At 70.0% G+C, this 98,489-nt stretch carries 87 protein-coding genes and 1 tRNA gene; 54 read left to right on the forward strand and 34 right to left on the reverse strand.

Features of this window, described 5'->3' with window-relative positions; genetic code table 11:
- Positions 1-339 precede the first annotated feature (339 nt).
- Positions 340-411, reverse strand: a tRNA-Arg gene (locus IE262_RS34875).
- A gap of 179 nt (positions 412-590) precedes the next feature.
- On the opposite strand from IE262_RS34875, the gene IE262_RS34880 reads away from it, so the two are divergent.
- The 25 genes from IE262_RS34880 (at position 591) to IE262_RS35000 (ending at position 27,182) form a co-directional block, all read left to right on the forward strand.
- Complete coding sequence (locus IE262_RS34880) at positions 591-1,100, forward strand: response regulator (RefSeq protein ID WP_229877816.1); 510 nt, start codon at positions 591-593, stop codon at positions 1,098-1,100.
- Positions 1,101-1,291: 191 nt separating this feature from the next.
- Positions 1,292-2,293 (forward strand): ArgS-related anticodon-binding protein NrtL, encoded by a 1,002-nt coding sequence (gene nrtL, locus IE262_RS34885; RefSeq protein WP_189879446.1) that lies wholly within the window; start codon positions 1,292-1,294, stop codon positions 2,291-2,293.
- 139 nt (positions 2,294-2,432) lie between these two features.
- Positions 2,433-3,824, forward strand: a complete 1,392-nt coding sequence (gene lysA, locus IE262_RS34890; RefSeq protein ID WP_189879448.1) for a diaminopimelate decarboxylase — start codon at positions 2,433-2,435, stop codon at positions 3,822-3,824.
- A 178-nt stretch (positions 3,825-4,002) separates the two neighbouring features.
- Complete coding sequence (locus IE262_RS34895) at positions 4,003-5,295, forward strand: homoserine dehydrogenase (protein WP_189879450.1); 1,293 nt, start codon at positions 4,003-4,005, stop codon at positions 5,293-5,295.
- A gap of 6 nt (positions 5,296-5,301) precedes the next feature.
- Positions 5,302-6,360, forward strand: a complete 1,059-nt coding sequence (gene thrC / locus IE262_RS34900; protein WP_152862329.1) for a threonine synthase — start codon at positions 5,302-5,304, stop codon at positions 6,358-6,360.
- Between the two features lie 393 nt (positions 6,361-6,753).
- Positions 6,754-7,671 (forward strand): homoserine kinase, encoded by a 918-nt coding sequence (gene thrB, locus IE262_RS34905; RefSeq protein WP_189879452.1) that lies wholly within the window; start codon positions 6,754-6,756, stop codon positions 7,669-7,671.
- 405 nt (positions 7,672-8,076) lie between these two features.
- The gene (rho, locus tag IE262_RS34910; RefSeq protein WP_189879454.1) at positions 8,077-10,083 is read left to right on the forward strand and encodes a transcription termination factor Rho; all 2,007 of its coding nucleotides are present in this window, start codon (positions 8,077-8,079) and stop codon (positions 10,081-10,083) included.
- Positions 10,084-10,443: 360 nt separating this feature from the next.
- A complete protein-coding gene (locus tag IE262_RS34915) occupies positions 10,444-11,565 on the forward strand; it encodes an LCP family protein (protein ID WP_189879456.1) in 1,122 nt (373 codons plus the stop codon).
- Between the two features lie 297 nt (positions 11,566-11,862).
- Positions 11,863-12,084, forward strand: a complete 222-nt coding sequence (rpmE, locus tag IE262_RS34920) for a 50S ribosomal protein L31 (RefSeq protein ID WP_189879458.1) — start codon at positions 11,863-11,865, stop codon at positions 12,082-12,084.
- A gap of 139 nt (positions 12,085-12,223) precedes the next feature.
- The gene (gene prfA, locus IE262_RS34925) at positions 12,224-13,297 is read left to right on the forward strand and encodes a peptide chain release factor 1 (RefSeq protein ID WP_134029896.1); all 1,074 of its coding nucleotides are present in this window, start codon (positions 12,224-12,226) and stop codon (positions 13,295-13,297) included.
- A gap of 42 nt (positions 13,298-13,339) precedes the next feature.
- Complete coding sequence (gene prmC, locus IE262_RS34930) at positions 13,340-14,185, forward strand: peptide chain release factor N(5)-glutamine methyltransferase (RefSeq protein ID WP_134029899.1); 846 nt, start codon at positions 13,340-13,342, stop codon at positions 14,183-14,185.
- Positions 14,186-14,235: 50 nt separating this feature from the next.
- Positions 14,236-14,883 (forward strand): L-threonylcarbamoyladenylate synthase, encoded by a 648-nt coding sequence (locus IE262_RS34935; protein ID WP_134029902.1) that lies wholly within the window; start codon positions 14,236-14,238, stop codon positions 14,881-14,883.
- Positions 14,880-15,560 carry an arsenate reductase/protein-tyrosine-phosphatase family protein gene (locus IE262_RS34940; RefSeq protein ID WP_134029905.1) on the forward strand — a complete coding sequence of 227 codons (681 nt, stop codon included), beginning with the start codon at positions 14,880-14,882 and terminating at the stop codon, positions 15,558-15,560. Before IE262_RS34935 ends, IE262_RS34940 begins: the two co-directional genes overlap by 4 nt.
- Before the next feature lie 144 nt (positions 15,561-15,704).
- Entirely contained in the window at positions 15,705-16,943 is a 1,239-nt protein-coding gene (gene glyA, locus IE262_RS34945) for a serine hydroxymethyltransferase (RefSeq protein WP_189879461.1), read from the forward strand.
- A gap of 186 nt (positions 16,944-17,129) precedes the next feature.
- On the forward strand, positions 17,130-18,485 hold the full coding sequence (locus tag IE262_RS34950) for an MraY family glycosyltransferase (protein WP_189879463.1): 1,356 nt from the start codon (positions 17,130-17,132) through the stop codon (positions 18,483-18,485).
- A gap of 297 nt (positions 18,486-18,782) precedes the next feature.
- Complete coding sequence (locus IE262_RS34955) at positions 18,783-19,220, forward strand: Cg1360 family ATP-synthase-associated protein (protein WP_134029914.1); 438 nt, start codon at positions 18,783-18,785, stop codon at positions 19,218-19,220.
- A 225-nt stretch (positions 19,221-19,445) separates the two neighbouring features.
- Positions 19,446-20,264, forward strand: coding sequence for a FoF1 ATP synthase subunit A (gene atpB, locus IE262_RS34960; protein ID WP_506005236.1), 819 nt, complete (start codon positions 19,446-19,448; stop codon positions 20,262-20,264).
- Positions 20,265-20,334: 70 nt separating this feature from the next.
- Positions 20,335-20,568 carry an ATP synthase F0 subunit C gene (gene atpE / locus IE262_RS34965; protein WP_189879464.1) on the forward strand — a complete coding sequence of 78 codons (234 nt, stop codon included), beginning with the start codon at positions 20,335-20,337 and terminating at the stop codon, positions 20,566-20,568.
- A gap of 41 nt (positions 20,569-20,609) precedes the next feature.
- Positions 20,610-21,167, forward strand: a complete 558-nt coding sequence (locus IE262_RS34970; protein ID WP_189879466.1) for a F0F1 ATP synthase subunit B — start codon at positions 20,610-20,612, stop codon at positions 21,165-21,167.
- On the forward strand, positions 21,164-21,979 hold the full coding sequence (locus IE262_RS34975) for a F0F1 ATP synthase subunit delta (RefSeq protein ID WP_134029920.1): 816 nt from the start codon (positions 21,164-21,166) through the stop codon (positions 21,977-21,979). Before IE262_RS34970 ends, IE262_RS34975 begins: the two co-directional genes overlap by 4 nt.
- Before the next feature lie 132 nt (positions 21,980-22,111).
- Positions 22,112-23,701 (forward strand): F0F1 ATP synthase subunit alpha, encoded by a 1,590-nt coding sequence (gene atpA / locus IE262_RS34980; RefSeq protein ID WP_134029923.1) that lies wholly within the window; start codon positions 22,112-22,114, stop codon positions 23,699-23,701.
- A gap of 20 nt (positions 23,702-23,721) precedes the next feature.
- Positions 23,722-24,639, forward strand: coding sequence for a F0F1 ATP synthase subunit gamma (locus IE262_RS34985; protein WP_189879468.1), 918 nt, complete (start codon positions 23,722-23,724; stop codon positions 24,637-24,639).
- On the forward strand, positions 24,639-26,075 hold the full coding sequence (gene atpD / locus IE262_RS34990; protein WP_189879470.1) for a F0F1 ATP synthase subunit beta: 1,437 nt from the start codon (positions 24,639-24,641) through the stop codon (positions 26,073-26,075). The genes IE262_RS34985 and atpD overlap by 1 nt, the downstream gene beginning before the upstream one ends.
- A 142-nt stretch (positions 26,076-26,217) precedes the next feature.
- Positions 26,218-26,592 (forward strand): F0F1 ATP synthase subunit epsilon, encoded by a 375-nt coding sequence (locus IE262_RS34995; protein ID WP_134029932.1) that lies wholly within the window; start codon positions 26,218-26,220, stop codon positions 26,590-26,592.
- A gap of 134 nt (positions 26,593-26,726) precedes the next feature.
- Positions 26,727-27,182, forward strand: coding sequence for a DUF2550 domain-containing protein (locus tag IE262_RS35000; RefSeq protein ID WP_134029935.1), 456 nt, complete (start codon positions 26,727-26,729; stop codon positions 27,180-27,182).
- A gap of 77 nt (positions 27,183-27,259) precedes the next feature.
- On the opposite strand, the gene IE262_RS35005 is transcribed toward IE262_RS35000, so the two are convergent.
- The 3 genes from IE262_RS35005 to IE262_RS35015 all read right to left on the reverse strand — a co-directional run bounded on the left by IE262_RS35005 (position 27,260) and on the right by IE262_RS35015 (position 31,092).
- Positions 27,260-29,086: a glycoside hydrolase family 18 chitinase gene (locus tag IE262_RS35005; protein WP_134029938.1), complete on the reverse strand. Its 1,827-nt coding sequence runs from the start codon at positions 29,084-29,086 to the stop codon at positions 27,260-27,262.
- 183 nt (positions 29,087-29,269) lie between these two features.
- On the reverse strand, positions 29,270-29,911 hold the full coding sequence (locus IE262_RS35010) for a response regulator (protein ID WP_134029941.1): 642 nt from the start codon (positions 29,909-29,911) through the stop codon (positions 29,270-29,272).
- On the reverse strand, positions 29,908-31,092 hold the full coding sequence (locus tag IE262_RS35015) for a sensor histidine kinase (protein WP_189879472.1): 1,185 nt from the start codon (positions 31,090-31,092) through the stop codon (positions 29,908-29,910). The genes IE262_RS35010 and IE262_RS35015 overlap by 4 nt, the downstream gene beginning before the upstream one ends.
- A gap of 160 nt (positions 31,093-31,252) precedes the next feature.
- Here IE262_RS35015 and IE262_RS35020 point away from each other — a divergent pair, with 160 nt between their 5' ends.
- Together IE262_RS35020 and IE262_RS35025 are read left to right on the forward strand one after the other, a co-directional pair.
- Entirely contained in the window at positions 31,253-31,849 is a 597-nt protein-coding gene (locus IE262_RS35020; protein ID WP_189879474.1) for a hypothetical protein, read from the forward strand.
- A complete protein-coding gene (locus IE262_RS35025) occupies positions 31,846-32,043 on the forward strand; it encodes a DUF5708 family protein (protein ID WP_134029950.1) in 198 nt (65 codons plus the stop codon). Before IE262_RS35020 ends, IE262_RS35025 begins: the two co-directional genes overlap by 4 nt.
- A gap of 4 nt (positions 32,044-32,047) precedes the next feature.
- On the opposite strand, the gene IE262_RS35030 is transcribed toward IE262_RS35025, so the two are convergent.
- Entirely contained in the window at positions 32,048-32,620 is a 573-nt protein-coding gene (locus IE262_RS35030; protein ID WP_134029953.1) for a cob(I)yrinic acid a,c-diamide adenosyltransferase, read from the reverse strand.
- 278 nt (positions 32,621-32,898) lie between these two features.
- Between IE262_RS35030 and IE262_RS35035 the strand changes: the two genes are divergently transcribed.
- The 3 genes from IE262_RS35035 (at position 32,899) to IE262_RS35045 (ending at position 37,128) form a co-directional block, all read left to right on the forward strand.
- A complete protein-coding gene (locus IE262_RS35035; RefSeq protein WP_134029956.1) occupies positions 32,899-33,747 on the forward strand; it encodes a 3-hydroxyacyl-CoA dehydrogenase family protein in 849 nt (282 codons plus the stop codon).
- 157 nt (positions 33,748-33,904) lie between these two features.
- Positions 33,905-34,228, forward strand: a complete 324-nt coding sequence (locus IE262_RS35040) for an STAS domain-containing protein (protein WP_131559056.1) — start codon at positions 33,905-33,907, stop codon at positions 34,226-34,228.
- A gap of 362 nt (positions 34,229-34,590) precedes the next feature.
- Positions 34,591-37,128, forward strand: a complete 2,538-nt coding sequence (locus IE262_RS35045; protein WP_189879476.1) for an ATP-binding protein — start codon at positions 34,591-34,593, stop codon at positions 37,126-37,128.
- A 56-nt stretch (positions 37,129-37,184) separates the two neighbouring features.
- Here the strand turns inward: IE262_RS35045 and nucS are convergent, their stop codons facing one another.
- Positions 37,185-37,865 carry an endonuclease NucS gene (gene nucS / locus IE262_RS35050; RefSeq protein ID WP_134029962.1) on the reverse strand — a complete coding sequence of 227 codons (681 nt, stop codon included), beginning with the start codon at positions 37,863-37,865 and terminating at the stop codon, positions 37,185-37,187.
- 321 nt (positions 37,866-38,186) lie between these two features.
- Between nucS and IE262_RS35055 the strand changes: the two genes are divergently transcribed.
- The gene (locus IE262_RS35055) at positions 38,187-38,579 is read left to right on the forward strand and encodes an SCO5389 family protein (protein WP_134029965.1); all 393 of its coding nucleotides are present in this window, start codon (positions 38,187-38,189) and stop codon (positions 38,577-38,579) included.
- Positions 38,580-38,695: 116 nt separating this feature from the next.
- Here IE262_RS35055 and IE262_RS35060 read toward each other — a convergent pair whose 3' ends face one another.
- Complete coding sequence (locus IE262_RS35060) at positions 38,696-39,724, reverse strand: LLM class flavin-dependent oxidoreductase (protein ID WP_189879478.1); 1,029 nt, start codon at positions 39,722-39,724, stop codon at positions 38,696-38,698.
- Between the two features lie 221 nt (positions 39,725-39,945).
- Here IE262_RS35060 and IE262_RS35065 point away from each other — a divergent pair, with 221 nt between their 5' ends.
- Positions 39,946-40,278 (forward strand): Rv1322 family protein, encoded by a 333-nt coding sequence (locus tag IE262_RS35065; RefSeq protein ID WP_134029971.1) that lies wholly within the window; start codon positions 39,946-39,948, stop codon positions 40,276-40,278.
- 35 nt (positions 40,279-40,313) lie between these two features.
- On the opposite strand, the gene IE262_RS35070 is transcribed toward IE262_RS35065, so the two are convergent.
- From IE262_RS35070 to mce, 7 genes are all read right to left on the reverse strand, one after another.
- Positions 40,314-41,183 carry an ABC transporter permease gene (locus tag IE262_RS35070; RefSeq protein WP_189879480.1) on the reverse strand — a complete coding sequence of 290 codons (870 nt, stop codon included), beginning with the start codon at positions 41,181-41,183 and terminating at the stop codon, positions 40,314-40,316.
- The gene (locus tag IE262_RS35075) at positions 41,180-42,424 is read right to left on the reverse strand and encodes an ABC transporter ATP-binding protein (RefSeq protein WP_189879482.1); all 1,245 of its coding nucleotides are present in this window, start codon (positions 42,422-42,424) and stop codon (positions 41,180-41,182) included. Before IE262_RS35075 ends, IE262_RS35070 begins: the two co-directional genes overlap by 4 nt.
- A gap of 342 nt (positions 42,425-42,766) precedes the next feature.
- On the reverse strand, positions 42,767-43,537 hold the full coding sequence (locus IE262_RS35080) for an ABC transporter permease (RefSeq protein WP_189879484.1): 771 nt from the start codon (positions 43,535-43,537) through the stop codon (positions 42,767-42,769).
- A gap of 2 nt (positions 43,538-43,539) precedes the next feature.
- Positions 43,540-44,523: an ATP-binding cassette domain-containing protein gene (locus tag IE262_RS35085; RefSeq protein WP_189879486.1), complete on the reverse strand. Its 984-nt coding sequence runs from the start codon at positions 44,521-44,523 to the stop codon at positions 43,540-43,542.
- A gap of 107 nt (positions 44,524-44,630) precedes the next feature.
- Positions 44,631-45,566 (reverse strand): coiled-coil domain-containing protein, encoded by a 936-nt coding sequence (locus IE262_RS35090; RefSeq protein ID WP_134029986.1) that lies wholly within the window; start codon positions 45,564-45,566, stop codon positions 44,631-44,633.
- Between the two features lie 193 nt (positions 45,567-45,759).
- Positions 45,760-49,608 carry a polarized growth protein Scy gene (gene scy / locus IE262_RS35095; protein ID WP_189879488.1) on the reverse strand — a complete coding sequence of 1,283 codons (3,849 nt, stop codon included), beginning with the start codon at positions 49,606-49,608 and terminating at the stop codon, positions 45,760-45,762.
- Between the two features lie 242 nt (positions 49,609-49,850).
- Entirely contained in the window at positions 49,851-50,291 is a 441-nt protein-coding gene (mce, locus tag IE262_RS35100; protein WP_134029992.1) for a methylmalonyl-CoA epimerase, read from the reverse strand.
- A gap of 148 nt (positions 50,292-50,439) precedes the next feature.
- Between mce and IE262_RS35105 the strand changes: the two genes are divergently transcribed.
- Both IE262_RS35105 and meaB read left to right on the forward strand, forming a co-directional pair.
- Entirely contained in the window at positions 50,440-51,642 is a 1,203-nt protein-coding gene (locus tag IE262_RS35105; protein ID WP_134029995.1) for an acetyl-CoA C-acetyltransferase, read from the forward strand.
- An 88-nt stretch (positions 51,643-51,730) separates the two neighbouring features.
- Entirely contained in the window at positions 51,731-52,687 is a 957-nt protein-coding gene (meaB, locus tag IE262_RS35110) for a methylmalonyl Co-A mutase-associated GTPase MeaB (RefSeq protein ID WP_134029998.1), read from the forward strand.
- A gap of 395 nt (positions 52,688-53,082) precedes the next feature.
- Here meaB and IE262_RS35115 read toward each other — a convergent pair whose 3' ends face one another.
- A complete protein-coding gene (locus tag IE262_RS35115; protein ID WP_189879490.1) occupies positions 53,083-53,802 on the reverse strand; it encodes a PepSY domain-containing protein in 720 nt (239 codons plus the stop codon).
- Positions 53,803-53,945: 143 nt separating this feature from the next.
- On the opposite strand from IE262_RS35115, the gene IE262_RS35120 reads away from it, so the two are divergent.
- A complete protein-coding gene (locus tag IE262_RS35120; RefSeq protein ID WP_189879492.1) occupies positions 53,946-54,608 on the forward strand; it encodes a response regulator transcription factor in 663 nt (220 codons plus the stop codon).
- Positions 54,605-56,050 (forward strand): sensor histidine kinase, encoded by a 1,446-nt coding sequence (locus IE262_RS35125; protein ID WP_189879494.1) that lies wholly within the window; start codon positions 54,605-54,607, stop codon positions 56,048-56,050. The genes IE262_RS35120 and IE262_RS35125 overlap by 4 nt, the downstream gene beginning before the upstream one ends.
- 46 nt (positions 56,051-56,096) lie before the next feature.
- Here the strand turns inward: IE262_RS35125 and IE262_RS35130 are convergent, their stop codons facing one another.
- From IE262_RS35130 to IE262_RS35145, 4 genes are all read right to left on the reverse strand, one after another.
- Positions 56,097-56,573 carry a MarR family winged helix-turn-helix transcriptional regulator gene (locus IE262_RS35130; protein ID WP_134030010.1) on the reverse strand — a complete coding sequence of 159 codons (477 nt, stop codon included), beginning with the start codon at positions 56,571-56,573 and terminating at the stop codon, positions 56,097-56,099.
- Between the two features lie 107 nt (positions 56,574-56,680).
- A complete protein-coding gene (locus tag IE262_RS35135; RefSeq protein ID WP_189879496.1) occupies positions 56,681-57,490 on the reverse strand; it encodes an AIM24 family protein in 810 nt (269 codons plus the stop codon).
- A gap of 2 nt (positions 57,491-57,492) precedes the next feature.
- On the reverse strand, positions 57,493-58,143 hold the full coding sequence (locus IE262_RS35140) for an AIM24 family protein (protein WP_134030016.1): 651 nt from the start codon (positions 58,141-58,143) through the stop codon (positions 57,493-57,495).
- A 1-nt stretch (position 58,144) separates the two neighbouring features.
- Positions 58,145-58,777 carry an AIM24 family protein gene (locus IE262_RS35145; RefSeq protein WP_134030248.1) on the reverse strand — a complete coding sequence of 211 codons (633 nt, stop codon included), beginning with the start codon at positions 58,775-58,777 and terminating at the stop codon, positions 58,145-58,147.
- 232 nt (positions 58,778-59,009) lie between these two features.
- On the opposite strand from IE262_RS35145, the gene IE262_RS35150 reads away from it, so the two are divergent.
- From IE262_RS35150 to glxA, 4 genes are all read left to right on the forward strand, one after another.
- Complete coding sequence (locus tag IE262_RS35150) at positions 59,010-59,354, forward strand: DUF3817 domain-containing protein (RefSeq protein WP_134030019.1); 345 nt, start codon at positions 59,010-59,012, stop codon at positions 59,352-59,354.
- Complete coding sequence (locus IE262_RS35155) at positions 59,351-59,644, forward strand: MTH1187 family thiamine-binding protein (protein WP_134030022.1); 294 nt, start codon at positions 59,351-59,353, stop codon at positions 59,642-59,644. Before IE262_RS35150 ends, IE262_RS35155 begins: the two co-directional genes overlap by 4 nt.
- Positions 59,645-60,046: 402 nt before the next feature.
- A complete protein-coding gene (locus tag IE262_RS35160; protein WP_229877818.1) occupies positions 60,047-62,062 on the forward strand; it encodes a glycosyltransferase family 2 protein in 2,016 nt (671 codons plus the stop codon).
- 3 nt (positions 62,063-62,065) lie between these two features.
- A complete protein-coding gene (gene glxA, locus IE262_RS35165) occupies positions 62,066-64,048 on the forward strand; it encodes a radical copper oxidase GlxA (RefSeq protein WP_189879498.1) in 1,983 nt (660 codons plus the stop codon).
- Between the two features lie 82 nt (positions 64,049-64,130).
- Here glxA and IE262_RS35170 read toward each other — a convergent pair whose 3' ends face one another.
- On the reverse strand, positions 64,131-65,153 hold the full coding sequence (locus tag IE262_RS35170; protein WP_189879501.1) for a glycoside hydrolase family 6 protein: 1,023 nt from the start codon (positions 65,151-65,153) through the stop codon (positions 64,131-64,133).
- 202 nt (positions 65,154-65,355) lie between these two features.
- Between IE262_RS35170 and IE262_RS35175 the strand changes: the two genes are divergently transcribed.
- The 3 genes from IE262_RS35175 (at position 65,356) to icmA (ending at position 68,085) form a co-directional block, all read left to right on the forward strand.
- Positions 65,356-65,865, forward strand: a complete 510-nt coding sequence (locus IE262_RS35175) for a MarR family winged helix-turn-helix transcriptional regulator (protein WP_134030031.1) — start codon at positions 65,356-65,358, stop codon at positions 65,863-65,865.
- 94 nt (positions 65,866-65,959) lie between these two features.
- Entirely contained in the window at positions 65,960-66,298 is a 339-nt protein-coding gene (locus IE262_RS35180; RefSeq protein WP_134030034.1) for a DUF3817 domain-containing protein, read from the forward strand.
- An 86-nt stretch (positions 66,299-66,384) separates the two neighbouring features.
- Complete coding sequence (gene icmA / locus IE262_RS35185) at positions 66,385-68,085, forward strand: coenzyme B12-dependent isobutyryl-CoA mutase large subunit (protein ID WP_189879503.1); 1,701 nt, start codon at positions 66,385-66,387, stop codon at positions 68,083-68,085.
- Between the two features lie 397 nt (positions 68,086-68,482).
- On the opposite strand, the gene IE262_RS35190 is transcribed toward icmA, so the two are convergent.
- Positions 68,483-69,118: a TetR/AcrR family transcriptional regulator gene (locus tag IE262_RS35190; protein ID WP_189879505.1), complete on the reverse strand. Its 636-nt coding sequence runs from the start codon at positions 69,116-69,118 to the stop codon at positions 68,483-68,485.
- A gap of 244 nt (positions 69,119-69,362) precedes the next feature.
- Here IE262_RS35190 and IE262_RS35195 point away from each other — a divergent pair, with 244 nt between their 5' ends.
- The 5 genes from IE262_RS35195 (at position 69,363) to IE262_RS35210 (ending at position 73,644) form a co-directional block, all read left to right on the forward strand.
- Positions 69,363-70,337 (forward strand): tetratricopeptide repeat protein, encoded by a 975-nt coding sequence (locus IE262_RS35195; protein ID WP_189879507.1) that lies wholly within the window; start codon positions 69,363-69,365, stop codon positions 70,335-70,337.
- Positions 70,338-70,608: 271 nt separating this feature from the next.
- Positions 70,609-70,695 (forward strand): hypothetical protein, encoded by an 87-nt coding sequence (locus IE262_RS40770; RefSeq protein ID WP_491591007.1) that lies wholly within the window; start codon positions 70,609-70,611, stop codon positions 70,693-70,695.
- Positions 70,696-70,961: 266 nt separating this feature from the next.
- Positions 70,962-71,594 (forward strand): DUF6230 family protein, encoded by a 633-nt coding sequence (locus tag IE262_RS35200; RefSeq protein ID WP_189879509.1) that lies wholly within the window; start codon positions 70,962-70,964, stop codon positions 71,592-71,594.
- Positions 71,595-71,747: 153 nt separating this feature from the next.
- A complete protein-coding gene (locus tag IE262_RS35205; protein WP_134030049.1) occupies positions 71,748-72,296 on the forward strand; it encodes a DUF6114 domain-containing protein in 549 nt (182 codons plus the stop codon).
- Positions 72,286-73,644: a hypothetical protein gene (locus IE262_RS35210; protein WP_189879511.1), complete on the forward strand. Its 1,359-nt coding sequence runs from the start codon at positions 72,286-72,288 to the stop codon at positions 73,642-73,644. The genes IE262_RS35205 and IE262_RS35210 overlap by 11 nt, the downstream gene beginning before the upstream one ends.
- Positions 73,645-73,728: 84 nt before the next feature.
- Here IE262_RS35210 and pyk read toward each other — a convergent pair whose 3' ends face one another.
- The 3 genes from pyk to pta form a co-directional block, all read right to left on the reverse strand.
- On the reverse strand, positions 73,729-75,159 hold the full coding sequence (pyk, locus tag IE262_RS35215; RefSeq protein WP_134030055.1) for a pyruvate kinase: 1,431 nt from the start codon (positions 75,157-75,159) through the stop codon (positions 73,729-73,731).
- Positions 75,160-75,287: 128 nt separating this feature from the next.
- On the reverse strand, positions 75,288-76,496 hold the full coding sequence (locus tag IE262_RS35220; protein WP_134030058.1) for an acetate kinase: 1,209 nt from the start codon (positions 76,494-76,496) through the stop codon (positions 75,288-75,290).
- The gene (gene pta, locus IE262_RS35225) at positions 76,493-78,583 is read right to left on the reverse strand and encodes a phosphate acetyltransferase (protein WP_189879513.1); all 2,091 of its coding nucleotides are present in this window, start codon (positions 78,581-78,583) and stop codon (positions 76,493-76,495) included. The genes IE262_RS35220 and pta overlap by 4 nt, the downstream gene beginning before the upstream one ends.
- Before the next feature lie 304 nt (positions 78,584-78,887).
- On the opposite strand from pta, the gene IE262_RS35230 reads away from it, so the two are divergent.
- A complete protein-coding gene (locus IE262_RS35230; protein WP_189879515.1) occupies positions 78,888-79,913 on the forward strand; it encodes an ATP-dependent 6-phosphofructokinase in 1,026 nt (341 codons plus the stop codon).
- A gap of 28 nt (positions 79,914-79,941) precedes the next feature.
- On the opposite strand, the gene IE262_RS35235 is transcribed toward IE262_RS35230, so the two are convergent.
- Both IE262_RS35235 and IE262_RS35240 read right to left on the reverse strand, forming a co-directional pair.
- Entirely contained in the window at positions 79,942-80,721 is a 780-nt protein-coding gene (locus IE262_RS35235) for a helix-turn-helix domain-containing protein (protein ID WP_189879517.1), read from the reverse strand.
- 364 nt (positions 80,722-81,085) lie between these two features.
- Entirely contained in the window at positions 81,086-81,547 is a 462-nt protein-coding gene (locus tag IE262_RS35240; protein WP_134030070.1) for a MarR family winged helix-turn-helix transcriptional regulator, read from the reverse strand.
- 62 nt (positions 81,548-81,609) lie between these two features.
- On the opposite strand from IE262_RS35240, the gene IE262_RS35245 reads away from it, so the two are divergent.
- A complete protein-coding gene (locus IE262_RS35245; protein ID WP_134030073.1) occupies positions 81,610-81,978 on the forward strand; it encodes a VOC family protein in 369 nt (122 codons plus the stop codon).
- Between the two features lie 220 nt (positions 81,979-82,198).
- Here IE262_RS35245 and IE262_RS35250 read toward each other — a convergent pair whose 3' ends face one another.
- From IE262_RS35250 to IE262_RS35270, 5 genes are all read right to left on the reverse strand, one after another.
- Positions 82,199-83,056, reverse strand: coding sequence for a carbohydrate ABC transporter permease (locus IE262_RS35250; protein ID WP_189879519.1), 858 nt, complete (start codon positions 83,054-83,056; stop codon positions 82,199-82,201).
- Between the two features lie 6 nt (positions 83,057-83,062).
- Positions 83,063-83,971 carry a carbohydrate ABC transporter permease gene (locus tag IE262_RS35255; protein WP_189879521.1) on the reverse strand — a complete coding sequence of 303 codons (909 nt, stop codon included), beginning with the start codon at positions 83,969-83,971 and terminating at the stop codon, positions 83,063-83,065.
- Entirely contained in the window at positions 83,968-85,419 is a 1,452-nt protein-coding gene (locus IE262_RS35260) for an extracellular solute-binding protein (protein WP_373305213.1), read from the reverse strand. The genes IE262_RS35255 and IE262_RS35260 overlap by 4 nt, the downstream gene beginning before the upstream one ends.
- Before the next feature lie 134 nt (positions 85,420-85,553).
- On the reverse strand, positions 85,554-86,240 hold the full coding sequence (locus IE262_RS35265; RefSeq protein WP_134030082.1) for a response regulator: 687 nt from the start codon (positions 86,238-86,240) through the stop codon (positions 85,554-85,556).
- The gene (locus tag IE262_RS35270; protein WP_189879523.1) at positions 86,237-87,931 is read right to left on the reverse strand and encodes a sensor histidine kinase; all 1,695 of its coding nucleotides are present in this window, start codon (positions 87,929-87,931) and stop codon (positions 86,237-86,239) included. The genes IE262_RS35265 and IE262_RS35270 overlap by 4 nt, the downstream gene beginning before the upstream one ends.
- A 346-nt stretch (positions 87,932-88,277) precedes the next feature.
- Here IE262_RS35270 and IE262_RS35275 point away from each other — a divergent pair, with 346 nt between their 5' ends.
- The 4 genes from IE262_RS35275 to IE262_RS35290 all read left to right on the forward strand — a co-directional run bounded on the left by IE262_RS35275 (position 88,278) and on the right by IE262_RS35290 (position 92,990).
- Positions 88,278-89,657 carry a cation:dicarboxylate symporter family transporter gene (locus tag IE262_RS35275; protein ID WP_189879525.1) on the forward strand — a complete coding sequence of 460 codons (1,380 nt, stop codon included), beginning with the start codon at positions 88,278-88,280 and terminating at the stop codon, positions 89,655-89,657.
- Between the two features lie 146 nt (positions 89,658-89,803).
- Positions 89,804-90,232 (forward strand): MerR family transcriptional regulator, encoded by a 429-nt coding sequence (locus tag IE262_RS35280; protein ID WP_134030089.1) that lies wholly within the window; start codon positions 89,804-89,806, stop codon positions 90,230-90,232.
- Positions 90,229-90,561: a thioredoxin family protein gene (locus IE262_RS35285; RefSeq protein ID WP_134030091.1), complete on the forward strand. Its 333-nt coding sequence runs from the start codon at positions 90,229-90,231 to the stop codon at positions 90,559-90,561. Before IE262_RS35280 ends, IE262_RS35285 begins: the two co-directional genes overlap by 4 nt.
- Before the next feature lie 134 nt (positions 90,562-90,695).
- The gene (locus IE262_RS35290) at positions 90,696-92,990 is read left to right on the forward strand and encodes a HelD family protein (protein WP_189879539.1); all 2,295 of its coding nucleotides are present in this window, start codon (positions 90,696-90,698) and stop codon (positions 92,988-92,990) included.
- 74 nt (positions 92,991-93,064) lie between these two features.
- On the opposite strand, the gene glgB is transcribed toward IE262_RS35290, so the two are convergent.
- The 3 genes from glgB to treS all read right to left on the reverse strand — a co-directional run.
- Complete coding sequence (gene glgB, locus IE262_RS35295; RefSeq protein WP_373305214.1) at positions 93,065-95,524, reverse strand: 1,4-alpha-glucan branching enzyme; 2,460 nt, start codon at positions 95,522-95,524, stop codon at positions 93,065-93,067.
- 65 nt (positions 95,525-95,589) lie between these two features.
- A complete protein-coding gene (locus IE262_RS35300; protein WP_189879527.1) occupies positions 95,590-96,996 on the reverse strand; it encodes a maltokinase N-terminal cap-like domain-containing protein in 1,407 nt (468 codons plus the stop codon).
- Between the two features lie 126 nt (positions 96,997-97,122).
- Positions 97,123-98,489: maltose alpha-D-glucosyltransferase (gene treS / locus IE262_RS35305; RefSeq protein WP_189879529.1), on the reverse strand; the 1,367-nt coding region annotated here is incomplete at its 5' end.

Consider the following 98,489-nt stretch of genomic DNA (forward strand, 5'->3'; position numbering starts at 1 on the left):
ACGGCGCCTCTCGGGCCCGGTGGCACCACCCCCCAGGTCATCCGTTCGACAGGGGGGAACAGTCATGCCGGGCCCGGAGGCCAGCGGCCCTCTTGCAGGACCGCGAAGAACATAACGGGGGGCGTCGACGACAGCGAGGAGGAGAACAACATGAAGATCGAAAAGACCATGGGGGTGGGGGTCGAATGGCGTGTAGGCCTCTGTGCGTGGCCCACACGCCCCTCACACGCAACCAGTGCGCAAAAATGAGAAAGAGCGGGACCCAGTGAGACTGGGTCCCGCTCTTCACGTTGGGCATCTGCGCTGGTCAACCGCATGATTGTGCTGGTTGAGGCGTAGTGCCCCCGGCAGGATTCGAACCTGCGCACACGGCTCCGGAGGCCGTTGCTCTATCCCCTGAGCTACGGGGGCGGTGTCGGTGGCGCGGTGTGCGCGGCGACGGGTAGAACCCTACCAGCTTCGGAGGGGAGGTCAGGAACGGGTTTCCGGTGGGCTGGGCGGGGCGGGTTTGACCTGGGGGAGTGCGCACGGACGGGGTGGAAGTGGGGAAAACCCGGACGCGGCGGTGGGTGTCGACCTACTCTCAAGTTGTGCCAGGCGCGTCCGGCCGGGTGCTTGTTGTGGACGACAACAAGGTCATCCGGCAGCTGATCAGGGTCAATCTTGAGCTGGAGGGGCTTGAGGTGGTGACCGCGGCCGATGGTGCCGAGTGTCTGGATGTCGTTCACCAGGTGCGGCCGGATGTCATCACCCTCGATGTGGTCATGCCCCGGCTCGACGGCTTGCGTACCGCCGCTCAGCTCCGCAACGACCCCCGCACCCGGAACCTGCCCATCGCCATCGTCAGCGCCTGTAGCCAGTACGAGGTCGAGGCCGGGCTCGGTGTCGGTGTCGACGTCTTTCTCGCGAAGCCGTTCGAGCCCGTTGAGCTCGTGCGCATCGTGCGGGAGTTGATCGAGCGGCGCGCGGGGGGACAGCGGGGCGAGGCCGGTGGTGGTGGCGGGGACGTGGACGGGCCCGAGGACGGCTCCGAGGACGACTCCCAGTTCGGTATCGGTGGTGGTGGTACGACCACGTCTGTCGGTGGGACCGCGGGCTGAGCCCATGGGTCGGTGAGTCGGGTCGATGCCGCACCTCGCAGCCGACGCCGCACCTCGCATGAACCCCGGACCGCGGCGGCGCGGACCTGCGCCGTGCCGTACGTGGACTCCTCCCCTCCCTCCCGTCCGCATCCCGGACCTCCGCCAAACCGGCTCGCCTACCCACCCCCCTCCTCCCCTACGCTTGTCCCGTGACCCCCGCCGAGCTCTCCCGTACCGTGCTGCGCGCGGTGCGTCGTGCGGTGGAGGAGGGGGAGCTGAGCGTGGCGGTGCCGGCACGGGCCGTGGTGACGCCGCCGGGGCCCGGTGGGCGGGGGGACTACGCGACGAACATCGCGTTGCAGCTGGCCGGGCCCGCCGGGCGGCCGCCCCGGCAGGTCGCCGAGATCCTGCGCCCGCACATCAGCCGTACGGAAGGCGTCTCCGACGTCGAGATCACCGGGCCCGGTTTCCTCAACATCCACCTCGACGGGGCCGCGACCACGGCGCTCGTACGCAGCATCCAGCAAGGCGCCCAGCACGGCGGGCAACCTGGGTTCCAGCAGGCGTACGGGCACAGCGACAGCCTCCTCGGCGAAGTCGTCACCCTGCGCATCCCGTACGACATCCGCGCCGAAGTCGTCGCCGACGCCCTCGTGCGGATCATCGGTAGCCAAGGCGGCCGCGTCGAGGTCGAGCACGCCGAGCCCGTGAACCTGCGGCCCGTCCCGGCGCCGGAGGACCCCGCACCGCTGGGGCCCGACGCTGCCCGGTGGGCGTTGCTGTACCCCGCCGCCCACGACCGGCCCCGGATCTCCGCCGACCACCTCGTGCAGCGCGCGAGCAACTCCCTCTTCCGGGTCCGTTACGCCCATGCCCGCGCCCGAGCCCTCCACCGCAACGCCGCCGCCCTCGGCTTCACCAGCACCCCGGGTGACGTACGAGACGCGGGGGCGCGAGACGTCGTCACCACCCTGGCCGAATACCCCCAGGCCCTCGCGCACGCCGCCGCGCACCGCGCCCCCGACCGGCTGGCCCGGCACCTCGTCGCCGTCGCCGACGCCCTGCTCGCCTTCCAGAACACGGTGCTTCCACGTGGTGAGGAGAAACCCTCGGCCGCCCACCGTGCCCGGCTGGCCCTCGCCGAAGCCGCCGGGACGGTGCTGGCCGGCGGCCTGTCCCTGCTCGGCATCGACGCACCCGACCACCTCTGAGTACGCCCACGACCACTCTGAGTACGCCCACAGAGACCTCCGAGAGCCAATAGACCTCCGAGAGCCCGAAGAGCCAAGAGAGCTCGGAGAGCCCAGCGAGCTCAGAAAGCCAAGAGAGCCAAGAGAGCCCCGACACACCATGAGCCGTTCCGCACATCCCGCAGGGCCCCGTCACGCCGACGTCCTCCCCGAGGGCCATTACTCCGCCCCGCCCGCCGACCTCAACACCCTCGACCCCAAGGTGTGGGCACAGACCGTCAGCCGTGCCGCCGACGGTGTCGTCACCGTGGGCGGCATGGACGTCAAGACACTCGCCGAGGAGTTCGGCACGCCCGCCTACTTCGTCGACGAGGCCGACTTCCGGGCCCGGGCGCGGGCCTGGCGTACCGCCTTCGGGCACGATGCCGATGTCTTCTACGCCGGCAAGGCATTCCTCTCCCGCGCCGTCGTGCGCTGGCTGCACGAAGAGGGGCTGAACCTTGACGTGTGTTCCGGGGGCGAGCTCACCACCGCGCTCTCCGCCGGCATGCCCGCCGACCGCATCGCCTTCCACGGCAACAACAAGTCCACGGCCGAGATCCGTACGGCCATCGAGGCCGGTGTCGGGCGGATCGTGCTCGACTCCTTCCAGGAGATCGTGCGGGTCGCGCACGTGGCCCAGGAGCTCGGGACGCGGCAGCGGGTGCAGATCCGCGTCACGGTCGGAGTGGAAGCGCACACGCACGAGTTCATCGCCACCGCTCACGAGGACCAGAAGTTCGGCATTCCGCTCGCCGGGGGGCAGGCCGCCGAGGCCGTACGGCGTGCCCTTCAGCTCGACGGGCTCGAACTCATCGGCATCCACAGCCACATCGGGTCGCAGATCTTCGACACCTCGGGCTTCGAAGTCGCCGCTCACCGCGTGGTCGGGCTGCTGAAGGCGGTCCGGGACGAGCACGGCGTCGAGCTTCCCGAGATCGACCTCGGTGGCGGTCTCGGTATCGCGTACACGAGTGACGACGATCCGCGTGAGCCGCACGAGATCGCCAAGGCGCTGACCGAGATCGTCAGCCGCGAGTGCGAGCGGGCCCAGCTGCGCACTCCCCGTATCTCCGTCGAGCCGGGGCGCGCGATCGTCGGGCCGACCGCCTTCACGCTCTACGAGGTCGGCACGATCAAGCCGCTCGACGGGCTCCGTACGTACGTCTCCGTCGACGGCGGCATGTCCGACAACATCCGGACCGCGCTCTACGACGCCGAGTACAGCGTCGCCCTGGTCTCCCGGTCGAGTGACGCCGAGCCCATGCTCGTCCGCGTCGTCGGCAAGCACTGCGAGAGCGGGGACATCGTGGTGAAGGACGCGTTCCTGCCCGCCGACCTGGCACCGGGTGACCTCATCGCTGTGCCCGCGACCGGTGCGTACTGCCGTTCCATGGCCAGCAACTACAACCACGCGCTCCGCCCGCCCGTCGTCGCCGTCAACGAGGGTGAGGCCCGGGTGATCGTCCGCCGCGAGACGGAGGAGGACCTCCTGCGCCTCGATGTCGGCTGAACGAGCTGAACGAGCTGAACCAGCTGCACGACCTGCGCGTGACCGGGTGGAAGATCTCCTGTCTTCTCCCCCCAAGAAAATGAAATCAATGTCTCACGATCCGGACGGGAGGCAGAAACTCCCGTCCGGTGCGTGAGACTGGTCCCACCGTATTCGGTATGTGAGGAAACGAGGTCGGATGATGCGTACGCGTCCGCTGAAGGTGGCGCTGCTGGGCTGTGGGGTTGTCGGCTCAGAGGTGGCGCGCATCATGACGACGCACGCCGACGACCTCGCCGCCAGGATCGGCGCCCCGGTGGAGTTGGCCGGGGTGGCGGTACGGCGGCCCTCCAAGGTGCGTGAGGGCATTCCCGCCGAGCTCGTCACCACCGACGCCACCGCGCTCGTCAAACGCGGGGACATCGACGTCGTCGTGGAGGTGATCGGGGGCATCGAGCCCGCGCGCACCCTCATCACCACCGCCTTCGAGTACGGCGCGTCCGTCGTGTCCGCCAACAAGGCGCTGCTCGCCCAGGACGGCGCCGCCCTGCACGCCGCCGCCGAGGACCACGACGCGGACCTCTACTACGAGGCCGCCGTCGCCGGTGCCATCCCGCTGATCCGCCCGCTGCGCGAGTCGCTCGCCGGCGACAAGGTCAACCGGGTGCTGGGGATCGTCAACGGCACCACCAACTTCATCCTCGACAAGATGGACAGCACGGGGGCCGGATACCAGGAGGCCCTCGACGAGGCCACCGCGCTCGGGTATGCCGAGGCCGACCCCACCGCCGACGTCGAGGGGTTCGACGCCGCCGCCAAGGCCGCCATCCTGGCCGGGATCGCCTTCCACACGCGCGTACGGCTCGACGACGTCCACCGCGAGGGCATGACCGAGGTCACCGCCGCCGACTTCGCCTCCGCCAAGGCGATGGGCTGCACCATCAAACTGCTCGCCATCTGTGAGCGGGCCGAGGACGGCGCCTCCGTGACCGCCCGTGTGCACCCCGCCATGATTCCGCTCACCCACCCCCTCGCCTCCGTGCGCGGCGCGTACAACGCCGTGTTCGTCGAGTCGGACGCCTCCGGGCAGCTCATGTTCTACGGGCCGGGCGCGGGCGGCGCCCCCACCGCGTCCGCCGTGCTCGGGGACCTGGTCGCCGTGTGCCGTAACCGGCTCAACGGCGCGACCGGGCCCGGCGAGTCCGCGTACGCCGCCCTTCCGGTGTCGGGCATGGGTGACGTCGTCACGCGCTATCACATCAGCCTCGACGTCGCCGACAAACCGGGTGTTCTCGCCCAGGTCGCCACCGTTTTCGCTGAGCACGGTGTCTCCATCGATACGGTGCGCCAGCAGGGCAAGGACGGCGAGGCCTCTCTCGTCGTCGTCACCCACCGCGCGTCCGACGCCGCCCTGGGCGGGACCGTCGAGGCGCTGCGCAAGCTCGACACCGTGCGGGGTGTCGCCAGCATCATGCGGGTTGAAGGAGAGTAACCAGCAATGACCCACCAGTGGCGCGGAATCATCGAGGAGTACCGGGACAGGCTGCCGGTCTCCGACACCACGCAGGTCGTGACGCTCCGCGAGGGCGGTACGCCGCTCGTGCCCGCGCAGGTGCTCTCCGAGCGCACGGGCTGTGACGTTCATCTCAAGGTGGAGGGCGCGAACCCGACCGGTTCCTTCAAGGACCGCGGGATGACGATGGCCATCACCCGGGCCAAGGAGGAGGGCGCGAAGGCCGTCATCTGCGCGTCGACCGGCAACACCTCCGCCTCCGCCGCCGCGTACGCCGTACGGGCCCGGATGGTGTCCGCCGTGCTCGTCCCGCAGGGCAAGATCGCGCTCGGCAAGATGGGCCAGGCCCTCGTGCACGGCGCGAAGATCCTCCAGGTCGACGGCAACTTCGACGACTGCCTCACCCTCGCGCGTGAACTGTCCGACAACTACCCGGTGGCACTGGTCAATTCGGTCAACCCGGTGCGTATCGAGGGTCAGAAGACGGCCGCGTTCGAGATCGTGGACATGCTCGGCGACGCTCCCGACATCCATGTGCTGCCGGTGGGCAACGCGGGCAACATCACGGCCTACTGGAAGGGCTACAAGGAGTACGCGGCCGACGGGATCGCCGGGCGCACCCCGCGCATGTGGGGTTTCCAGGCCTCCGGCTCCGCCCCGATCGTGCGCGGCGAGGTCGTCAAGGACCCGTCGACCATCGCCACCGCGATCCGTATCGGCAACCCCGCGTCCTGGCAGTACGCGCTGGCGGCCAGGGACGAGTCGGGCGGTTTCATCGACGAGGTGACGGACCGTGAGATCCTGCGCGCCTACCGGCTGTTGGCCGCCCAGGAAGGCGTCTTCGTTGAGCCCGCGTCCGCCGCGTCCGTGGCCGGTCTGCTGAAGGCCGCCGAGCAGGGCAAGGTGGACCCCGGCCAGACCATCGTGTGCACGGTCACCGGCAACGGCCTCAAGGACCCCGACTGGGCGGTCGCCGGCGCCCCCCAGCCGGTCACGGTCCCCGTGGACGCGGCGACGGCGGCCGAGCGCCTCGGCCTCGCGTAGGACGCCGGGCCCCAAGGTCCAAGGAGAGCGTCTTCCCCGCGTGCGACCGCGCACGGTGCCCGTGCGCCGCGCGGAACCGCGCAGGACACCACGCTCTGGCGCAAGTGAGGGCACGCCCGGGCACTCCCGGGGGATAACCCCGCATGGCACCCGACAAGGGGGGCACAGGGGGCTTACGACACGCATCGTGCGCCTCCCGTGCGCCCTATGTCGCCACAGAACCTTCCTTCGATAGGCTGTACCGAACCCGCCCGCCGCATATGCCGCGGTGCCGCGTCGTCGACAGTGATCCCCGGGTCCCGTCTACAGCGGCCTCAAGGGTCTTCCGTACGCATCGAGTGTCCTCGACCTTCGACAAACTCGCAGCTCAAGCTCAAGGAGAGTCATCGAGCGATGGCCGGTCCAGCGTTCCGCGCCGCCGCCGTCCGGGTGCGCGTCCCCGCCACCAGCGCCAACCTCGGCCCGGGCTTCGACGCCCTCGGCCTGTCGCTGGGCCTCTACGACGACGTGGTCGTCCGGGTGGCCGACTCCGGCCTGCACATCGACATCGCGGGCGAGGGCAGCGAGACCCTCCCACGTGACGAGAGTCACCTCCTCGTCCGCTCCCTGCGTACCGCCTTCGACCTGCTCGGCGGACAGCCCCGCGGCCTCGAAATCGTCTGCGCCAACCGCATCCCGCACGGACGCGGCCTCGGTTCCTCCTCGGCGGCCATCTGCGCCGGCATCGTCGCCGCGCGCGCCGTGACCATAGGCGGCGACTCCCGGCTCGACGACACCGCGCTGCTCGAACTGGCCACCGAGATCGAGGGGCACCCGGACAACGTCGCGGCCTGTCTGCTGGGCGGCTTCACGCTCTCCTGGATGGAGGGCGGCGCCGCGCGGGCCATCAGGATGGAGCCCGCCGATTCCATCGTTCCGGTGGTTTTCGTACCGGGGAAGCCGGTACTGACGGAGACGGCCCGCGGACTGCTCCCGCGCACCGTCCCGCACGTCGACGCCGCCGCCAACGCGGGCCGTGCGGCCCTGCTCGTCGAGGCGCTGACCAGGCGCCCCGAGCTGCTGCTGCCCGCCACCGAGGACCGGCTGCACCAGGAGTACCGCGCCCCGGCCATGCCGGACAGCGCCGCCCTGGTGGAGCGGCTGCGGGCTGATGGAGTCCCCGCGGTGATCTCCGGCGCCGGACCGACGGTCCTCGCGCTGGCCGACGGCGACAGCGCCGACAAGGTGGCCCACCTGGCCGGCGAGGGCTGGGCCGCCAACCGGCTGGAGCTCGACGCCCAGGGAGCGAGCGTGCTCCCCCTTGCCACCTGACACACGGTTGCCGGATTTCGAGAGGGGGAATGTTTGTTGGATCCGGTAGTGTTAACCTCAAGTCTGCACCCGACCCCACCATGGCGAGGTGCTTCGTGTCCCCGTCCGGGACGACTTTTCTTCCGGGAGCTTCCCAAATCGCACCGTGTCTCGTCCGTCACGCAGTATGTCGTACGCAGGCACTGAGCGATCTGCCGAGCACGCTCCGGAATCGGCGTGACCGAGCCGTGTGACACAGCCACTCAGTGCCACGGCCCAGGGAAGCGCTGAATCATCAGAGATCACCTCCGCCGCCTTTGGCGGACCACCGCCCCGGCACGGTCCACACAGCAAGGACCGAAGCCGGACAGCACAACCGGTCGCCGAGCCAGACAGGCCGACGTCCGCTCCAGGGAAGGACCCTTCGTGAGCGACACCACCGATCTGATGGGCGCACGTGTCGAGGAGACCGCTGCCGCGCCCGCCACGGACGCCTCCGCGCCTGCCAGCGGTGCCGGCTCCCGGCGGCGCCGCGGTACCGGCCTTGAGGGCATGGTGCTGGCCGAGCTGCAGCAGGTCGCATCCGGCCTCGGCATCAGGGGCACCGCGCGGATGCGCAAGAGCCAGCTGATCGAGGTCATCAAGGAGGCGCAGGCGGCCGGGGGTGCCCCGGCGAAGGCCGACGCAGCCACCGAGACCAAGCCGAGGCGCCGCGCCACCTCGAAGGCGCGTACAGGCGAGAACGCTTCCGCCGAGGCCGAGGCTCCCGCCGACAAGAGGGCCGAGAAGGCCACGAAGGCCGCCACGGCCGAGGCGCCCGCCGAGCAGGCCGTGGCCCAGCAGCAGATCGAGATCCCCGGCCAGCCGCAGCCGGCGAGCGAGGACGCGCCCACCGAGCGCCGCCGCCGTCGCGCCACCGCCGAAGCCGGCAGCCCCGAGACGGTCGCTGCCGAGGCCAAGAGCGAGCCGAAGGGCGAGAGCCCGGCCCAGGCGCAGCCGCAGGGCGACGCCGGTGACCAGGGCGGCGAGGGCCGTCAGGGTCGCCGTGACCGCCGCGAGCGCGGCCGGGACCGCGACCGGGACCGCGACCGCCGCGGCAAGGGCGACGACCAGCAGGGCGGCCAGCAGCAGCGCGGCCAGCAGCAGGGTCAGCAGGGCGGCAGCCGTCAGCAGCGGGGCGACGAGGACGGGGACGACTTCGAGGGCGGCCGCCGGGGCCGTCGCGGGCGCTACCGCGACCGCCGTGGCCGCCGTGGCCGCGACGACATCGCCGAGCCGCAGCTCGCCGAGGACGACGTCCTGATCCCGGTCGCGGGCATCCTGGACATCCTCGACAACTACGCCTTCATCCGCACCTCGGGCTACCTGCCGGGCCCGAACGACGTGTACGTCTCCCTCGCCCAGGTCCGCAAGAACGGCCTGCGCAAGGGCGACCACGTCACCGGTGCGGTCCGTCAGCCGAAGGAGGGCGAGCGCCGCGAGAAGTTCAACGCGCTGGTCCGCCTGGACTCCGTCAACGGCATGGCGCCCGAACACGGCCGTGGCCGCCCGGAGTTCAACAAGCTGACGCCGCTTTACCCGCAGGACCGCCTGCGCCTGGAGACGGACCCTGGTGTCCTGACCACCCGCATCATCGACCTCGTCTCGCCCATCGGCAAGGGCCAGCGCGGTCTGATCGTGGCCCCGCCGAAGACCGGCAAGACCATGATCATGCAGGCGATCGCCAACGCCATCACGCACAACAACCCCGAGTGCCACCTGATGGTCGTCCTCGTCGACGAGCGTCCGGAAGAGGTCACCGACATGCAGCGGTCGGTCAAGGGCGAGGTCATCTCCTCGACCTTCGACCGCCCGGCCGAGGACCACACCACGGTCGCCGAGCTCGCCATCGAGCGCGCCAAGCGTCTGGTGGAGCTGGGCCACGACGTCGTCGTCCTGCTCGACTCGATCACCCGTCTGGGCCGTGCGTACAACCTGGCCGCGCCCGCCTCCGGCCGCATCCTGTCCGGTGGTGTCGACTCGACCGCGCTGTACCCGCCGAAGCGCTTCTTCGGCGCGGCGCGCAACATCGAGGACGGCGGCTCGCTCACCATCCTCGCCACCGCCCTGGTGGACACCGGGTCCCGCATGGACGAGGTGATCTTCGAGGAGTTCAAGGGCACCGGCAACATGGAGCTCAAGCTCGACCGGAAGCTCGCCGACAAGCGCATCTTCCCGGCGGTGGACGTCGACGCGTCCGGTACGCGCAAGGAAGAGATCCTGCTCGGCAACGAGGAGCTCGCCGTCGTCTGGAAGCTGCGCCGGGTGCTGCACGCGCTCGACCAGCAGCAGGCGATCGAGCTGCTGCTCGACAAGATGAAGCAGACCAAGTCGAACGTCGAGTTCCTGATGCAGATCCAGAAGACGACGCCGACGCCGGGCAACGGCGACTGATCGCTTCGCGGACCGAACGGACCGAACGGGCCGAACGGAACCGAACGGACCGAATGGACCGAACCACTGGGGGTGCCCTCGTCGCGAGGCGCCCCCAGCGGCGTTGTGCGGGAGATGTTGGCCACAAGAATCTCGATCGGTACCGGTTTACGGCCCGTACGACCAGTACGACCTGTTCGGGTGAAACCGCAGGTGGGCCCGCCCTCACCGGAACGGCCGATCACCCACTGTGCCGACGCGTCCACGCGGTGGGCACAGTTCCATGTGCAACCCTTTCTCCCGGTCTGCCGTCTGACCGGGCAGACCAGGCCCGAGCCTGACAGCAGGGGGCAATCGACCCGCAAGAGGACCGAGGAGCACATGTCCGCCGAGATCACGCCGGAACCCGGCCCCCCGGACACGACCGGCACCACGGGCCCCCGCCACCGCGGGCCGAGGGGCAGGGGGAGCAAGGCGCTCCGGGTCACCGCCTGGACCGCCGCGGGCATCCTCGTACTCGGCGGCACCGGCTTCGGTTACCTGTACGTCAAGCTCAACGGCAACATCAAGAGCGTCGACATCAACCAGGCCCTCGGCACCGACCGGCCCCAGAACGTCGACAACGGCTCGCAGGACATCCTCGTCCTCGGCTCCGACAGCCGCTCGGGCGGCAACGAGAAGCTGGGCGGCGGCATCGACGACGGCAGCGCCCGCTCGGACACGGCGATGATCGTGCACGTATACGAGGGCCACCAGAAGGCCGCCGTGGTCTCGATACCCCGTGACACCCTCGTCGAGCGCCCCGAGTGCACCGACACCCACGGCACGAACCGTCCGGCCGCCCAGAACGTGATGTTCAACTCCGCGTACTCGACCGGGGGCGCGGCCTGCGCGGTGAAGACCGTCGAGTCCATGACCGGCATCCGCATGGACCACTACGTCGAGGTCGACTTCGCCGGCTTCCAGAAGCTCATCGACGAGCTCGGCGGTGTCGAGATCACCACGACCAGGAATATTGACGACCCCAACAGCCGCCTGAGTCTGAAGGCCGGCACACACACCCTGAACGGCCGGCAGGCCCTCGGCCTCGTCCGCACCCGGCACGGCGTCGGCGACGGCTCGGACCTCGGCCGCATCCAGCTCCAGCAGGCGTTCATCAAGGCTCTCGTCAAGCAGGTCAAGGACATCGGCGTCCTGTCCAGCCCGAAGCGGCTGTACGACCTCGCCGACACCGCCACCCGCACCGTCACCACCGACTCCGAGCTCGGCTCCGTCACGAACCTGGCGTCCTTCGCGAGCGGCCTCAAGGGCATCACCGCCTCGCAGATGACCATGGTCACGATGCCGGTCCAGTACGACCCCGCGGACCCCAACCGTGTCCTGATGGACAAGCCCAAGGCCGACCTCGTATGGAAGGCCCTGAAGGCCGACAGGCCGATCCCGAGGTCGGCGACAAAGGACACGGCGACGGGCGGCGCGCAGGGCGTGGTGGAGTCGTCCTGAGGGGCGCCTGGTCTTGTGTGGGGGACACCCAGGTTCAGGTCTTTTGAGGGGCGCGGGGCTGTGTCGATGTGCGGCTCCGCCGCGTGGGCGCGACAAGCCACAAACAACCCGCACACGCCCACGGTGACAACGTGGCACCCCCTGAGGCGCCCCATCCCAGCCGCAAGGGAATACACGGCGGCAACCCCCGGTTTGGGCGTATGGACCCAGTCCTGGCAGACTGGACCGTCGGCTCCGGTTCACGCCCCCGCACCCCGCGGCAGCGACCCGGCGCCCTCCCGAAACTAGGAGACACCCTTGAAGCGCGACATCCACCCCGAGTACGTCGAGACGCAGGTCAGCTGCACCTGTGGCGCGTCGTTCACCACCCGTAGCACCATCCCCACCGGCGCGATCCGTGCGGACGTCTGCTCCGAGTGCCACCCGTTCTACACGGGCAAGCAGAAGATCCTCGACACCGGTGGCCGCGTGGCCCGCTTCGAGGCCCGCTTCGGCAAGGCTGCCGCTGCCAAGAAGTAGCGACCTCACAGCGCCGGTCCTTGGTGCCCCTTCGGGGGCTCCGGGACCGGCGTTTTGCGGTAGCAGCAGCCCCACTTATTCGTCGTACGCACGTCCCCGGGCTCAAGATGGGAGCGGGGGACAGTTCAGGGAGCCGGAGATGTTCGAGGCGGTCGAGGAACTGGTCGGCGAGCACGCCGACCTGGAGAAGAAGCTCGCCGATCCGTCGGTCCACGCGGACCAGGCGGCCGCGCGCAAGCTGAACAAGCGTTACGCCGAGCTGAGCCCGATCATCGCCACGTACCGCTTCTGGAAGTCGACCAACGACGACATCGACACGGCGCGCGAACTCGCCGCCGACGACCCGGACTTCGCCTCCGAGGTCAAGGAGCTGGAGAAGCTGCGCGAGGAGCTGACGGACAAGCTGCGCTTCCTGCTGATCCCGCGCGACCCCAGCGACGACAAGGACGTCATCCTGGAGATCAAGGCGGGCGCGGGCGGCGACGAGTCCGCCCTGTTCGCCGGTGACCTGCTGCGCATGTACCTGCGGTACGCCGAACGCGCCGGATGGAAGACCGAGATCATCGACGCCACCGAGTCCGAACTCGGCGGCTACAAGGACGTCCAGGTCGCCGTGAAGACCAAGGGCGGCCAGGCCCCCGAGCCCGGACAGGGCGTGTGGGCGCGGCTGAAGTACGAGGGCGGGGTGCACCGTGTGCAGCGGGTGCCCGCCACCGAGTCCCAGGGCCGTATCCACACCTCCGCGGCCGGTGTGCTGGTCACGCCCGAGGCGGAGGAGATCGACGTCGAGATCAACCCGAACGACCTTCGCATCGACGTCTACCGGTCCTCCGGCCCCGGCGGACAGTCCGTCAACACCACCGACTCCGCGGTGCGCATCACGCACCTGCCCACCGGAGTCGTCGCCTCCTGCCAGAACGAGAAGAGCCAGTTGCAGAACAAGGAGCAGGCGATGCGTATCCTGCGCTCCAGGCTGCTCGCGGCGGCCCAGGAGGAGGCGGAGAAGGAGGCCGCCGACGCCCGCCGCAGCCAGGTCCGTACCGTCGACCGCTCCGAGAAGATCCGCACGTACAACTTCCCGGAGAACCGCATCTCGGACCACCGCGTCGGCTTCAAGGCGTACAACCTGGACCAGGTCCTGGACGGCGACCTGGACGCGGTGATCCAGGCGTGCGTGGACGCGGACTCGGCCGCGAAGCTGGCAGCGGCGTAAGGACCCCTTGAGGCACGTACGAGGACCAGACGGAGGACTTGCGTGAACCTGCTGCTCGCAGAGGTGGCCCAGGCCACCCAGCGGCTGGCCGATGCCGGCGTGCCCTCGCCGCGCAACGACGCGGAGGAACTCGCCGCGTTCGTGCACGGCGTGAAGCGGGGCGCGTTGCACTCCGTGAAGGACTCGGACTTCGACGCCCGGTACTGGGAGGTCATCGCGCGCCGTGAGCAGCGGGAGCCCTTGCAGCACATCACCGGGCGGGCCTTCTTCCGGTACCTGGAACTCCAGGTCGGGCCGGGCGTGTTCGTGCCCCGCCCCGAGACCGAGTCCGTGGTCGGCTGGGCGATAGACGCCGTACGGGCCATGGACGTCGTCGAGCCGTGCATCGTCGACCTGTGCACCGGCTCCGGCGCCATCGCGCTCGCGCTCGCGCAGGAGGTGCCGCGTTCCCGGGTGCACGCCGTGGAGCTGTCCGAGGACGCCCTGGTGTGGACCCGCAAGAACATGACCGGATCGAGGGTCGACCTGCGTCAGGGAAACGCCCTGGACGCCTTCCGCGACCTCGACGGCCAGGTCGACCTGGTCATCTCCAATCCTCCGTACATCCCGCTGACGGAATGGGAGTACGTCGCTCCCGAGGCGCGGGACTACGATCCCCAGCTCGCCCTGTTCTCCGGTGAGGACGGCCTGGATCTGATTCGGGGCATCGAGCGCACCGCGCACCGCCTGCTGCGGCCCGGCGGTGTCGTCGTGGTCGAGCACGCGGACACCCAGGGCGGCCAGGTGCCGTGGATCTTCACCGAGGAGCGGGGCTGGGCCGACGCGGCCGACCACCCCGACCTCAACAACCGGCCGCGTTTCGCGACCGCACGCAAGGCGCTGCCGTGAGCACGCCACCGACTTCAGTCCAGCAGTATGTGTACGAGGAGGCTCGCTAGATGGCACGGCGATACGACACCAACGACGCGACCGACCGCGCGACGGGTCTGCGCGAGGCCGCCTCCGCAGTCCGCCGTGGCGAGCTGGTGGTCCTCCCCACCGACACCGTGTACGGCGTGGGCGCCGACGCGTTCTCCTCGGAGGCCGTGGCCGATCTGCTGGAGGCCAAGGGGCGCGGCCGCAACATGCCCACCCCCGTCCTCATCGGCTCCCCGAACACGCTGCACGGCCTCGTCACGGACTTCTCCGAGATGGCCTGGGAGCTCGTCGACGCCTTCTGGCCGGGCGCGCTCACGCTGGTCGCCAAGCACCAGCCCTCCCTCCAGTGGGACCTCGGGGACACCCGGGGCACGGTCGCCGTGCGCATGCCCCTGCACCCGGTCGCGATCGAGCTGCTGACGGAGACCGGCCCGATGGCGGTGTCCTCGGCGAACCTGACCGGACATCCCGCGCCGGAGGACTGCGACGCCGCGCAGGAGATGCTCGGCGACTCCATCTCCGTCTATCTGGACGGCGGCCCGACCCCGGGCAACGTGCCGTCCTCGATCGTCGACGTCACGGGCAAGGTGCCGGTGCTGCTGCGTGCGGGCGCCCTGTCGGCGGACGAGCTGCGCAAGGTCGTACCCGACCTTGAGGTGGCGAATTGACGGCCCCTGACACGGGGCGTGGCATAGGGAACGGGGAACGTGCGGCGGAGATCACGACGACATTCGTCGGGCTCCCGCGTGACCGCTTCCGCATCCTCCACGTCAGCACCGGCAACGTGTGCCGCTCGCCCATCACCGAGCGGCTGACCCGGCATTACGTGAGCCAGCGGCTCGGCGTCCTGGGCGGCGCGCTGATCGTCGAGAGTGCCGGCACCTGGGGTCACGAGGGCGCGCCCATGGAGGCCAACGCCGAGGCGGTCCTCGCGGATTTCGGCGCGGACGCCACCGGCTTCGTGGGCCGCGAACTCCTGGACGAGCACGTCATCCGCGCCGACCTGGTCCTCACCGCGACCCGGGACCACCGCGCCCAGGTCATCTCCATGGGCCACTCGGCGGGCCTGCGCACCTTCACCCTGAAGGAGTTCACCCGCCTCGTCCGCGCGATAGACCCCGCCACGCTGCCCCCGCTGGAGGACGGCCTGGTCGCGCGTGCGCGGGCGCTGGTGCGGGCCGGGGCGGCGCTGCGCGGCTGGCTCCTCGCGCCGACTGCGGAGGCGGACGAGGTGTACGACCCGTACGGGGCGCCGCTGCCGTTCTTCCGCTCGGTGGGGGACGAGATACACCAGGCGCTCGATCCGGTGGTGACGGCGCTGACGGGGGTCCCCGCGCGGACCTGAGGCCGCCGTCCGCGGAGGTACCGGGGTGTACCGGGTTGGACGCGACACCGGGCGCCCCAGGGTGCACAGCTCTACATTGGTTCTCAGCGGGCCTGCCGAAGGCCGGTGCGCTACCCAGTGGAGCGCTGACGCCCGGAGTCCACCATGTCGGTCATACCCACGCTCGAAGCGGACGTCCTGCGCCGGCAGGACCCGGAACTCGCCGAGGTCCTGCTCGGCGAGCTGACCCGGCAGTCGACGACACTGCAACTCATCGCCGCCGAGAACTTCACCTCGCCGGCCGTGCTCGCGGCCCTCGGGTCGCCGCTCGCCAACAAGTACGCGGAGGGCTATCCCGGGGCGCGCTATCACGGCGGATGCGAGATCGTCGACGTGGCCGAGCGGATCGCCGTCGAGCGCGCGAAGGCGCTGTTCGGTGCCGAGCACGCCAATGTGCAGTCGCACTCGGGATCGTCGGCCGTCCTCGCCGCGTACGCCGCGCTGCTGAGGCCCGGGGACACCGTTCTCGCCATGGGGCTGCCCTTCGGGGGGCATCTGACGCACGGGTCGCCCGCCAACTTCTCCGGGCGCTGGTTCGACTTCGTCGGGTACGGCGTCGAGGCCGAGTCGGGGCTCATCGACCACGACCAGGTGCGCACCCTGGCCCGTACCCACCGGCCCAAGGCCATCGTGTGCGGGTCCATCTCCTATCCGCGTCACATGGACTACGCCTTCTTCCGCGAGGTCGCCGACGAGACCGGCGCCTTTCTCATCGCCGACGCCGCCCACCCCATGGGGCTCGTCGCCGGGGGAGCGGCACCCTCCCCGGTGCCGTACGCAGACATCGTCTGCGCCACCACGCACAAGGTGCTGCGCGGCCCCCGCGGCGGCATGATCCTTTGCGGGGGCGATCTCGCGGAGCGCGTCGACCGGGCGGTGTTCCCGTTCACACAGGGCGGCGCCCAGATGCACACCATCGCCGCCAAGGCCGTCGCGTTCGGTGAGGCGGCGACACCGGCTTTCGCGGCGTACGCCCATCAGGTCGTCGCCAACGCCAGGGCGCTCGCCCGGGGACTGGCCGACGCGGGGCTCGTCGTCACCACCGGCGGCACCGACACCCACATGGTGATCGTCGACCCCGGGCCGCTCGGCGTCGACGGCCGCACCGCGCGAGGGCGGCTGGCCGCGGCCGGTATGGTCCTCGACACCTGTGCGCTGCCTCACGGTGACGCCCGTGGTCTGCGGCTCGGCACGGCGGCGCTGACCACGCAGGGCATGGGCGAGGCGGAGATGGCCCGGATCGCCGTCCTGGTCGCGGCGGTGCTGCGCGAGGAGGTCGAAGGAAGGCAGGCGCGTGAAGAAGTACGGGAGCTGACCGGGAGATTTCCGCCGTACCCGGAGTGAGAAAGCGCACGAGAGGGGCTGATATGTCCAGGAACGTCCCCCTCGTATACCGGCCGAGGTGGGGTAGGCGCACCACCATGCACAGCCACACGTGCAACCATCGTCGCTACCCGGAAGTCCCCAACCATATGCGCGCGTCGCTAGGGTGTGGGGCTGAGATGGCCAGCGAGACCTGTGGGGAAGCCTGTGCGTGAATACCTGCTGACACTCTGCATCACGGCCGCGGTGACGTATCTGCTGACAGGGCCGGTACGGAAGTTCGCGATCGTGGCGGGTGCCATGCCGGCGATCCGCGCGCGCGACGTCCACCGAGAACCCACGCCCCGGCTCGGCGGTATCGCCATGTTCTTCGGGCTGTGCGCGGGCCTGTTGGTCGCCGACCACCTCACCAACCTCAGCGAGGTCTTCGAGAACTCGAACGAACCGCGCGCCCTGCTCTCCGGCGCCGCGCTGATCTGGCTCATCGGCGTCCTGGACGACAAGTTCGAGATCGACGCGCTGATCAAGCTGGGCGGCCAGATGATCGCCGCGGGCGTCATGGTCATGCAGGGTCTGACGATCCTGTGGCTGCCCATCCCCGGCGTCGGCAACGTCGCGCTGACCCAGTGGCAGGGCACGCTGCTCACGGTCGCCCTCGTCGTCATCACCATCAACGCCGTCAACTTCGTGGACGGCCTCGACGGGCTCGCCGCGGGCATGGTGTGCATCGCGTCCGCGGCGTTCTTCATGTACGCGTACCGCATCTGGTACAGCTACGGCATCGAGGCCGCCGCCCCGGCCACCCTCTTCGCGGCCATCCTCATGGGCATGTGTCTGGGCTTCCTGCCGCACAACATGCACCCCGCCCGGATCTTCATGGGCGACTCCGGCTCCATGCTCATCGGGCTCGTCCTGGCCGCGGGCGCCATCTCCGTCACGGGGCAGATCGATCCCGACGCCATGAACCTGTTCTCGGGTTCGGAACGCAACACGGTCCACCAGACCGTCCCCGTCTACATCCCGCTGCTGCTGCCGCTGACGATCATCGCGATCCCCGCCGCCGACCTGGTGCTGGCGATCGTGCGGCGCACCTGGCGCGGCCAGTCCCCGTTCGCCGCCGACCGCGGCCACCTGCACCACCGCCTGCTGGAGATCGGCCACTCGCACAGCCGGGCGGTGCTGATCATGTACTTCTGGTCCGCGCTGATCGCCTTCGGCGCGCTGGCGTACTCGGTGAACTCGGCCTCGATGTGGATCGTCCTCGGCGTGGCCGCGCTCAGCTTCGTCGGACTGGTGCTGCTCCTGCTGCCCCGCTTCACGCCGCGCGCCCCGCGCTGGGCCGAGGCCTTCGTGCCCCCGCGGTACCGCCGCCGGCGCCCTGAGGAGGCCGCGGTCGTGGCACCGGCCGCGTCGAGTCCCGCGTACGCGACGGAGGACGCCGTGGAGCCCGTCGAGCAGCGGACCCCTCTCGTCGCGGGGGCCGCACGCCGCCTCAACGGCGCCACCGCGCTCGGTGCCCGCTCACGCCTCCTGGACCGACGTAAGGCGGAAACCTCGCGCTGACGCGAAGGTAAGAATCTGACTAACTCTTGACTCGAAGCCCAAGGCGCAAAGCGCCCTAATACCAGACAAGTGGGCGCGGTTTTTGCACGGACGCGCGGCTTCACCCTCATGTGTGACACCTGGCACCCCGATCAGGTAAAGACCTCATCAAATAGTTTGTGATACGGTTCACGAGAACCCGGGACAGAGCCGGAGGGCCGCAGTGCGACGGTCCTCGGCGGGGGATTCTCCCTCACACCCCCGGGCTACGCTCGTCCATGACGACACCTGCCCCCTTCACTGAGCGGAGTTGCCGCCATGCCGTCCAATGACGTCCGGATCCTGCTGCAGGCCGCCGTGCCCACGCTCGCCGTGGGCGCGATCGCTGCCGTCGTCAGCGGTGTGGTCGTCGGCGGCAAGGGTGCGGTCGGGGCCGTCGTGGCCGCGGTGATCACGATCCTCTTCATGGGAATCGGGCTCTACGTTCTGCAGCGCACCGCCAAATCCCTGCCGCAGCTGTTCCAGATGATGGGTCTGATGCTCTACGCGGCGCAGATCCTGCTGCTGTTCGTTTTCCTGAGCGTGTTCAAGAACACCACGCTGTTCCACCCCAGGGCCTTCGCGATCACCCTCATCGCCACCACGCTCGCGTGGATCGCCGCCCAGACGCGGGCCCATATGAAGGCCAAGATCCTCTATGTCGAACCCGATTCCTCCGCGGGCAGCAAGCCCGAAAAATCGGGGCACTCGTCGTGAGAGGTAGGGCCGGGATAAGTGTGTGTGCGAAGTCCTGCTATCGTCCGGTGCCAACTGCGGCATCGCGGGCGCGGGCATCTGAGCTGACGCCTGCTCAATCGCGAGGCTTGATGCCCCCCAGCCGCCCTCACATCCGTAACACCAGTCCGGTGCCGATCCGCGGCTGCGCGCCGCGCCGACACAACGAGGTTGCCGTACCCATGCGTCATGCCGAAGGAGTCCGCGGTGAGTGCTGACCAGACCCAGCTCGCCTTTGACTGGAGCTGTCGGGTCATGTCCGACAACGGCTGCGGCTTCCCGGCCCCGGGCCTGCACTCGTTCCTCTTCAAGCCGATCGCCACGGTCGGCGGGTTCGAGTTCAACAAGGTGATGCTGCTCGCGCTCATCACCACCCTCCTGGTGGTCACCTTCTTCACCCTTGCCTTCGGCAAGGCGAAGGTGGTGCCGGGCAAGCTCCAGATGATCGGCGAGGCCGGCTACGACTTCGTGCGCCGCGGCATCGTCTACGAGACCCTCGGTAAGAAGGAGGGCGAGAAGTTCGTCCCCCTGATGGTCTCGCTGTTCTTCTTCATCTGGATCATGAACATCTGGTCCGTGATCCCGCTGGCCCAGTTCCCGGTCTCCTCGATCATCGCGTACCCGTTCGTGCTGGCAGGCATCGTCTACGTGGTGTGGGTCTCGCTGACCTTCAAGCGGCACGGTTTCGTCGGCTTCTTCAAGAACGTCACCGGCTATGACAAGGAACTCGGCCCGGTTCTGCCGCTCGTGATGGTCATCGAGTTCTTCTCGAACCTGCTGGTCCGCCCCTTCACGCACGCGGTCCGGCTCTTCGCGAACATGTTCGCCGGTCACCTGATGCTGGTGATGTTCACGGTCGCCTCCTGGTACCTGCTGAACAGCTGGCTGATCCCGGCCGCCGGTGTCTCCTTCATCATGACCATGGTCATGATCCTCTTCGAGCTTTTCGTGCAGGCCGTCCAGGCGTACGTGTTCGTGCTCCTCGCCTGCTCGTACATTCAGGGCGCTCTCGCCGAGCACCACTGAGCACCCCCACCCACCCCTGATCGTCCGGTGGCCAACTCCCACCGGTCCGTAAAGAGAAGGAAGAATCAGCATGGCTGCCACTGAGACCCTCGCCGCCGTCACTGGCAACATCGGTTCCATCGGGTATGGCCTTGCCGCCATCGGCCCCGGCGTCGGCGTCGGCATCATCTTCGGTAACGGCACCCAGGCCCTGGCCCGCCAGCCCGAGGCCGCCGGTCTGATCCGTGCCAACCAGATCCTGGGCTTCGCCTTCTGTGAGGCGCTCGCCCTCATCGGCATCGTCATGCCGTTCGTCTACGGATGATCGAGCCCTGACGAGCGAACCTTTCAACGGAAGGCACTGATGTGATCGCCAACCTGGTACAGCTGGCGGCCGAGGAGAAGCAGAACCCGCTTGTCCCGCCGGGCCCCGAGCTGCTCGTGGGCACCATCGCCTTCGCCATCGTGTTCTTCTTCTTCTGGAAGAAGCTGCTCCCGAACATCAACAAGGTTCTGGAAGAGCGCCGCGCGGCGATCGAAGGCGGTATCGAAGAGGCCGACGCCATGAAGGTCGAGGCCCAGAGCGTGCTTGAGCAGTACAAGGCTCAGCTCGCCGAGGCCCGGCACGAGGCCGCGCGTCTGCGCCAGGAGGCGCAGGAGCAGGGCGCCGCGCTCATCGCCGAGATGCGCGCGGAGGGCCAGCGGCAGCGTGAGGAGATCATCGCCGCCGGCCACTCCCAGATCGAGGCCGACCGCAAGGCCGCCGCGTCCGCGCTGCGCCAGGACGTCGGCAAGCTCGCCACCGAACTGGCCGGCAAGCTCGTCGGCGAGTCCCTTGAGGACCACGCCCGGCAGAGCCGCGTGATCGACCGCTTCCTCGACGGGCTCGACGACGCCGCATCGAAGGCCGAGGCCGCGCGATGAACGGAGCGAGCCGCGAGGCACTGGCAGCCGCACGTGAGCGTCTCGACGCGCTGACGGACTCCACGTCCGTGGACGCGGCGCAGCTCGCCGACGAGCTGGCCGCCGTCACCGCGCTGCTCGACCGCGAGGTCAGCTTGCGTCGGGTCCTCACCGACCCGGCGCAGGCCGCTGACGCCAAGGCCGACCTGGCCGGACGCATCTTCGGCGGTCAGGTCAGCGGCGCCGCGTCCGACCTGGTGTCCGGCACCGTGCGCTCCCGCTGGTCGCAGTCGCGCGACCTGGTGGACGCGCTGGAGGAGCTGGCCGACACGGCCGACCTCACCGCGGCCCAGAAGGCGGGCGCGCTCGACGACGTCGAGGACGAGCTGTTCCGGTTCGGCCGGATCGTCTCTTCGAACACCGAGCTGCGGGCCGCCCTGACCAACCGGTCCGCGAACGCCCAGGCCAAGAGCGAGCTGCTGCGCAGCCTGCTCGGCGGTCGCGCCAACGTGGCGACCGAGCGTCTGGTGACGCGCCTGGTGACCGCTCCGCGTGGACGTAGCCTGGAGGCGGGACTCGAATCCCTGTCCAAGCTCGCCGCCGAGCGCCGGGACCGACTGGTGGCCACCGTCACCTCCGCGGTTCCGCTGAACGACCGGCAGAAGCAGCGCCTGGGCGCCGCCCTCGCGAAGCTCTACGGCCGTCAGATGCACCTCAACATCGACGTGGACCCCGAGGTCCTCGGCGGAATCCGGGTGCAGGTCGGCGACGAGGTCATCAACGGCTCCATCGCGGACCGGCTGGAAGACGCCGGCCGTCGCATGGCGAGCTAGCGGCGACGCGGCAACTCAAGAGCAGTACGTACTTATTACGGCCCTGGTTGGGCCGTGCAGAAGAATCCTGGGGGTCGCCCCCAGACCCCCAAAGTGAAACTTCGGGCCCAACAAGGAGAGCAGGGAACCCAGATGGCGGAGCTCACGATCCGGCCGGAGGAGATCCGGGACGCGCTGGAGAACTTCGTCCAGTCGTACAAGCCGGACGCGGCCTCGCGCGAGGAGGTCGGTACGGTCACCCTTGCCGGCGACGGCATCGCGAAGGTCGAGGGTCTTCCCTCGGCCATGGCCAACGAACTGCTGAAGTTCGAGGACGGCACCCTCGGCCTCGCGCTGAACCTGGAAGAGCGCGAGATCGGCGCCATCGTCCTCGGTGAGTTCAGCGGCATCGAGGAGGGGCAGCCGGTCTCCCGCACCGGCGAGGTGCTGTCCGTCCCGGTCGGCGACGGCTACCTCGGCCGCGTGGTCGACCCCCTCGGCAACGCGATCGACGGCCTCGGCGAGATCGAGACCACCGGCCGCCGCGCCCTTGAGCTGCAGGCCCCCACGGTCATGCAGCGCAAGTCGGTGCACGAGCCGATGGAGACCGGCTACAAGGCCGTCGACGCGATGACCCCGATCGGCCGTGGCCAGCGCCAGCTGATCATCGGTGACCGCCAGACCGGCAAGACCGCCCTGGCCGTCGACACGATCATCAACCAGCGCGACAACTGGCGCTCGGGCGACGTGAACAAGCAGGTCCGCTGCATCTACGTCGCCATCGGCCAGAAGGGCTCCACCATCGCGTCGGTCCGCCGCGCGCTGGAGGAGAACGGCGCGCTGGAGTACACGACCATCGTCGCCGCCCCGGCGTCCGACCCGGCCGGCTTCAAGTACCTGGCGCCGTACACCGGTTCGGCCATCGGCCAGCAGTGGATGTACGAGGGCAAGCACGTCCTCATCATCTTCGACGACCTCTCGAAGCAGGCCGACGCCTACCGCGCCGTGTCCCTGCTGCTGCGCCGCCCGCCGGGCCGCGAGGCCTACCCCGGTGACGTCTTCTACCTGCACTCCCGGCTGCTGGAGCGCTGCGCGAAGCTCTCCGACGACATGGGCAAGGGCTCGATGACGGGTCTGCCGATCGTCGAGACCAAGGCCAACGACGTCTCGGCGTTCATCCCGACCAACGTCATCTCCATCACCGACGGCCAGTGCTTCCTGGAGTCGGACCTCTTCAACGCCGGTCAGCGTCCCGCGCTGAACGTCGGTATCTCCGTCTCCCGAGTCGGTGGTTCCGCCCAGCACAAGGCGATGAAGCAGGTCTCCGGCCGTCTGCGCGTGGACCTCGCCCAGTTCCGTGAGCTGGAGGCGTTCGCCGCCTTCGGTTCCGACCTGGACGCCGCGTCGAAGGCGCAGCTGGAGCGCGGTCAGCGCATGGTCGAGCTGCTGAAGCAGAACCAGTACCAGCCGATGTCCACCGAGGACCAGGTCGTCTCCGTGTGGGCCGGCACCACCGGCAAGATGGACGACGTGCCGGTCGCCGACATCCGCCGCTTCGAGAGCGAGCTGCTGGAGTTCCTGCACCGCAAGGAGCAGAGCCTCATGACCTCCATCAAGGAGGGCGGCAAGATGTCGGACGACACCCTCACCGCTGTCGCCGACGCGATCGCCGAATTCAAGAAGCAGTTCGAGACCTCGGACGGCAAGCTTCTCGGCGAGGACGCCCCGGCCGCCGCCAAGTGACGTAAGGAAGGACCTGACTCATGGGAGCCCAGCTCCGGGTCTACAAGCGTCGCATCCGATCCGTCACCGCGACCAAGAAGATCACCAAGGCGATGGAGATGATCGCCGCCTCGCGCGTCGTCAAGGCGCAGCGCAAGGTGGCGGCCTCCACGCCGTACGCGCAGGAACTGACCCGCGCGGTCACGGCGGTCGGCACCGGTTCGAACACCAAGCACCCGCTGACCACCCAGGCCGAGACGGTCACCCGGTCCGCGGTGCTGCTCCTGACGAGCGACCGCGGTCTGGCCGGCGCGTACAACTCCAACGTCATCAAGGCGGCGGAGAAGCTGACGGCGCGCCTGGAGACCGAGGGCAAGCAGGTCGACGTGTACATCGTCGGCCGGCGCGGTGTGGCCCACTACAACTTCCGTGAGCGCAAGATCACGGAACAGTGGACCGGCTTCACCGACGAGCCTTCGTACGCCGACGCCAAGAAGGTCGCGGCGCCCCTGATCGAGGCCATCGAGCAGGCGACGGCGGACGGCGGTGTGGACGAACTCCACATCGTCTACACCGAGTTCGTCTCGATGATGACGCAGAACGCGGTCGAGGCCCGACTGCTTCCGCTGAGCCTCGACGAGGTCGCGCAGGAGTCGTCCGCCAAGGGCGAGATCCTGCCGCTGTACGACTTCGAGCCGTCGGCGGAGGACGTCCTCGACGCCCTGCTGCCGCGCTACGTCGAGAGCCGGATCTACAACGCGCTGCTCCAGTCGGCCGCTTCCAAGCACGCCGCCACCCGTCGTGCGATGAAGTCGGCCACCGACAACGCGGGAGAGCTCATCGAGAACCTCTCCCGGCTTGCCAACGCGGCCCGCCAGGCCGACATCACCCAGGAAATCAGCGAGATCGTCGGTGGCTCCGCAGCCCTTGCCGACGCGACCGCGGGGAGTGACAAGTAATGACGACCACTGTTGAGACGGCCACGGCTACGGGCCGCGTCGCCCGGGTCATCGGCCCGGTCGTCGACGTGGAGTTCCCCGTCGACGCGATGCCCGACATCTACAACGCCCTGCACGTCGAGGTCAGCGACCCGGCGCAGGACGGTGCGAAGAAGACGCTGACCCTTGAGGTCGCCCAGCACCTGGGCGACGGCCTGGTCCGCACCATCTCCATGCAGCCCACCGACGGTCTGGTCCGCCAGGCCCCGGTGACGGACACCGGCTCGGCCATCTCCGTCCCGGTCGGCGACTTCACCAAGGGCAAGGTGTTCAACACCCTCGGTGAGGTGCTCAACGTCGACGAGCAGTACGACGGCGAGCGCTGGCCGATCCACCGCAAGGCCCCGAACTTCGACGAGCTTGAGTCGAAGACCGAGATGTTCGAGACCGGCGTCAAGGTCATCGACCTGCTGACCCCGTACGTCAAGGGCGGCAAGATCGGTCTGTTCGGCGGCGCCGGCGTCGGCAAGACGGTGCTCATCCAGGAGATGATCTACCGCGTCGCCAACAACCACGACGGTGTGTCGGTGTTCGCCGGTGTCGGTGAGCGCACCCGTGAGGGCAACGACCTCATCGACGAGATGAGCGAGTCGGGCGTCATCGACAAGACCGCGCTGGTCTTCGGTCAGATGGACGAGCCCCCGGGCACCCGTCTGCGCGTGGCGCTGGCCGGTCTGACCATGGCGGAGTACTTCCGCGATGTGCAGAAGCAGGACGTGCTGTTCTTCATCGACAACATCTTCCGCTTCACCCAGGCCGGTTCCGAGGTGTCGACCCTGCTCGGCCGTATGCCCTCCGCGGTGGGCTACCAGCCGAACCTGGCCGACGAGATGGGTCTCCTCCAGGAGCGCATCACCTCGACCCGCGGTCACTCGATCACCTCGATGCAGGCGATCTACGTCCCCGCCGACGACCTGACTGACCCGGCCCCGGCCACCACCTTCGCCCACCTCGACGCGACGACGGTTCTGTCCCGTCCGATCTCCGAGAAGGGCATCTACCCGGCCGTGGACCCGCTGGACTCCACGTCCCGCATCCTGGACCCGCGCTACATCTCGGCGGACCACTACAACGCGGCCATGCGCGTGAAGAGCATCCTTCAGAAGATGAAGGACCTCCAGGACATCATCGCGATCCTCGGTATCGACGAGCTCGGCGAGGAGGACAAGCTCGTCGTCCACCGTGCCCGTCGCGTGGAGCGCTTCCTGTCCCAGAACACCCACGTCGCCAAGCAGTTCACCGGCGTCGACGGGTCGGACGTGCCGCTGGACGAGTCGATCACCGCGTTCAACGCGATCATCGACGGTGAGTACGACCACTTCCCGGAGCAGGCGTTCTTCATGTGCGGTGGTCTTGAGGACCTGAAGAAGAACGCGAAGGAACTCGGCGTCTCCTGAAGCCGGGCTCCGACGAGCAGTACCTCTGTGCGTGAGGGGGACGGACCGTACCTCATGGGGTGCGTCCCGTCCCCCTCCGTACGCCCTCTAGAATTGACCCAACACCCGGCAGAACCGCCGGGTGGTGACCCGAGGAGCCACCTTGGCTGCTGAGCTGCACGTCGCGATGGTCGCGGCCGACCGAGAGGTCTGGTCCGGCGAGGCCACCCTGGTCGTCGCGCGCACCACGTCCGGCGACATCGGCGTCATGCCCGGTCACCAGCCGCTGCTCGGTGTGCTGGAGTCGGGCCCGGTGACCATCCGTACGAGCGAGGGGGGAACGGTCGTCGCCGCGGTGCACGGCGGTTTCATCTCGTTCGCGGACAACAAGTTGTCGCTGCTGGCCGAGATCGCCGAGCTGTCGGACGAGATCGACGTCAAGCACGTGGAGCGCGAGCTTGAGCGCGCGAAGGCGGAGGGCGACGCCTCCGCCGAGCGCGCCGCGGACGTCCGACTGCGTGCGGTGGGTGCGCGCTGATCAAGCGCATCATGTGATGCTGTACCTCAGCCGCGGCTGGGACCGGATTCATCCAATCCGGACCCAGCCGCGGCTGAGGCGAATGTGGGAGTTTTTTCCGTTCCGTTACCTAGGAGACGAGGAGGTCGGTGCCGATGGTCCTCGCTCTGACTTTGTGCGGGCTGGTGGTCGCGCTCGTGGTGGTGGGTCTGTTCGTCTTCGGTCTGAGACGGCGGCTGATCCAGCGTTCCGGCGGCACCTTCGACTGCAGCCTGCGGTGGGACGTTCCGGAGAAACCCGAGAAGGGCGAGGAGAACGGCAAGGGCTGGGGCTACGGCATCGCCCGCTACAACGGCGACCGCATCGAATGGTTCCGCGTGTTCTCGTACTCCCCGCGCCCGCGTCGCACCCTGGAGCGCTCGGCGATCGAGGTGGCCGGGCGCCGCACCCCCGAGGGCGAGGAGGAACTCGCGCTGCTCTCCGACGCCGTGATCCTCGCCTGTCTGCACCGGGGGGCCAGGCTTGAGCTGGCGATGAGCGAGGACGCGCTGACCGGTTTCCTCGCCTGGCTGGAGGCGGCTCCGCCCGGACAGCGAGTGAATGTGGCGTAGCCACATTCACTCGCTGGGTGGGGGTCCCCCCGGACGAAGTCTGGGGGAGCGTCAACGTCGCTTGATATCTACGATCACTACTTCAGGCCATTGTTGATGGCGCTCACCAGCTCTCCGTTGCTGGTGTCACCGCTGAACTCCCAGAAGAACGCACCGCCCAGGCCCTGGTTCTTGGCCCAGGTCATCTTCGTGCCGATGGTGGCGGGGGTGTCGTAGCTCCACCAGTTGCTGCCGCAGTGGGCGTAGGCCGTGCCCGCGATGGTGCCGGTGGCCGGGCAGGAGTTCTTGAGCACCTTGTAGTCCTCGATGCCCGCCTCGTACGTGCCCGTGGCCGCGCCGGTCGCCGTGCCGCCGGGCGCGGACTGGGTGACGCCGGTCCAGCCGCGGCCGTAGAAGCCGATGCCGAGCAGCAGCTTGGCCGCCGGGACGCCCTTCGACTTCAGCTTGGCGATCGCGTCGGCGGAGTTGAAGCCGGCGGTGGGGATGCCGGAGTACGAGGTGAGCGGCGAGTGCGGGGCGGTCGGGCCCGTGTTCGCCCAGGCGCCGAAGTAGTCGTACGTCATCACGTTGTACCAGTCGAGGTACTGTGACGCGCCGCCGTAGTCGGCCGCGTCGATCTTGCCGCCCGAGGAGCCGTCCGCGGTGATCGCGGCGGTGACCAGGTAGTTCGAGCCGAACTCGGTGCGCAGGGCCTGCATGAGGTTCTTGAAGGCGGCGGGTCCGGAGGTGTCGCAGGTGAGACCGCAGGCGTTCGGGTACTCCCAGTCGATGTCGATGCCGTCGAAGACGTCGGCCCAGCGCGGGTCCTCGACGACGGCCTTGCAGGACTTGGCGAACGCGGCCGGGTTCTGCGCGGCCTGCCCGAAGCCGCCGGAGTAGGTCCAGCCGCCGAACGAGTACAGCACCTTCAGGTGCGGGTACTTGGCCTTCAGCTGGCGCAACTGGTTGAAGTTGCCGCGCAGCGGCTGGTCCCAGGTGTCGGCCGTGCCGCTGACGGACTGGTCGGCGGTGTAGGCCTTGTCGTAGGCGGCGAAGGTGTCGTCGACGACGCACTGGCCGTTCTTGACGTTGCCGAAGGCGTAGTTGATGTGTGTGATCTTCGAGGCGGAGCCCGAGGTCACCAGGTTCTTGACGTGGTAGTTGCGGCCGTAGACGCCCCACTCGGTGAAGTAGCCGAGGTTGACCTTCGAGCCGGGGGCGGGTCCGGGATCGGTGCCGCCGGTGGTCCGTACGGCGACGGCGCCGCTCACCGGGCCGGTCTGGTCGGCGGTGTCGCGGGCCTGCACGCTGTAGGAGTAGTCGGTGCCGGCGGTGAGGCCGGTGTCCGTGTACGAGGTCGTGGTCACGGTCGCGACCTTGGTGCCGCCGCGCAGGACGTCGTAGTTCTTGATGCCGTTGTCGTCGGTGGCGGCCGACCAGGACAGCTTGACCGAGGTGCTGGTGACGTCCGAGGCGGTGGGGGTGCCGGGCGCGGAGGGTCCCGAGTCACCGGGGACGCTGCTGCCTCCGTCACAACTGCCGGTGTTCAGTTTGCAGTTGGCCGGGGAGCCTGAGCCGCTCCCGTTGAAACCGAAGGAGACGGCGGCGCCCGGAGCGAGGGAGCCGTTCCAGGACTTGTTCTTGGCGGTCCAGTGGGTGCCGGAGGAGGTGACGTCGGCGTCCCAGGCCGAGGTCACCGACGTACCCGAGGGGAAGTCCCACTCGACGGTCCAGGAGCTGATCGTGGTGGTACCGGTGTTCTTGACGGTCCACTTGCCTTCGAAGCCGGTGCCCCAGTCCTGGGTCTTGGTGTAGGTGGCGGTGGCCTCGCCTGCCGCGTGGGCCGGTGCGGCGAGGCCGACCAGACCCGCGAGGGGGAGCAGCAGGGTGGCGAAGCCGGCCGCAACTCGGTGTCTGAAGCGCATGCGCGCCTCCTTGTCCGTGGGTGTGGGGTGTGGGGTGTGGGGGGTGTTTCGGACATGAACATGACGTGGCGCAGTGCGGTGAGAATAGAAAGGTCTGGACCAGCGGTCAAGAGGTCTGGACCAGTATGTCCGCTCGGTCTCCGCTCGGTGTCTGCCCGGTGTCCGCTCGATGTGCCCCTGGGGCTACACGCCCAACTCCTGTGCCAGTACGGCCGCTTGGACCCGGCTGCGGAGGTTCAGCTTCCCGAGCAGCCGGCTGACATGGGTTTTCACGGTGGCTTCCGCCATACCGAGCCGTACCGCGGTCTCGGCGTTCGACAGCCCTTCCCCGAGGCAGGAGAGGACCTCGCGTTCGCGGCGGGTGAGCGTGTCCAGGACGGACGGATCGGCCGCGGGCTCCCGTACCGGCTTGGCGGCGAACTCGGCGATCAGGCGCCGGGTGACCGCCGGGGCGATCAGCCCCTCACCCCGGCCCACCGCCCGGACGGCCTCCAGCAGGTCCTTCGCCTCCGTGTTCTTGAGCAGGAACCCGGACGCCCCGGCCCGCAGCGCCCCGAACACATACGCGTCGAGGTCGAAGGTGGTCAGTACGAGCACGTCGGCCAGCCCCTCCGCGACGACCTGCCGGGTCGCCGACACCCCGTCGAGGCGCGGCATCTGCACGTCCATCAGCACCAGGTCGGGCCGGAGTTCACGGGCGAGCGCCACCGCCCGCTCACCGTCCGCGGCCTCGCCGACCACCTCGATGTCGGGCGCGCTGCGCAGGATGAGCACCAGCCCGGCACGTACGGCGGACTGGTCCTCGGCGACGAGCACGCGGATCATGGGGGGTCTCCTTCGGTGACGGGAAGTGCGGCCCGTACGGCCCAGACCTTGCCGTCGGGGGAGTCCTCGGGGCCGGCCTCGAAGGTGCCGCCCAGCAGCGCGGCCCGCTCCCGCATGCCGACCAGTCCGGCGCCCGATCCCGGGGCCCGGGGGCTGTCGCGGTCGCCGAAGGGGCTGGTGACCGCGACGGTGAGGGAACCGTCCAGGCGGGCCAGCGTCACGGCGACCCGGCCGGGGCAGGCGTGCTTGAGGGCGTTGGTCAGGGACTCCTGGACGATGCGGTACGCCGCGAGCTCCACCGGCGCGGGGACCTGGACGGGGGCGGCGTCGAGCGTCACGTCGAGCCCGTTGACCCGGGCGCCCTCGACCAGCGCGCCGAGCCCGTCGAGCGTGGGCGCGGCGGTGGGTTCGGTGTCACCGCTGGAGTCCCGCAGGATTCCGATCAGCCGCCGCATCTCCGCGAGGCCCGCGACACTGTTCTCCCGGATCACGCCGAGGGCCTGCCGGGAGGTGCCCGGGTCGTCGAGGGAGAGCGCGGCCGTGGAGTGGATGGCGATCGCGGACAGGTGGTTGGCCACCATGTCGTGCAACTCCCTTGCCATACGGGCCCGTTCGGCGGCCACGGCCTGGCCGCGGTCCAGTTCGGCGAGCAGCGCGGTCTGCTCGGCGCGCAGCCGGGCGGCCTCGGCGGCGTCACGGTGGTTGCGGACGATCAGGCCGGTGGCCGCGGGACCGTACGACACCAGGCCGATGACCACGCCGATCAGCAGGGCCTCCGGGACCCGCCACATCGCGAACGGCACCACGGTGCCGACCACGGTGAGCAGCCCCGTGATCCGCGGGATACGGCGGGCCGACTCGGGCGGACCGTACAGGACGGCCGCGTACATGAGGTCGGTGAACATCAGGACCGTGGCCAGGCTGCCCTGCGTGAGCGTGTCCAGGATGATCGCGGCCGTGCCGGTCAGCAGCGCCGTACGCGGAGCGGCCCGGCGCAGCAGCTCGCAGCCCGCCATGACGGCGAGCGGCAGCAGGAGCGGCCAGCGCCCCGCCCACAGCACGATCGGCTCCTCGGCCGCCCGCATGCCCAGACCGATCGCCCACAGCGCGAGCCCGCCGAGCAGACCGGTCACCGCGAGGTACACGTCGAAGCGGTGCGGGCGGGGGAGTCGTACGGCCATGACCCCATCCAACACGGCGTACGGACCCGGCGCCTGACCCCGGGGGAGGGTCCCGGGCTGCATCTTTCGATGTACCGCGACTTCGTCATCACCGACGACGCATGCCGCGCGTCCCGCCGGGAGCCTGGAAGGAGTCCCGAGGGGAGGAAGGGAGCGAACCGTGGTCGTCGCGTTGATCATCGCCTGCGAGGTGGGCTTCTGGGTGCTGCTGGCACTGGGGCTGGGCGTGCGCTACCTGCTGAAATGGCGCCGTACGAGCGTCGTGCTGCTGTTGTGCGAGCCCGTGCTGGAGCTGGTCCTGTTCGTCGCGACGGCGATCGACCTGAAGAACGGTGCCGAGCCGAGTTGGGAGCACGGTCTGGCGGCGCTCTACATCGGCTACACCGTGGCGTTCGGCCACTACACGATCCGCTGGCTCGACGGCCACGCGGCCCACCGCCTGGGCGGCGGCCCGCCCCCGCCGAAGCCGCCGCGCTACGGTCGCGCCCGCGCCCGCCACGAGGCGAAGCTGTGGCTGAGGGCGGTACTCGGGGGCGCGGTGGCGCTGGCGCTTCTTCAGCTCGCGGTCTGGTACGTCGGCGACTCCGGAGACGTCAGCTCGCTGCGGGCCTTCCAGGGGGCGGCTGTTCGCGCGGTCGTCATCTACGGACTGATCACCCTGTCGTACACGATCTGGCCGAGGAAGGAGCCGGGCGGGACCGACGAGGAGTCCCGGCTCACGACGGAGAAGACGGAGAAGGAGAGTGTCCGGTCGTGACCAGGGCGTCGAAGAACCTGCTGGAGGGGGTCGTCACCGGTGCGATCGGCTTGGCGCTGTGGCTGTTCACCGAGGACGTGGAGGTCCCGGTCGTCACCTTGACGAAGGTCGGCGTGGTGATGATGTGCGTCGGGGTCGCGCAGGCCGTGATGGGTCTGTACCAGTCGGTGCGCGTGTCCGCCGGGGGCCGGTAGCGCCTCAGCGCTCCCCGCCCGGTACCCACAGCACGTCCCCGACCTCCTTGTTCGCCGTCCTGGCCAGGATGAACAGCAGGTCCGACAGGCGGTTGAGGTAGGTCGCCGTGAGCGGGTTCATGGTGTCCGCGTGCACCTCCATCGCCGCCCACGTCGAGCGCTCGGCCCGTCGTACGACCGTGCACGCCTGGTGCAGCAGGGCCGCGCCGGGTGTGCCGCCGGGGAGGATGAAGGAGCGGAGCTTCTCCAGTTCGGCGAGGAAGCGGTCGCAGTCCGCCTCCAGCCGGTCGATGTAGAACTGCTCGACCCGCAGGGGAGCGAACTGCGGGTTCTCGGCGACGGGTGTGGACAGGTCGGCCCCGACGTCGAAGAGATCGTTCTGGACGCGGGTGAGGACCTTGACGACCTCCTCGTCCAGACCGCCCAGCGCGATCGCCGTGCCGATCGCCGCGTTCGCCTCGTTGGCGTCGGCGTAGGCGGCGATGCGCAGGTCGGTCTTGGGCACCCGGCTCATGTCACCGAGGTTCGTGGTGCCCTGGTCGCCGGTCCTCGTGTAGATGCGCGTCAGATTGACCATATGGCCAATCTAGACGCTCCTGTGATGACGGCCGAGCCCCAGCAGGGCCCAGGCATACGGGTCACCGGGCGTGGAGACCTCGGCGTCAGCCGGTCTGTGACGCGCCAACCAGCGCGAACCCGCAAGGAATTGGCGTTCCGGACGTTGAGGCCGGATTCCTCCGGCTTTGGACTGTGAGGAGGATCGCCAATGATCGCACAGCCCTGCCCGCAAGTCCGCTGCTAGTGTCCGCTGAGGAGTTCAAAGGTGAACACGATATAGGGCAGGGGAGTCGCACAGTGACACGGAAGCTCGCCGTCATCGGGGCCGGTCTCATGGGGTCCGGTATCGCCCAGGTCTCCGCCCAGGCGGGCTGGGACGTCGTCCTGCGCGATGTCACCGACGAGGCGCTCACCCGTGGCACGGACGGCATCAAGGCGTCGTACGACAAGTTCGTGAGCAAGGGCAAGCTGGACGCCGCGGACGCCGAGGCCGCCCTGGGCCGTATCACCGCGACCACCGACCTGGACGCCGTCGGCGACGCGGACGTCGTCGTCGAGGCCGTCTTCGAGAAGCTGGAGGTCAAGCACGAGATCTTCCGCGCGCTCGACAAGCTCGTGGGCGACGGGGCCGTGCTCGCCTCCAACACCTCCGCCATCCCGATCACCAAGATCGCGGCGGTGACCGAGCGCCCCGAACGGGTCGTCGGTACGCACTTCTTCTCGCCGGTCCCGATGATGCGGCTCTGCGAACTCGTCCGCGGCTACAAGACCAGCGACGAGACCCTCGCCACCGCGCGGGAGTTCGCCGAGTCCGTCGGCAAGACCTGCATCGTCGTCAACCGCGACGTGGCCGGCTTTGTCACCACCCGGCTCATCTCGGCCCTCGTCGTCGAAGCCGCGAAGCTGTACGAGTCGGGCGTGGCCACCGCCGAGGACATCGACCTCGCCTGCAAGTTGGGCTTCGGGCACGCGATGGGGCCGCTCGCCACGGCCGACCTCACCGGAGTCGACATCCTGCTGCACGCGACCAGCAACATCTACACCGAGTCCCAGGACGAGAAGTTCGCCCCGCCCGAGCTGATGCGCCGGATGGTTGACGCGGGTGACATCGGCCGGAAGAGCGGGCAGGGGTTCTACACACACTGACGTCACGGGAACCACGCGAACCCCTCGGGTGTCATCCGATGGGGTGAATTCGGTATCGGTTCGCTTACGGACGGCAACCTCCAGGGTTCCCGATACGTCAGAAGTTGCATCCATCAGAAACGACCGGCGTACGAAGACGCACTCTCGGGGAGCGCATATGTACATCAGGGGCGACCACGCCGAGCTGGTCGTCGGGGGCCGCCTCGACGTCCGCAGCGCGGCGGACGCCCGTACGGTCCTGCACTCGGCCATCGACGACGGAGTCGGTGACCTGGTGCTCGACCTGTCAGGGTTGGACTCGTGGGACGCCACCGGGCTCGGGGTGATCATGGGCGTCCACCGGCGTGCGGGACGGTGCGGACGGCGGCTGGTGCTGCGTGAGGTGCCTCCGCAGATGCAACGCCTGCTGGTGGCCACCCGGCTGCACCGGATCCTGGCCATCGAGGGCGGCATCGGAGTGGAGTCACTGCCCCGCGTGTGAGACTGCCCCGCGTGTGACACCGAACCACGACCGGGGTGAATCGGTACGCCACCGCACAGGACGGCCCGGAAGTGAACGGACGTGCGGGAATGCGCGTGCGCACCCATCTGTGACCCGGCGGACGGGCAGACACCCGGACGTCTCCGGGGCGAAAGGCGCCACTCGCGCAATCCTCACGAGACTGTGACGTCTCGGACAGCACGGGACCCTGCGTTCCGTGGATACTGTGCAAAGGTTTAGGGTTCGGCTGCCCGCCGCCCTGACGACCCCGGAGCGGGCACCGGACCAGAAGCGACAGCGCAGTGTGCGGGAGTCCGGGGACAGGACCCAGGCACACGACGCTTCTTGGGGGGCAAAGACCGATGGACCCGATGAACCGGGGACCCGAAGAGCACCGCCATGACGACGGAGACCGGGCGCCGCGTCCGCGTCCGCCACGCGACTCACTGACGCCGGATTTCGGCCAGCCTGCTCCGGTGGTGCTCGCCCGCACCGCCCAGCTCGTCTCGGGCGACTGCCTGCTCACCGTCAATCCCGTCGACGGCAGCGAGGTGGAGAACTGCCCGCCACGGGAACACCCCGGACGGCCCGAGAAGCACCCGGAGGCCGAGCGGGCGGAGATCGACCGCGCCGGCCGGCCGCCCGTCCCTCCGGGCCCCTCGTCGCCCCGGCTGCCGCTCCTGGAGCGCGACGCCGAGCGTGAACGGCTCGTACGGCTCCTCGCACGCGGCCGGTCGGTCCGCCTCACCGGGCCCTCGGGCTCGGGCCGCAGCGCGCTCCTCGACCTCGTCGCCGAGGACTGTGCGGACCTCGCCCCGGACGGCGTCGTCCGCCTCTCCGGATACCGGCGCACGAGCGGCGAGCTGCTCCACGACCTGTTCACCACCGTCTACAAGAGCCCGCTCCACCGGCCGGACCAGGACGAACTCCTGGATCTCGTCCGGGAGATCGGCGCGGTCGTCGTCCTCGACGACCTGGAGTTCGGCGGCAGCGCGCTCGACGAACTGCTCGACGCGACCCCCGAGTGCGCCTTCCTGCTCGCCGTCACACCCGACGTCCCCGCGCCGTCCGCCGACTCACTCCTCGAAGAGGTGTTCCTGGGCGGGCTCGACCGTGCCGGCGGGCTGGAGCTGCTGGAGCGCGCCGTCGGCCGCGTCCTCACCGAGGAGGAGTCGAACTGGGCGGGCGACCTCTGGTTCGAGTCCGAGGGCCTGCCACTGCGGTTCATGCAGGCCGGTGCGCTGCTGCGGCAGCGGGACCGGCTGCGCGGCGACGCGGACGCCTTCGACGAGTTCGGCGTCTTCCAGGAGGCACCGGCCGACGCGCCCTTCGACGTCGGGGACGGCCACGACGTACCGCTGCCGTCCATCGCCGAGGGCGCCGCGCCCGCCGCGCTCCTCGCGTCCCGGCTGAGCGAGTCGGCACGCGCCACGCTGCGGTTCGCGGTCGCGCTCGGCGGCGAGGTGCCGCACCAGGCCCATCTGCCCGCACTGGTGGGGGACACCCACGCGGACGCCGCCCTCGCCGAACTGGTGGGCTGCGCCCTGGTGACCCCGGTCGGCTCGCGCTACCGGCTCGCGGCCGGGGTGCAGACCCAGCTGGAGGCCGCCGGGTACGCGGCCGACGCCGGGGAGCGGGCCGTCACCGCCGCCCGGCACTACGCCTGGTGGACCGGGCACCCCTCGGTCACGCCCGAGCGGGTCGCGGCCGAGGCCGACGCCGTGCTCGCCGCGCTGACCGCTGTCGTCCCCCTCGCCACGCTTCCCGCCGAGGACGAGGAGAGCGCCGCCGTACGGCTGGCCCGGCAGGCCGCGCCCGCGTTCGCCGCCGGGTTGCAGTGGGGCGCCTGGGAGCGGGCGCTGCGGTCCGGCGCCGAGGCGGCCCGGCTCACCGGTGAGGTCGGCGATCAGGCCTACTTCCACCATGAGTTGGGCGTCCTCGCGCTCTGCACCGGGCAGCTCGACCGGGCCCGCGCCGAGCTGGAGGCGTCCATCGGGCTGCGCGGCGCCCTCGCCGACAAGCGCGGCACGGTCGCGGGCCGGCGCGCCCTGGCGCTGGTCGCCGACCGCTCCGGGGCGACCCCGCCCGGAGGGCGCACGGCGGCGGGGGAGGAGGTGCCGGACGCCCGGCACGAGGAGTCGGCGGCGCCTCCTGGTGGTGTGCCCTCCGCCTTCGTCCCCGGGTACGGCGGCCCGCCCCGGACACCGGGCGACACCTCGACACTGGTCGCGACCCAGGCGGGAGCCGGTCCCGCCGGCCGGGGCGGCGTCAGGGGCCGCCTGGTCAGCGGTGCCCGGCGCAACGTGGTGGCCGCCGGCGCGGGCGCGCTGCTCGCGGCCGTGCTCGGCACGGTGGTGACCCTGGGGGCGACCTCCGGCAACAGCGACACCACCCCGTCCGAGAAGGTCGGCGTCAACCCGTCGGCCGGCACCGGCGCCGACGACGGCGAGCTGGGCGCGGACCGCGCGAGGAAGGGCTCGGGCGACGACCCCGGCGCCGTGTCCGAGCCCACGGACCCGGGCCCGGACGGGACCCTCGGCACGGCGGACGACCCCACGCCCACGCCGAGCGACTCGCCATCGGGCGATCCGAGTGAAACGGAGGGGCCGGACAAGCCGACGACGTCCCCGTCCAAGTCGCCCACGAAGTCGCCGTCCAAGCCGCCGTCGCCCACGCCCTCCGCGTCGGAGTCGAAGCCGCAGCCGCCCAGCGATTCCCCGACGTCACCGGACCCGACGCCCAGCCAGTCGGAGCCGTCGGACCCCCCGCCGCAGACCAGCACCTCGGCCGGCGGCCCCGCGTCCAGCCCGCCGGCGGAGACCAGCAGCTCCGCGAGTGCCCCGGACAGCAGCGCCCCCGGCTCGCCGAGCGGAACGGCGGGCGACCCGTCGGTGATCTGACGCACGACTGAGGGCCGGGGCCGGACTGCGGACCCGGCCCCCAGCCGCGTCGCCGCTCAGAACAGCCGCAGCTTGTCGTCCTCGATGCCGCGGAGCGCGTCGTAGTCCAGGACCGTGCAGCCGATGCCGCGGTCCGTGGCGAGGACCCGGGCCTGGGGCTTGATCTCCTGGGCGGCGAAGATGCCGCGTACGGGAGCGAGGTGCGGGTCGCGGTTCAGCAGCTCCAGGTAGCGCGTGAGTTGCTCCACACCGTCGATCTCGCCGCGCCGCTTGATCTCCACGGCCACGGTCTGCCCGTCGGCGTCCCGGCACAGGATGTCGACGGGGCCGATGGCGGTCATGTACTCGCGGCGGATGAGCGTGTAGCCCTCGCCCAGGGTCTCGATACGGTCGGCGAGCAGCTCCTGGAGGTGCGCTTCCACGCCGTCCTTGATCAGGCCCGGGTCCACGCCCAGGTCGTGCGAGGAGTCGTGGAGGACCTCCTCCATGGTGATGATGAGCTTCTCGCCCCCCTTGTTGGTGACGGTCCAGACGCCCGCTGTGCCGTCACCGTCTCCCTCGCCCTCCTTCAGCGCGCAGGGCGGGGACATCCAGTTGAGAGGCTTGTAGGCCCGGTCGTCCGCGTGGATCGAGACGCTGCCGTCCGCCTTCACCAGGATCAGGCGGGGAGCTGAGGGGAGATGGGCCGTGAGCCGCCCGGCGTAGTCCACGGAGCAGCGGGCAATGACGAGACGCATGGTCGGAAACGCTACTCGACATCCGCCGCCGCACGCGATTCGCCCTCCTCAGAACCCCTTGAGGGCCCTGGGGCGGGTACGTGCCGTGCCCGCCCGGCGCGTGCCGTCGTTCGGCATGTGCCCGAGGCAACTCGTTTGCGGCAATGGCTGATTGTGGTCCTAGTGGGAGTTCCCCGTATCCCCATTCTCCTGGTGCGGTCACCGCCCGGTGCTTAACGTATAAACGGGAGGTCGCGGCGCGTGTACGCAGCGTGTTCGATATCGCGAACTCCCTCCCTGTCCGTCAACCCCCGCCCGGGCGGGGGTCCGAGAGGAGAACCCATGTCGCTCGACGTCTCACCGGCCCTACTCGAACAGGCCGAGCGAGGCGAGGTCGACGAAGCCGCCTTCGTCGACTGCGTCCGGACCTCCCTGCCCTACGCATGGGAGATGATCAGCTCCCTGGTGGCCCAGCTGAAGGTCGACGGCGGCCAGTTCGCCGACAACCAGACGCCCCCGCCGGACGAGCAGGCACGTGGCCAGCTGCTGCGTGCGCTCGCGAGCGACGCGATACGCGGCGCGCTGCAGCGGCACTTCGGTGTGCGGCTGGCCTTCCAGAACTGCCACCGGGTGGCCGTGTTTCCGCTCGACCCCGCAGTGGACGACACGCTGGCTCGCTTCACCTCTGTGCGCAACCAGCTGCTGAACCAGTCACCGGAGCTCCGGGACTGCTGAGGCGGCCCGGCGCCGCGTCAGCGGCACCAGCCGCACTGCTTGCCGCTCCGTACGCGGGAGGTGCATTCGTACCGGGGCGGCAAGCTCCCCGCGGGACGCGGCTCTGGCGCGTCCGTTCAGCCGAGGTGGGGGAGCACCTCGGCGCCCAGCCGACGCACCGTCTCCTCGGTGGCCGCCAGGTCGCCCGAACCCTCCACGAGCAGGGCGAAGCGCGAGATGCCCGTCCGCTCCGACGTCGCCGCCAGCCGGTCCGCGCACAGGCGTGGGGTGCCCACCGGGTGCAGCCCGCAGAGCAGTTCGGTGTACGCCTGCGGGTCGCGCATCGAGCGGGCGCGGCCGTCCACCGTCACATGGGCGTCCAGACCGTGCTTCAGCCAGCCCGGCATCGCCTTCGTGACCGCCTCGACCGCGTCCGTCCGCCGGTCCGCGATCTGGCACACACCGGCCGACACATGGCCGGCAACGGCGATCTCCTCCGCCGAACGGCCCGCCGCACCCGCGTATTTGCGCCACAGTGCGACCATCTCCGCCTTCTCCTCGTCGCCCACGTGCATCCCGAGGAGCATCGGCAGACCGCGCTCGGCCGCGAGCCGGATGCTCGACGGTGAGGTGCAGGCGACGACGACCTCCGGGCCCGGGACACCGCTCAGCACCTCCGACGGTCTGGGGACGACCGGGACCTCACGGAAGGCGAATCGTTCCCCCGATGCCTCCACCGAGGGCTGGCGCAGCCACCGCACCAGGAGATCGAGTGATTCCGGGAACCCCTTCTCGTACGCCTCGATTCCGGTCCCGAAGACCTCCAGGTCCACCCAGGGTCCTCCGCGTCCCACCCCCAGCGAGAAGCGGCCTCCGGACGTCACGTGCAGCAGCGCGGCCTGCTCGCCGAGGGCCACCGGGTGGACGGTGGGGAGCACGCTGACCGCCGTGCCGACGCGGATCCGGCGGGTGCGCCCGAGCAGTAACGCGGCGAAGGTGACCGCCGAGGGGCACGTCCCGTACGGCACGAAGTGGTGTTCCGCCAGCCAGACCGCGTCGAGGCCGGCCTCTTCGGTGACCTCGGCCGTCCGTACGGCGCGGTGGAGCGCCTCCCCCTGGCCCTGTCCCGGGAACTGGGCCGCTAGTACAAAAGTTCCAACGTGCATCGCGTTTCCTGCTTTCTCGGCACTCCGACCCGGAGCTCCCCCACCCGCATAACCGCCTGACACGTGCCGAAGACACGGCTTGTCGGCGAGATTTGCGGATTGTCTGCAGAATGCGTCGTACGGAGGGGGTCTGTGACGGTCCGTGGACTACGCGTACCCGTGGTCGGCGCGCGTAGGCTGGACGCGGCCCGTCCCCCCTGTATAGCTCCGTGAGGTGTTCTGTGTCCCCGCGTCGCAATCGACCCAAGGGTGCCGGCTCGTCCGGCCGGAGCGCCGACGAGGACCGGGCCGACCGTTACGGCGGCTGGCAGTCCAGCGAGAACTGGCAGGGCGAGGACTGGAGCGTGCGCCATGTGGCCGGGGCGAGCGCCGAGGGAAAGACGTACCGCTGCCCCGGCTGCGACCAGATGATCTCCTCCGGAGTCCCGCACGTGGTGGCCTGGCCGCAGCACGCCGGCGTCGAGGACCGCCGCCACTGGCACAAGGCCTGCTGGAACGCGAAGGACCGCCGCACCTCAAGGGTGCAGCGGTCCCGTAACGCGCCACGTTTCTAGATTTTCGCGTCTCCAGTTTCCGTCGCTCGCCGCGGTTACACGTCCCGCCGCTCCAGCAGCACGAACGCGCCCACGATCGCGGCCGCCGTCACACCGGCGAGGAGGCCCAGCTGGGCGTTGCCACCGCCTGCCTCGTTGTCCAGTCCGAAGATCTTGGCGAGGGAGTTGGGGGCGTTGTAGTCCAGCATCTTCTCGCCGATCTTGCGCATGCTGTCGGAGAACAGCAGGAACGCGGGCAGGATCGCGGGCACCAGCACGAGCCCTAGCATCGCGGTGATCGCACCCGCGGAGTGCCGCAGCATCGAGCCCACCGCGAGCGAGAGGACGCCCAGCAGCGAGACGTACAGGGCGCCCTTGAGGACCGTGCCGCCCCACTCGTTGCCCGTGGTGTCGCTGTGCAGGCTCTGCGTGAACAGGCCGACCACCCCGATGGCGACGGCCGACACGACGAACGCCACCGCGAAGAAGATCAGCAGCTTGGCGGTGAGCACCCGGTGCCGCTGCGGCGAGGCGGTGAACGTCGTACGGATCATGCCCGTGCCGTACTCCGACGAGACCACCAGCACGCCCAGCGTGATGAGGCAGATCTGCCCCAGAACCAGACCGAAGAAGGCCGGGATGGTGAACGGGACGTCCGTGAAGGAGGCGTCGTCCGTCTGCGTCGCGACCAGGAAGCCGATGCCGACGACGAGAACCAGGAAGATGCCCAGCGTCCACATCGTCGAGCGCACCGACTTGATCTTCGTCCACTCGGAGGCGAGCGCGTGCCCGAGGTGGGTGCGCACGACGGGGATCGGCGAGGTGTACGAAACTCCGGGCGCCCCCTGCCACTGCGGCGCGGGCTGCTGAGGCGCGGGAGGCTGGGGCACGGGAGGCTGGGGCACGGGAGGCTGGGGCGTGCTCATCGGGCGTCCTCGGGCTTGTTCGGGTCGACGGGTGCGGCTGCGGGAGCGGGTGCGGCGGGCTGTGCGGGCGGTGGCGGGCCCGCGGGGGCCTGGGTGGCGTACGGGTTCGGCTGCTGTCCCGTGGCCGGCGCACCGGGCGCGGGCGGGGCGGCGTACGGCCCCGCGGGCGGCTGGCCCGGGGGCATACCCGGCGGCATCGCGAACGGCTGGCCGCCCTGCTGGGGCGGCGGCGGGGCGTACCACCCCGGCTGGCCCTGCCCCGGCACCGGCGTGGGCGGCAGCGCACCGGGCGGCAGCGGCTGCATCAGGCCTGCCTTCTGGTCGATGGTCGACCGGTAGTCGACGGCGCCCTGCGTCATCCGCATGTACGCCTCCTCCAGCGACGCCTGGTGCGGCGACAGCTCCCACAGCCGTACGTCCGCGCCGTGCGCGAGATCGCTGATCTGCGGCAGCGGCAGGCCGGTCACGCGCAGCCCACCGTCCGCCTCGGGGAGCACCTGGCCGCCCGCCTCGGTCAGGGCGGCCGTCAGCTTCTCCCGCTGCTGCGGCTCGGTGTCGGGCGTGCGGACCCGTGCGAAGCCGGCCGAGTTCTGCGCGATGAAGTCCCTGACGCTCATGTCCGAGAGCAGTTGCCCGCGCCCGATCACGATCAGGTGCTCGGCGGTCAGCGCCATCTCGCTCATGAGGTGGGACGAGACGAAGACGGTGCGTCCCTCCGCCGCGAGGGACTTCATCAGGTTCCGCACCCACAGGATGCCCTCGGGGTCGAGCCCGTTGACCGGCTCGTCGAAGAGCAGCACCTGGGGGTCACCGAGCAGCGCGGCGGCGATCCCGAGCCGCTGCCCCATGCCCAGCGAGAACCCCTTGGACCGCTTCTTGGCCACGTCCTGCAGACCGACGACGCCCAGCACCTCGTCCACGCGGCGCGCCGGAATGCCGGACAGCTGCGCGAGGCACAGCAGGTGACTGCGGGCACTGCGTCCGCCGTGCACGGCCTTGGCGTCCAGCAGGGCGCCCACCTGGCGGGCGGCGTTCGGCAGCTTCCGGTACGGGTAGCCGCCGATCGTCACCTGCCCCGCGGTGGGGTTGTCCAGGCCGAGGATCATCCGCATGGTCGTCGACTTGCCCGAGCCGTTCGGCCCGAGGAAGCCGGTGACGGTACCCGGCCGCACCTGGAAGGAAAGATTGTGCACGGCGGTCTTGTCGCCGTAGCGCTTCGTCAGGCCGACTGCCTCGATCATGCTTCGCACCATCACAAGATTCAGGACGTCGGGGACACGTCCCCCGTAAGGGTTAGGAAGCATATCGGTGCACTGACGGTTCCCTCCGGGGGTGAAGCGGTGAGCGTCTGCCGGGTCCCTCCGGGGGCGTGGCCGGTCGGTCGCGTCTGCCGGGTTCTGCCGGTGGCCTTGTGCGGGTCCGTCGTGGTCGGTCGCGCAGTTCCCCGCGCCCCTAAAAGCCTCGGGCGCACCCAGCGCTTTTAAGGGGCGCGGGGAACTGCGCGACAAGCCACGACGGGCCCGCAGCCGCCCACAGACAGGACCCGGCAGACGCGATCGCCCCCCACCCAGCCAGCGCAGCGCTCACGCATCGCGGTGCCGCAGCAGCACATACCCGCCCACCAGCGCCGCCAGCACCCACAGCACCATGATCCCCAGGCCACCCCACGGCCCGTACGGCGCGGCGTCGCCGGCCCGCGGGACGACCTGCATGATCGTGCTGCCGGCCTGGTCGGGAAGGTAGCGGGCGACCTTCTTGGTCGCCGACACATTGCTGAGGATGTTGGACACGAGGAAGAAGAACGGCATCAGGATGCCCAGCGCCGGCATCGGGCTGCGCAGCATCGCGGCCACGCCCATGGAGAACACCGCGATGAGCGTCATGTAGAGCGCGCCCCCTACGACCGCGCGCAGGACGCCGGGCTCGTCGAGCGACGTACGGTGCTCGCCGAGCATCGACTGTCCGAGGAGGAAGGCGACGAAGCTGGTCGCGAGCCCTACGGCGAAGGCGAGCGCGGTTGCCACGGTGATCTTGCTGAAGAGGAGCCGGCCGCGCTGCGGGACGGCGGCCAGCGAGGTGCGGATCATGCCGGTGCTGTACTCGTTCGACACCACCAGCACACCGAAGACGATCATCGCGAGCTGACCGAGACTCATCCCGGCGAAGCTCATGTACGTCGGGTCGAAGGCGGCCCTCTCCTCCGGGGGCAGGTGCTCCCAGTCGCGGCTCAGCAGCGCCGAGATCAGCATGCCGAGCGCGATCGTGACGACCGCCGCGATCCCGAGCGTCCACATCGTGGACGCCACCGAACGGATCTTGGTCCACTCCGAACGGACGACCTGTACCGACGCCACGCTCAGGCCCCCTTCTTCCAGCCGCTGCCCCACGCCTGCCGCGCGGACGCCGTCAGCGCCTCGTCGGGGACCGGGACGGCACCCGTGTGCGCGTGGTACTCCACCGACTCCGCCGTCAGCCGCATGAACGCCTCCTCCAGCGAGGCCTGCCGCGGACTCAGTTCGTGCAGCACGACCTGGTGCTGCGCGGCCAGGTCACCGATCCACTCGGGCTTGCCGCCGTCCACCTCAAGCGCCCCGCCGTCCGCGTCGACCGCCGTGATCCCCGCCTCGCACAGCACGTCCAGCAACCGCTCCCGTTGCGGTGTACGGATCCGGACGTACGACCGGGAGTTCCGCTCGATGAAGTCCGCCATGGAGGTGTCGGCGAGGAGCCGGCCCTGACCGATGACGACGAGATGGTCGGCGGTCACCGCCATCTCGCTCATCAGGTGTGAGGAGACGAAGACGGTGCGTCCCTGCGCGGCGAGGGATTTCATCAGGGTGCGGATCCAGTGGATGCCCTCGGGGTCGAGCCCGTTGACCGGCTCGTCGAACATCAGGATCCGTGGATCGCCGAGGAGCGCGCCCGCGATGCCGAGCCGCTGTCCCATGCCGTACGAGAATCCCTTGGCCTTCTTCCGGGCCACCGCCGTGAGGCCGACGGCGTCGAGGACCTCGGCCACGCGGCTCTTGGGGATGCCGTTGCTCTGTGCGAGGCACAGGAGGTGGTGGTAGGCACTGCGTCCGCCGTGCACGGCCTTCGCGTCGAGGAGCGCGCCGATGTACGTCAGCGGGTCCTTGAGCTGGTCGTAGCGCTTGCCGTCGATCCGCACCTCACCCATGGTCGGCCGGTCGAGCCCGAGCACCATCCGCATCGTCGTCGACTTGCCGGCCCCGTTCGGCCCGAGGAACCCGGTCACGATGCCGGGCCGGACGGTGAAGGTGAGGTTGTTGACCGCGACTTTCTCGCCGTAGCGCTTGGTCAGTGCCTCAAGCTCGATCATGGGCTCACGCTAAGACGGGGGCCCGGGGGCCGCCACTTGAGAAAACGCGCCACAGGCCCGCACCCTCCGGGGGGTGGTGCGGGCCTGTGCTGTCGTGTCGCTGCTGGTTACCGGGACTGCTGCGCCGGAACCCCGCGGGAGATCGGCTCGTCCTCGGCCGGCGAACCGGCGGCGGCGACCGCGGCGCCCGTGAGCGTCGCGAGCATCTCGCGGACGTTCGTCAGCTGGGCGTTGATGCTGTCGCGGCGGTTGGTGAGAGCGGCCAGCTCGCGCTCGGATTCCGAACGGATGCGGTCGGCCTTGGCATTGGCGTCGGCCACGATGTCCTCGGCCTGGCGCTGGGCCGTCTCCACCGTCTGGCGGGCGCGGCGCTCGGCGTCCGTGCGCAGCTTCTCCGCCTCCAGACGGAGCTGCTCGGCGCGGTGCTCGATCTCGGCGAGGCGCTTCTCGGCCTTGGCCTGACGGGACGCCAGGTCGCGCTCGGACTGCTCGCGGCGCTTGGCGAGGTTCGTCTCGAAGTCCGCGGCGGCCTGAGCGGCCTTGGCGCGCGTCTCCTCGAAGAGGGCGTCCGCCTCCTCGCGCTTGGACTGCGCGTCCTTCTGCGCCTCGGCCCGCAGCTGGGAGGCGTCGCTCTTGGCCTTCTCGACGATCCGGACGCCCTCGTCCTCGGCCTTGGCCTTGCGCTCCGCAGCGAACGACTCCGCGTCGTTGCGCACCTGCTGGGCCGCCGACTCGGCGAGCTCGCGGTGCTGCTCGGCGGCGCGACGGGCCTCCTCGCGCAGGTCCTTCGCCTCCTCCTCGGCGAGACGGAGGATCTTCTCGACGCGCGCGCCGAGACCGGCGTACGACGGCTCGGCGTCGGTGACCTGAGCCTGGGCGTTCTGCGTTTCGAGGTGGAGCTCCTCGATGCGCTTTTCCAGAGCTGTGATGCGAGCCAGAGCGCTGTCACGGTCGGAGACGAGCTTCGAAATGCGTTCGTCCACCTGAGCGCGGTCGTACCCACGCCGCACAAGCTCGAAGCCGTAGGGGGAAGTGTCGCTCATGGGGTTCCTGTCGAATGAGACCGGTGAGGTGATAAGGGGAATCCTAGGGGGCGAAGCGGCGTGTCATCGAGCAGATGCACCGTTTGATCTGGAGAATCACGCTCCTTTTGAGTGCGAACCACCAGATTACGTGCCGGAAGCGCTGCGTCGAGGGCTCCGGCACCCTCCGCCAAGCACGGATCGGCGCCTCTGGCTAGCCATCTGACACCTTGCCACCCGATCGGGGTGCGCCCACCGTGGCGCCGGCCTTGACGCCGCCGTCCTTGCCGCTCGACGGGGCCTCAAAAGACTCCAACGCCTCCAGGACGTCCTGGACACGGGAGATCTCCGCATTGATGTCCTCACGGCGCCGCACGAGGACCTCCAGCTCACGCTTGCCCTCCTCGACCGTGGCCCGCGCCTCGCGGATCGCCTCGGCCTTGAGCTCCTCGGCCTCCCGGACGAGCGTGTTCTTCTTCTGCTCGGCCTCCTTCAGGAGCCCCTCGGCCTTCTTCACGGCGGCGATACGTACCTTGCCCGCCTCGGAGTTGGCCTCGGAGACCAGTTCCTTGGCCTTCGCCTGGGCCTTCTCCAACTGCTCCTCGGCGGCCTTGATGAGCGCGTCACACCGGTCGCCCGCGGCCCTCATCGTCTCGGCCGACTCGCGGCGGGCCCGCTCGTGCAGCGCCTCGATCTCGCCCGTGATGCGGTCGCGCAGTTCCTCCGCGCGCTCTCTGATCGCGGTGGCGTCCCGCCGCGCGCCGACCAGCAGCTCGTCCGCGTCGGCACGGGCCCGCTCCACGCGGGAGTTGCCCTCCCGGGTCGCCTCCGAGACCAGGCGGTCGGCCTCCGTACGCGCCGCGCCGACCATGGTGTCGGCCTGCGCCTCGGCGTCCGCGGTGGTCTTGTGCGCGGTCGCCTGCGCCTCGGAGATCAGCTTGTCGGCCTCGGCGGCCGTCTCCGTGATCAGCTTGTCGACCTGCTCGGCCGCCTCGGAACGCCGCTTGTTGGCGTCCTTGCGGGCCTCGTCCAGCAGCCGGTCGGCCGCATCGCGCCCGGCCGTGGTGAGCCGCTCGGCCTCGGCCTCCGCGTCGGCCCTGAGCCGCTCGGCCTCGGCGCGGACCCGCTCGGCGTGCTGCTGCGCGGAACCGACCGTCTCGGCCGCCTCGGCGCGCAGCCGCTCGGCCTCACCGGTCGCGTCCGCGAGGAGCTTGTCGGCCTTCGCGACGGACTCGGCGCGCCGCCGCTCGACCTCCGCGGCCGTCTCGCTGGTGAGCCGCTCCGCCTCGGCCGTCACCTCGGTGATGAGGGTGTCGGCCTGGGTGGCCGCGTCCGAGCGGATCCGGTTCGCGTCCTCGCGGGCCTCCGCACGGGCGCGCGAAGCCTCCTGCTCGGCGGCCGCGATGGTGTCCGACGCCTCGGTGCGTACCCGCTGGGCGTGATCGGACGCCTCGGCGCGCAGCCGCTCGGCCTCCCCGATCGCCTCCGAAACCGTGCGCTCCGCGAGCGACTTGGCGGCATCCGACTCCGCCGCCGCCTCGCGCCGGATCCGGGCCGCGTCCTCACTGGCCCGCTCCCGCTCGGCGTACGCGTCGGCGCGAACCCGGTCCGACTCCTCCTCGGCTTCCCGCCGCATACGGTCCGCCACATGCTCGGCGGCGTTGCGCAGCCCGGCGATCTCCTCCTGGGCCTGCTCGTGCAGCCCGGCCACGGAGTCACGCACCTGCTGGGCGTGCTGCTCGGCGGCCGACACCATCTCGGTGGCCCGCCGGTCGGCCTCCTCGACCAGCCGCAGCGCCTCGGCCTCGGCCTCCTCCACGCGCTTGCGCGCCGAGGCCAGCAGTTCCTCGCTCTGCTCCCGGGCCCGCTCGCGCTCCTGGTCGGCCTCCTGCCGGGCGGCGCCGAGGAGTTCCTCCGCCTCGCGGCGGCGCCGGGCGGCCTCCTCCTGTGCGGCGGCCAGCGTCTCGGCGCTCTCGGCCGCCAGCCGCTCGGCCGCGGCCAGCGCCTCGGCCCGCACCCGGTCGGCGGTGTCCTGCGCCTCCGACTTCAGCCGCTCCGCCTCGGCCGCGGCCTCCGACCGCAGGCGTACGGCGATGGCCTCGCCCTCGGCCCGGGACGCGGACGCGTCGGAGGCGGCCTCGTCGCGCATCCGCTCGGCCTCGGCCTCGGCCTGCGCCTGGAGCGTACGAATCCGCTCGGCGGCCTCGGAACGCAGCCGGTCGGTCTCCTCGGCGGCCTCACGGCGGATCCGCTCCGCCTCCGCGCGGGCGTCGCTGAGCGCCTGCTCCGCCGAGGCGAGCCGCTGTTCGGCCTCGGAGCGCAGCCGGTTCAGCTCCTCGGCGGCCTCCTCCTCGCGGGACGCGACCGCGCGCTCCGTCTCCTCGCGCAGCTCACGGGCCGCGCGCTCGGCCTCTTCCTTGATGGCCTCGGACTGCTCGACGGCCTCGGCGCGGTGCCGCTCGGCCTCCTTGCGGGTGCGGTCCAGGGTCTCCTCGGCCTGGCGGCGCAGCGTCGAGGCACGCTCGATGGCCTCCGTACGGACCTTCTCGCTGTCCGTCGTGGCCGACGTCCGCAGCTCGTCCGCGTCCGCCTTCGCCTTGGCCAGCAGCTCCTCGGCGGTCTTGGCCGCCTCCTCGATCTGCTGGACGGCCTCGCGGCGTGCCTCGGAGCGGATGCGCTCGCCCTCGGCGACCCCGTCGGCCCGGAGCTGCTCGGCCTCGCCGCGCAGACGGCGCGCCTCCTCCTGCAACTCCACCGTCTTGGCGCGGTACTCCGCGGTGTCGTCCTTCGCCGCGCCCTTGAGCTGCTCGGCCAGGTCGTGCGCCTCGGCACGCAGCCGGTCCGCCTCGGCCTCGGCCTCCCGGCGGATCCGCTCGGCCTCCTCGGCTGCCGTCTTGGTGGTGTTCCTGGCGTCCTCCGACGCCTTGTTGAGGACGTCCTCGGCCGTCTTCGCGGTCTTGGCGAGCTGAGAGGCGGATTCCTCCGCGGTGATGCTGCGAGCCTTCTCGGCCGCCTCGGCGAGGATCTTCTCGGCCTCGGCGCGGGCGTCCGCGACGATGTCCTCGGCGGCGGCCTTGGTGCTCTCGGCCTCCTTCGTGGCCTCCTGGACCAGACGGGCGACCTGTTCCTTCGCCGTCCGTGTGCGCTGCTCGTTCGTCGACTCGGCGTTCGCCAGCGCCTTGGCCGCGGCCTCCTTGGCCTCGGCGACCACCTTGTCGGCCTCGGCGCGGGCCTTCTGCAGCGCCGTCTCGGCCTCGGCCATGCGCTGCTCGGCGGCCCGGCTCAGCTCGGTGGCCTGACGGCGTGCGCTGTCCGACTCGCTCGCGGAGGTGGAACGCAGCTGCTCGGCGTGCTCGGTGGCCTCCTGGGCCTGAGTGGAGGCGGCGTTCAGCAGCCGCTCGGCGTCGGCGCGGGCCCGGCGCAGGATCTGGTCCGCCTCGGCACGGGCCGACTCCGCCTCGTCCTGGAGCCGCTGACGGGCCTCGCTCGCGACCCGCTCGGCCTCGGCACGGGCCGCGGCGAGCGCCTGGTCGGCCTCGGCACGGGACTGGTCCAGCAGACGGCGGGCCTGCTGCTCGGTGCGGGCACGCAGCTGCTCCGCCCAGGCCACGTTCTCGTTGACGTGCGACTCGACGGTCTGGCGGCGCTCGGAGAGCTCCTGGTCGAGCTGCTGGCGGCGCGACACCGCCTCGGCGTGCAGTTCGGCCTGGAGGCGGGCGGCCTGCTCGGCGTGCTCCTGGAGGATGCGCTGGGTCTGCGCGCGCGCCTGGCTCAGCTCGCGCTCGGCCTCGGCGCGCAGCTGGTCGGCCTGCACCTGGGCCTGACGGAGCATCTGATCGGCCTGGTAGCCGATGTCGGACCCGTCGAACGCGGGTCGGGACATGAGGGTGCGGCGCGCCTCGTGAAGCTTGGCGCGCAGCACCTCGACCTGGTAGCCGAGGTCCTCGGCGTGCTGGATCGCCTTTTCCCGCTCGGTCTTCAGCCGCTCCATCTCGGCCTCGAACCGAGAGAGGTGGTCGACGTCAGCCGCCGGCTCTCGCTCCTGGCGTTCGTAGCCCCGCACTGCGCGGTCCCATCCGTCCCCTGGTCGCAAGCTTCTCCAAACGAGCTCCGTCCAACCGCCGAACGGGGCCCCCGGGGAATGGTGTCAGATCAACGGCGGAGCGCGGGCTGCCGCCCTAACCCTCGTCCCCCGAAACCTGGACCCCGGCCCTTGGATCCCGTCGTCGGAAGGCGGCAGGATCCGGGCCGCCTCCTCACAAGGCGACGGCCGACACCAACCCTACCGGCCCCTATGTACGGGGGTCAGTGCTCAGGTGACTCAACCGGTGCCGAAGTGACCAGTTCTGTCAGTACGCCATGGCAATCCTTGGGGTGCAGGAACGTGATCCGTGACCCCATGGAACCGCGCCGGGGCTCGTCGTACAGGACCCGCACTCCCTTGTCGCGGATCTCGGCGGCGTCCCCGTCCACGTCTGCCGTACCGAACGCGATGTGGTGGACCCCCTCGCCGTTCTTCGCCAGCCACTTCGCGACGGTGGAGTCCTCCCGGGTCGGCTCCAGGAGCTGGAGGTACGACGCGCCGCCGTCGTCCGTGCCGTTGATCCTGAGCATGGCCTCGCGCACGCCCTGCTCCTCGTTGACCTCGGAGTGGAACACCTCGAAGCCGTACGTGGCCCGGTAGAACTCGACGGACGCGTCGAGGTCGAAACAGGCAATCCCGATGTGGTCGATTCGCGTCAGCATGATGTCAGTGCACCGCTACCGGAGCGGTTACGCAACGTGCGCGCGATCACACCGACGGCCAGATGACGCGATGGCCTACCGCTCAGTACATTCGAAGTAAACCCTCGTTCACTCCTCGGCTGTGAAGCCGGATAGGGGATCGCACCTCATGACTGGAACGAACGGCAACACATCGGTGATCGTCGCGGGCGCGCGTACGCCCATGGGGCGGCTGCTCGGTTCCCTGAAGTCCTTCTCCGGAGCCGACCTCGGCGGCTTCGCGATCAAGGCCGCCCTCGACCGTGCGGGGATCGGTGGCGACCAGGTGCAGTACGTGATCATGGGCCAGGTGCTGCAGGCCGGGGCGGGGCAGATCCCGGCGCGCCAGGCCGCGGTCAAGGCGGGCATCCCGATGAACGTCCCGGCGCTCACCATCAACAAGGTGTGCCTCTCGGGCCTCGACGCCATCGCGCTCGCGGACCAGTTGATCCGGGCGGGTGAGTTCGACGTGATCGTCGCGGGTGGCCAGGAGTCCATGACGAACGCCCCCCACCTGCTGCCCAAGTCCCGCGAGGGCTACAAGTACGGCGCGGTCGAGATGCTCGACGCGATGGCCCACGACGGTCTGACCGACTCCTTCGAGAACATCGCCATGGGCGAGTCGACGGAGAGGCACAACACGAAGCTGGGCATCGGCAGGGCCGAGCAGGACGAGATCGCGGCCCTCTCGCACCAGCGTGCCGCGGCCGCGCAGAAGAACGGCGTCTTCGAGGCGGAGATCACGCCTGTCGAGATCCCGCAGCGCAAGGGTGACCCGATTGTTTTCAGCCAGGACGAGGGCATCCGCGGCGAGACGACGGCCGAGTCGCTGGGCAAGCTGCGTCCGGCCTTCACCAAGGACGGGACCATCACGGCGGGCTCCGCCTCCCAGATCTCGGACGGTGCGGCGGCCGTGGTCGTGATGAGCAAGGCCAAGGCGGAGGAGCTCGGCCTGGAGTGGATCGCGGAGATCGGCGCGCACGGCAACGTGGCGGGGCCGGACAACTCCCTGCAGTCCCAGCCGTCGAACGCCATCGCGCACGCGCTGAAGAAGGAGGGCCTCGATGTCGCGGACCTCGATCTGATCGAGATCAACGAGGCCTTCGCCGCGGTCGCCGTCCAGTCAATGAAGGACCTCGGAGTGTCCCCGGAAAGGGTGAACGTCAACGGTGGCGCCATCGCCCTCGGCCACCCGATCGGCATGTCCGGCGCCCGTCTGGTCCTCCACCTGGCGCTGGAGCTGCGGCGGCGGGGCGGTGGCGTGGGCGCGGCCGCGCTGTGCGGTGGCGGCGGGCAGGGAGACGCGCTGATCGTGCGGGTACCCAAGCCCTGACCCCGCGGTACACCCACCCATCGCCTTGGATCTCACCGGGTCTCACGGGACTCGGACTCGGACTCGGACTCGCTGAACGGGAGCTGTGATGCAGGACGTCCCCACACTGGTAGCCCAGGCCAGGGAAGGCCGGCCGCGGGCCGTGGCCCGGCTGATCTCCCTGGTGGAGGGGGCGTCCCCGCAGCTCCGTGAGGTCATGGCGGCGCTGGCGCCCCTGACGGGCGGGGCGTATGTGGTGGGCCTGACCGGCTCTCCGGGTGTCGGCAAGTCGACGTCGACGTCCGCGCTGGTGACGGCCTACCGGAAGCAGGGCAAGCGGGTCGGGGTCCTGGCCGTGGACCCGTCGTCGCCGTTCTCGGGCGGCGCCCTGCTCGGTGACCGCGTCCGCATGTCGGAGCACGCGTCGGACCCGGGCGTGTACATACGTTCCATGGCCACGCGGGGGCATCTCGGCGGGCTGGCCTGGGCGGCGCCGCAGGCGATCCGCGTCCTGGACGCGGCGGGCTGCGACGTGATCCTCGTCGAGACGGTCGGCGTGGGCCAGTCGGAGGTGGAGATCGCCTCCCAGGCGGACACCTCGGTGGTGCTCCTGGCGCCGGGCATGGGCGACGGCATCCAGGCGGCGAAGGCCGGGATCCTGGAGATCGGCGATGTGTACGTGGTCAACAAGGCCGACCGTGACGGTGCCGACGCCACGGCCCGCGAGCTGAACCACATGCTCGGGCTCGGCGAGTCGCGCGGGCCCGGCGACTGGCGGCCGCCGATCGTGAGGACGGTCGCGGTGCGGGGGGAGGGCCTCGACGAGGTCGTCGAGGCCCTGGAGAAGCACCGGGCCTGGATGGAGGAGCGGGGGGTGCTCGCGCAGCGGCGCCTGTCCCGTGCCTCCCGCGAGGTCGAGACCATCGCGGTGACGGCCCTGCGGGAGCGGATCGGTGACCTGCACGGGGACCGCCACCTGAGCGCGCTGGCGGAGCGGATCGTGGCGGGTGAGCTGGATCCGTACCGGGCGGCGGACGAACTGGTGGCGGGCCTGACGGAGGGCTGAGCAGGGGGGTGGCCTCGCCCCCGCCGCCCCCACCCGTCCCCTCCCCAGGGGCTGCGCCCCTCCGACCCCGCCCGGGGGCTTCCGCCCCCTGGGACCCCGGGCCTGCGCCCTGGACCGCGCCTCCGGGGGCCGGCCCGGACCCCCGCTCCTCAAACGCCGGAGGGGCTGGAATGTGCGGGCGGTGCTGGAGTGTGCGGGGTGGGGCTTGCGCGGAGTGGGCTGGGCTTTCTGACCTGGGCTGGGAGCTTCCGTGGGGGCCTCAGGCGGGGCCGGGTGCCCCAGCCCGTCCGGCGTTTGAGGACGAGGCCGTTCAGGCCGACACGGGGGGTCTGGGGGCGGAGCCCCCAGGGGACGGGAATGGGTAGGGGCGGCGGGGGCGAAACAAACCCTCCGGCTCAGTCGTCCCCGTCGTCCGACGAACGGTCCGCCGTGACCTTGGCCGTCGTCAGGTTCACGGTCCACTCGCTCTCCGCGCCGTTGGTACCCGTGGTGTCGATGTCCCAGCCACGTCCGGACCCCTCGTCTTCGAGTTCGACCGACGTCACCGTGCCCTTCGCGGCTGCGGCCTCCGCCGCCTCGGCGGCCGAGACGGAGCCGCCCTGAAGGGCGGCGCGGGCCTCGGCGGCGTCGTCGGCGTCCTCCTGCTCGGTGTGGGAGCCGAGCACCTTGCCCGTACCCGGGTCGACATGGACGGTGTGCCAGGTGTTCCCGGACGAGAGGACGTCGACCTCCCAGACCAGGTTCGTGTCCTCGCTTTCGAGTTCGGCCTTGACCGCCGTACCGGACTTCGCCGCCAGCGCGGCCTTGATCGCCTCGGCGGCCGTGAGCTTCGCCGCCCTGGCCTCGGCGGCGTCCTCGGCGTTGTCGTCGCTGCTGTCCCCGCCGTGCCTGTCGTCCCCGCCGTCCCTGTCGTCCGCGCCGTTCCTGTCGTCCGCGCCGTTCCTGTCGTCCCTGTCGTCCCTGTCGTCCGTTCCGTTGGTGTCGTCGTCCTGTACCTGCACGCTCGACCGCTGCGCGGGCGCGTCGTCGTCGCCCGAGACCGCGAGGGCGGTCGCGGTACCGCCGCCGATGAGGGCGGCGGCCGCGATGGTGGCGATGACGATGTTGCGCTTCATGGGGTTCCTCCCGTTTACGGATCCCGCGACCGCTACCGCCTGGTGCGATCGCTTTCGACGGGAACCAATCTCGCCCAGGCACGCTGAAGCCGACCTGAAGTCCCCTGAAGACGCCTTCAGGTTCGGTTTGCGACGCTGTCCGCATGCGTCTGTTGATCGTGGAGGACGAGAAGCGGCTGGCCCTTTCGCTCGCGAAGGGGCTCATGGCCGAGGGCTTCGCCGTGGACGTCGTGCACGACGGCGTCGACGGGCTGCACCGGGCCAGTGAGGGGAGGTACGACCTCGTCATCCTCGACATCATGCTGCCCGGCATGAACGGCTACCGCGTGTGCGCCGCCCTCCGCGCCGCCGGCCACGACGTGCCGATCCTCATGCTCACCGCCAAGGACGGCGAGTACGACGAGGCCGAAGGGCTCGACACGGGCGCCGACGACTACCTGACCAAGCCCTTCTCGTACGTCGTCCTCGTGGCCCGAGTGAAGGCGCTGCTGCGCCGCCGGGGGCCCGCCGGGGGCTCGCCCGTGCATGTGGTCGGGAACCTGAAGGTCGACACCGCCGCCCGGCGGGTCTTCCTCGGCGAGGACGAGACGGTCCTCACCGCCAAGGAGTTCGCCGTCCTGGAGCACCTCGTCGTACGGGCCGGCGACGTCGTCTCGAAGGCCGACATCCTGGACCACGTCTGGGACTTCGCGTACGACGGCGACCCGAACATCGTCGAGGTGTACGTCAGCACCCTGCGGCGCAAGCTCGGTGCCGGGCTCATCAAGACCGTGCGCGGGGCCGGATACCGGCTGGAGGCCAGGTGAGACGCCGTCTGGGGTCCGTACGGGCCAGGGCCACGCTCAACGCCACCCTGGTCGTCGCCGTCGCCCTGGTGGCCGCCGGCACCGCCGTGCTGCTCGCCCTGCGGGCCAACCTCATCGACCAGGCCGATGTCAGGGCCGAGAACCTGGCCCGAAAGGTGGCCCTGGACCTGGCGTTCGGCGTCCCGGCCGCCGAACTGGACCTCCCCGACGCCGGGGACAGCCCCGTCCAGGTCCGGAACGCGCAGGGACGCGTGGTCGCGGCGGACGACGACGTGGAGCGTATGAGCCCGGTCTCGACCGGTTCGGGGCGGGCGGCCGAAACTCCCGCCACCGGTGACGACGACGGCGACGACCACGGCGGCGACCGGGACCGTGACGACGACCGGGACCGTGACGACGACCCCCCGGCCGTCGGCGAGATCTCCGGGGAGGCACGGATCACGCAGGGCGCCGCGACGGTCGACGGTCACACCGGTGACTACCGGATCGCCGAGGTCGACGTGACCACGTCCCGGAACGTCACGCTGACCGTGTACGCGGGTGCCTCCCTCTCCGCGGAGGAGGGCGCCGTCGGCACGGTGCAGACGGCCATGCTGATCGGGCTTCCGCTGCTGCTGGTGACCGTGGGCTGCGCCACCTACGTCGTCACCCGGCGCGCCCTGCGGCCCGTCGAGGGCATCCGGGCCGAGATGGCCGCCATCACGGCCTCGGAGGACCTCTCCCGGCGGGTGCCCGAGCCCGGCACGCACGACGAGATCGCCCGGCTGGCCAGGACCACCAACGAGACCCTCGCCGCCCTGGAGACGTCCGTGGAGCGCCAGCGCCGCTTCGTCGCCGACGCCTCCCACGAACTGCGCAGTCCCATCGCCTCGCTGCGCACCCAACTCGAAGTGGGCGCCGCGCACCCGGAACTGCTCGATGTGGAGGGCGCCGTCGAGGACACCGTACGACTGCAGCGACTCGCCGCCGATCTGCTGCTGCTGGCCCGCCTCGACGCGGGGGAGCGGCCGCAGGACACACGTTTCGACCTGGCGAAACTGGTCCGCGAAGAGGCCGGTGGGCGCGACCGGGTGCACCTCGACGGGGTGGGTTCCGTCGAGGTGGCCGGATCCCGCGGTCAGTTGGTACGGGTCCTCGCCAATCTGCTGGACAACGCCGAGCGGCACGCCCGCGACCGTATCGACGTCGCCCTGCGCACCGAGGGCGCCTGGGTGGTGCTCGGGGTCGCCGACGACGGCTCGGGCGTCCCGGCCGCGGAACGGGAACGGATCTTCGAGCGCTTCGTCCGGCTGGACGAGTCCCGCAGCCGCGACGACGGCGGAGCGGGCCTGGGCCTGGCGATAGCCCGCGACATCGCCGTACGACACGGCGGCACGCTCAGGGTGGGGGAGGCGCCACAGGGCGGAGCGCTCTTCGAACTCAGGGTGCCCACAGCGCTCTGAAGCGAACGGGCAACCGGCAGTCCCCCCACCCGCCCTCAGTGGAGCGTCACGGCTTGCCCCGATGCCCCCGCAGGTGCTGCGCGATCGGCGCCAGCGACTCGTGCAGCTGCTCCATCGCCTCGGGCGGCAGCAGATCGATGAAGTGCCTGCGCACGGACGCCACATGATGCGGCGCGACCTTCTGCATCGTCGCCATGCCGTGCTCGGTGAGTACCGCGTACAGCCCCCGGCGGTCCGACTCGCAGTTCTCGCGCCGTACCAGGTTCGCGTTCTCCATGCGGGTGATCTGGTGCGAGAGGCGGCTCTTGGACTGGAGGGTGGCGGACGCGAGGTCGCTCATCCGCATCCGCATGCCCTCCGACTCGGAGAGGTTCACCAGGATCTCGTAGTCGTTCATTGTCAGGCCGAACGGCTGCAGATCTCTTTCGAGCTGGTGCGTCAAGAGTCTGTTGACGTCCAGGTGGGTGCGCCAGGCGCACTGCTCCGCATCGGTCAGCCAGCGCGTGGCCGTCTCGGTCTCCATGAATGAAGTCTACCTAAGAGGTTGAAAGGCGAACTAATGAGCGCTTTACGGGGACGGGATGTGTGACAGGGTTCACGCGTTCGATGTCACACTCCGCAGACTACCGTTCACAGCCCGAAGCGACGCTGGAGATCACCGAGCTGTCCGGGAAGGCGCGGTGACCCCGCCTGCTGCCCGTGCTGCCCCTGGTGACCGGGCGCCCCTCCGGAGCCCGGCACGCCCGGCTCGTGCGGGACGGCCCCGGTGGCCAGCTCGGCCATCAGCGCCTCCGAGGACTGCAGGAGCACGGTGCCCGCCCCGACGAACTCGAACTGGTGCTCCTCGCCGGAGGTGCCGCCGATGCCCGTCATCGCACGTAGACCGCCCATGACCCCTGTCATGTACCCGTGGTCATAGTGATGGCAGGGCGAGGGGCAGTCGGCCCAGCCGACCAGCGCCTGGGGGTCGACCCGGATCGGCGGTTCCATGAACGCCACCGGACCGTTCGAGGCGGCCACGAACTTTCCGGTTCCGATCAGCGTGAGAAAGCCCGGCACGATCGACTGCTTGAGCGACAAGCTTGGCTGAAAAGCGAGCAAGTTGCCCGAGCGAATGGTCAGGTTGCCGTCGTCCAGGTCGTACGAGTTCACGTCGAAGGCCCGGTCGGCGAGGAGCATCTTGCCCGAGCCCTCCGCCACGACCCAGTCGCTCGCGTGCAGAGGCGAATGGAACGAGGTACGGACGAGACGGTCCAGCCGGCCGTGCCCGATCCCGTTGAAGTCGATCGACCCGTAGTAGGCGATCATCTTCCCCTTCTGCAGGAACCACTGGCTCCCCTTGAGCTCCACGCAGAAGGTGTAGCTGTTGACGTTGTCGTCGGCCGGCAGCGTCATCGGGTCGTGGACCACCGGACCGCCCGGGCTTCCGTATGCACTCACCGTCACAGTTTGTCCTCCGACGCCTGGACGTACACCGCGCCACTGCCGCTCAGCTCCAGCTGGAACGCCTCGCCCGAGCCGCGGCCCACCATGTCGCGCCAGCCGAGCGCCGTGGACAGCTTGTTCCGTACGTCGCCGTGGTGCGCCACGTACGCCTGCGGGTCGACGTGCACCGGGCGCTGCGGGGCGATGGGGACCTCGATGACACCGCCGTGTGCCATCACGGCGACGGAGCCGTGCCCCGCCAGCGTCGTCGTGAACAGGCCCTGTCCCGTCACCTGCCCCCGCACCATCCCCATGACCCCGCCCTGCGAACCCATGAACATCGTGCCCTGTTGCAGCGTGCCGTCGAAGGCGAGGAGACGGTCCGCCTCGACGTACAGCGTGTCACCGGCGAGCTCGATCACCTGGACGTGGTGGCCGCCGTGCCCGAAGAGCACCGTGCCGCTGCCCTCCACGGTCATCAGCGGTGTCGCCTCGCCCGCCACCCGACGGCCGATCATCGACATGATCCCGCCCTGACCGCCCTGCGTGTTGGGCGTGAAGGACACCTCGCCCTTGTAGGCGAGCATCGCCCCGCGCTGACTGAAGAGCCGCTGCCCCGGGGCGATCGTCGCCTCGATCATCTTCGAGTTGATCTCACGAAAGGGCATGTCACGCATCCCCCGCGATCGTGTTCCGCTCACTCGGCTGCACATACACCAGCCCGTCCCCCTCGAACCGGATCTGGAAGGCCTCGCCGCCGCCCTCACCCATGAACGTGCGGAACGTCACGCCCGACTGGAAGGACTGCCGCACATTCCCCTGATGCGCGATGTACGCCCCCGGATCGACGACCAGCGGGTACTGCGAGCTCACCCGCAGCAGCACGGCCGGCCCGTCGGACATGATCGCCGCCTGCCCGTGCCCCTCGACGGTGGTCGTGAACAGCCCGTTCCCCTGCGAGGCCCCGCGCAGCCCCGTGAAGGAGGTCCCGGTCCTCAGCCCCGCGTCCGTCGCGAGCAGATTGCTCGACTCGACGTACAGCTTGTCGCCCTGGAGGTTCACGAGGTTGATCTCGGAGGCCCGGTCCGCGAACCAGCACGTCCCGTGCCCCTTCACCTCCATCACGGTCATCTGCTCACCGGTGAGGCGCCGGGTGACCATCCCCCGGACCCCCTCCCCGCCGCCACTCATCTTCTTGAAGGCCATCTGCCCGTCGTACGCGACCATCGAGCCGTTCTTCGCCTTCACGGCGTCCCCGGTCATGTCGACGGCGAGCACCTTGCTGCCTTGCAGTCGAAACATCGCCACGCAGTGAAGGTAGCCGCAGCCGGGGTGAACAGGACAGGGCCCGAGGGTGGATCTCCACCCCGAGACGACCCTTAAGGGTGACAGCCGCGGGGGGCGGGGAACCCCGGCGCGCCGACGGCGGCCGAATGGCCACCCCCTCCCCGGCCGCACGGGTCGCGGATGCCACAATGGGGGCGCTTGTGCGTGCGTTCACAAGGCTCGACCACTCTCCCATCGAAGGTGACCCGTGGACATAAAGACCGCCTCCGCCCTCCGCCGCCTCCGCCTCGTCTCCGCCCCCGAGGCGGTGTCCTTCCTGCTCCTGCTCGTCTGCTCGGTGCTGAAGCGGACCACGGACTTCAACGCGGTGCCGGCGATGGGCATGATCCACGGCATCCTCTTCATCCTGTACGTGATCTTCTGGGCCGACGCCTGGAACCGCACGAAGTGGTCCCTGAAGACCGCCGCCCTCTACTTCGTCCTCTCCGTCCTCCCCGCCGGCGGCTTCTTCGCCGAGCGCAAGCTGCGCCGTGAGGCCGAGGACGCGGTGATCGCCTCCCGTGCCCGTAAGGAAGGGACCGTCAACGCATGATCGTCGCCTTCTCCGTGACGCCGCTGGGCGTCGGTGAGGATGTCGGGGAGTACGTCGCCGAAGCGGTCCGGGTCGTTCGCGAGTCCGGGCTGCCCAACCGTACCGACGCGATGTTCACCTCGATCGAGGGTGAGTGGGACGAGGTGATGGAGGTCGTGAAGCGCGCCGTCGCCGCGGTGGAGGCGCGGGCGCCTCGGGTGTCCCTGGTCCTCAAGGCCGACATCCGGCCCGGCGTCACGGACGGTCTCACGGCGAAGGTGGAGACGGTGGAGCGGCATCTGTCGTCTTGACGAAACCGCCGAGCCGCTGCCGCGGGGTGGCGGGGGCGCGTCTCGTCTGCCGGGTTCCTGTCGGTGGGCGGCTGCGGGTCGTGTGTGGCTGGTCGCGCAGTTCCCCGCGCCCCTTAAAAGCCTGGGGCGCGCCCCCCGCTTATCCCCTGCGCCCCCCGCGACCTGAGGACGGAGACCCTCCGGCGCGCCCCTGACCCACACACACGCATAGGCGGCGCGAACCCCCACGGCCCAAAGCCGCCCCGAACCCCAGGCGCCCACCCCTCACCGGCCCAACCGCCTGAGGCATCCCGCACGCCTCCTTTCGGAGGTTTCCAGGGCGATGTGCACTCAAAAGTCCATCTTTGTGTGGATATTGTGCATCCGTATGGAAATCGTCTTTTCTGATCTCTGGAGGGCGCTGTGCGGCCCGAGGGCTACGACTACGACACCTACAGCCAGCTGGCCGGACCGCTCACGGAGCCGTCAGAGGAGCCCTCCGGGGCCGGGTCGTACCGGGTGCAGTACGTCAAGCTCCTCGCTCGTGAACCCCACCCCTTACGCGCCGTCCTGTTGATGACCCTCGCGCCCGTCCTCACGGGCGTGCTCCTCGTCTACCTGGTCTGGCCCACCCACTGGGTCGAACGCGAGGGAGCCGACGCATGGCTGATCGGCCTCGACATCACGATGCTCGTGTGCGTCGGCCTGATCGAGCTCTTCATGCTCGTGAACGTCATCTCCATCGCCCACGCCACGATGGTCGCCCGCGACCCCGTCCCCGTAGTCCCGGAACAGGGCACCCGCGTCGCCTTCCTCACCACGTACGTCCCGGGCAAAGAGCCCCTCGCCATGGTCCGCGCCACCCTCGAAGGAGCCGTCGGCATCCACCACACCGGCCCCGTCGACGTCTGGCTCCTCGACGAGGGCGACGACGAGCAGGCCAAGGCCCTGTGCGCCGAACTCGGGGTACGGCACTTCACCCGGCACGGCGTGCCCCGGTGGAACCGCCCCAAGGGTGTCCACAAGGCCCGCACCAAGCACGGCAACTACAACGCGTGGATCGCGGTGCACGGCGACGACTACGACTTCTTCGCCTCCGTGGACACCGACCACGTCCCGCTCCCCATCTTCCTCGAACGGATGATGGGGTACTTCCGGGATCCGAACGTCGCCTTCGTTGTCGGGCCCCAGGTGTACGGCAACTACGACAGCCCCGTCACCAAGGCCGCCGAGTCGCAGCAGTTCCTCTTCCACGCCCTCATCCAGCGCGCCGGCAACCGCTACCGCGCCCCCATGTTCGTCGGCACCAACAACGTCGTACGGATCGCGGCGGTCCGGCAGATCGGCGGGTTGTACGACTCCATCACCGAGGACATGGCCACCGGCTTCGAACTGCACCGGCGCCGCAACCCGCAGACCCGCAGGTACTGGCGGTCGGTCTACACGCCCGACGTCTTGGCCGTCGGGGAAGGGCCCGCCTCCTGGACCGACTTCTTCACCCAGCAGATGCGCTGGTCGCGCGGGACGTACGAGACGCTCCTCAAGCAGTACTGGAGGGCGCCGTTCACCATGCCTCCCGGCCGCTTCTTCTCGTACACGCTGATGCTCGTCTACTACCCGATGTCAGCCGTCAACTGGTTCCTCGGCATTCTCAGTTGCGCACTGTTCCTGTGGTTCGGCGCGTCCGGCACCCAGGTCGCCGCCTCCGTGTGGCTGATGCTCTACAGCGACGCCGCCGCCCTCCAGATCGGGCTCTACCTGTGGAACCGGCGGCACAACGTCTCGCCGCACGAACCGGAGGGCTCGGGTGGTCTCGCCGGGATGGCGATGTCGGCGCTCTCCGCGCCCATCTACCTCAGGTCCCTCGGCGCCGCCGTCCTCCGCCGGCCCTGCCGTTTCGTCGTCACCCCGAAGGGAGACGGCGCCAGCCCGGACCGGCTGCTGACGTTCCGTGTCCATCTGTTCTGGGCGGTGGTCCTCGCGTCCTCGCTGATCGCGTCGGCCTTCCTCGACCACAGCCATGTGGCCCTGCACACCTGGGCCGTCCTCGCGCTGGTGGTCTCCCTCGCGCCGGTCGCGGTGTGGACCGTCGAAGGGCGCATGGCCCGCCGGACGGACACCGCACGACAGGAGCAGCGCACTGTCGCCCCCCTCGCACCGGTCGCAGGTGGTCCGGACGTCCCGGTGCCCACGCGTACCCGCGTCCCCGCTCCTCCCAAGACCACCGTCCCCCGCATCACGATCTCCCGCATCACCGTCCCCAGCACCACGGTCTCCAGCACCACGTTCCACGGAATCACCGTCGGGGGCACCACGGTGCACAGCCCCGTCCTTCAGGGCGCTGTCCCGCTTCCGGGTGCCGCCCTCTCCGCGGTGCCCGCCCCCGGCGCCGCCCCGCCCGACACCACGATCTCCAGCACCAGAACAGGGGGCACCTAGACCATGGCCCACAAGCCTCTGGAACGGACCATCCGGACAAGGAGCACCAACCCCACCAGGAAGACGCTGCTGAGGATCGGCGGCGTCGGCCTGCTCCTCGGGCTCAACGCCCCCGCCGCTGTGGGCTTCGCGCAGGAGAAGTACCACGAGTGGAAGATCGCGCAGCCCGTCTACAAGGCGCAGTACGGCTCCTGGTCTCAGGTCGACATCCCCGAGAAGTACCGCACCAACGCCATCCACGCGGCCCTCCTGCACACCGGCAAGGTGCTGATCGTCGCGGGGTCGGGGAACGAGCAGAAGAAATTCGACGAGGGGTCCTTCGACACCGTCCTGTGGGACCCGAAGAAGAACACCTTCAAGAAGATCCCCACCCCGGAGGACTTCTTCTGCGCCGGACACGCCCAACTCCCCGACGGCCGCCTCCTGGTGGCCGGCGGCACCGCCCGGTACGAGCTGCTCGACGGCGAGGTGAAACGGGCCGGCGGCGGCATGCGCATCAAGAACGAGAGCCCCGACAGGGCCGTGGTGCTGAAGAAGGGGACGCGGTTCCGCTCGCCCACCGGCATCGAGTACGTCAGCCGGTTCGACGTGACCGTGCCGAAGGCCAAACGCACCTTCGACGTCACCTACGACGACGACGGCGTCATGCAGCCCTGGAGGACCAAGGTCACCGCGAGTGAGGCCCGCGTCTGGGTGGAGGCGGTGGAGGAGGGGCCGCGATCGGTCACCGACAAGCAGGCCCAGTACGAGATCGTCGGCCTCAAGGGCAGGGTGGCGGCCAACACGTACGGCCTCTCCGAGAAGATCACCCTGGAGAAGCAGGACTTCCAGGGCATCAGGGCGGCGTACGAGTTCGACCCGAAGGCCGAGAAGTACGTCCCCGTCGACCCCATGGACAAGGCCCGCTGGTACCCGACCCTCGTGGGGCTTCAGGACGGGCGCGTCCTCGCCGTCTCCGGCCTCGACGACGTCGGCGTGGTCGACCCCGGCGACAACGAGATCTACGACCCGGAAACCAAGAAGTGGGAGCCCGGCCCCAAACGGTACTTCCCGACCTACCCCGCCCTGTTCCTCACCAAGGGCGGCAAGCTCTTCTACCCCGCGTCCAACGCCGGGTACGGACCCGCCGACAAGGGCCGCGTGCCCGGGCTGTGGGACCTGCGGACCAACACGTTCGAGCGGGTGCCCGGTCTGAAGGACCTGGACCAGACGGAGACCTCGTCCTCCCTGCTCCTGCCGCCCGCCCAGGACCAGAAGGTGATGATCCTCGGCGGCGGAGGCGTCGGGGAGTCGAAGAAGTCCACCCGCCGCACCGCGGTCGTCGACCTGACGAAGGCCCGTCCCGCGTTCGAGGACGGTCCCGACCTGCCCCAGGGCACCCGCTACCTCAACAGCGTGATCATGCCGGACGACTCCGTGTTCACCACCAACGGCTCCAGTGGCTACCGCGGCCGCAGCGCCAGCAACATCCTCAAGGCCCAGTTCTACGACCCGAAGGCCAACGTGCTCCGGCCCGCCGCCGCACCCAGGGTCGGCCGCAACTACCACTCCGAGGCCCTGCTCCTGCCCGACGGCCGGATCGCCACCTTCGGCTCCGACCCGCTCTACGACGACCAGCAGAACACCAAGCTCGGCCACTTCGAGCAGCGCATGGAGATCTACACCCCGCCCGCGCTCCACAAGAACGGCAGGCACCGGCCCGTCCTCGGCGACGGCCCCGAGAAGACCGACCGGCGCGGCCGGGCCACCTTCGCCACCGACCACCCGGAGCGCATCACCAGGGCCCGGCTGATGCGGCCCAGCGCGGTCACCCACACCACGGACGTGGAGCAGCGGTCCATCGCCCTCGGACTCACCCGGACCAGGGACTCGATCACGGTGGACGTACCGCGGGACCGCACCCTGGTGCCGCCCGGCTGGTACATGCTCTTCGTGACGGACGCGGACGGCACGCCGTCGGAGGCCAGGTGGATCCAGGTCGAGTAGGAGAAAGAAGTACGGGGGAAGTCGCGCGCTACCCCTTGGAGCCGCGCTACGCCTTGGAGCCGCGCTACGCCTTGGAGCCGCGCTACGCCTTGGAGTTGCGTGCCAGCCCCAGGGCGTACGCCGGCCACCATGTGCCGGCCGCGGGGCCGCCCCGGCACTCGCCGTCCGACTCCCCGGGGCGCTTGATCCACAGATAGGCGTCGAGGGCGGGCTCGCCGGTCTCGGTCGTCGGGCGGGTGCCCAGGGCGCGGCCCGGCGGGTTGCACCAGGCCGTGCCGCGGTCGCCGTTCAGCGGGCCGTTGCCGTTGCGGCTGCTGTCGACGACGAAGTGCTTCCCGCCGAGCCGTTCGGACAGCAGCAGCCCGTACGCCTTGGTGGCCTCGTCCGTCTGGAAGTTGGAGACGTTGAGCGAGAAGCCGTCCGCCTCGGCGATGCCGGCGCGCCGCAGCGGCCCCGCCAGCCTCCAGTGCTCCTGGATCCAGGTCGCGTTGCCCGCGTCCAGGTACACCTTCGTGTGGGGCTGCGCCTTCAGCCGGCCGATCGCCTCGCGCAGCAGCTGCTCGCGCTCCGCGTGGTACCTGCGCGGTGTGCACCCGTCCACGATGTGGGCCACCGCGTCCGGTTCGAGAACGACCAGCGCCTTGGTGCCGCCGATGGCGTGGGCGAACCGGTCGATCCAGTCGCGGTAGGCGCCCGCGTCGCGCGCGCCGCCCGCGGAGTGCTGGCCGCAGTCGCGGTGGGGGATGTTGTAGGCGACGAACAGCGCCGTGCGGCCCTCCTGCTCCGCCGCCTTCGTGGCCTCCCTGATCGCCGGCGCCGGGTCGTCGCCCGCGGGCCACAGCGCGGCCGGCTGGTCCGCGATCCGCTTGAGCAACTCGGCGTCCTTCGTCCGGCCCTGCCGCTGCCACTGCCGCATCTGGAGGGCCGCCGGGCTGGACGGATCGACCCAGAACGGTGACCCGGGGGCCGGACTGGCCTTCCTGGCGGCCTTCGCGGTGGTGCCACCGGCGATGGACGACGTTCCGCCGTCCAGGAGCCCGGACGAGCAGCCCGCCGCGAGTCCGAGCACCGCGAGTGCCGCGAGGATACGGATCAGCCGGGACATGCTGCTCCCTCGATTACCTGGGATGGTGACAGTAAGTGACGATTATGGACGAATGGTGATGATTCGGTCGCCCATGGTTCCACAGCGGGCCTGGGCGACTCGGATACGACACCGGGGCGCCCCGCGGGAAAGGCGGCGAGACCGGAGAGCGGCGGACGAGGCGGGGCTGACCGCCATATAACCGGCCGGTAAGGTCGATGCCGTGCCGAAGCCGCTCAGCCTCTCCTTCGATCCCATCGCCCGCGCCGACGAACACTGGAAGCAGCGCTGGGGGAACGTCCCGTCCATGGCGGCGATCACCTCGATCATGCGTGCGCAACAGATCCTGCTCGCCGAGGTCGACGCGGTCGTCAAGCCGTACGGGCTGACCTTCGCGCGCTATGAGGCGCTGGTGCTGCTCACCTTCTCGCAGAAGGGCGAGCTGCCGATGTCCAAGATCGGTGAGCGGCTCATGGTGCATCCCACGTCGGTCACGAACACCGTGGACCGCCTGGTGAAGTCCGGCCTCGTCGACAAACGGCCCAATCCCAACGACGGCCGCGGCACGCTCGCCTCCATCACCGAGAAGGGGCGCGAGGTCTGCGAGGCCGCCACCCGCGACCTGATGGCGATGGACTTCGGGCTCGGCGCGTACGACGCGGAGGAGTGCCAGGAGATCTTCGCGATGCTCCGGCCCCTCCGGGTGGCCGCGCACGACTTCGAGGAGGAGTAGGGCAGAAGGCCCTGGTGCCCGAGTAGGGCCGGAAGGGCTCTGGGGCCCGGGGGCGCCCGAAGACCGTACGAAACCGGTGGTTACGCTCGTACCCATGAAAAAGAGCGTGCTGACCCGCTACCGCGTCATGGCCTACGTCACCGGTGTGCTGCTGATTCTGCTGACCCTCGGCATGATCGGCAAGTACGGGCTCGAACTGGACGGGGCCGCGGACTTCACGTACGTCGTCAGCCTCGCGCACGGCTGGCTGTACGTCGTGTACCTGGTCTGCGCTTTCGACCTGGGCTCCAAGGCGAAGTGGCCGGTCGGCAAGCAGCTGTGGGTGCTGCTGGCGGGTACGGTGCCGACGGCCGCCTTCTTCGTGGAGCGCAAGGTCAGCCAGGAGGTCGAGGCGAAGATCGCTGAGGACGCCCCGGTGGCCGCCAAGGCGTAACCCCTGCCGTACCCCTGCCGCCGTACGGATGCGCGTACGGCGGTCAGCTGTCGACATTTACTTGGACGTCCAAGTAAATTGGGGGCATGGACGCTGACGCCATCGAAGAGGGCCGCCGACGCTGGCAGGCCCGCTACGACGCTTCCCGTAAGCGCGAGGCCGACTTCACGACGCTCTCCGGCGATCCCGTGGAGCCCGTGTACGGTCCCCGTCCGGGGGACACCTACGAGGGCTTCGAGCGGATCGGCTGGCCCGGGGAGTACCCCTTCACCCGCGGGCTCTATCCGACCGGCTATCGAGGGCGGACGTGGACGATCCGGCAGTTCGCCGGGTTCGGCAACGCCGAGCAGACCAACGAGCGCTACAAGATGATCCTCGCCAACGGCGGCGGGGGCCTGTCGGTGGCGTTCGACATGCCGACGCTCATGGGCCGTGACTCCGACGACCCGCGCTCGCTCGGCGAGGTCGGGCACTGCGGGGTGGCGATCGACTCGGCCGCCGACATGGAGGTCCTGTTCAAGGACATCCCGCTGGGTGACGTGACGACGTCCATGACGATCAGCGGCCCGGCCGTGCCCGTCTTCTGCATGTACCTGGTGGCCGCCGAGCGCCAGGGTGTGGACCCGACGGTGCTGAACGGCACGCTCCAGACCGACATCTTCAAGGAGTACATCGCACAGAAGGAGTGGCTCTTCCAGCCCGAGCCGCATCTGCGCCTCATCGGCGACCTGATGGAGCACTGCGCGTCCCGCATCCCCGCGTACAAGCCCCTCTCGGTCTCCGGCTACCACATCCGCGAGGCCGGGTCGACGGCCGCGCAGGAGCTGGCGTACACGCTGGCGGACGGGTTCGCGTACGTGGAACTGGGCCTGTCCCGCGGACTGGACGTGGATGTCTTCGCGCCGGGGCTGTCCTTCTTCTTCGACGCGCACGTGGATTTCTTCGAGGAGATCGCCAAGTTCCGTGCGGCGCGCAGGATCTGGGCGCGGTGGATGCGCGACGTGTACGGCGCGAAGTCGGAGCGGGCGCAGTGGCTCCGCTTCCACACCCAGACGGCGGGTGTCTCGCTGACGGCCCAGCAGCCGTACAACAACGTGGTGCGTACGGCGGTGGAGGCGCTCGCCGCGGTGCTCGGCGGGACGAACTCGCTGCACACCAACGCGTTGGACGAGACCCTGGCGCTCCCCTCCGAGCAGGCGGCGGAGATCGCGCTGCGCACACAGCAGGTGCTGATGGAGGAGACCGGCGTCGGCAACGTGGCGGACCCGCTGGGCGGTTCGTGGTACGTCGAGCAGCTCACGGACCGGATCGAGGCGGACGCGGAGAAGATCTTCGACCAGATCAAGGAACTGGGGCTGCGGGCGCACCCGGACGGGCAGCACCCCATTGGGCCGGTCACGTCCGGGATCCTGCGGGGGATCGAGGACGGTTGGTTCACGGGGGAGATCGCCGAGTCGGCGTTCCGTTACCAGCAGGCGCTGGAGAAGGGCGACAAGAGGGTGGTGGGCGTGAACGTCCACACCGGGTCGGTCACCGGTGACCTGGAGATCCTCCGGGTCAGCCACGAGGTGGAGCGGGAGCAGGTGCGGGTCCTCGGGGCGCGCAAGGGAGCGCGCGACGATGCGGCCGTGCGGGGGGCGCTGGATGCGATGCTCGTGGCCGCGCGGGGTGGGGCCAACATGATCGGGCCCATGCTGGACGCGGTGCGGGCGGAGGCGACGCTGGGCGAGATCTGCGATGCCCTCCGGGAGGAGTGGGGGGTCTATACGGAGCCGCCGGGGTTCTAGGTGCCGTTGCGTGTGGGGCGGCGTGGGGTTGTTTTTCGCCCCCGCCGCCCCTACCCGTCCCCTCCCCAGGGGCTCCGCCCCTTCGACCCCGCCAAGGGGGCTTCGCCCCCTGGACCCCCAGGGCTTCGAGGCTCCGCCCCGGACCCCGTTTTCGGGGGCCAGCCCCCGGACCCCCGCTCCTCAAACGCCGGAGGGGCTGGAATGCGCGACCGGGGCTGGAATGCGCGGCCGGGGCTGGATTGTGCGGGCAGGGCTGGGATTTTCGGCCGGGGCCAGGCACCCCAGCCCGTCCGGCGTTTGAGGACGAGGCCGTTCAGGCCGAACGGGGGTCTGGGGGCGGAGCCCCCAGGGAAGGGATGGGACGGGTAGGGGCGGCGGGGGCGAGGAAGACCCGGGGTCATCCGGGCGGCGGGGGCGCGCTTTCCGGTAGGCCCTGGAGGAGGATCTGGGCGAGTCCGCAGGCCCAGTCCTCGGTCACCGGTTCGGCGCTGACCAGGGTCCGGTGAAGCACGGCACCGGCGACCACGTCGAAGATCAGGTCCACGGCGCGGGACGCGGTTCCGGGATCGTCCTCGGCGGGAAGCTCGCCACGCGCCTGCGCGTGCGCGCGGCCCTCCAGGACCAGGCGCTTCTGACGGTCGACGATCGAGGCACGGATCCGCGCACGCAGCGCCCCGTCGCGGGTGGCTTCGGCGACCACCGCCATCAGGCCGCTCTTCGCCTCCGGCCGGTCCAGGATCGCCGCGAACTGCAGGACCACGCCCTCGATGTCGGCGGCCAGGCTGCCGCTGTCCGGGAGTTCCAGCTCGTCGAAGAGCTCGGCCACCGCGTCCACGACCAGTTCGTTCTTGCCCGCCCAGCGGCGGTAGAGGGTCGTCTTGGCGACACCCGCGCGGGTCGCGACGTCGCCGAGCGTCAGCTTGGACCAGCCCAGCTCCACCAGGGCCGCACGGGTCGCCTCCAGGATCGCCGCGTCCGCGGCGGCGCTGCGCGGGCGGCCCGTGGCGTGTGCGGCGGAGGAGCGGCTCTGCATTCATCGACCATATCGGCCGTCTCCGGGACGTGTGTGTCCTGTGAGGCACTGGGGGAGATCATCTACTGGGGGTGCCGGGCGGGCCTCCAGGACAGTTACGCTACGGGTCGTATCGAAAGCGGCGAAGCGAGCCGAGCGATGACCACGGTGGCGCCGGGTGGGGACCCGGCGCCGAACACCACGCGGCGCGACAGGCTTTCACAGCGCTTTTCACACGGGCGCGCGGAGGGGGGAGGATGTACTCATGCAGCCACGGAACATGTCCATGAGCGGAGTCGTCGACCTCGCCGCGGTGAAGGCGGCCCAAGAGGCCAAGTCGAAGGCGGAGCAGGCGCGCGCCGAAGCCGCCCGGCAGGGTGGCGGAGGGGCCGTTTCCCCCGCTGACCTCGTCATCGATGTCGACGAGGCCGGATTCGAGCGCGATGTCCTTCAGCGGTCCACCGAGGTGCCCGTCGTCATCGACTTCTGGGCCGAGTGGTGCCAGCCCTGCAAGCAGCTGAGCCCGGTGCTGGAGCGGCTCGCCGTCGAGTACGACGGACGGTTCGTCCTCGCCAAGATCGACGTCGACGCGAACCAGATGCTGATGCAGCAGTTCGGGGTGCAGGGCATCCCGGCTGTCTTCGCCGTGGTGGCGGGACAGGCTCTGCCTCTCTTCCAGGGCGCCGCCCCGGAGGCCCAGATCCGCGGCACCCTTGACCAGCTCGTGCAGGTCGCCGAGCAGCGCTTCGGTCTGACGGGTCTGACGGTGGATCCGGGTGCCCAGCCGGGGAGCGCCGAGCCGGCCCCGCAGGCTCCGGCCGGACCGTACGACCACCTGCTCGAAGCCGCCGTACAGGCCCTGGACGCGGGCGACCTGGGCGGTGCGGTCCAGGCGTACAAGAACGTGCTGAGCGACGACCCGGGGAACACGGAGGCCAAACTGGGCCTCGCCCAGGCCGAGTTGCTCAAGCGGGTGCAGGACGCCGACCCGCAGCAGGTGCGCAAGGCCGCCGCCGAGAACCCCCTTGATGTGACGGCCCAGATCGCCGCCGCCGATCTGGATCTCGTGGGCGGGCACGTCGAGGACGCGTTCGGGCGGCTCATCGACACGGTGCGGCGCACGGCGGGGGAGGACCGGGACGCCGCGCGGCTGAGGCTGCTGGAGCTGTTCGAGGTGGTGGGCGCCGAGGAACCACGCGTGACGGCGGCGCGACGGGCGTTGGCTCGCGCGTTGTTCTGACCAGTCCCTAAACACCGGGGCTTGTGACGCCCAGGTGAAAGATTTGCCGACAGAGCGACACCGCGGCCGCGCTTTACCAAAACTTGGTAATCGCGGCCGCTGTTACTTGGAGTAGGTTGTGGTCGCCGTTCTGTCGGATTCTGTCCCTGGATCCCCTGGTCTGTCGACTCGCCTGCGGCGACCCTGAGTTGCCGCTCGATGTCGATGGGTCGCGCATTGGTTATTCGTTCGTTACTAGCCAGTAACGAACCCCCTTGCGAGGGCGGCGAGAATGCACCACGATCGGCGACGCTCGGTCCATTCTCGTTGCCCCGCCTGCCAGTCGGGTCAACGGGTTTTCTGGGTCCCCACCGAGTAGAGCCGGCGGCAGTGGTGCCGGCTCTCGGACAGGGGGGTCTCTGCCCAGTCGGCAGAGCCTGTCCGGCAGGTTGTGCGTGATGTGTGTCAGGCGCGACCAGTGGTTGTCGCTCGGGGGTGAACGCCGGTGTTTCGGGCGCGGTTCGTGCCTCCGAGAGCGGGCGCTCTCCTTCCCGAGGACGTAGCACTTCTCCCATCCCTGCCCGACTGAGCCGCCGTCAAGGGGCGAGTCAGGACCAGGAGATGTACGTCCGAGAAGGAGGAAATATGGAGTCCCAGGTGCGTGGCGGGACCAGATGGAAGCGGTTCGCTGTGGTCATGGTGCCCAGCGTCGCCGCGACAGCAGCAATAGGTGTCGCCCTCGCGCAGGGCGCTCTCGCCGCGTCGTTCAGTGTGTCGGGCCAGTCGTTCAAGGTGACGGCGGACCGGCTCGACGGTACGGGCTTCTCTCAGTACGGGGCCATCGACGAGGGGTACACCCTCAAGGGTGAGAAGGCAGTTCACCCCGTGGCGGTCTCCGCGTTCAGGAGCGCCACGATCAGCAACATGTGCCAGTCCGTGGTCACCCCGGACGTCCCGTTCGTCGGTTCTGTCAGCCTCAAGCTGACGGCTGGTACGGGTGGCACGAAGGTCAAGGCCGACAATCTGTACATCGATGTCGAGGACCTGAGCGCGGACGCCACGTTCAGGAACATCGACATCGGTGTCGCGGCCAAGGATGCCGGCAAGGGTCCGGGCATGGCCAAGGGTGACCGGGCCAACCCGTACGGGTTCGCGCAGCAGGCCGACTCGGCCACGCTGACCGACGTCAAGCAGACGGCGTGGGCGACCACCGCCGGAACCTTCAAGCTCAGCAACTTGAAGATGTCGCTGCACAAGGGCGTCAACGAGTGCTACTAGGCGCTCACCGGGCGGGTGAGGGGGTCTTGGCCTCCTTCGCCCGCCCGTCCCGCCCGTCCCTTCCCAAGTACATGAACCTCTCTGTGCGTGAATCGCATCCCCGCGCTTCCCGTACGTGAATCACAGCAACGCCGTTCCAGGGAGCTGTTGTCCATGAGCGCCGAGTCAACGGGGCAGAACGAGCACTATCTCCGCGTCTTTCGGCGGCGATTTCGCACCTGGCGAGGCACGCGTCCATTCTGGGCGGGGCTGTTCGTCCTGCTCGGCGGCTTCCCGATCATGTACTTCCCGTACGCGAACCTCCAGATCGGCCACCTCACCCTGGCCATGGCCACGACGGGGGGCGCGGGTTCCCTCATCATCGGCGTGCTGCTGGTGGTTCTCGGGGTCAGTCTCTGGTTCCAGCGGCACGTGCAGACCTTCGCGGGCGTCGCGGCGATCCTCCTGGCGCTGGTGTCCATCCCGGTCTCCAACCTCGGTGGCTTCGTGATCGGCTTCCTGCTCGCCATGGTCGGCGGTGCGATGGCCGTGTCCTGGGCGCCCGGCAAGGCGGAGCAGACGGAGGCGGTCACCCGGAAGGACGACGTCGGCGCTGTTCAGCCGGCGGCGGCGGGAGCCACGAACGGGGCGGGCGGCGAGTTCGACGATCTGTCAGGTACCACCCCGACGAACGGGACCAACGGGAGGCACAGTGCCGGCTGACGAGGAGACTCGCGGGGCTGCGGTGGGAGAGCCCCGCGCGAGATCCGGACCGCGGCACGCGGCGCCCAAGAAGCCCCTTCTCACCCGGTTCCAGGTCCCGGCGGGCAAGGCGATAGCCCTGGCGGCGATGCCGACGGCGGTCCTCATGGGAATGGGGTTCACCTCGACGCTCGCCCAGGCCGACGACAAGCCGTCGGCCACCCGGGTCGATGACGAGCCGTCGGTGAAGAGCCTGACGGCCCAGGCCGACGACTACAAGGACTGCGTCGACGCACTGGAGGCCGCCGAGGAGGACAAGGAGGCGTCGGCCACGCCCACGCCCTCCGCCTCGGCGACCGGCTCCGCGCCGGACGGCAAGGACGGCGAGGACGGCAACGAGGGGGAGAACTCCTCGGGCGAGGACTCCTCGGCCGACGGGACCTCGGGCGGGGACTCCTCGTCGGATTCGGGTTCCGGCGACAAGCCCGAGCCCGCGCCGTCCCCGTCCACGAGCGCGCCGGCCGGGTCCCCGGCGACCCCCTCGCCCTCCGAGGGCGGCGGCAACGTGCTCGACGCCATCGGCGGTGCCATCAAGGACGCCTTCACGCCGGACGACAAGGAGTCCGCGGACGCCGCGGCGACGCCGTCCCCGTCCGCCCCGTCCGCCGAGGACGCCGCTGACGCGGTCGAGGACACCAAGGACAAGGTCACCGGCGCCGCCGAGGACACCAAGGACACCGTCGAGGGCACGGTCAAGGACGTGACCGACGCGGCGTCCAAGACGGCCGAGGACGCCAAGGACACCAAGGAGAAGGCGGACAAGGAGGCGGAGGCGGCCGACGAGGCCACCGCGACCCCCAGCCCGTCCGCGAGCGCCACCACGGACCCGGAGGACTGCCCGGCCGCCACGGACGACGAGGGCGGCGTCGAGACCGGCATTCCGCCGCTCGCCGACGACCCCTGGTACCTGGAGGCCAGCTCGCTGCTGCTGAAGGGTGCCGACTACCAGGGCATCGTCAAGGTGAAGACGGCCAACGGTACGGTCAAGAAGGTCCTGAAGTACGTGATCTCCGACGGCACCGACATCGGTGACCTGCACCAGCTCGTCAAGGACAAGCAGGTCGGCAAGACGTACCACGTGCAGGCGGGCAAAGGCACCACGTCCACCATCCGCGAGGGCAAGACGGTCATGTACACCGAGAGCATCTCCGGCAACCTGCTGGGTCTGATCCCGATCACGTTCGACCCGGAGCACCCGCCGCCGCTGAACATCCCGCTGATCTACTTCACCGACGTGACGGTCACTCAGGCCGCCCAGTTCGGCGGGACGCTGAGCATCCCCGGGATGCACCAGTACGTCACCGACTGAGACGCCCGTCAGGACCTGTTCGGGAGCCGCACACACCGAGGGCGCCCCCTGCGCGGCAGGGGGCGCCCTCGGTGTGTGCGGGTGTCAGTCGCGGTCGCCGCCGCCCAGGTGGTGCACCCGGACCATGTTGGTGGTGCCGGGGACGCCGGGGGGCGAGCCGGCGGTGATGATCACGATGTCGCCCTGGTGGAACTTGTTGATCCGCATCATCTCCTGGTCGACCATGTCGACCATTTCGTCGGTGCTGTTCACGAACGGCACGACGTGCGAGTCCACGCCCCAGCTGAGCGCCAGCTGATTGCGGGTCGACTCGTCCGTGGTGAAGGCGGTGATCGGCTGGGCCGCGCGGTAGCGGGACAGCCTGCGGGCCGTGTCACCGGACTTGGTGAACGCCACCAGGCCCTTGCCGCCGAGGAAGTCGGCGATCTCGCAGGCGGCACGGGCCACCGAACCACCCTGCGTACGCGGCTTCTTGCCCGGCACCAGCGGCTGCAGGCCCTTGGAGAGCAGCTCCTCCTCGGCCGCCGTGACGATCTTCGACATCGTCTTCACGGTCTCGATCGGGAAGGCACCCACACTCGACTCGGCGGACAGCATCACCGCGTCGGCGCCGTCCAGGATCGCGTTGGCGACGTCGGACGCCTCGGCGCGCGTGGGACGGGAGTTGGTGATCATCGACTCCATCATCTGGGTCGCCACGATCACCGGCTTGGCGTTGCGGCGGCACAGTTCGATGAGGCGCTTCTGCACCATGGGGACCCGCTCCAGCGGGTACTCGACGGCCAGGTCGCCGCGGGCGACCATGACACCGTCGAAGGCCATCACGACCTCTTCCATGTTCTCGACGGCCTGCGGCTTCTCCACCTTGGCGATGACGGGGACACGGCGGCCCACCTCGTCCATCACCTTGTGGACGTCCTGGATGTCGCCCGCGTCGCGCACGAACGACAGCGCCACCAGGTCGCAGCCCATGCGGAGCGCGAACCGCAGGTCCTCGATGTCCTTGTCCGACAGGGCCGGCACGTTCACGGCCGCGCCGGGCAGGTTGATGCCCTTGTGGTCCGAGATCACGCCGCCCTCGATGACGACCGTCTTCACCTGCGTACCGTCGACCTCGACGACCCGCAGTTCCACGTTGCCGTCGTTGATGAGGATCTGGTCGCCCTTGGCGACATCGCCCGGCAGGCCCTTGTAGGTCGTCCCGCAGATGTGCTTGTCGCCCGGCACGTCCTCGGTGGTGATGGTGAACTCGTCACCGCGCACCAGCTCGACGGGGCCCTCCGCGAAGGTCTCCAGACGGATCTTCGGGCCCTGCAGGTCGGCGAGGACGCCGATCGCGCGGCCGGTCTCCGCGGCGGCGGCCCGGACGCGGACGTACCGCGCCTCGTGCTCTTCGTGCGAGCCGTGGCTGAAGTTGAAGCGGGCCACGTTCATGCCCGCGTCGATCAGCGCGACGAGCTTCTCGTGGGAGTCGACCGCAGGGCCGAGAGTACAGACGATTTTCGAACGGCGCATGGGACGATCCTATCGGTTTGTTTCGCTACGGAATATTCCGTCTGGCGGAAGATACAAATGGGCGGGTATGCGCTCAGGTGTGGCGAGGCTCACTCGCCGGCCCGCCCACTCACGGTCTCACTTCCGTCTCACTTCCGTGCGACCAGTGCGTAGGTCTGTGTGGCGATCTCCAGTTCCTCGTCGGTGGGAACGACGGCGACCGCCACCCGCGCGCCCGCGGGCGAGATGAGGCGCGGCTCGTCGCTCCGTACGGCGTTCAGCCCGGCGTCGACCGCGAGGCCCAGCTCCTGAAGGCCCGCGATCGCCGCCTCCCGTACCGGGGCGGCGTTCTCACCGACCCCGGCCGTGAAGGCCACCGCGTCCACCCGGCCGAGAACCGCGTAGTAGGCGCCGATGTATTTCCTCAGCCGATGGATGTAGATGTCGAAGGCCAGTTGGGCCCGCTCGTCACCCTCGTCGACACGACGGCGGATCTCGCGCATGTCGTTGTCGCCGCACAGCCCGATCAGACCGCTCCTCTTGTTGAGAAGAGTGTCGATCTCGTCCGTGGACAGCCCGCCAACCCGCGCCAAATGGAAGATGACGGCCGGGTCCAGGTCACCGGACCGCGTACCCATCACGAGCCCCTCCAAAGGCGTCAGCCCCATGGAGGTGTCCACACACCGGCCCTTCTCGACCGCCGACGCCGACGCGCCGTTGCCGAGGTGCAGCACGATCACGTTCACGTCCTCGGGCGCCCTGCCGAGCAGTTCGGCGGTGGCGCGGGAGACGAACGCGTGCGAGGTGCCGTGGAAGCCGTACCGGCGGATGCGGTACTCGTCCGCGGTCTGCACGTCGATCGCGTAGCGCGCCGCCGACTCCGGCATCGTCGTGTGGAACGCGGTGTCGAAGACGGCGACCTGGGGCAGGTCGGGCCGCAGCGCCCGCGCCGTCCGTATGCCCGTCAGATTCGCCGGGTTGTGCAGCGGCGCCACCGGGATCAGCCGCTCGATCTCCGCGAGCACGGCCTCGTCGATCACCGTCGGCTCGGTGAACGTCCTCCCGCCGTGCACCACGCGATGCCCGATCGCGGCCAGCTCGGGCGAGTCGAGGCCCAGCCCGTCCTTGGCGAGTTCCGCCGACACCGCCTTCAACGCGGCCTCGTGGTCGGGGATCGGGCCGTTCGACTCACGGGTCCCGCCACCGCCGTGGAGCGGTGTGTGCTTGAGCCGGGAGGTCTCCTCACCGATCCGCTCGACGAGCCCGACGGCCAGCCGGCTGTTGTCGCGCATGTCGAGCAGCTGGTACTTCACCGAGGAGGAGCCGGAGTTGAGGACGAGGACACGCGTGGAGGTCACTGGGCGGTTGCCTTCTGGGTGGGGGCCTGGGCCTGGATCGCCGTGATGGCGACGGTGTTGACGATGTCTTGGACGAGGGCGCCCCGGGACAGGTCGTTGACGGGTTTGCGCAGGCCCTGGAGGACGGGGCCGACGGCGATGGCGCCGGCGGAGCGCTGGACGGCCTTGTAGGTGTTGTTGCCGGTGTTGAGGTCCGGGAACACCAGCACGCTGGCCTGGCCGGCGACCTCGGAGTCCGGCAGCTTGGTGGCCGCGACCGTCGGCTCCACGGCCGCGTCGTACTGGATGGGACCCTCGATCTTCAGATCGGGCCGCAGGGAGCGCACCAGTTCCGTGGCCCGCCGCACCTTGTCGACGTCGGCGCCGGAACCGGAGGTGCCTGTCGAGTACGACAGCATCGCGATCCGCGGCTCGACCCCGAACTGCTCGGCGGTCGCGGCCGACTGGATGGCGATGTCGGCGAGCTGCTCGGCGTTCGGATCCGGGTTGACCGCGCAGTCGCCGTACACGAGCACCTTGTCGGCGAGGCACATGAAGAAGACGGACGAGACGATCGACGCGTCCGGCGCGGTCTTGATGATCTCGAAAGCCGGGCGGATCGTCGCGGCCGTGGAGTGCACCGACCCCGAGACCATGCCGTCGGCGAGGCCCTCCTGGACCATGAGAGTGCCGAAGTAGTTGACGTCCGAGACGATGTCGTACGCCAGCTCCACCGTGACCCCCTTGTGGGCGCGCACCAGGGCGTATTGCTCGGCGAAGGACTCCCGCAGCTCGGAGGTCAGCGGGTCGACGATCTGCGCGCCGCCGAGGTCGATGCCCAGATCGGCGGCCTTCTTACGGATCTGGTCGCCGGGCCCGAGCAGCGTCAGCTCGCACACCCCCCGGCGCAGCAGCACCTCGGCCGCGTGCAGCACCCGCTCCTCGCTGCCCTCGGGCAGCACGACGCGCCGCTTGTCGGAGCGGGCCCGCTCCAGCAGCTTGTGCTCGAACATCATCGGCGTGACCCGGTCGCTGCTGGGCGCGGACACCCGCCCGGCCAGCTCGGTGGTGTCGACATGCCGCTCGAACAGACCGAGCGCGGTCTCCGCCTTGCGGGGCGTGGCCGCGCTCAGCTTGCCCTCCATCGCGAACAGTTCGGACGCGGTGGCGAAGGAGCCTGGCTCCACCGCGACCACCGGCGTGCCGGGGGCGAGACGGGAGGCGAGGGTGAGGATCTCGTCGCTGGGCCGCTCGTTCAGGGTGAGCAGCACACCGGCTATCGGCGGGGTGCCCGCGCTGTGGGCGGCCAGCGCGCCGACCACCAGGTCCGCGCGGTCGCCCGGGGTGACCACCAGACAGCCGGGGGTGAGGGCGTTCAGGAAGGTCGGCAGCATGGCGCCGCCGAACACGAAGTTCAGCGCGTCGCGGGCGAGCCCCGAGTCGTCCCCGAGGAGCACCTTGCCGCCCAGCGCGTGGGTGATCTGCGCGACGGTCGGCGCGGAGAGCGCGGGCTCGTCCGGGAGGACGTACGCCGGCACGTCGAGGCGCGAGGCGAGCCCCACCTGGATGTCCACGCGGTCGTCCGCGGCCACCCGGTTGGTGACCATGGCCACGACGTCGCAGCCGAGCCCCTCGTACGCCCGGTACGCGTTCCGCGTCTCGGCCAGCACGGACTCCGCGGTCTGCCCCCGCGCGCCGACCACCGGGATCACCGAGGCCCCGAACTCGTTCGCGAGCCGCGCGTTCAGCGCCAGCTCGTCCGGGAACTGGGTGTCGGCGAAGTCGGTGCCGAGGACGAGGACGACGTCGTAGTCACGCGCCACCTGATGGAAGCGGCCGACGAGCGTGGACACCAGCTCGTCGGTGCCCTGCTCGGCCTGGAGGGTGGACGCCTCGTGGTAGTCCAGGCCGTACACGGTGGCCGGATCCTGCGTCAGGCGGTAGCGGGAGCGCAGCAGCTCGAACAGCCGGTCGGGAGTGTGGTGGACGAGGGGGCGGAACACCCCCACCCGGTCGACCTGGCGGGTCAGGAGCTCCATGACTCCCAGCTCCACGACCTGGCGGCCGTCGCCGCGGTCGATCCCGGTCACGTACACGCTGCGCGTCACGCGTCAATCTCCGTTCGCTCTTCAGGGGGCTTGCGGGGGTGCCTGCTGGGGTGCCTTCTGGGGTGTTTCGCAACGTTTGGCGTCACGCGAAAATCACCCGCCCGTGGCGGGCGGAACCCTCTTGACAATACCCCTGCGGCTGGATATGGCACTCGGCAAGGGGGCGGGGGTGGGACGGGAGGGACGCTGTCAGCAGTGCCCTCTGGACCGTGGAACAATCGGATGGACCCACTAGTACCCCCCACGCGCCAGCAGCGCGTGCGTACGTACGCAGGTACCGGCACCGAGCAGGAGACACAGCACGATGCGTATCGGAGTTCTCACCGCAGGCGGCGACTGCCCGGGTCTGAACGCAGTGATCCGGTCGGTCGTGCACAGAGCGGTGGACCACTACGGCGACGAGGTCATCGGCTTCGAGGACGGTTACGCCGGCCTGCTGGACGGCCGCTACCGCAGCCTCGACCTGAACGCGGTCGGCGGCATCCTCGCCCGCGGCGGCACCATCCTCGGCTCCTCCCGCCTGGAACGCGACCGCCTGCGCGAGGCCTGCGAGAACGCGTCCGACATGATCCACGAGTTCGGCATCGACGCCCTGATCCCGATCGGCGGCGAGGGCACGCTGACGGCGGCGCGGATGCTGAGCGACGCCGGTCTGCCCGTGGTCGGCGTCCCCAAGACGATCGACAACGACATCTCCTCCACGGACCGCACCTTCGGCTTCGACACGGCGGTCGGGGTGGCGACGGAGGCGATGGACCGGCTCAAGACCACGGCCGAGTCCCACCAGCGGGTGATGGTCGTCGAGGTCATGGGCCGGCACGCGGGCTGGATCGCCCTGGAGTCGGGGATGGCCGCAGGCGCGCACGGGATCTGTCTGCCGGAGCGGCCGTTCGACCCGGCCGACCTGGCCAAGATGGTCGAGGAGCGCTTCGCCCGCGGGAAGAAGTTCGCGGTCGTCTGCGTCGCCGAGGGCGCGCACCCCGCCGAGGGCACCATGAACTACGGCAAGGGCGAGATCGACCAGTTCGGCCACGAGCGCTTCCAGGGCATCGGCACGGCCCTCGCCTACGAGCTGGAGCGGCGCCTCGGCAAGGAGGCCAAGCCGGTCATTCTCGGCCACGTCCAGCGCGGCGGCACGCCGACCGCGTACGACCGCGTCCTCGCGACCCGCTTCGGCTGGCACGCGGTGGAGGCCGCGCACCGGGGCGAGTTCGGCAGGATGACCGCGCTGCGCGGCACCGACATCGTGATGGTGCCGCTCGCGGAGGCGGTGACCGAGCTGAAGACGGTCCCGAAGGACCGGATGGACGAGGCGGAGTCGGTGTTCTAGGAGGGCCTCTTTCGGGCTGGGCCGCTCCTCAGTACGGGCCGGTGCTCTCCATCGTCGACACCGTCGACCAGAAGCGATCGACGATGTGGTCCAGGAAGTCACGGCCGGCCTCGTCGGCGTCGGTCCAGGCCGTGCCGTTGGTCCAGGTGAGACCCGCCATGATCGTTCCCCGGTACGCGGTGTGCAACTCCCGGAGCACGTCCTCGACGAGCCGCCGCTCCAGGGGCACCAGCTTGGCCACCGGGCGTACGTACCCCTGCCAGCGCGTGGTCACGGCGCCCCGGAGCAGCTCGGCCAGCTTCCGGTTCCTCCCCGAGGCGGTGACGAAGTCCGGGCGTGAGAGGCCGAGCAGTCCGGTGAGGGCGGCGGACTGCCGCTCGTTGCCACGCCACTGCCCGGTTTCCTCCATGCGCAGGTACGCGAGGAGTTCGAGGCCGACCGCGTGGGCGACCTCCTCGGCGGAGAGACCACGGGCGACGCGGTACTCGCGCAACGTCCGGGGCCTGCCGGCGAGGTCGTCCACCGAGCACCACAACACGCCCGCGAGAGCCGTGAGTTCGACGCAGGTGGGGGCGGCCGTGCCGCGTTCCCAGTCGACGACCATGTCCGGGGTGACGTGCGGGAGTCCGTACGAGGAACGCATCCCGTAGGCCACGTGCTCGGGCTCCAGGCCGAGCCCGGCACGGAGACTGCGGGCGGCCGGGGAGTCGAAGGGCGGAGTGGGGGGTGTGGGGGGAGTGGTCTGCGCGGCAGGCGAGGGGTGCGGGGGCCGCGCGGGGTGCTGGCTTCGGGCTCGTGATCGGCGCACGCGGCCACGCTAGGGGTGCGGGGCTGCGATGACTACGGTCTGTTCGGCCACACTCACGGAGTGCAGATATCTATGGTCGTGCCGCGGAAGCGTGAGTTCCGTCCGAGGCCCTTGGCGGGCTGTCTGTCACCGGGGGCACCGCCCGCGAGCAGGGGGGTGCCGGCCTCAGCGAGATGAGCGATCGCCCGGTCCAGGTCGGCCGGGTCCGAGCTGTGCCGGGCCCGGCCAGTCGCAGCAGGCCGAAGTGAAAGGAGTGTCGCGCGCAGCCGCCCCTCGCGGGTCGCGGGTAGCTTCAGGCTCGCGCGGCTGGGCCGCGAAGCGGCCGAGTGTCGTGTCGGGCGGAGCCGGTGCTGTGTCCGGAGCTTTACGTCGCCGATGCGGGCGGTTCGGTCAGTGAGGCGATGCACGCGGTGAGCAGGCGCCGCATCTGGTCTTGTTCGCCGGCATTCAGATTGGCCAGCATGTCTTGCTCGACGCGGCGAACCGCGGCGCTGGCCACCTTGAGCTGGCGGCGCCCGCGGGCGGTCAGCTCGGTGGGCAGGGCCCTGCCGACGGGTGCCTGTGCCGGGCGGACGACGAGTCCCTGGCGTTCGAGGGCCTGTAGGAGCACGTTCATCGACTGCCGGGTGACGAAGGCGCCGCGGGCAAGCTCCGAGTTGGACAGGCCAGGTCGCTGGGCAAGCAGCTCCAGGCAGGAGTAGTGGGTGATCGTCATGCCCAACGGCCTCAGCACGGCCTCCAGAGCGGAGTGCAGTGCGCTCGCGGCCGCCTTCAGCATGTACCCCAGTGATGTGTCCAGCTCGATTCCGGGCTCGCCTTGACTCATGTCAGCAGTCTGACATACCTTTCGGTGTCAGAAGACTGACATACCTTGAGGAGGTAAGGATCGTGGCCGTTACCGGACCCGACTTCATTTCGCTGCAGGTGCGCGACCTGGAGCGCTCTGCCGCTTTCTACGAGCGGTACCTGGGGCTGAAACGCTCTGACGCAGGACCGCCGCACGCTGTCGTGTTCGACACCAAGCCGATCGCGTTCGCCGTCCGTGACGTCGTCGCGGGCGTCGACCTGGACGCGATCGCGCAGCCAGGCCAGGGAATGGCGCTGTGGCTGCACGCCCCCGACGCGCAGGACATCCACGACGCCCTCGCAGCCGCCGGCACGACGATCGTCTCGGCGCCCGTCGACGGGCCGTTCGGCCGCACTTTCACGTTCGCGGACCCCGACGGCTACCAGGTGACCCTCCACGACCGCGGCTGAGCCGGGCGTCCTGGTCTTCGGCGCGGCAGGCGCCCTGAGCGGGCTTCTGCAACGGCAGGCCGGCCGCCAGGGACGCGGCAAAGCCGCCTCATGCAGTTTGAAGCGGCTTCAGCGTTCGCTGCGGGGCGCGGCGCGGACGGCAGGGATCACATTGGACTTCGCGCCAGGGCCGCGACTAGGTGCGGGGCTTTCCCTTCCCCCGCGTGAGCAGCACACCCCTTCACCCCTTCACCGCCCCACCCAACGCGAACCCCCCACCCAACCGCCGCGCCACCAGCACGTACAGCACCAGCACAGGCGACGAGTAGATCACCGAGAACGCGGCCAGTTGCCCGTAGACCACCATCCCCCGGTTGCCGAAGAACTCGTTGATGCTCACGGCGGCGGGCATCTGGTCGGGGGTCAGGAGCAGCATGAAGGGGACGAAGAAGTTGCCCCACATCATGACGAAGCAGAAGACCGTCACCACGGCCACACCCGGGCCCATCAGTGGCAGCACGATCCGTAGCAGCGACTGCGACGACGACGCTCCGTCCGTCCACGCGGCCTCCTCCAGCTCCTTCGGGACGCCGTCCATGAAGTTCTTCATCAGCCAGATGGCGAACGGCAGTTGAGAGGCGGCGAAGAAGAAGATCGTGCCCTGCATGGTGTCGATGAGGTTCACCTGTACGAACAGGGCGTACACCGGCACCATGATCGCCGTGATCGGCAGGCTCGTCGCGAACAGGACCGTCAGGAGGAAGGGGCGGTTGAGGCGGGAGCGGAAGCGGGACAGCGGGTACGCCGCCAGGGCCGCGCACACCACCGTCAGGAGGGTTCCGCCGCCGCACAGGATCAGGCTGTTGAGGAGGGGGGTGAAGGTGATGCCGGGGGTCAGTACGGCGTCGAAGTTGGAGAAGGTCAGGCTGTCCGGCACCTTCACCCTCAGGTCCGCGTTCGGGTCCAGGGAGGACAGGATCACCCAGGCGAGCGGGAGGGCGAAGGCGGCGGCCAGCGTGAGGAGGCCGAAGTCGGCCGCAAGCCGGTGGGCCGTGCGGCGGTTGCTCAGCGTGCGGCGGCTGCCCGGTGTGTGTGGCATGGCGGCTCAGACCTCCGTTCGGAGCAGGCGCAGGTAGATGACCGAGACGAGTGAGCCGAGGAGGAGCAGGAGCAGGGCCACCGCCGTGCCGTAGCCGATCATGCTGTTCTGGAAGGCCTGTTCGTACATGAAGAGGGGGAGGGTCTGGCTTTTGTCGCCAGGGCCGCCGCGCGTCATCACCCAGATCAGGCCGAAGACCGACAGCGTCTGGAGCGTGTTCAGCATCAGGTTCGTGCCGATGGAGCGGCGGATCATCGGGAGCGTGATGTGCCACAGCCGGCGCCAGCCGCCCGCGCCGTCGACCTCGGCCGCCTCCGTGATCTCCTTGGGGATCTCGTTCAGGGCCGCCGAGTAGACCAGCATGGAGAAGGCCGTGCCCCGCCAGACGTTCGCGAACGACACCGCCAGGATCGGGAGCGTGAACAGCCAGTTCTGGGACGGGAGATGGAGCCAGTCCAGGAGGGCGTTCAGGGTGCCCTCGCGGCGGAAGAAGGCGTACAGGAGGAAACCGGCCACGACCTCCGGCAGCACCCACGCCGTGATCACGATCCCGCCCACGAGCGTACGGACCGGCTTCGACGCCCGCTGCATCAGTGACGCCAGTGCCAGGCCGAGCGTGTTCTGCCCGATCAGCGAACTCAGCACCGTGAACACCAGCGTCAGCCATACGGCGTTGAGGAAGGCCTCGTCCTCGAACGCCTTACGGAAGTTGTCGAAGCCGACGAACGACTCCTGGGCCTGGCCCGTGAGCTGGAGGTCGGTGAAGGCGATGTACGCGCAGTACGCGATCGGGCCCGCGAGGAACAGCAGCAGGAGGACGAGGGCGGGAGCGACGGGGAGGGCGCGGGTGAGGGAGCGTCCGAGTGCCGCACGCCCTTTCCGGCTCGCTTCCGCTGTGCCTGCTTCGTGGCTCACTTCTCGATCACTTGGTCGTTCGTGACCGACTTCAGGGTGTCGTCGTAGCCGCGCGCTGCCTCCTCGACCGACACATCACCGGTCGTCACGCCCTCCATCGCCTCCTGGATCGCCGTCGAGACCTTGGGGTACGCCGGGAACGCGGGCCGGTAGTGGGTGCTCGGGACCAGGTCGGTGAAGAACTTGATGCCGGGCTGCGCACTGATGTAGTCGGGGTCCTCGGCGACGTCCTTGCGTACCGCGATGCCCGAGTTGGCGATGTACCACTTCTGGGCGTTGGCTTTCGTCTGCATCGTCTTGATGAACTCGAAGGCCAGGTCGGGGTTGGCCGCCTTGTCCGGGATCGCCCAGGTCCAGCCGCCGGACATGCTCACCTTGCCGGGGGACTGTCCGTTCTGCGTCGGCATGTAGGCCAGGCCCAGCTTCTCGGACCACTCCGGCCACTCGTGGCCGGCGCCCTTCTGCCAGTCCTGCGGGAGCCAGGAGCCGTCGAGGTCGATGGCGAGTTTCCCCTTGGGGAGGAGTTCTCCGCGGACGATGGTCTGGATGTTCGGGTCGAGGGCGACGGAGACGTCCGGGCCCAACTTCTCCTTGTAGACCGTCTCCACGAAGGCCAGGGCGTCCCTGAAGCCCTTGCTCCCGGCGACCCACTTCTTGCTCGCCCTGTCGTACAGCGGGTCGGACGTTCCGTTGCTCGACCCGTCGCCCGCCCCGTCGCTCGACCCATCGCTCGTCCCGTACAGCAGCATCTGGAAGCCCTGCATCGCCGCCGCCTCGCCCGCCGGTTTGCCCGCGTAGATGTTGAGCGGTGTGACGCCGGGGACCTTGCGTTTGACCGTGCGGGCGGCCGTCAGGACGTCGTCCCAGGTCTTCGGCTGCCAGTCGGAGGGCAGTCCGGCCTTCGCGAAGATGCCCTTGTCGAACCAGAGGCCGCGGGCGTCGGTGCCGTCCGGGACGCCGTACGTCTTCCCGTCCTCGGCCTTGGCGGCCGTCTTCGCCGTGTCGATGAACTGGTCCCAGTCCTTCCACTGGGACAGATACGGGTCGAGGGGTTTCAGATAGCCGCTCGTGATGTCGGAGTTGATGAGGAAGGTGTCCTCGTAGACCAGGTCGGGCGCCGTCTTCGGTGAGCGGAGCATCTGCTGGACCTTGGTGTAGTACTCCGAGTCCGGGGCCTTGATGGGGATGAGTTCGACCTTCTTCCCCGGGTTCGCCTTCTCGAACTGCTTCTTGATATCGGCGAGGAAGGTGTCCATGACGCGGACCGAGTTGTCCGTGGACTGTTTGAAGGACACCTTCACCGTGTCCGGGTCGCTGCCGGAGCCGCTGCCGCAGGCGGTGAGCCCGGTGGCGGCGAGGGCGAGGGCGACGAGCGCGGTGCGTGGGGCACTGGGGCGGATGCGGGCGGCGGTGGAGCGGGTGCGGACGGCGGTGGAGCGCACGGGCAACGACCTCCTGCGGGCCTACCTCGTTGTGGCCGGAAGTTTGCTGCCCAGTGAACGTACGAGGGTCGCCCTTGTCAGGTCAATGTGTCTGCGCGGGCCCGGACTTGGCGACCTCGGCGGCCCCGCCCCCCGGGGGCCTACGGGTGGCCCTTCACCCACCGGTACTGCAACTCCGGTCTCCCCACCGTCCCGTACTGCGGACTGCGTGCCGCCCGCCCCGCCTCCACCAGGTGCTCCAGATACCGCCGGGCCGTGATCCGTGAGATTCCCACCGCCTCCGCGACCCCGGCCGCGGTCAGCCCTTCGGCACAGTCACGCAGGGCGACGGTGACCTTCTCCAGGGTGGGCGCGCTCAGCCCTTTGGGCAGCGCCGCCGGCCCCGGAGCGCGCAGGGTGGCCAGCGCGCGGTCCACCTCGTCCTGGCCGCTCGCCTCGCCCGCCGCCGCGTGGAACTCGGCGTAACGGACCAGGCGGTCCCGCAGCGTGGCGAAGGTGAAGGGCTTCAGGACGTACTGCACCACGCCCAGCGACACCCCCTCCCGTACGACCGCCAGGTCCCGTGCCGACGTCACCGCTATCACGTCCGCGTGGTAGCCGGCGGCGCGGAGGGAACGGGCGAGTTGCAGTCCGTGCACGTCCGGGAGATGGAGATCCAGCAGCAGCAGGTCCACGGGCATCCGGTCCAGTGCGCGGCGCGCCTCCGCTCCGGTGTGCGCCTTGCCGACCGCCATGAAGCCGGGCACCCGGCCGACGTACATGACATGCGCGTCGGCGGCCACCGGGTCGTCCTCCACGACCAGGACACGGATGGGTTCGGTTGTCATACGTGGCCTCCAGGCACGGCTCCGGGCACGGCGGACCGAGCGGTCTCCGTCTCCGCGCCGGCCCGGGCGGACCCCACCGTAGGCAACGGCAGCCGGACCTCGAACTCCGCCCCGCCCCCGGTGGCCTCCGTCACCGTCAGCGTGCCCTCGTTGCGGCGTACGGTCTGCCGGACCAGGGCGAGGCCGAGGCCGCGGCCGCCGGGGCCTGCCGGTTTCGTCGAGAAGCCGCGTTCGAACACGGCCTCCGCGTGGGCCGGGTCCACGCCCGCGCCGGTGTCGGCGACCCGCAGCACCAATTCGGCCCCCGTATCGGACTCCGTCGTGTACGCCGTCACCGTCACCCGCGCCCCGGCCGTCCCCTGCGCCGCGTCCACCGCGTTGTCGATCAGGTTGCCGAGGACGGTGACCAGGTCGCGGGCCGAGAGGGACTCCGGGAGGAGGCCGTCGTCGATGCGGCTGTCCTCGGAGACCACCAGTTCCACGCCCCGCTCGTTGGCCTGGGCCGCCTTGCCCAGGAGCAGGGCCGCCAGGACGGGCTCGCTGACCGCGGCGACCACCTGGTCCGTCAGGGCCTGGGCCAGTTCCAGTTCCGCCGTCGCGAAGTCGACCGCCTCGTCCGCGCGGCCGAGCTCGATCAGGGAGACGACCGTGTGCAGCCGGTTCGCGGCCTCGTGCGCCTGGGAGCGGAGAGCCTGGGTGAAGCCCCGTTCGGAGTCCAGCTCGCCCATCAGCGACTGGAGCTCCGTCACATCGCGCAGGGTCACGACCGTGCCACGGCGATGGCCGCCGGAGACGGGGGAGGTGTTCACGACCAGCACGCGGGTGGCCGTCAGGTGCACCTCGTCCACCCGCGGCTCGGACGCCAGCAGCGCACCGGTGAGCGGGGTGGGCAGGCCCAGGTCGGCGACCGAGCGGCCGACCACGTCGTCGGTCAGCCCGAGCAGTTCCTGCGCGCCGTCGTTGAACAGCGCGACCCGGTACTGGCCGTCCAGCATCAGCAGGCCCTCGCGCACGGCGTGCAGTGCGGCCTGGTGGTAGTCGTGCATGTTGCTGAGCTCGGTGGCGTTCATGCCGTGGGTGTGGCGGCGCAGCCGGGCGTTGACCACGTAGGTGCCGAGGCCGCCCAGGGCGAGCGCTCCGGCCGCGACACCGATCAGCGCGGTGAGCTGTTCCTGGACGCGGGCGCTGATCGCCTCGACCCGGATGCCGGCGCTGACCAGGCCGATGATCCTGCCGCCCTCCTCGATGGGGGTGACCGCGCGCACGGACGCCCCGAGTGTGCCCGTGTACGTCTCGGTGAAGGTCTCGCCCCTCAGCGCCTGCTCGATGTGGCCGCGGAAGTGCTGGCCGATCTGGGCCGGGTCGGGGTGGGTCCAGCGGATGCCGTCGGGGTTCATGATCGTGACGAAGTCGACCTCGGCGTCGTGCTGCACCTTCAGCGCGTACGGCTGGAGCTCCGCTGTGGGATTCTCGGTGTGGATCGCCTGGCGTACGGAGGGGGAGTCGGCGACCGTGCGGGCCACGGCCGTCGCCTGGCGGCCGGCCGCCTCCTCGGCCTGGGAGCGGTCGCTGACGTACGTGAACAGCGCGTACCCGACGACCACGACCGCCAGCAGTACGGCCTGGACGGCGAAGAGCTGACCTGCCAGGCTGCGGGGTCTGAGGACGCGGGAGGCGCGAGGGAAGCGCATGCCAACAGTCTGCCTCCACGTACAAGCGTGAACTCAATGAACGGAAGGGTGACCGCCCTCACAGGGCGGGAGATAGTCACCCCATCGCAAGGGAGCGATCACCCTGCCGCAAGGGTGCACGCCTCCCGATTCGGGACCCGCGATCCCGAGCCGCAGGGAGCCCGTCTCCCGCCCCTGGGAGCCTGTCTCCCGCCCCTGGGAGCCCGTCTCCCAACCCCCTGGGACCCCCACTCCCACGATTCCGAGGGGCGTTCTCCCAGCCTGGGAGCTCGTTCCGCACCACCCCCGGACGTGAGCCGCACGCCGGAAGAGCGAGCCGACGACGTCGTCGACGAGGAGGGCAGCCGTGGCCAGCACCACAGATACGGCACCTACCGCACCCGCCAAGCGGGACCGCACGCATTACTTGTACATCGCCGTGATCGTTGCCGTGGCCCTCGGCATCGCTGTGGGCCTCATCGCTCCCGACTTCGCGGTCGAGCTGAAGCCCATCGGCACCGGCTTCGTGAACCTGATCAAGATGATGATCTCGCCGATCATCTTCTGCACGATCGTCCTGGGCATCGGCTCCGTACGGAAGGCCGCCAAGGTCGGCGCGGTCGGCGGTATCGCCCTCGGCTACTTCGTGGTGATGTCGTTCGTCGCCCTCGGCATCGGCCTGGTCGTCGGCAACATCCTCCAGCCGGGCACCGGCCTCGCGGTGACCGACGCCATCAAGGAGACCGGCCAGGCGCAGGTCGACGCGGAGGCCAAGGGCACCACCGAGTTCCTGCTCGGCATCATCCCGCACACGCTCGTCTCCGCCTTCACCGAGGGCGAGGTCCTGCAGACCCTGTTCGTCGCCCTGCTCGCGGGCTTCGCGCTCCAGGCCATGGGCTCGGTCGGTACCCCCATCCTGCGCGGTATCGAGCACATCCAGCGGCTCGTGTTCCGCATCCTGGCCATGATCATGTGGGCGGCCCCGATCGGTGCGTTCGGCGCCATCGCCGCCGTCACCGGGTCGGCCGGTCTGGACGCGCTCAAGAGCCTCGCCGTGCTGATGATCGGCTTCTACATCACCTGCGTCCTGTTCGTCTTCATCGTGCTCGGCGCGCTGCTGCGGATCGTCGCGGGCCTGAACATCCTCACGTTCTTCAAGTACCTGGGACGTGAGTTCCTGCTGATCCTGTCCACCTCCTCCTCCGAGTCCGCGCTGCCGCGGCTCATCGCGAAGATGGAGCACCTGGGCGTCAGCAAGCCGGTGGTCGGCATCACCGTTCCGACCGGCTACTCCTTCAACCTCGACGGCACCATGATCTACATGACCATGGCGTCCCTGTTCATCGCCGACGCCATGGGTACGCCGATGTCGATCGGCGAGCAGATCCCGCTGCTGCTCTTCCTGCTGGTCGCCTCTAAGGGCGCGGCCGGTGTGACGGGTGCGGGGCTCGCCACCCTCGCGGGTGGCCTCCAGTCCCACAAGCCCGCGCTCGTGGACGGTGTCGGTCTCATCGTGGGTATCGACCGCTTCATGAGCGAGGCCCGCGCGCTGACCAACTTCGCGGGCAACGCGGTCGCCACGGTCCTGATCGGTACGTGGACGAAGGAGATCGACAAGGAGCGGGTGGAGCAGGTGCTCGCGGGGCAGCTGCCCTTCGACGAGCGGACGCTTCTCGACGAGGGTTCCGAGACTGTGACGGACTCGGAGGCCGAGCAGGGCGGGGAGAAGGCGCTGGCCAAGGCGTAGGCGCCGGCAAAGGGCGCTCAGCCGAACGTCCCCCCAACCCCGAGCGGTCGGATTCTCCCCCCGTGGATCCGGCCGCTCGGTCGTTTTGCTGCCCGGACTCGGGCGGCCGTTGCCTTGACGCCGACGTCAAGGCATACCGTCGGCCCATGCGAATCGGCGAGCTGGCGGCGCGCGGCGGGACGACCGCGAGGGCGGTGCGGTACTACGAGTCGCTGGGGCTGCTCCCCGGGCGGCGCAGCGGCAACGGGTACCGGACGTACGACGAGGATGATCTGCGGCTGTTGCGGCAGATCCGTACGTTGCAGGACTTCGGCTTCGGCCTGGAGGAGACGCGGCCGTTCGTGGAGTGTCTGCGGGCCGGGCACCCGGAGGGCGACTCCTGCCCGGCCTCGCTCGCGGTCTACCGCCGCAAGCTCGGCGAGCTCGACGCGCTGATCGGCGAGCTGACGGCCGTCCGCGCGCAGGTCGCGGATCAGCTCGCGCGGGCCGAGAGGGCGCGGGACGAGCTGGCGGCCGAGGCGGGGGTTCCGGGCGGTCCGGAGCCCGAGTGTGAGCTGGGAGGGCGGGCGACATGAGCAGAGCAGCGGGAGTGGCCGAGGTGACGGACGCGGATTTCGATGTGGAGGTGATCGGGGCGGAGCTGCCGGTGCTGGTGGAGTTCACCGCCGACTGGTGCCCGCCGTGCCGGCAGATGGCGCCGGTGCTCAGCGCCCTCGCCGCGGAGGAGGGGGAACGGCTGAAGGTGGTCCAGTTGGACGTCGACACCAGTCCGGCCACCACGAACGCGTACAAGGTGCTGTCGATGCCGACGTTCATGCTGTTCCGGAACGGTGAGCCCGTACGGGCGATGGTGGGCGCCCGCCCCAAGCGGCGGCTGCTGGAGGAGCTGTCCGACGTGCTGTGACACGGCTCCTGACACCGGCTCCTGACACGAAGAAATCCCCCGAGTAATTGCGCTCGGGGGATTTCTCTGCGTATATTCAATGGTTCGCGACTTAACGGAAGCCGGTCGCGGAGAAGTTCAATTGAACGAAGTATATCCGGGCGGGAGCGGAATTGTCAAACAGGGGCTCGCACAAAGAATTCTCCGACGATGAATTGCGGCGTGAGCAGGAATTCATCGACGGACTGTACGTACGCGTGGACGCCCTGCGCGGGGACGCCGAGGTCTCCGTCTCGGACGCGCTGGCACAGGGCAGCACGCCCATGCAGGCGCGGCTGGAGCGGGACATCCTCGTCGCCGAACGCTCCGGGCTGCTCGCCGCACTGAACGCCGTGGACGGTTCGCTCTGCTTCGGCCGGATCGACCTGACCTCCGGCGTCAGCCACCACATCGGCCGTATCGGCATCCGCGCCGACGACGCCGACCGCACACCGATCCTCATCGACTGGCGGGCCGACGTCGCCCGCCCCTTCTACCTCGCCACCGGCCACACCCCCATGGGGCTGCGCCGCCGTCGGCACATCACCACCGAGGGCCGTGACGTCACCGCCCTGCACGACGAGATCCTCGACCTCGGCGACCGGACCCGGACCGGCCACGAGGACCCCACCGGCGACGCCGTGCTGCTCGCCGCGCTGGACGCGGCCCGCACGGGCCGCATGCACGACATCGTGCAGACCATCCAGGCCGACCAGGACCGCATCATCCGCGCACCGCACCGGGGCGTGCTGGTCGTGGAGGGCGGTCCGGGCACCGGCAAGACGGCCGTCGCCCTGCACCGGGCGGCCTATCTGCTCTACGAGTACCGCGAGCTTCTCGCCAGGCGTGCCGTCCTGATCGTCGGCCCCAACCCCGCCTTCCTCGGCTACATCGGCGAGGTGCTGCCCTCCCTCGGTGAGACGGGCGTCCTGCTCGCGACGGTCGGCGAGCTGTTCCCCGGGGTGAAGGCCACCGCCCGGGACACCCCGGACGCCGCCCGCGTCAAGGGCCGCGCCGACATGGCCGACGTCCTCGCCGCCGTCGTACGCGACCGGCAGGCGCTCCCCGACCCGGTGATCGCCATCGAGCACGACCGGGAGATCCTCATGCTCGACGACGACCTCGTACGGGTCGCCCGCGAGCGCACCCGCGACGCGAAGCTCCCGCACAACGTGGCGCGCGAGCACTTCGAGGGCCACATCCTCAACACGCTCACCGACATGGTCGCCGAACGCATCGGCACCGACCCCTACGACGGCTCCAACCTGCTGGACCCCAGCGACATCACCCAGATCCGCGACGAACTCGCCGAGAACCCCGAAGTGTGGTCGGCCATCGACCAGTTGTGGCCCCGGATCACCCCGCAGCGCCTCCTCGCCGACTTCCTCGCCGCGCCCGAGGGGTACGTGTCCGACGCGGACGCGGCCGCCATCCGCCGCCCGGTGACGCGGGCGTGGACCGTGGCGGACGTACCGCTGCTCGACGAGGCGGCCGAACTCCTCGGCGTGGACGACCGGGTGGCACGGGCCGCCGCCGAGCGCGAGCGGGAGGAGCAGATCGCGTACGCGCAGGGCGTGCTGGACGTGTCGTACGCGTCCCGTACGTACGAGTTCGAGGACAAGGAGGACAGCGACCCCGAGGGGTCCGAGGTGCTGTCCGCGCACGACATCATCGACGCCGAGCGGTTCGCCGAACGGCAGGAGGAGGACGACCACCGCAGCGCCGCCGAGCGCGCGGCGGCCGACCGTACCTGGGCGTTCGGGCACATCATCGTCGACGAGGCGCAGGAGCTGTCGCCGATGGCGTGGCGGCTGCTGATGCGGCGCTCGCCGACCCGCTCGATGACCCTGGTCGGAGACCCCGCCCAGACCGCCGAGGAAGCGGGCGTCGGCTCCTGGGCCGGCATCCTCCAGCCGTACGTCGAGGACCGCTGGGAGCACACCCGCCTCGGCGTCAACTACCGCACCCCCGCCGAGATCATGGAGCTCGCGGCGGGGATCGTACGAGCCGAGAACCCCGCTTTCGAGCCGCCGAGCTCGGTCCGCTCCACGGGGGTGCGCCCCTGGGTCCGCCAGGCCCTGGGCGACCTGCCCGGCGAGGTGGCCAAGGCGGTCGCCGAACTGACGCCCGCCGAGGGGCGTCTCGCGGTGATCGCGCCGCGCGACCTGCACCGGGCGCTGGCCGCCCGGCTGGACGGCGTGACGGCGGGCGGGGAGCCGGACCTGACGCACACGGTCGTCCTGCTCGACCCCCGGCAGGCCAAGGGCCTGGAGTTCGACTCGGTGCTCGTCGTGGAGCCGGGGCGGTTCGGTACGAGCGACCTGTATGTGGCGCTCACCCGTGCGACGCAGATGCTGGGCGTCGTGCACGAGGGGGAGCTGCCGGAGGGGCTGGTGGCGGGCGTGGGGTGAGGGTGCGGCGGGGCTGGGTCGCCCCCGGCGCCCCTACTGGGCGGATCTTTCACGGCCGGCGGGGGCGCAAACGGCTACGCGGGGCGGAGCCAGAGGGTGGAGAGCGGGGGGAGCGCCAGGCGGATGCTTGCGGGGCGGCCGTGCCAGGGCTGTGGCTCGGGCTTCACGGGATGCGGGTTGCGGACGTCGCTGCCGCCGTACGCGGCCGCATCCGTGTTCAGGACCTCATGCCACGCCGGCACGTCGTCCGGAACCCCCAGCCGGTACTCGTGCCGCACCACGGGCGAGAAGTTCGACACCGCGAGCAACGGTGCCCCGTCCGCCGCGAACCGCAGGAACGCGAACACGTTGTCCTCCGCCGCGTCCCCCGCGACCCAGGCGAATCCCGAGGAGACGGTGTCCCGTTCCCACAGGGCCGGAGCCTCGCGGTAGACCGCGTTCAGGTCGCGGACCAGGTCGCGTACGCCCCGGTGGTCGGCCTCCGCGCCGTAGGCCGGGTCCAGCAGCCACCAGTCCGGGCCGTGTCCCTCCGACCACTCCGCTCCCTGGGCGAACTCCTGCCCCATGAACAGCAGTTGCTTGCCGGGGTGGGCCCACATGAAGCCGAGGTACGCGCGGTGGTTGGCGCGCTGCTGCCACCAGTCGCCCGGCATCTTGGAGACCAGCGACCTCTTTCCGTGGACGACCTCGTCGTGCGAGATCGGGAGCACGTAGTTTTCGCTGTACGCGTACACCATCGAGAACGTCATCTCGTTGTGGTGGTACCTGCGGTGCACCGGGTCCTTGGACATGTAGTCCAGCGAGTCGTGCATCCAGCCCATGTTCCACTTCAGCCCGAACCCGAGGCCGCCGAAGCCACCGGGACCCATGTGGTGCGTGGCCCGCGTGACGCCGTCCCAGGCGGTGGACTCCTCGGCGATCGTCACCACACCGGGCGCACGCCGGTACACCGTCGCGTTCATCTCCTGAAGGAACGCCACCGCGTCCAGGTTCTCGCGCCCTCCGTGCTCGTTCGGCGTCCACTGTCCGGGCTCGCGCGAGTAGTCCAGGTACAGCATCGAGGCGACCGCGTCCACACGCAGGCCGTCGATGTGGAACTCCTCGCACCAGTACACGGCGTTCGCCACCAGGAAGTTCCGCACCTCCCGGCGCCCGTAGTCGAACTCCAGCGTCCCCCAGTCCGGGTGCGCGGCCCGTAGCGGATCCTGGTGCTCGTACAGCGGACGCCCGTCGAACTCCGCGAGCGCCCAGTCGTCCCGCGGGAAGTGCGCGGGCACCCAGTCCATGATCACGCCGATGCCGGCCTGGTGGAGCCGGTCGACGAGGTACTTGAAGTCGTCGGGGGTACCGAGCCGGGCCGTGGGCGCGTAGAAACCGGTGACCTGGTAGCCCCACGAGCCGCCGAACGGGTGCTCGGCCACCGGCAGCAGCTCCACATGAGTGAAGCCGAGGTCCCGCACGTACGCGGGCAACTGATCCGCCAACTGCCGGTACGTCAGCCCCGGCCGCCAGGACGGCAGGTGCACCTCGTACACCGAGAACGGCGCCTCGTGGGCCGGGCGGTCCGCCCGGCGCGTCATCCACTCCGCGTCGCCCCACTCGTAGTGGGACGCGTGCACGATGGAGGACGTCTCCGGCGGGGTCTGGGTACGGCGGGCCATCGGGTCCGCCCGCAGGGTCCTCGTCCCGTCCGGCCGGGTGATCTCGAACTTGTACAGCTCACCCTCACCGATCGACGGCACGAACAGCTCCCACACCCCGGAGGAGCCGAGCGAGCGCATCGGATACCCCGTGCCGTCCCAGAAGTTGAACGTCCCGGCCAGGCGCACACCGCGCGCGTTCGGCGCCCACACCGTGAAGCGGGTGCCGGTCACGCCCTGGTGCACCATCGGCTCCGCGCCCAGCGCCCGCCACAGCTCCTCGTGCCGCCCCTCGCCGATCAGATGCAGGTCCAGCTCCCCGACCGAGGGCAGGAAACGGTACGCGTCCTCGGTTTCCCGCACCGTCCCCTCGTACGCGACGATCAGCCGGTACGACGCCGGAACGGCCCTCAGCGGCAGGACGGCCGAGAAGAACCCGTCCCCGTCGTCGTGCAGATCGGCGCGCAACTCGTCCGTGACGACGGTGACTCCCAGCGCGTACGGCCGGAACGCCCGGAACACCACACCCCCGGGCGCGGGATGCGCCCCGAGCACGGCGTGCGGCTGATGATGCGTACCACTGAGCAAGCGCTCCCGGTCCCCGCCGTCCACCGCGGGCGAGCACGGCGTCCGCGGCTCGGGGATGCGTACGCCGGTTTCGGTGCCGGTGGCCTCCGGGACCGACGGCTGGGGAGACCGTGCGACGGCCTCGGTCTCCTTCTTCGACGCCCTGGGGTTCTTCGCAGCAGCTTTCTTGGCAGCCGTCTTCTTGGTGGCCGTCTTCTTGGCAGCTGTCTTCTTGGCGGCAGCCTTCTTCGCCCCAGTGGTCTTCTTCGCGGTGGCCCTGCCTTCAATGGCGTTCGTACGGTCGTCGGACGGGGGACGGGCGGTCACGGGTATGGCCTCCTCGGCACAGGCACAGCCAGGTCACAGCATCAGAGCGTCAGAGCATCAGAGCGTCAGGGGGTGTCGTCGTTCGCTGCCAGCCGGCGTATCGCCGCCAGCGGCACCGGCAGCCAGTCGGGGCGGTGCCTGGCCTCGTAGACGACCTCGTACACCGCCTTGTCCGTCTCGTACGCGCGCAGCAGCACGGGGTCGGTCCGCGGGTCGACCCCGGAGAACTCCGCGTACCCGGCGCAGTACGCGGCCCGGCAGAGGCACGCCCAGTCGGGCTCCGTGGGGTGGTGGGCGTGGGCCGCGTAGTCGAAGGAACGCAGCATTCCCGCGACGTCCCGCACGATGGGCTGGGGCAAACGGCGCTCGGTGAGCGACTTGGAGGGCTCGCCCTCGAAATCGATGAGCGACCACTCGCCGTCGGGCGACCGCAGGCACTGGCCCAGGTGCAGGTCCCCGTGGATGCGCTGGGCCGTCCAGGTGCGGCCCTCGGCCGCCAGATCGGCCAGCGCCGCGAAGGCCGAGCGCAACCCGGGGGCGTACCGCCGCAGCGCCGGTACCGCCTGCGCGGCCGCCTCCAGCCGTTGCGTCATCCCGGCCACCAGCAGCTCCAGCTGGGGCCGCCCGAGCGTGACCGTCGGCAGCGCCCGCGCCAGCGCGGTGTGCACCTCGGCCGTCGCGCGCCCCAGCGCCCGCGCCTCCGCGCCGAAGTCCTCTCCCTTGGCCAGCTCCCGCAGTGCCAGCTCCCAGCCGTCGGACGCGCCCTGCACGAAGGGCTGCAGCACGCCCAGGACGTAGGAGTCGTCGCAGGAGGCGAGGTCCGCCATCATCCAGCCCGCCGGGGCCGGCACTCGCGGGCACCCCTCGCGCGCCAGCATCAGCGGCAGCTCCAGGTCGGGATTGGTGCCGGGCACGATCCGCCGCAGCAGCTTCAGGATGAACGTATCTCCATATACGACGGACGAGTTGGACTGCTCGGACGTCACCATGCGGGGTACCAGCTCCGACCGGATCTCCTGCCCCATGTCCCGTTCGAAGCGCAGCTCGCCCACGCGGGCCCGCGTGCGCAGTGCTTCGAGGAGCACGTCGGCGGGCCGGGGGTCGTGCAGCGCCTCGTACACCGTGCGCCCCGCCAGCGGTCCCTCCTCCAGGTGGCCGATCAGCGCGGGCGCGAGCCGTGGCGGCAGAGTTTCGCGCACCCCGATCAGCAGCTGGTAGCAGTCGGCGGGGTGCGCGGCCGCGGTCTGGAGGGGCACGAGCGGCTGATGGGCCCGTACGAGGAGGTGGAGCAGCCCCAGCTTCGCGTTCACGGGCAGCAGTTCGGTCGCCGCGACCAGGGTGAACCCGGTGACCGGCCGGCCCTTGCCGGCGAACCAGCGCTGCCGGGGCAGCCACTCCCGCAGCAGCGGATCGAGAGACGCGAGCAGAGCGGGACCGGCCGTACGAGCGGAGTGCGTAACGACTTCCGACATGGAATGCGTCCTTTCCGCGTCGGGTGGCGGAGGAGCGTCGGGTTGCGTGAAGGGTTCCCAGGGCGGGACGGCGGAAACCGTCCCGCTCTCAGGGTGGCCAGAAGCTGTGACCAGTGGTGCGTAGCGCTACTCGCCGTACTCCCGCCGCAGCCGGAACCAGTAGAAGCCGTGGCCTGCGAGGGTGAGGAGGTAGGGGAGTTCTCCGATGGCGGGGAAGCGGACTCCTCCGATGAGTTCGACGGGGTGGCGGCCGGTGTAGGTGCTGAGGTCGAGTTCGGTGGGCTGGGCGAAGCGGGAGAAGTTGTGGACGCACAGGACGAGGTCGTCGGTGGTGTCGTCGGTTTGGGGGGCTTCGCGGAGGAAGGCGAGGACGGCGGGGTTGGTGGAGGGGAGTTCGGTGTAGGAGCCGAGGCCGAAGGCGGGGTTCTGTTTGCGGATCTCGATCATGCGGCGGGTCCAGTGCAGCAGTGACGAGGGGGAGGACATGGAGGCCTCGACGTTGGTGACCTGGTAGCCGTAGACGGGGTCCATGATGGTGGGCAGGTAGAGGCGGCCGGGGTCGCAGGAGGAGAAGCCGGCGTTGCGGTCGGGGGTCCATTGCATGGGGGTGCGGACGGCGTCGCGGTCGCCGAGCCAGATGTTGTCGCCCATGCCGATTTCGTCGCCGTAGTAGAGGATCGGGCTGCCGGGCAGGGAGAGCAGCAGGGCGGTGAAGAGTTCGATCTGGTTGCGGTCGTTGTCGAGCAGGGGGGCGAGGCGGCGGCGGATGCCGATGTTGGCGCGCATACGGGGGTCTTTGGCGTATTCGGCCCACATGTAGTCGCGTTCTTCGTCGGTGACCATTTCGAGGGTGAGTTCGTCGTGGTTGCGGAGGAAGATGCCCCATTGGCAGTGGGTGGGGATGGCGGGGGTTTTGGCGAGGATTTCGGAGACGGGGTGGCGGGATTCTCGGCGGACGGCCATGAAGATGCGGGGCATGACGGGGAAGTGGAAGGCCATGTGGCATTCGTCGCCGCCGGTCTGGTAGTCGCCGAAGTAGTCGACGACGTCTTCGGGCCATTGGTTGGCTTCGGCGAGGAGGACGGTGTCGGGGTAGTGGGCGTCGATTTCTTTGCGGACGCGTTTGAGGAATTGGTGGGTGGCGGGGAGGTTTTCGCAGTTGGTGCCTTCTGCTTGGTAGAGGTAGGGGACGGCGTCGAGGCGGAAGCCGTCGATGCCGAGGTCGAGCCAGAAGCGGAGGGCGGAGATGATTTCTTCTTGGACGGCGGGGTTTTCGTAGTTGAGGTCGGGTTGGTGGGAGAAGAAGCGGTGCCAGTAGTACTGTTTGCGGACGGGGTCGAAGGTCCAGTTGGAGGCTTCGGTGTCGACGAAGATGATGCGGGCGTCCTGGAACTGTTTGTCGTCGTCGGCCCATACGTAGTAGTCGCCGTAGGGGCCGGTGGGGTCTTTTCTTGATTCCTGGAACCAGGGGTGTTGGTCGCTGGTGTGGTTCA

Origin of the sequence: Streptomyces bluensis (assembly GCF_014650715.1) — a bacterium.
In the GTDB taxonomy this organism is placed as follows: Bacteria; Actinomycetota; Actinomycetes; order Streptomycetales; family Streptomycetaceae; genus Streptomyces; species Streptomyces bluensis.

Excerpts from the sequence above, each read along its gene's own strand:
- atpE (WP_189879464.1), top strand. The coding sequence starts at position 20,335 with ATGGCTGCCACTGAGACCCTCGCCGCCGTCACTGGCAACATCGGTTCC.
- IE262_RS34895 (WP_189879450.1), top strand. The coding sequence starts at position 4,003 with ATGATGCGTACGCGTCCGCTGAAGGTGGCGCTGCTGGGCTGTGGGGTT.
- IE262_RS35145 (WP_134030248.1), bottom strand. The coding sequence starts at position 58,777 with ATGTTTCGACTGCAAGGCAGCAAGGTGCTCGCCGTCGACATGACCGGG.
- IE262_RS34955 (WP_134029914.1), top strand. The coding sequence starts at position 18,783 with ATGCCGTCCAATGACGTCCGGATCCTGCTGCAGGCCGCCGTGCCCACG.
- IE262_RS40770 (WP_491591007.1), top strand. The coding sequence starts at position 70,609 with ATGCACCACGATCGGCGACGCTCGGTCCATTCTCGTTGCCCCGCCTGC.
- IE262_RS35155 (WP_134030022.1), top strand. The coding sequence starts at position 59,351 with ATGATCGTCGCCTTCTCCGTGACGCCGCTGGGCGTCGGTGAGGATGTC.
- IE262_RS35250 (WP_189879519.1), bottom strand. The coding sequence starts at position 83,056 with ATGCCACACACACCGGGCAGCCGCCGCACGCTGAGCAACCGCCGCACG.
- IE262_RS35170 (WP_189879501.1), bottom strand. The coding sequence starts at position 65,153 with ATGTCCCGGCTGATCCGTATCCTCGCGGCACTCGCGGTGCTCGGACTC.
- IE262_RS35240 (WP_134030070.1), bottom strand. The coding sequence starts at position 81,547 with ATGAGTCAAGGCGAGCCCGGAATCGAGCTGGACACATCACTGGGGTAC.
- IE262_RS35180 (WP_134030034.1), top strand. The coding sequence starts at position 65,960 with ATGAAAAAGAGCGTGCTGACCCGCTACCGCGTCATGGCCTACGTCACC.
- IE262_RS35105 (WP_134029995.1), top strand. The coding sequence starts at position 50,440 with ATGACTGGAACGAACGGCAACACATCGGTGATCGTCGCGGGCGCGCGT.
- IE262_RS35045 (WP_189879476.1), top strand. The coding sequence starts at position 34,591 with ATGGACCCGATGAACCGGGGACCCGAAGAGCACCGCCATGACGACGGA.
- glxA (WP_189879498.1), top strand. The coding sequence starts at position 62,066 with ATGGCCCACAAGCCTCTGGAACGGACCATCCGGACAAGGAGCACCAAC.
- atpA (WP_134029923.1), top strand. The coding sequence starts at position 22,112 with ATGGCGGAGCTCACGATCCGGCCGGAGGAGATCCGGGACGCGCTGGAG.
- IE262_RS35115 (WP_189879490.1), bottom strand. The coding sequence starts at position 53,802 with ATGAAGCGCAACATCGTCATCGCCACCATCGCGGCCGCCGCCCTCATC.
- IE262_RS34915 (WP_189879456.1), top strand. The coding sequence starts at position 10,444 with ATGTCCGCCGAGATCACGCCGGAACCCGGCCCCCCGGACACGACCGGC.
- IE262_RS35120 (WP_189879492.1), top strand. The coding sequence starts at position 53,946 with ATGCGTCTGTTGATCGTGGAGGACGAGAAGCGGCTGGCCCTTTCGCTC.
- thrC (WP_152862329.1), top strand. The coding sequence starts at position 5,302 with ATGACCCACCAGTGGCGCGGAATCATCGAGGAGTACCGGGACAGGCTG.
- IE262_RS35030 (WP_134029953.1), bottom strand. The coding sequence starts at position 32,620 with ATGGTCAATCTGACGCGCATCTACACGAGGACCGGCGACCAGGGCACC.
- mce (WP_134029992.1), bottom strand. The coding sequence starts at position 50,291 with ATGCTGACGCGAATCGACCACATCGGGATTGCCTGTTTCGACCTCGAC.
- IE262_RS34935 (WP_134029902.1), top strand. The coding sequence starts at position 14,236 with ATGGCACGGCGATACGACACCAACGACGCGACCGACCGCGCGACGGGT.
- IE262_RS35200 (WP_189879509.1), top strand. The coding sequence starts at position 70,962 with ATGGAGTCCCAGGTGCGTGGCGGGACCAGATGGAAGCGGTTCGCTGTG.
- IE262_RS35285 (WP_134030091.1), top strand. The coding sequence starts at position 90,229 with ATGAGCAGAGCAGCGGGAGTGGCCGAGGTGACGGACGCGGATTTCGAT.
- IE262_RS35265 (WP_134030082.1), bottom strand. The coding sequence starts at position 86,240 with ATGACAACCGAACCCATCCGTGTCCTGGTCGTGGAGGACGACCCGGTG.
- pyk (WP_134030055.1), bottom strand. The coding sequence starts at position 75,159 with ATGCGCCGTTCGAAAATCGTCTGTACTCTCGGCCCTGCGGTCGACTCC.
- IE262_RS34985 (WP_189879468.1), top strand. The coding sequence starts at position 23,722 with ATGGGAGCCCAGCTCCGGGTCTACAAGCGTCGCATCCGATCCGTCACC.
- IE262_RS35090 (WP_134029986.1), bottom strand. The coding sequence starts at position 45,566 with ATGAGCGACACTTCCCCCTACGGCTTCGAGCTTGTGCGGCGTGGGTAC.
- icmA (WP_189879503.1), top strand. The coding sequence starts at position 66,385 with ATGGACGCTGACGCCATCGAAGAGGGCCGCCGACGCTGGCAGGCCCGC.
- IE262_RS35190 (WP_189879505.1), bottom strand. The coding sequence starts at position 69,118 with ATGCAGAGCCGCTCCTCCGCCGCACACGCCACGGGCCGCCCGCGCAGC.
- IE262_RS35130 (WP_134030010.1), bottom strand. The coding sequence starts at position 56,573 with ATGGAGACCGAGACGGCCACGCGCTGGCTGACCGATGCGGAGCAGTGC.
- IE262_RS35085 (WP_189879486.1), bottom strand. The coding sequence starts at position 44,523 with ATGATCGAGCTTGAGGCACTGACCAAGCGCTACGGCGAGAAAGTCGCG.
- prfA (WP_134029896.1), top strand. The coding sequence starts at position 12,224 with ATGTTCGAGGCGGTCGAGGAACTGGTCGGCGAGCACGCCGACCTGGAG.
- IE262_RS34975 (WP_134029920.1), top strand. The coding sequence starts at position 21,164 with ATGAACGGAGCGAGCCGCGAGGCACTGGCAGCCGCACGTGAGCGTCTC.
- IE262_RS35230 (WP_189879515.1), top strand. The coding sequence starts at position 78,888 with ATGCGTATCGGAGTTCTCACCGCAGGCGGCGACTGCCCGGGTCTGAAC.
- glyA (WP_189879461.1), top strand. The coding sequence starts at position 15,705 with ATGTCGGTCATACCCACGCTCGAAGCGGACGTCCTGCGCCGGCAGGAC.
- IE262_RS35040 (WP_131559056.1), top strand. The coding sequence starts at position 33,905 with ATGTACATCAGGGGCGACCACGCCGAGCTGGTCGTCGGGGGCCGCCTC.
- IE262_RS35280 (WP_134030089.1), top strand. The coding sequence starts at position 89,804 with ATGCGAATCGGCGAGCTGGCGGCGCGCGGCGGGACGACCGCGAGGGCG.
- IE262_RS35300 (WP_189879527.1), bottom strand. The coding sequence starts at position 96,996 with ATGTCGGAAGTCGTTACGCACTCCGCTCGTACGGCCGGTCCCGCTCTG.
- IE262_RS35055 (WP_134029965.1), top strand. The coding sequence starts at position 38,187 with ATGTCGCTCGACGTCTCACCGGCCCTACTCGAACAGGCCGAGCGAGGC.
- IE262_RS35010 (WP_134029941.1), bottom strand. The coding sequence starts at position 29,911 with ATGATCCGCGTGCTCGTCGCCGAGGACCAGTCCGCCGTACGTGCCGGG.
- thrB (WP_189879452.1), top strand. The coding sequence starts at position 6,754 with ATGGCCGGTCCAGCGTTCCGCGCCGCCGCCGTCCGGGTGCGCGTCCCC.
- IE262_RS35060 (WP_189879478.1), bottom strand. The coding sequence starts at position 39,724 with ATGCACGTTGGAACTTTTGTACTAGCGGCCCAGTTCCCGGGACAGGGC.
- IE262_RS35140 (WP_134030016.1), bottom strand. The coding sequence starts at position 58,143 with ATGCCCTTTCGTGAGATCAACTCGAAGATGATCGAGGCGACGATCGCC.
- atpD (WP_189879470.1), top strand. The coding sequence starts at position 24,639 with ATGACGACCACTGTTGAGACGGCCACGGCTACGGGCCGCGTCGCCCGG.
- meaB (WP_134029998.1), top strand. The coding sequence starts at position 51,731 with ATGCAGGACGTCCCCACACTGGTAGCCCAGGCCAGGGAAGGCCGGCCG.
- IE262_RS35005 (WP_134029938.1), bottom strand. The coding sequence starts at position 29,086 with ATGCGCTTCAGACACCGAGTTGCGGCCGGCTTCGCCACCCTGCTGCTC.
- nucS (WP_134029962.1), bottom strand. The coding sequence starts at position 37,865 with ATGCGTCTCGTCATTGCCCGCTGCTCCGTGGACTACGCCGGGCGGCTC.
- IE262_RS35195 (WP_189879507.1), top strand. The coding sequence starts at position 69,363 with ATGCAGCCACGGAACATGTCCATGAGCGGAGTCGTCGACCTCGCCGCG.
- IE262_RS35075 (WP_189879482.1), bottom strand. The coding sequence starts at position 42,424 with ATGATCGAGGCAGTCGGCCTGACGAAGCGCTACGGCGACAAGACCGCC.
- lysA (WP_189879448.1), top strand. The coding sequence starts at position 2,433 with ATGAGCCGTTCCGCACATCCCGCAGGGCCCCGTCACGCCGACGTCCTC.
- IE262_RS35270 (WP_189879523.1), bottom strand. The coding sequence starts at position 87,931 with ATGCGCTTCCCTCGCGCCTCCCGCGTCCTCAGACCCCGCAGCCTGGCA.
- IE262_RS35015 (WP_189879472.1), bottom strand. The coding sequence starts at position 31,092 with ATGGCCGTACGACTCCCCCGCCCGCACCGCTTCGACGTGTACCTCGCG.
- IE262_RS35205 (WP_134030049.1), top strand. The coding sequence starts at position 71,748 with ATGAGCGCCGAGTCAACGGGGCAGAACGAGCACTATCTCCGCGTCTTT.
- IE262_RS35000 (WP_134029935.1), top strand. The coding sequence starts at position 26,727 with ATGGTCCTCGCTCTGACTTTGTGCGGGCTGGTGGTCGCGCTCGTGGTG.
- IE262_RS35070 (WP_189879480.1), bottom strand. The coding sequence starts at position 41,183 with ATGAGCACGCCCCAGCCTCCCGTGCCCCAGCCTCCCGTGCCCCAGCCT.